Source organism: Streptomyces sp. NPDC057253 (assembly GCF_042669125.1).
In the GTDB taxonomy this organism is placed as follows: domain Bacteria; phylum Actinomycetota; class Actinomycetes; order Streptomycetales; family Streptomycetaceae; genus Streptomyces.
In genome coordinates this window covers 1-95763 of the sequence record NZ_JBHUXV010000029.1, presented here as the reverse complement: position 1 = coordinate 95763, position 95763 = coordinate 1, and the positions used below count along the sequence as shown (strand labels likewise).

82 protein-coding genes and 1 pseudogene are annotated in these 95763 nt (G+C 72.2%); 33 read left to right on the top strand and 50 right to left on the bottom strand.

The annotated features are described in order from the left end of the window. Positions 1-70: 70 nt before the first annotated feature. From ACFULQ_RS18470 to ACFULQ_RS18450, 5 genes are all read right to left on the bottom strand, one after another. The gene (locus ACFULQ_RS18470; RefSeq protein ID WP_383544909.1) at positions 71-712 is read right to left on the bottom strand and encodes a hypothetical protein; all 642 of its coding nucleotides are present in this window, start codon (positions 710-712) and stop codon (positions 71-73) included. Between the two features lie 184 nt (positions 713-896). After that, on the bottom strand, positions 897-1406 hold the full coding sequence (locus ACFULQ_RS18465; protein ID WP_383544906.1) for an O-acetyl-ADP-ribose deacetylase: 510 nt from the start codon (positions 1404-1406) through the stop codon (positions 897-899). 74 nt (positions 1407-1480) lie between these two features. Further along, positions 1481-2893 (bottom strand): phytoene desaturase family protein, encoded by a 1413-nt coding sequence (locus ACFULQ_RS18460; protein WP_383544903.1) that lies wholly within the window; start codon positions 2891-2893, stop codon positions 1481-1483. 208 nt (positions 2894-3101) lie between these two features. Then, positions 3102-3947 (bottom strand): inositol monophosphatase family protein, encoded by an 846-nt coding sequence (locus ACFULQ_RS18455; protein WP_383544901.1) that lies wholly within the window; start codon positions 3945-3947, stop codon positions 3102-3104. A gap of 132 nt (positions 3948-4079) precedes the next feature. Then, positions 4080-5909, bottom strand: a complete 1830-nt coding sequence (locus tag ACFULQ_RS18450; protein WP_383544898.1) for a gamma-glutamyltransferase family protein — start codon at positions 5907-5909, stop codon at positions 4080-4082. Between the two features lie 274 nt (positions 5910-6183). Between ACFULQ_RS18450 and ACFULQ_RS18445 the strand changes: the two genes are divergently transcribed. Next, positions 6184-7179, top strand: a complete 996-nt coding sequence (locus ACFULQ_RS18445; protein WP_383544896.1) for a phospholipase D-like domain-containing protein — start codon at positions 6184-6186, stop codon at positions 7177-7179. 89 nt (positions 7180-7268) lie between these two features. Here ACFULQ_RS18445 and ACFULQ_RS18440 read toward each other — a convergent pair whose 3' ends face one another. From ACFULQ_RS18440 to ACFULQ_RS18430, 3 genes and pseudogenes are all read right to left on the bottom strand, one after another. Next, positions 7269-8087, bottom strand: coding sequence for a class I SAM-dependent methyltransferase (locus ACFULQ_RS18440; protein ID WP_383544893.1), 819 nt, complete (start codon positions 8085-8087; stop codon positions 7269-7271). A gap of 37 nt (positions 8088-8124) precedes the next feature. Beyond that, positions 8125-8787, bottom strand: a complete 663-nt coding sequence (locus ACFULQ_RS18435) for a response regulator (protein ID WP_383544891.1) — start codon at positions 8785-8787, stop codon at positions 8125-8127. 278 nt (positions 8788-9065) lie between these two features. Then, positions 9066-10166: pseudogene (locus tag ACFULQ_RS18430) on the bottom strand (sensor histidine kinase); the annotation flags it as partial. 168 nt (positions 10167-10334) lie between these two features. Between ACFULQ_RS18430 and ACFULQ_RS18425 the strand changes: the two are divergent. Both ACFULQ_RS18425 and ACFULQ_RS18420 read left to right on the top strand, forming a co-directional pair. Beyond that, on the top strand, positions 10335-11339 hold the full coding sequence (locus ACFULQ_RS18425; RefSeq protein WP_383544888.1) for a carboxymuconolactone decarboxylase family protein: 1005 nt from the start codon (positions 10335-10337) through the stop codon (positions 11337-11339). A 151-nt stretch (positions 11340-11490) separates the two neighbouring features. After that, positions 11491-12156 (top strand): hypothetical protein, encoded by a 666-nt coding sequence (locus ACFULQ_RS18420; protein WP_383544886.1) that lies wholly within the window; start codon positions 11491-11493, stop codon positions 12154-12156. 43 nt (positions 12157-12199) lie between these two features. On the opposite strand, the gene ACFULQ_RS18415 is transcribed toward ACFULQ_RS18420, so the two are convergent. The 9 genes from ACFULQ_RS18415 to ACFULQ_RS18375 all read right to left on the bottom strand — a co-directional run bounded on the left by ACFULQ_RS18415 (position 12200) and on the right by ACFULQ_RS18375 (position 24026). Next, positions 12200-13756 carry an NCS1 family nucleobase:cation symporter-1 gene (locus tag ACFULQ_RS18415; protein ID WP_383544883.1) on the bottom strand — a complete coding sequence of 519 codons (1557 nt, stop codon included), beginning with the start codon at positions 13754-13756 and terminating at the stop codon, positions 12200-12202. Between the two features lie 162 nt (positions 13757-13918). Then, positions 13919-14938: a TIGR03842 family LLM class F420-dependent oxidoreductase gene (locus tag ACFULQ_RS18410; protein ID WP_383544880.1), complete on the bottom strand. Its 1020-nt coding sequence runs from the start codon at positions 14936-14938 to the stop codon at positions 13919-13921. An 11-nt stretch (positions 14939-14949) separates the two neighbouring features. Continuing rightward, positions 14950-16344 carry a dihydropyrimidinase gene (hydA, locus tag ACFULQ_RS18405; RefSeq protein ID WP_383544877.1) on the bottom strand — a complete coding sequence of 465 codons (1395 nt, stop codon included), beginning with the start codon at positions 16342-16344 and terminating at the stop codon, positions 14950-14952. Positions 16345-16474: 130 nt separating this feature from the next. Next, positions 16475-17317: a nitrilase-related carbon-nitrogen hydrolase gene (locus tag ACFULQ_RS18400; protein ID WP_383544874.1), complete on the bottom strand. Its 843-nt coding sequence runs from the start codon at positions 17315-17317 to the stop codon at positions 16475-16477. Positions 17318-17649: 332 nt separating this feature from the next. Continuing rightward, on the bottom strand, positions 17650-19221 hold the full coding sequence (locus tag ACFULQ_RS18395) for a PucR family transcriptional regulator (RefSeq protein WP_383544872.1): 1572 nt from the start codon (positions 19219-19221) through the stop codon (positions 17650-17652). A 23-nt stretch (positions 19222-19244) separates the two neighbouring features. Next, positions 19245-20534 (bottom strand): aspartate aminotransferase family protein, encoded by a 1290-nt coding sequence (locus ACFULQ_RS18390; protein ID WP_383544869.1) that lies wholly within the window; start codon positions 20532-20534, stop codon positions 19245-19247. After that, positions 20531-21373, bottom strand: a complete 843-nt coding sequence (locus tag ACFULQ_RS18385; RefSeq protein ID WP_383544866.1) for a nitrilase-related carbon-nitrogen hydrolase — start codon at positions 21371-21373, stop codon at positions 20531-20533. The genes ACFULQ_RS18390 and ACFULQ_RS18385 overlap by 4 nt, the downstream gene beginning before the upstream one ends. A gap of 179 nt (positions 21374-21552) precedes the next feature. After that, positions 21553-23640 (bottom strand): hypothetical protein, encoded by a 2088-nt coding sequence (locus ACFULQ_RS18380; RefSeq protein ID WP_383544864.1) that lies wholly within the window; start codon positions 23638-23640, stop codon positions 21553-21555. A 134-nt stretch (positions 23641-23774) separates the two neighbouring features. Beyond that, on the bottom strand, positions 23775-24026 hold the full coding sequence (locus tag ACFULQ_RS18375; protein ID WP_383544862.1) for a multiprotein-bridging factor 1 family protein: 252 nt from the start codon (positions 24024-24026) through the stop codon (positions 23775-23777). A 32-nt stretch (positions 24027-24058) separates the two neighbouring features. On the opposite strand from ACFULQ_RS18375, the gene map reads away from it, so the two are divergent. After that, complete coding sequence (map, locus tag ACFULQ_RS18370) at positions 24059-24826, top strand: type I methionyl aminopeptidase (RefSeq protein ID WP_383544859.1); 768 nt, start codon at positions 24059-24061, stop codon at positions 24824-24826. Between the two features lie 240 nt (positions 24827-25066). Beyond that, positions 25067-27589, top strand: a complete 2523-nt coding sequence (locus tag ACFULQ_RS18365; RefSeq protein ID WP_383544856.1) for an ATP-dependent Clp protease ATP-binding subunit — start codon at positions 25067-25069, stop codon at positions 27587-27589. A 10-nt stretch (positions 27590-27599) separates the two neighbouring features. On the opposite strand, the gene ggt is transcribed toward ACFULQ_RS18365, so the two are convergent. Continuing rightward, a complete protein-coding gene (gene ggt, locus ACFULQ_RS18360; protein WP_383544853.1) occupies positions 27600-29396 on the bottom strand; it encodes a gamma-glutamyltransferase in 1797 nt (598 codons plus the stop codon). Positions 29397-29539: 143 nt separating this feature from the next. Here ggt and ACFULQ_RS18355 point away from each other — a divergent pair, with 143 nt between their 5' ends. Further along, a complete protein-coding gene (locus ACFULQ_RS18355) occupies positions 29540-30295 on the top strand; it encodes a hypothetical protein (RefSeq protein WP_383544850.1) in 756 nt (251 codons plus the stop codon). A 116-nt stretch (positions 30296-30411) separates the two neighbouring features. Further along, positions 30412-31977: a CocE/NonD family hydrolase gene (locus ACFULQ_RS18350; protein ID WP_383544848.1), complete on the top strand. Its 1566-nt coding sequence runs from the start codon at positions 30412-30414 to the stop codon at positions 31975-31977. A 170-nt stretch (positions 31978-32147) separates the two neighbouring features. Here ACFULQ_RS18350 and ACFULQ_RS18345 read toward each other — a convergent pair whose 3' ends face one another. Further along, positions 32148-32894 (bottom strand): amino acid ABC transporter ATP-binding protein, encoded by a 747-nt coding sequence (locus ACFULQ_RS18345; protein ID WP_383544845.1) that lies wholly within the window; start codon positions 32892-32894, stop codon positions 32148-32150. A gap of 126 nt (positions 32895-33020) precedes the next feature. Further along, positions 33021-33428 carry a DUF6278 family protein gene (locus ACFULQ_RS18340; protein ID WP_383544842.1) on the bottom strand — a complete coding sequence of 136 codons (408 nt, stop codon included), beginning with the start codon at positions 33426-33428 and terminating at the stop codon, positions 33021-33023. A 179-nt stretch (positions 33429-33607) separates the two neighbouring features. Here ACFULQ_RS18340 and ACFULQ_RS18335 point away from each other — a divergent pair, with 179 nt between their 5' ends. Beyond that, entirely contained in the window at positions 33608-35350 is a 1743-nt protein-coding gene (locus tag ACFULQ_RS18335) for a GDSL-type esterase/lipase family protein (RefSeq protein WP_383544840.1), read from the top strand. Positions 35351-35360: 10 nt separating this feature from the next. On the opposite strand, the gene ACFULQ_RS18330 is transcribed toward ACFULQ_RS18335, so the two are convergent. The 8 genes from ACFULQ_RS18330 to ACFULQ_RS18295 all read right to left on the bottom strand — a co-directional run bounded on the left by ACFULQ_RS18330 (position 35361) and on the right by ACFULQ_RS18295 (position 46086). Continuing rightward, positions 35361-36140: an exodeoxyribonuclease III gene (locus ACFULQ_RS18330; RefSeq protein ID WP_383544838.1), complete on the bottom strand. Its 780-nt coding sequence runs from the start codon at positions 36138-36140 to the stop codon at positions 35361-35363. Positions 36141-36170: 30 nt separating this feature from the next. Then, positions 36171-36806 carry an MBL fold metallo-hydrolase gene (locus ACFULQ_RS18325; RefSeq protein WP_383544836.1) on the bottom strand — a complete coding sequence of 212 codons (636 nt, stop codon included), beginning with the start codon at positions 36804-36806 and terminating at the stop codon, positions 36171-36173. A 26-nt stretch (positions 36807-36832) separates the two neighbouring features. Beyond that, a complete protein-coding gene (gene pcaC, locus ACFULQ_RS18320) occupies positions 36833-38131 on the bottom strand; it encodes a 4-carboxymuconolactone decarboxylase (protein ID WP_383544833.1) in 1299 nt (432 codons plus the stop codon). A gap of 146 nt (positions 38132-38277) precedes the next feature. Next, complete coding sequence (locus ACFULQ_RS18315; protein WP_383544830.1) at positions 38278-40473, bottom strand: SWIM zinc finger family protein; 2196 nt, start codon at positions 40471-40473, stop codon at positions 38278-38280. Next, the gene (locus ACFULQ_RS18310) at positions 40470-43373 is read right to left on the bottom strand and encodes a DEAD/DEAH box helicase (protein ID WP_383544919.1); all 2904 of its coding nucleotides are present in this window, start codon (positions 43371-43373) and stop codon (positions 40470-40472) included. Before ACFULQ_RS18310 ends, ACFULQ_RS18315 begins: the two co-directional genes overlap by 4 nt. A 124-nt stretch (positions 43374-43497) precedes the next feature. Then, positions 43498-44082, bottom strand: a complete 585-nt coding sequence (locus tag ACFULQ_RS18305; RefSeq protein ID WP_383544827.1) for a sugar kinase — start codon at positions 44080-44082, stop codon at positions 43498-43500. Beyond that, positions 44079-45227, bottom strand: a complete 1149-nt coding sequence (locus tag ACFULQ_RS18300) for an ROK family glucokinase (protein ID WP_123763956.1) — start codon at positions 45225-45227, stop codon at positions 44079-44081. The genes ACFULQ_RS18305 and ACFULQ_RS18300 overlap by 4 nt, the downstream gene beginning before the upstream one ends. 121 nt (positions 45228-45348) lie before the next feature. After that, complete coding sequence (locus ACFULQ_RS18295; RefSeq protein WP_383544916.1) at positions 45349-46086, bottom strand: GntR family transcriptional regulator; 738 nt, start codon at positions 46084-46086, stop codon at positions 45349-45351. Between the two features lie 130 nt (positions 46087-46216). Here ACFULQ_RS18295 and ACFULQ_RS18290 point away from each other — a divergent pair, with 130 nt between their 5' ends. After that, a complete protein-coding gene (locus tag ACFULQ_RS18290; protein WP_383544824.1) occupies positions 46217-47239 on the top strand; it encodes a Gfo/Idh/MocA family oxidoreductase in 1023 nt (340 codons plus the stop codon). A gap of 99 nt (positions 47240-47338) precedes the next feature. On the opposite strand, the gene ACFULQ_RS18285 is transcribed toward ACFULQ_RS18290, so the two are convergent. The 3 genes from ACFULQ_RS18285 to ACFULQ_RS18275 all read right to left on the bottom strand — a co-directional run bounded on the left by ACFULQ_RS18285 (position 47339) and on the right by ACFULQ_RS18275 (position 50610). Further along, on the bottom strand, positions 47339-48526 hold the full coding sequence (locus tag ACFULQ_RS18285; RefSeq protein ID WP_383544821.1) for a cytochrome P450: 1188 nt from the start codon (positions 48524-48526) through the stop codon (positions 47339-47341). Positions 48527-48566: 40 nt separating this feature from the next. Further along, complete coding sequence (locus tag ACFULQ_RS18280) at positions 48567-49256, bottom strand: response regulator (RefSeq protein WP_383544818.1); 690 nt, start codon at positions 49254-49256, stop codon at positions 48567-48569. Between the two features lie 94 nt (positions 49257-49350). After that, positions 49351-50610, bottom strand: a complete 1260-nt coding sequence (locus ACFULQ_RS18275; protein WP_383544814.1) for a sensor histidine kinase — start codon at positions 50608-50610, stop codon at positions 49351-49353. 169 nt (positions 50611-50779) lie between these two features. On the opposite strand from ACFULQ_RS18275, the gene ACFULQ_RS18270 reads away from it, so the two are divergent. Next, positions 50780-50983, top strand: a complete 204-nt coding sequence (locus tag ACFULQ_RS18270) for a hypothetical protein (protein WP_383544811.1) — start codon at positions 50780-50782, stop codon at positions 50981-50983. A gap of 31 nt (positions 50984-51014) precedes the next feature. On the opposite strand, the gene ACFULQ_RS18265 is transcribed toward ACFULQ_RS18270, so the two are convergent. Continuing rightward, positions 51015-51641, bottom strand: coding sequence for a dihydrofolate reductase family protein (locus ACFULQ_RS18265; protein ID WP_383544808.1), 627 nt, complete (start codon positions 51639-51641; stop codon positions 51015-51017). 201 nt (positions 51642-51842) lie between these two features. Between ACFULQ_RS18265 and ACFULQ_RS18260 the strand changes: the two genes are divergently transcribed. Next, positions 51843-52589 (top strand): 3-oxoacyl-ACP reductase family protein, encoded by a 747-nt coding sequence (locus tag ACFULQ_RS18260; protein ID WP_383544805.1) that lies wholly within the window; start codon positions 51843-51845, stop codon positions 52587-52589. Positions 52590-52751: 162 nt separating this feature from the next. On the opposite strand, the gene alc is transcribed toward ACFULQ_RS18260, so the two are convergent. Both alc and allB read right to left on the bottom strand, forming a co-directional pair. Continuing rightward, entirely contained in the window at positions 52752-53885 is a 1134-nt protein-coding gene (gene alc / locus ACFULQ_RS18255; protein WP_383544803.1) for an allantoicase, read from the bottom strand. A gap of 39 nt (positions 53886-53924) precedes the next feature. Beyond that, complete coding sequence (allB, locus tag ACFULQ_RS18250; RefSeq protein WP_383544800.1) at positions 53925-55262, bottom strand: allantoinase AllB; 1338 nt, start codon at positions 55260-55262, stop codon at positions 53925-53927. 264 nt (positions 55263-55526) lie between these two features. On the opposite strand from allB, the gene ACFULQ_RS18245 reads away from it, so the two are divergent. Continuing rightward, positions 55527-56318 (top strand): IclR family transcriptional regulator, encoded by a 792-nt coding sequence (locus ACFULQ_RS18245; protein WP_123763947.1) that lies wholly within the window; start codon positions 55527-55529, stop codon positions 56316-56318. Between the two features lie 28 nt (positions 56319-56346). On the opposite strand, the gene ACFULQ_RS18240 is transcribed toward ACFULQ_RS18245, so the two are convergent. Continuing rightward, positions 56347-56658 (bottom strand): DUF5955 family protein, encoded by a 312-nt coding sequence (locus ACFULQ_RS18240; RefSeq protein WP_383544797.1) that lies wholly within the window; start codon positions 56656-56658, stop codon positions 56347-56349. 166 nt (positions 56659-56824) lie between these two features. Between ACFULQ_RS18240 and ACFULQ_RS18235 the strand changes: the two genes are divergently transcribed. Together ACFULQ_RS18235 and aceB are read left to right on the top strand one after the other, a co-directional pair. Then, positions 56825-57424: an NTP transferase domain-containing protein gene (locus tag ACFULQ_RS18235; protein ID WP_383544794.1), complete on the top strand. Its 600-nt coding sequence runs from the start codon at positions 56825-56827 to the stop codon at positions 57422-57424. Between the two features lie 184 nt (positions 57425-57608). Next, positions 57609-59234: a malate synthase A gene (gene aceB / locus ACFULQ_RS18230; protein ID WP_383544791.1), complete on the top strand. Its 1626-nt coding sequence runs from the start codon at positions 57609-57611 to the stop codon at positions 59232-59234. 10 nt (positions 59235-59244) lie between these two features. Here the strand turns inward: aceB and ACFULQ_RS18225 are convergent, their stop codons facing one another. The 3 genes from ACFULQ_RS18225 to ACFULQ_RS18215 are packed head-to-tail and all read right to left on the bottom strand — an operon-like array spanning position 59245 to position 61975. Beyond that, positions 59245-59514 (bottom strand): SelT/SelW/SelH family protein, encoded by a 270-nt coding sequence (locus tag ACFULQ_RS18225; protein ID WP_383544788.1) that lies wholly within the window; start codon positions 59512-59514, stop codon positions 59245-59247. Beyond that, positions 59511-60416 carry a HipA family kinase gene (locus ACFULQ_RS18220; RefSeq protein WP_383544785.1) on the bottom strand — a complete coding sequence of 302 codons (906 nt, stop codon included), beginning with the start codon at positions 60414-60416 and terminating at the stop codon, positions 59511-59513. The genes ACFULQ_RS18225 and ACFULQ_RS18220 overlap by 4 nt, the downstream gene beginning before the upstream one ends. 20 nt (positions 60417-60436) lie before the next feature. Beyond that, the gene (locus ACFULQ_RS18215) at positions 60437-61975 is read right to left on the bottom strand and encodes an IucA/IucC family protein (RefSeq protein ID WP_383544782.1); all 1539 of its coding nucleotides are present in this window, start codon (positions 61973-61975) and stop codon (positions 60437-60439) included. 74 nt (positions 61976-62049) lie between these two features. On the opposite strand from ACFULQ_RS18215, the gene ACFULQ_RS18210 reads away from it, so the two are divergent. The 3 genes from ACFULQ_RS18210 to ACFULQ_RS18200 are packed head-to-tail and all read left to right on the top strand — an operon-like array spanning position 62050 to position 65672. Then, on the top strand, positions 62050-63534 hold the full coding sequence (locus ACFULQ_RS18210) for an IucA/IucC family protein (RefSeq protein WP_383544779.1): 1485 nt from the start codon (positions 62050-62052) through the stop codon (positions 63532-63534). A gap of 45 nt (positions 63535-63579) precedes the next feature. Beyond that, positions 63580-64845: a VWA domain-containing protein gene (locus ACFULQ_RS18205; RefSeq protein ID WP_383544777.1), complete on the top strand. Its 1266-nt coding sequence runs from the start codon at positions 63580-63582 to the stop codon at positions 64843-64845. Further along, a complete protein-coding gene (locus tag ACFULQ_RS18200) occupies positions 64845-65672 on the top strand; it encodes a hypothetical protein (protein ID WP_383544775.1) in 828 nt (275 codons plus the stop codon). The genes ACFULQ_RS18205 and ACFULQ_RS18200 overlap by 1 nt, the downstream gene beginning before the upstream one ends. A gap of 62 nt (positions 65673-65734) precedes the next feature. On the opposite strand, the gene ACFULQ_RS18195 is transcribed toward ACFULQ_RS18200, so the two are convergent. Next, positions 65735-66361: a winged helix-turn-helix transcriptional regulator gene (locus ACFULQ_RS18195; protein WP_383544772.1), complete on the bottom strand. Its 627-nt coding sequence runs from the start codon at positions 66359-66361 to the stop codon at positions 65735-65737. 87 nt (positions 66362-66448) lie between these two features. Here ACFULQ_RS18195 and ACFULQ_RS18190 point away from each other — a divergent pair, with 87 nt between their 5' ends. The 6 genes from ACFULQ_RS18190 to ACFULQ_RS18165 all read left to right on the top strand — a co-directional run bounded on the left by ACFULQ_RS18190 (position 66449) and on the right by ACFULQ_RS18165 (position 72658). Then, positions 66449-67657 carry a pyridoxal phosphate-dependent aminotransferase gene (locus tag ACFULQ_RS18190; protein WP_383544769.1) on the top strand — a complete coding sequence of 403 codons (1209 nt, stop codon included), beginning with the start codon at positions 66449-66451 and terminating at the stop codon, positions 67655-67657. A 153-nt stretch (positions 67658-67810) separates the two neighbouring features. Next, the gene (locus ACFULQ_RS18185; protein WP_383544766.1) at positions 67811-70066 is read left to right on the top strand and encodes a hypothetical protein; all 2256 of its coding nucleotides are present in this window, start codon (positions 67811-67813) and stop codon (positions 70064-70066) included. A gap of 10 nt (positions 70067-70076) precedes the next feature. After that, positions 70077-70466 carry a DUF5955 family protein gene (locus ACFULQ_RS18180; RefSeq protein ID WP_383544763.1) on the top strand — a complete coding sequence of 130 codons (390 nt, stop codon included), beginning with the start codon at positions 70077-70079 and terminating at the stop codon, positions 70464-70466. Between the two features lie 407 nt (positions 70467-70873). Further along, positions 70874-71473, top strand: coding sequence for a histidine phosphatase family protein (locus tag ACFULQ_RS18175; protein WP_383544760.1), 600 nt, complete (start codon positions 70874-70876; stop codon positions 71471-71473). Positions 71474-71529: 56 nt separating this feature from the next. Beyond that, positions 71530-72186, top strand: a complete 657-nt coding sequence (locus ACFULQ_RS18170) for a hypothetical protein (protein ID WP_383544758.1) — start codon at positions 71530-71532, stop codon at positions 72184-72186. A 55-nt stretch (positions 72187-72241) separates the two neighbouring features. Beyond that, positions 72242-72658 (top strand): acyl-CoA thioesterase, encoded by a 417-nt coding sequence (locus ACFULQ_RS18165; RefSeq protein WP_383544755.1) that lies wholly within the window; start codon positions 72242-72244, stop codon positions 72656-72658. A gap of 1 nt (position 72659) precedes the next feature. Here ACFULQ_RS18165 and ACFULQ_RS18160 read toward each other — a convergent pair whose 3' ends face one another. Further along, positions 72660-73055 carry a winged helix-turn-helix transcriptional regulator gene (locus tag ACFULQ_RS18160; protein ID WP_383544752.1) on the bottom strand — a complete coding sequence of 132 codons (396 nt, stop codon included), beginning with the start codon at positions 73053-73055 and terminating at the stop codon, positions 72660-72662. A 111-nt stretch (positions 73056-73166) separates the two neighbouring features. On the opposite strand from ACFULQ_RS18160, the gene ACFULQ_RS18155 reads away from it, so the two are divergent. Both ACFULQ_RS18155 and ACFULQ_RS18150 read left to right on the top strand, forming a co-directional pair. After that, entirely contained in the window at positions 73167-74597 is a 1431-nt protein-coding gene (locus tag ACFULQ_RS18155) for an MFS transporter (RefSeq protein ID WP_383544749.1), read from the top strand. A gap of 266 nt (positions 74598-74863) precedes the next feature. Beyond that, complete coding sequence (locus ACFULQ_RS18150; protein WP_383544746.1) at positions 74864-75676, top strand: chitosanase; 813 nt, start codon at positions 74864-74866, stop codon at positions 75674-75676. Here the strand turns inward: ACFULQ_RS18150 and ACFULQ_RS18145 are convergent. The 7 genes from ACFULQ_RS18145 to ACFULQ_RS18115 all read right to left on the bottom strand — a co-directional run bounded on the left by ACFULQ_RS18145 (position 75661) and on the right by ACFULQ_RS18115 (position 81154). Then, positions 75661-77025, bottom strand: a complete 1365-nt coding sequence (locus ACFULQ_RS18145; protein WP_383544744.1) for a nucleobase:cation symporter-2 family protein — start codon at positions 77023-77025, stop codon at positions 75661-75663. The two genes, ACFULQ_RS18150 and ACFULQ_RS18145, sit on opposite strands and share 16 nt — an antisense overlap. A 230-nt stretch (positions 77026-77255) precedes the next feature. Further along, the gene (locus ACFULQ_RS18140; protein WP_383544741.1) at positions 77256-78635 is read right to left on the bottom strand and encodes an 8-oxoguanine deaminase; all 1380 of its coding nucleotides are present in this window, start codon (positions 78633-78635) and stop codon (positions 77256-77258) included. A 10-nt stretch (positions 78636-78645) separates the two neighbouring features. Then, positions 78646-79539, bottom strand: coding sequence for a factor-independent urate hydroxylase (gene pucL / locus ACFULQ_RS18135; RefSeq protein ID WP_383544738.1), 894 nt, complete (start codon positions 79537-79539; stop codon positions 78646-78648). A gap of 2 nt (positions 79540-79541) precedes the next feature. Continuing rightward, positions 79542-79937 carry a hydroxyisourate hydrolase gene (uraH, locus tag ACFULQ_RS18130; RefSeq protein WP_383544735.1) on the bottom strand — a complete coding sequence of 132 codons (396 nt, stop codon included), beginning with the start codon at positions 79935-79937 and terminating at the stop codon, positions 79542-79544. Positions 79938-79952: 15 nt separating this feature from the next. Further along, positions 79953-80462, bottom strand: a complete 510-nt coding sequence (gene uraD / locus ACFULQ_RS18125; RefSeq protein WP_383544732.1) for a 2-oxo-4-hydroxy-4-carboxy-5-ureidoimidazoline decarboxylase — start codon at positions 80460-80462, stop codon at positions 79953-79955. 84 nt (positions 80463-80546) lie between these two features. Beyond that, positions 80547-80855 carry a helix-turn-helix domain-containing protein gene (locus ACFULQ_RS18120; RefSeq protein WP_383544914.1) on the bottom strand — a complete coding sequence of 103 codons (309 nt, stop codon included), beginning with the start codon at positions 80853-80855 and terminating at the stop codon, positions 80547-80549. A gap of 47 nt (positions 80856-80902) precedes the next feature. Next, positions 80903-81154: a hypothetical protein gene (locus ACFULQ_RS18115; RefSeq protein ID WP_383544729.1), complete on the bottom strand. Its 252-nt coding sequence runs from the start codon at positions 81152-81154 to the stop codon at positions 80903-80905. Positions 81155-81291: 137 nt separating this feature from the next. Between ACFULQ_RS18115 and ACFULQ_RS18110 the strand changes: the two genes are divergently transcribed. The 3 genes from ACFULQ_RS18110 (at position 81292) to ACFULQ_RS18100 (ending at position 83641) form a co-directional block, all read left to right on the top strand. Then, positions 81292-82113, top strand: a complete 822-nt coding sequence (locus ACFULQ_RS18110; RefSeq protein WP_383544726.1) for a TIM barrel protein — start codon at positions 81292-81294, stop codon at positions 82111-82113. Positions 82114-82144: 31 nt separating this feature from the next. Then, positions 82145-83035 carry a 2-hydroxy-3-oxopropionate reductase gene (locus ACFULQ_RS18105; protein WP_383544723.1) on the top strand — a complete coding sequence of 297 codons (891 nt, stop codon included), beginning with the start codon at positions 82145-82147 and terminating at the stop codon, positions 83033-83035. 378 nt (positions 83036-83413) lie between these two features. Continuing rightward, on the top strand, positions 83414-83641 hold the full coding sequence (locus tag ACFULQ_RS18100) for a hypothetical protein (RefSeq protein WP_383544720.1): 228 nt from the start codon (positions 83414-83416) through the stop codon (positions 83639-83641). A gap of 228 nt (positions 83642-83869) precedes the next feature. Here the strand turns inward: ACFULQ_RS18100 and gcl are convergent, their stop codons facing one another. Then, positions 83870-85654: a glyoxylate carboligase gene (gene gcl, locus ACFULQ_RS18095; protein WP_383544717.1), complete on the bottom strand. Its 1785-nt coding sequence runs from the start codon at positions 85652-85654 to the stop codon at positions 83870-83872. 780 nt (positions 85655-86434) lie between these two features. Here gcl and ACFULQ_RS18090 point away from each other — a divergent pair. Further along, positions 86435-87037: a hypothetical protein gene (locus ACFULQ_RS18090; protein ID WP_383544912.1), complete on the top strand. Its 603-nt coding sequence runs from the start codon at positions 86435-86437 to the stop codon at positions 87035-87037. 138 nt (positions 87038-87175) lie between these two features. Beyond that, a complete protein-coding gene (locus tag ACFULQ_RS18085) occupies positions 87176-87409 on the top strand; it encodes a hypothetical protein (RefSeq protein WP_383544714.1) in 234 nt (77 codons plus the stop codon). A gap of 141 nt (positions 87410-87550) precedes the next feature. Here ACFULQ_RS18085 and ACFULQ_RS18080 read toward each other — a convergent pair whose 3' ends face one another. Beyond that, positions 87551-89137, bottom strand: a complete 1587-nt coding sequence (locus ACFULQ_RS18080) for an AMP-binding protein (RefSeq protein ID WP_383544711.1) — start codon at positions 89135-89137, stop codon at positions 87551-87553. Next, complete coding sequence (locus ACFULQ_RS18075; RefSeq protein ID WP_383544709.1) at positions 89134-90801, bottom strand: AMP-binding protein; 1668 nt, start codon at positions 90799-90801, stop codon at positions 89134-89136. The genes ACFULQ_RS18080 and ACFULQ_RS18075 overlap by 4 nt, the downstream gene beginning before the upstream one ends. A gap of 117 nt (positions 90802-90918) precedes the next feature. Between ACFULQ_RS18075 and ACFULQ_RS18070 the strand changes: the two genes are divergently transcribed. The 3 genes from ACFULQ_RS18070 (at position 90919) to ACFULQ_RS18060 (ending at position 95716) form a co-directional block, all read left to right on the top strand. Then, complete coding sequence (locus tag ACFULQ_RS18070) at positions 90919-91749, top strand: LuxR C-terminal-related transcriptional regulator (protein ID WP_383544707.1); 831 nt, start codon at positions 90919-90921, stop codon at positions 91747-91749. A gap of 142 nt (positions 91750-91891) precedes the next feature. Next, positions 91892-94708: an AAA family ATPase gene (locus ACFULQ_RS18065; protein WP_383544705.1), complete on the top strand. Its 2817-nt coding sequence runs from the start codon at positions 91892-91894 to the stop codon at positions 94706-94708. A 216-nt stretch (positions 94709-94924) separates the two neighbouring features. Then, the gene (locus ACFULQ_RS18060; protein ID WP_383544702.1) at positions 94925-95716 is read left to right on the top strand and encodes a S1 family peptidase; all 792 of its coding nucleotides are present in this window, start codon (positions 94925-94927) and stop codon (positions 95714-95716) included. Positions 95717-95763 lie beyond the last annotated feature (47 nt).

Genomic DNA, 95763 nt, shown 5'->3' with positions numbered 1-95763 from the left:
CCCCCGCGTGGGTCACGCGGGGGTGCCGTCGCCGTCGCCGTCGGCGAAGTGGGCTCGGTGGGCCGCCGGGTCAGCCGGTGGCCGGCAGGGCCGGCAGTGTGGTCGCGGACGGGAGCGTGTCCGTGGAGGGCAGCGTGGTCGCGGCCGGCAGCTCGGTCGTGGTGGGCAGTTCGGCCGTGGGCAGGCCGCCGCCCAGGAGGCCGGTGACGGCGCCGAGCACATCGCCGAGGAGTCCGGTGACCGCGCCCAGTACACCGCCCAGGTCCAGCGAGGTGAGCGACGACAGCAGGTCGTCGATCGTGGACTGGAGGGAGTCCAGGAGGTCGGAGACCGGGTCGGCCGCGGCGACCGCGGACCGGTCGGTGCCGCTCACCCGCCGCAGCTCCTGCTGGACCCGGGTGTTCGCGGCCTCGACGGCCTTGGCGTGGGCCGCCGCCCGGTCCGCGTCGAGGGTGGTGGCGTCCAGCGCGGTGAGGTCGGTGACCGCGTCCAGGAGGGGCTTGAGGACGGTGCCGTGCTCGGCACGCTCCAGTGCCTCGACGCGGTCCACCAGGGTGGCGGTGTCGTACGGGGTGGCCGGCTGCGACACCCCGGGGTTCGACGCTGCGCGGCCCGCGTCGGTGACGGCGGCCGCGGTGCCGACCGGGCCGAGGATCAGCGCGGCACAGACCAGGGGCGGCAGGAGAAGGCCGCGGGAGACGAGGGGGCGCATGCACGTTCCTTTCGAAATGACTTCTTTGGCCCCACCGTCGGAAGCGCCCCCGCACCGCGCAACCGGTCCCGCGACCCGCCCCCGGCCCCCAGCTCACACCAAAACGCCTCTGACCAGGCACTTTCCTCGCCCGGGAGCCCACTCCCGGGGCCGGGGGACATTCGGCCGTCAGAGGGCTCGGGCGTCAGCCGACCTGCTGGGCGAACGCGTCGTACGCCTTCTCGTCGAAGAGCACGAAGCGGACCTCCTCGACCGCGGTCCGCGTCCCCCGTACGGTCTCCACCGCGATCCGGGCGGCGTCGTCGATCGGCCAGCCGTAGATGCCGGCGGAGACGGCCGGGAAGGCGACCGTGCGGGCGCCGAGTTCGTCGGCGACGCGCAGGGACTCGCGGTAGCAGGAGGCCAGCAGCGCCGAGCGGTCCTCCTCGTGGCTGTACCGGGGACCGACGGTGTGGATCACCCAGCGCGCGGCGAGGGCGCCCGCGGTGGTGGCGACGGCCTTGCCGGTGGCCAGGCCTTTGCCGTAGTGCCCGGCGCGCAGCCGACGGCACTCGGCCAGGATCGCGGGGCCGCCGCGCCGGTGGATGGCACCGTCGACTCCGCCCCCGCCGAGGAGGGAGGAGTTCGCGGCGTTGACGATCGCGTCGGCGCTCTCCCGCGTGATGTCGCCCTGGACGAGTCGGATGCTGGTCATGACCACCACTCTTCCAGCACGGTGCGCGGGATTCAGTTCGGTTCCGAGCCTGCCGGGGTCGGGCCCGGTGGGCTTCAGGTCTCCTGCCGGAGCCGTCGCCACACCGCCTTCGCGGCGTTGTGGCCCGACATGCCGTGCACGCCGGGGCCCGGTGGGGTCGCCGAGGAGCAGATGAAGACGGCCGGGTGGGGGGTGTCGTAGGGGAAGAGGGAGAGCTTGGGGCGGAGCATGACCTGGAGGCCGGTGACCGCGCCGGAGCCGATGTCGCCGCCGATGTAGTTGGCGTTGCGGGTGGCCAGTTCGGGCGGTCCCGCGGTGGCGCGGGCGAGGACGCGGTCACGGAACCCCGGGGCGAAACGCTCCAGTTGGCGCTCCAGGGCGTCGGTGAGGTCGCCGGTCCAGCCGCTGGGGACATGGCCGTAGGCCCAGAAGACGTGCTTCCCCGCGGGGGCCCGGCCGGGGTCCACGACACTGGGCTGCACGGTGATCATGAACGGCCTGTCGGGGGCCCGGCCCTCCCGGGACGCGGCTCGCAGGGCCCTGCCGATCTCCGCGCTGTCGGCGCCGATCTGCACGGTACCCGCGCTGCGCGCCTCCTTCGCGGTCCAGGGCACCGGGCCGTCGAGGGCGTAGTCGACCTTGAAGACACCCGGGCCGTAGCGGTAGCCCTGGTAGTAGTCGCCGAAGCCGGCGATGCGGGCGAGCGCGGTGGGCGAGGTGTCGAAGACGTAGGCGCGCGCGGGCGGCAGGTCGTCCAGCCGCTTGACCTCGTAGTCGGTGTGGATGGTGCCGCCGAGGTCCTTGAGGTACGCGGCGAGCGCGTCGGAGATGGACTGGGAGCCGCCGCGGGCCACGGGCCAGCCGCGGGCGTGGGCCGCGAGGGCGAAGACCAGGCCGATGGCGCCGGTGGCGAAGCCGCTGAGCGGGGCCATCACATGCGCGACCAGGCCGGCGAACAGGGTCTTCGCCCGCTCGTCGCGGAAGCGGCGCATCAGCAGGGTCGACGGGGGCAGTCCGGCGAGGCCGAAGCGGGCCAGGGTGACCGGGTCGCGGGGCAGCGCGGTCAGGGGCAGGGACATGAAGTCGCGGACCAGGGTGTCCCACTTGGGCAGGAACGGCTCGACGAGCCGTCGGTACGCCCCCGCGTCCCGGGGCCCGAAGGAGGCGGCCGTCTCGGCGACCGACCTCGACAGCACGGCGGCGGTGCCGTCGGTGAAGGGGTGCGCCATGGGCAGCTCCGCGTGCAGCCACTCCAGGCCGTAGCGCTCCAGGGGCAGGGCGCGGAAGGCCGGGGAGTTGATGCCGAGGGGGTGGGCCGCTGAGCAGGGGTCGTGCCGGAAGCCGGGGAGGGTCAGCTCCTCGGTGCGGGCGCCGCCGCCCACGGTGTCGCGGGCCTCGAAGACGGCCACGGAGAAGCCGCGCCGGGCCAGCTCCACGGCAGCCGTCAGTCCGTTCGGCCCCGCACCCACCACGACCGCATCGAACATCGACGGCACCTTCGGACCCCTTCGTCAGCCGATGGCCAGAGGATCAGGATATGCCGGGGGACCGACAGTCCTGGGGTTCGGGGGGAAGTCGGGAGGGGCGGGGGTCTCCGGGTCCGAGGATGCGAGTCGGCGTGGACGTCCGGACCCGTCGACGTGCGTCCCCGGGGACGTCCGACCCCGGGACGTCCGGCCCGAGGGGCGTCCCCCGTCACGCCTCCCCGGCCAGCAGCCCCCGCACCCTCCCGGCCGTCGCCGCGTCGCGGGCCGCTGTGAAGGGCAGGGTGTTGCCTCCCGTGATGCGGAAGGGCTCGCCGGTGAGGGTCTGATGGGCGCCGCCCGCCTCCTCGACCAGCAGCAGGCCCGCCGCATGATCCCAGGCCGCCTCCCAGGTGAACGCCACCGCGTCCAACTCCCCGCGGGCGACGGCGAGATACTCCAGGCCCGCCGAGCCGCACGCGCGCGGTGCGACGCCGTCCGTCCACAGTCCCAGCAGAGCGCGCTTCTGGTCCTCTGTCGTGTAGTCCGGGTGGGAGGTGGCCACTTGGAGGTCCCGGCCCGGTGCGGGAGCGCCCGAGTGCAGCCGCTCGCCGTCGAGGAACGCGCCCCGGCCCCGTATCGCCGTGGCCAGTTGGTCGCGCGCCGGCGCGTAGGTCCAGGAGGCCAGCAGGACATCGCTCTTCGCCAGGGCGACCAGCATGCAGAAGCCGGGGTCTCCGTGCACGAACTGCCGGGTGCCGTCGACGGGGTCGACGATCCAGACCGGGGTGTCGCCCTGTATCGCCTCGTACGAGGCCGGGTTGGCGTGCACCGCCTCCTCGCCGACCACGACCGAACCCGGCAGCAGGGCGCCGAGCGCCTCGGTGAGGTACTGCTCGGCGAGCCGGTCGGCGTCCGTCACCAGGTCGTGCGGGCCTGCCTTCTGGTCGACCTCGTGCGCGCCGAGCCGCCGGAATCGCGGCATGACCTCGGCCGCGGCCGCCTTGCGCACCGCCTCTTCCACGTCACCCGCGTGCAGGTCGAGAAACTCGTCGATGGTTTCCGTGTCTCCGATCATGACTCCATGAGAGCACGCGGGACTGACAAACCCCACCCGCCTGCTGGACGCCGGATGGAATCACCGTGAACACCGGGTTCCGCGCATACCGGTCACTCCCACCGCCACCGTCACTGAAGCTGACCTCCGCGGTCACCGCCCCACCGCGTACCCCTGCATCCCCCGAGGGTTCGCCCCCGCCGACAGCACCCCCGTCTCCGGGTCCCGCGCCACCGCGCACAGCCTGCCCTCCGACCACGGCTCCCCCACCGTCACGTCGTGCCCCCGTCGCCGTAGCTCCGCCACCACCTCGGCGGACATCCGGGCCTCCACCGTGACGCTCCCCGGGCGCATGCCGCGCGGGTAGAAGGAGCCGGGGAAGCTGTCGTTGTGCCAGTTCGGGGCGTCGATCGCGCCCTGGAGGTCGAGGCCGCCGCGGACCGGGGCGCTCAGGGCGAGGGCCAGGAAGAAGTGGAGCTGCCACTGGTCCTGCTGGTCCCCGCCGGGCGTCCCGAAGGCCAGGACGGGCACGCCGTCGCGCAGCGCCATGGAGGGGGTGAGGGTGGTGCGGGGACGGCGGCCGGGGGTGAGGGAGTTGGGCAGGCCCTCCTCCAGCCAGGTCATCTGGAGCCGGGTGCCGAGCGGGAAGCCCAGTTCCGGTACGACGGGGTTGGACTGGAGCCAGCCTCCGCTGGGCGTGGCGGCGACCATGTTGCCCCAGCGGTCGACGACGTCGAGGTGGCAGGTGTCGCCCCGGGTCGTGCCGTCCGGACCGACCTCGGGCTCGCCCGGCACCGGCGAGGTGGGCCGCTTGGCGACCGTCGGCTCCCCCACTCCCATCGGACTGAACCCGGGCTCGTCGGTGACGACCACGCGCGCGTGGGCACTCAGCCGCGGCTCCAGTCCTCCGGGGCTGCCCGGCCGCAGCTCGTGGGAGGCCTTGTCACCGACGAGCCGGCGCCGCTCGGCGTTGTACTCCCCCGACAGCAGCTCCCCGAGCGGCACTTCGGCGGCGTCCCCGTACCAGGCCTCCCGGTCGGCCATGGCCAGCTTGCAGCCCTCGACCAGCAGATGGACGTACTCGGCGGATCCGTACCGGGGCAGCTCGGGCGGCAGCAGGGCGAGTTGCTGGAGGAGCACCGGGCCCTGACTCCAGGGGCCGGCCTTGCACAGGGTCCAGCCGTTCCAGTCGTACGTCGCCGGCGCCTCGTAGCTCGCGGACCACCCGGCGAGGTCGGCGGCCGTGAGCGTGCCGGTGTGGTGTCTGCCGCTGGTGTCCAGGGTGGGCCGCCGGGACTGCCGTACGAGCGCCTCGGCGATGAATCCGGTACGCCACACCTCGCGGGCGGCGTCGATCTGCGCGACCCGGTCGCCCGCGCCCGCCACCTCGTCGATCAGCCGCCTCCAGGTGGCGGCGAGGGCGGGGTTGCGGAACAGCTCACCGGGCCGCGGGGCCTTTCCGCCCGGCAGGTAGACATCCGCCGACGAGGTCCACTCCGTCTCGAACAGCTCCCGCACGCTCTCCACCGTCGCGGCGACGTTCTCCACGGGCGCGTGCCCGTCCTCGGCGTACCCGATGGCGTGGGCGAGGACGTCGGCGAGGGACTTGGTGCCGTGGTCGCGCAGGAGCAGCATCCAGGCGTCGAAGGCGCCGGGGACGGCGGCGGCGAGGGGGCCGGTGCCGGGCACGAGCTCCAGGCCGAGCCCCCGGTAGTGGGCCACGGTCGCCCCGGCCGGTGCGACGCCCTGTCCGCACAGCACCCGCACCTCCCCGCCGGCCGGCGCGAGCAGGATCGGCACCTCGCCGGCGGGGCCGTTCAGATGCGGCTCGACGACATGCAGCACGAAGGCACCGGCCACCGCGGCGTCGTAGGCGTTGCCGCCGTCCTCCAGCACCGCCATCGCCGACTGCGAGGCCAGCCAGTGGGTGGAGGACACCATGCCGAAGGTGCCCTGGAGGGTCGGCCGGGTGGTGAACGACATCTCTCACCTCGCGGGTCGGGCCCGCCTCGGCCGGTCCGAAGCGGTCGCCTCTGTGGATCCTTTCATTCCACACCGACCGGCCTACGAAGTCTTTGCGATCACACGAGAACTCCATGAACTGCCCCTCACCTGCACGGAGTCCCCTTTGCCCGGTTGTCCGGACCGTCGGTAACCGCGAGTTCACCGTCGCTCTCTTCCTCCGCGTTCTACGCGCGTGGTGCCATGCGAACGCCCGCGCCCCCCACGTGGGCCCCAACTCGACCAGGAGTCCCCCATGTTGTCGAAGGTCCTCGCCCGCGCGTCCGTCACGCTCGCCGCCGGCGCCGCCGTGCTCGCCGCCTCCGTCCCCGCCGACGCCGCGACCTACACCGCCTTCGCCTTCTCGCGGAGCGGCACCACCCAGCCCACGATCTACGACTTCATCAACTCGGCCACCGCGTCCCTCGACATGACCATGTACGAGCTGGAGGACACCACGGCCGTCAACGACCTGATCGCCCTGAAGAACAAGGGCGTCACCGTCCGGGTCGTCCTGGACCGCGCGCACCAGAGCGCCAACGGCTCGGCCTACACGGCACTGAGCAACGCCGGCGTGGGCGTGGTGTGGTCGCCGTCGAGCTTCGTCTACACACACCAGAAGACGATCACCGTGGACGGGGCCAAGTCCCTTGTCCTCACCGGCAATCTGACCTCCCAGTACTACGCGACCGGCCGTGACTACGGGGTGTTCACCGACGACAGCCGCGATGTCGCCGCGATCGAGAAGGTGTTCGCCGCGGACTACGCCGGCACTTCGCTCACCCCCACCGATGGCGACCATCTGCTCTGGTCGCCCACGGACTCCCGCAACCGGCTGCTGTCCGTGGTCAACGCGGCCACGAAGACACTGGACGTGGAGGAACTGGAGTTCAGCGACAGCGCGGTGGTCGACGCCATCGCGGCGCGCGCGAAGGCTGGCGTGAAGGTGCGGGTGGTGCTGGAGACCCCAGGCGACTACGCGAGCGAGGTCTCCGAGATCAAGGCGGCCGGCGCCACGGTCGTCGGGTACTCCGACCCCAACGGCTTCTACATCCACGCCAAGGCCATGGTCGCCGACTACGGTCTCGCCACCCAGGAGGTGGAGGCGGGCTCCATGAACCTCAGCAGCAACTCGCTCTCCTCCAACCGTGAGTTGGGCATCATCCTCACCGGCACCGGGGTGGCCCAGTCCGTGGCCACCACGGTCGAGACCACCTTCAGCGGCGACTACTCGGGGGGTACGGCCGCGTAGGCGCGGACGGCACGGGCGGTCACCGCGGCCGCACAGGCACCCGTGGGCGGGCCGTCCACCGCGGCCCGCAGGCACCCGCGGGCAGGCGGTCACCGAGGCCGTCTGCCCGCCGTCAGCAGATGCCCGCTCACTCCCAGCAGCGTCGGCTCGGACTCGACGTGCCGGCAGGCCGCGAGGACCGTCTCGCGCCGCTCGGGGTCGTCCAGCCAGTCCTCGACACCGCCCATCAGCCAGGCGACGCCCTCGACGCCGTACTGCCCCTCGACGGACAGCCTCCCGTCGGTGAACTCCGCCGTCACCTCGTCCGGTTGGGCGAAGTGCGCGACGGTGAAGAAGCCGCCCTCCTGGTAAGGGTGCCTGCCGTCCGCGAGGACCGCGTCGGTGTGGGCGCGGACCGACGGGGTGAAGTAGCGCTCCTCGCGCAGCAGGTCGTGCAGTTGGGCGTACCGGTTGATGGTGGCGGCGACCACCAGCCCGCCGGGCCGGACCACCCGGGCCGCCTCGGCCAACGCCCTTACCCGGTCGGCCCGTTCGGTCAGGTGGTACAGCGGGCCCAGCAGGAGCACCACGTCGTACGAGGCGTCGGCGTCGGCCAGCTCGCGGGCGTCCCCGGGGCGGGCGGTCACGCCGGACAGCCGTGCGGCCTGCTCCACGTGGAGCGGTACGGGATCGACGAGTGCGACCTGGTACCCGTCCCGGGCGAGCCACTCCGCGTGCACCCCGCTGCCGCCGCCGACGTCCAGCACCCGTGCGGGCCCGGGGGGCAGCAGCCGCCTCAGCACGTCCTGGGTGCGCCAGAACTCCAGCCGCCCGGCGGGCGCACCGCCGTCCCTGAGACGGGCGTCCTCCTTGCCCTGGGCGTAGTAGGCGAGGATCTCTTCACGCACCCGCGGTGCCGTCTCCGTCATCGCCTCAGGGTGCTGATCGCCGCCGCCGGTCCGCAACTCAGTTACCCCGGGCCGTCACCAGACCCGACTCATAGGCGAACACCACCAGTTGGGCCCGGTCCCGTGCCCCGAGCTTCGTCATCGCACGGCTGATGTGCGTCTTCGCCGTCAACGGGCTGATCACCATGTGCTCGGCGATCTCCTCGTTGGTCAGACCCCGGGCGGCCAGGGCCGTGACCTCGCGTTCGCGGCGGGTGAGGCACTCCAGGCCGGGGGCGGTGGACCGGTCGGGCGGGCGGGACACGAACTCGCCGATCAGGGTGCGGGTGACCGCGGGGGACAGCAGAGCCTCGCCCCGGGCCACCACCTCGATGGCCTGGAGCAGATCGGCCGGTTCGGTGTCCTTGAGCAGGAAGCCGCTCGCGCCGGCCCGCAGTGCCTCGAAGACGTACTCGTCGAGGCCGTAGTTGGTGAGGATCACCACGCGGACCCCGGCCAGCCCCGGGTCCTCGGCGATCTGCCGGGTGGCCTCGATGCCCGTCATCACCGGCATCTGTACGTCGATCAGCGCGATGTCGGGCACCTGCGCGCGCACCAGCTCCACGCCCCGCTTCCCGTCGGCCGCCTCCCCGACCACCTCGATACCGTCCTCGGCGTCGAGCAGGGCCCGGAAACCGGCCCGCATCAGCGCCTGGTCGTCGACCAGAGCCACTCTGATCACGCCGACTCCTCCGGCTCGGAGGGCAGGTGCGGCCCCGACGCGGAGGGCAGGCGCGGCCCCAGCCCGGAAGGCAGGTGCGACCCCGTCTCGGAGGGCAGGCGCGGTCCCGACCCGGAGGGCAGGCGCGACCCCAGCCCGGAAGGCAGGCGCGACCCCGTCTCGGAGGGCAGGCGCGGTCCCGACCCGGAGGGCAGGCGCGCCCCCGACCCGGAAGGCAGGTGCGACCCCGGCCCGGAAGGCAGGAGCGGCCCCGGCCCGGAAGGCAGGAGCGGCCCCGGCCCCAGCGGCAGATGCGCGCACACCGAGAACCCTCCCCCGTCCCGTGGCCCGGTGCTCAGCGTGCCGCCCAGGGCGGTGACCCGCTCGCGCATGCCGGTGAGGCCGTGGCCGGGCTGCGGCGGACGGTCCGGACAGGCCGCTCCGTCGTCCTCGACCCGGACCGTCAAGTCCTCCTCGCCGTAGGCCAGTTCGACCTGCACCTTGGCCGGTCCCGCGTGCCGGGCCGCGTTCGTCAGGGACTCCTGGACGATCCGGTACACGGCCCGGTCGAGCGGCGCCGACAGGGCGCGCTCCTCGCCCGTGACGCTCAGGTCCACGGCGAGCCCTGCCGCCCGCGCCCGCTCCACGAGCAGCGCCGGGGTGCCGGTGGGCTCGTCCGTGCGCAGGACCTCCAGGGTGGCGCGCAGCTCGCGCATGGCCTCGCCGCCCGCCTCCTGGATGGCGAGCAGGGCGGGCGGTACCTCCTCGCCGCGCTTGCGGGCCAGATGGACGGCCACGCCCGCCTGGAGCTTGACGATGGAGATGCTGTGGGTGAGGGAGTCGTGCAACTCCCGGGCTATGCGCAGGCGTTCCTCCCCGGCCCGGCGCAACGCGGCCTCCTCCCGGGTGCGTTCGGCCTCCAGGGCACGCTGTTCGGTCTGGCGCAGATAGGCCTGCCAGTTGCGCCCGGCGAGGCCGGTCACGACCGCGCACACGAACCAGCCCGCGAGCAGCCCGGTCCTCTCGACTGCCTCCTGGACCGTCGGCCCCGTCGCCGCGTACGCCCCGAGGAAGACCGCGCTCGCCCCGGCCGCCCACCCCCGGTGCCCCAGCTGGGAGGCCAGGTGCACGGCGGCGAACACGGGCAGCGCGCCGAGGGGCCCCGGGTGGGCGTGCAGGACGTAGGCCGCCCCGCTGACAGTGGACACCGCGAGCACCACCGACGGGACCGCCCGGTGGAAGACGAGGGCGGCCGAACTCACCACGAGCAGGCCGTAGTCGAGGGCGGTGGTGTCCGGGTCGAGGGCCGCCACGACCACGACGAGGGCGCCGACCACGACCCCGAGGGCCAGGTCGGCGAGCCGCTGGGAGACGGTCGAGTCGACCGGGTGCCCGCTCATCCCCCACACGCTAGACCGCCGCACCGACACCGGCGTCAGCCCTGTGGACAACTCCTCCACTACTCCCGGGGCAGTAGTCCCCCGCCCTCTCCGCCCTCCCGGACGCAGCACCGACTCCCTTCGGCAGTACGACGACCACCGCCGGGGCCGGGGCGCACGCTGCTGTCCATGCCCACACCCTTCCGGTACACCCAGCCCCTGCCGCCCAAGGCCGCCACCGGCCGTGCCGCCGAGGTCTACGAGCAGCTGTCCCGCGACTTCGGCATCGACGAACCGGTCACCTTCGTGGTCCTCTCCTCCGCGCCGGAGCTCCTCGCCCCCGCCTGGGCGCTGATGCGCGAGTCGCTGATCGCCGGGCCCGGCAGCCGCACCGGCAAGGAGCTGGCGGCGCTCGGGGTCTCGCTGGCCAACCGCTGCCCGTTCTGCGTGGACGCGCACACCCTGCTGCTGCACGCCACCGGCGACCACGCGCTCGCCGAACGCGTCGTCAAAGGGGAACGGCCGCTCGACGAGGACCACGCGCGCGTACTGGAGTGGGGCAGGCACACGCGCGTGCCGGGCGGCCTGGGGGCCGGACCGTACCCGTTCCCGCGCGAGCACGCCCCTGGCTATCTCGGCACCGCGTTCGCGTTCCACTTCGTCAACCGGATCGTGTCCGCCCTGCTCACCGAGAACCTCCTGCCGGGCAACGCTCAGCGTTTCAGGGCGGTGCGCAGTCTCGCGGGCCGCACGCTCGCCCGGACCGTACGCCGGCCGGTCCGGCCGGGAGCGTCCCTCGCGCTGCTCGACCTGCCCGACCCCGGCGAGGCCCCCGCGTGGGCGGACGGCACGCCGGTGGGACTCGCCTACGCGGCGCTGCTGCGGGCCGCCATGACGGGCGCCGGCCTCCTCGACACCGACGACCAGGACCTCGTGGAGGAAGCCCTGCTGGACTGGGAGGGCTCGCATCCGCCGCTCGACCTGAGCGCCTTCCCGGACCGCCGGGAGCGTCCCGGGGCACGTCTGGTGCTGCTGGCCGCGCTCGCGCCGTACCGGATCACGGACGAGGACGTGGCGGCCTGGCGGCGCCCGGAGCACACCGACCGCTGCCTGGTGCACCTCGTGGCCTACGGGGCGTTCCTGGCGGTGGACCGCATCGAATCAGCCCTGCACCGGCCCGTCGGGCGGACATAAACGGACACATGACGCATCAGCGTTGGGGGCCGGTGACGGCGCCGCCACGGAGCGAGTTCACACTTCCACCCCACAGGCAGACGTGTGAAACTGTCGTCCCGTCCGCAGTGCGGACCCGTCCGCACCGTCCGTCCCCCACGAAAAGTGCGCCGTGCGAACTCTTTCCCTGCCGCTCGCCCTCACCGCGCGCATCTCGCCCGTCGTCGTGCTCGCCGCGGCGGGCTGGGCCCTGACGTCGGGCCCGGCCGCGACCCCGGCCACCCAGAAGGAGTCGGCACCGCGGTCCGCCGACGAGTCGCCCTCGGGCGCCCCCACGGCGGCGGTCTCGAAGGCGTACGCCACCTCCCCCGCCCCCTGCGGCAGCATCAGCGCGGCGACGATCAAGTCGCTGGTGCCGGGTGCCAAGACGGCCGGCAAGGAGATCCCCTCCACGGACACGTCCGTGCGCCGCACCTGCTCCTGGAACGCGCTCAAGGGCTACGACTACCGCTGGCTCGACGTCTCCTTCGAGATCACGGAGTCCGACCAGGCGGCCGCGAAGTCGTACAAGGAGAACACCGCCGAGAAGAGCGGCGGCGGCACTGTGCCCGGGGTCGGTGACGCCGGGTACTCGGTGGTGAACCTGACCACCGAGGACAAGCAGCAGACCCGCGAGGGCGTGGTCATCGTCCGGGCGTCCAACGCGCTGGTGACCGTAACGTACAACGGCAGCGACTTCGAGTCGAAGAAGGCGCCCAGCACGGACGAGATCAACAAGGGTGCCATCAAGGCCGCCAAGGAAGCGGTGAAGGCACTGGAGAGCGGTCAGAAGGCCTGATCACAGGCTCTCCGACCGCCCTCCCGGGGCGCGAGGCGTCCCCTTAGGCCGCGATGCCCTCCTGCTCCTTGCCCTTCGGCAGCATCAGCGCCACGTACAGCAGCAGCGAGGTGCCGAGACCCACCGCCCAGCCGTAGTCGGCCAGTGGCTTGAGGAACGGGATGAGACCGTCGGTCGGGAACGGCCCGGTCTTCTTGCCGTCCGCGCCCACGCCCGAGTACGAGCCGCCGACCGCGAGCAGTCCGCCGACCACGAAGGCGGCTATGGCCCGCCAGTTCCAGCCGTTGGCGTACCAGTAGCGCCCGCCGGGCGTGTAGAGGTCCGCGAGATGCAGGACCGTGCGCCGCACGACCCAGTAGTCGGCGATGAGGATGCCCGCGACCGTGCCGAGCAGACCGCCGACCACGCCGAGCCAGGTGAAGATGTAGAACTCCGGCGTGGAGATCAGCTTCCACGGGAAGATCAGGATGCCGACGACACCCGTGATCAGCGCGCCCGTACGGAAGTTGACGAACTTCGGGGCCAGGTTGGACAGGTCGTACGCCGGTGAGACCACGTTCGCCGCGATGTTCACGGAGATCGTGGCGACCAGCACGACGACCAGCGCGAAGAGCAGCCCGAAGGCGTTGTCCGTCTTGGCCGCGAGCGCCACGGGGTCCCAGATGGCCTCGCCGTAGACGACCTCGGAGCCGGAGGTGACCAGCACGGCGAGGACCGCGAACAGGGTCATGGTCGTGGGAAGCCCCAGGGCCTGCCCCCACGTCTGCGCCTTCTGACTGGCGCCGAAGCGTGTGAAGTCCGGGATGTTCAGCGACAGGGTCGCCCAGAAACCGATCATGCCCATGAGGGACGGGAAGAACACCGGCCAGAAGTCGGCGCCCCAGCCGAGCTTGGAGGGCTGGTCGAGCAGCGCGCCGAAGCCGTCGGCCTTGACCGCGATCCAGATCAGCAGGACGAGCGCGCCGGCGATCACGAAGGGCGCGGCCCAGTTCTCGAAGTGCCGCAGGAAGTCCATGCCGCGGTAGATGATCGCGATCTGGAGCGCCCAGAACAGGATGAAGCACAGCCACAGGGGCCACGGGTTGCCCGCGATCTTGCCCGCGTCCTCCCAGTGCCCGCCCGTCAGCTTGGAGCCCAGCGCGAAGATGCCGCTGCCGCCGATCCAGGTCTGGATGCCGAACCAGCCGCAGGCCACGGCCGCCCGGATCAGCGCCGGGATGTTGGCCCCGCGCAACCCGAAGGAGGCACGGGCGAGCACCGGGAAGGGGATGCCGTACTTGGGTCCGGCGTGCCCGGTGGCCAGCATCGGCAGCAGCACGATGACGTTGGCCAGGGCGATGGTGAAGACGGCCTGCTTCCAGTCCATGCCGAGCGCGACCAGGCCGGAGGCCAGGGTCCAGCTGGGGATGCAGTGCGCCATGGAGATCCACAGGGCCGCGAAGTTGTACGTCGTCCACTTGCGCTCGGCGACGGGTACGGGACGCAGGTCCTCGTTGGCGAAGGGGCTGTCGGCGGGGAAGGCCTCGGGGGCGAGCTCGACGCGGCCGCCGGTGCCGGCGGACTGCGGTATCGACGACCCCGTGGGGACTGTTTCGGTCATGGGCAGGCCAATCGAATCAGGACGGAAACGGGATAGGCCGTGCGGGGGCCTCGGGCGGGACCGGGACGGGCGGGGAGGCCTTTCCCGGTCCCGCCACCCCTTCCCGGAACGGCGGGAAGGGGGGACAAGGAGTGGGGGGTCGGTCGAGCGGTTCCGGGGGGCTCAGGCGTTGACGGCGGGGATGATCGTGGCGCCGTAGGCGTCGATGGTCGCTTCCTGGGCGTCGTGCATGTCGTAGACGGCGAACTGGTCGACGCCCAGCTCGCGCAGCGCGTGCAGCTTCTCGATGTGCTTCTCGACCGGGCCGATGACACAGAACCGGTCGACGATCTCGTCGGGCACGAAGGCGGTGTCGGGGTTGTCGGCCCGGCCGTGGTGCGAGTAGTCGTACCCCTCGCGGGCCTTGATGTAGTCGGTCAGCTCCTGCGGGACCAGGCCACCGCCGGTGCCGTACTTCGCCACCAGGTCGGCGACGTGGTTGCCGACCATCCCGCCGAACCACCGGCACTGCTCGCGCGCGTGGGCGAGCGCCTCGGGCGAGTCGTCCTCGGTGACGTAGGCGGGGGCGGCCACGCAGATCTTGACGTCGGCCGGATCCCGGCCGGCGGCCACCGCCGCGTCCTTGACCGCCTTGACCATGTACTCGGTGAGGTACAGGTCGGCGAGCTGGAGGATGAACCCGTCGGCCTCCTCGCCGGTCATCTTCAGCGCCTTGGGCCCGTACGCCGCCATCCATACGGGGAGTTCGGCGCCCTCCTTGATCCACGGGAACTTGATCACCGTGCCGCCGAGGTCGGCCTCCTGACCGGAGCCGAGCGCCCGGATCACCTTCATGGCCTCGCTGATCCGGGCGAGCGTGTTGGGCGTACGGCCCGCCACGCGCATCGCGGAGTCGCCGCGGCCGATGCCGCAGACCGTGCGGTTGCCGAACATGTCGTTGAGGGTGGCGAAGGTGGAGGCGGTGACCTCCCAGGTGCGGGTGCCCGGGTTGGTGACCATCGGGCCGACCGTCAACTTCGAGGTGTTGGAGAGGATCTGACTGTAGATCACGAACGGCTCCTGCCAGAGCACGGCGGAGTCGAAGGTCCACCCGTACGTGAAGCCGTTGCGTTCGGCCCGCTTCATCAGGCTGATGACCTTCGAGGCGGGCGGATCCGTCTGCAGGACGAGTCCGAAGTCCATGGGCGCCACTCCTAGTTGAGGTACTGACAGGTGGAGCGGGGGGTGTAGGCGCCGTGCCCGGCGTGCCCGGTGTACTCCCGCTCGGTGATGACGAGTTCGCCGCGCGAGAGGACCGTCTCGACCCGGCCCGTGAGGCGTTTTCCTTCGTACGCCGAGTAGTCGACGTTCATGTGATGGGTCTCGGCGGAGACGATCTGCTCGGCGTTCGGGTCGTAGATCACGACGTCCGCGTCGGCGCCCGGCGCGATGGTGCCCTTCTTCGGGTACATGCCGAACATCCGGGCCGGGGTGGCGCAGGCGATCTCGATCCAGCGGCGCCGCGAGATGTGCCCGTCGACGACGGCCTGGTGGAGCAGGTCCATGCGGTTCTCGACGCCGGGCAGGCCGTTGGGGATCTTCGAGAAGTCGCCCCGGCCGAGCTCCTTCTGGCCCACGAAACAGAAGGGGCAGTGGTCGGTGGAGACGACCTGGAGGTCGTTGGTCCTCAGGCCCTGCCACAGCTTGGCCTGGTGCTCCTTGGGGCGCAGAGGCGTCGAGCACACGTACTTCGAGCCCTCGAAGTCCGGCTCGGCGAGGTTGTCCGTGGACAGGAACAGGTACTGCGGACAGGTCTCACCGAAGACGTTGAGCCCCTCGTCACGCGCGCGTGCCAGCTCGGCCACTGCCTCCATGGCCGAGACGTGCACGACGTAGAGCGGGGCGCCCGCGACCTGGGCGAGCTTGATGGCGCGGTGGGTGGCCTCGGCCTCCAGCAGCGCCTTGCGCACCTCGCCGTGGTAGCGGGGGTCGGTCTCGCCGCGCGCCAGCGCCTGCTCGACCAGGACGTCGATCGCGATGCCGTTCTCCGCGTGCATCATGATCAGGCCGCCGTTCTCGGCGGAGCGCTGCATGGCGCGCAGGATCTGGCCGTCATCGGAGTAGAAGACGCCGGGGTAGGCCATGAACTGCTTGAAGGAGGTGACTCCCTCCTCCACCAGCAGGTCCATCTCCTTGAGCGTCTCCTGGTTCACATCGGAGACGATCATGTGGAAGCCGTAGTCGATGGCGCAGTTGCCCTCGGCCTTGGCGTGCCAGGCGTCCAGGCCCTCGCGCAGGGTGTGGCCGACGCTCTGCACCGCGAAGTCCACGATGGTCGTCGTGCCGCCCCAGGCGGCGGCCCGGGTGCCGGTCTCGAAGGTGTCGGAGGCGAAGGTGCCGCCGAAGGGCAGCTCCATGTGGGTGTGGGCGTCGACGCCGCCGGGGATGACGTACTTTCCGGTGGCGTCGATCGTGCGGTCCGCGGTCCAGCTCTGGGTACCGGGCACGGCGAGGGCGGCGATGCGGCCGTCCTCGATCAGCACGTCTGCGTGGATCTCGTCGGACGCGGTGATGACGAGTCCACCGCTGATGACGGTACGGCCGGCCATGGGTTCACGCTCCGTTCGGTTGTCGAAGAAAGTGGCGGTCGTCTGTGGCTGGTCGCGCCCACGCGGCGGAGCCGCATATGGACGCTGCCCCGCGCCCCTAAAAACAGGGCGCGGGTGCCGACGTCGGCTGTTACGGTGCCGTCAGCGGCTCGTACGCGTCCGGGCGGCGGTCGCGGTAGAACTGCCAGCGGTCGCGGACCTCGCGGAGCTTGGCCAGGTCCAGGTCGCGGACGACGAGTTCGGTCTCCTTGTCGCTCGCCACCTCGCCCACGAACTGCGCCTCCGGGTCGACGAAGTACGTCGTGCCGTAGAAGTCGTTGTCGCCCAGCTCCTCGACGCCCACCCGGTTGATCGCGCCGACGAAGTACTCGTTGGCGACCGCCGCGGCCGGCTGCTCCAGCTGCCACAGGTAGGCGGACAGTCCGCGCGAGGTGGCCGACGGGTTGAAGACGATCTCGGCGCCCGCGAGCCCCAACGCCCGCCAGCCCTCCGGGAAGTGGCGGTCGTAGCAGATGTACACGCCGATCTTCCCGACCTTGGTGTCGAAGATCGGCCATCCCAGATTGCCGGGGCGGAAGTAGAACTTCTCCCAGAATCCCGGCACTTGGGGGATGTGGTGCTTGCGGTACTTGCCGAGGTACGAGCCGTCCGCGTCGATCACCGCGGCGGTGTTGTAGAGGACGCCGGGCTGCTCCTCCTCGTACATCGGCAGGATCAGGACGATGCCCAGCTCCTTGGCCAGCGCCTGGAATCGCTTGACGATCGGCCCGTCGGGGATCTGCTCGGCGTACTCGTAGAACGCCTTGTCCTGGACCTGGCAGAAGTACGGCCCGTAGAACAGCTCCTGGAAGCACAGGACCTGAGCACCCTGCGCGGCCGCGTCCCGGGCCGCCTGCTCGTGTACTTGGATCATCGACTCCTTGTCGCCCGTCCACGCGGTCTGGAAGAGGGCGGCACGAATCACTCTGCTCATCGGGACCTCCGGTCGCTCGGTGTGCTGGGGCGGGCGCCGGAAGTTCCGTCGTCTGCCCGAAGGGCAGGCCCTGCGGCGTCCGGTGCGTGCTCTCGGCGTGCCGCGGACAAGCCCTCGTACTGGTTGTACGTGGGCTTGTGCGCGGTGCGGCGAGAGGGCGTGCCGGGCGTCGTGGGGCAGACGGAACTTCCGGTGCCCGCCCCAGAAGAGTAGGAAGTCCGAAAACCGGCTTTGAGTTGCACGGTGTCACGTCTGCGGGCGCGTGGCGTGCCACCGTGTCACCCTGTCGCGAGCCCATGTTTCACCGCCGTTTTCCCAGGTCATGGCATGTTTCAGCTCTGTTGCGCGTCGTGCGCGAGGAGCGCGATGTGCACCGACGCGGCCTGCTCGAAGTCGTCGAGGTCGACACCGAGCCGACCCTGTATCGCCTCCAGCCGCCGGTAGAGCGCGGGACGCGAGACGTGGTGGAGCTGGGCGGTGCGGGACTTGTTGCGGCCGGTGGCGAGATAGGTGCGCAGCACGGCGAGCAGATCGTCCGCGGCACCGGAGCCCGCGTCGCACAGCAGCCCGTCCAGCTCCCGCTCCGCGAAGGACTGCACATGCGGGTCGTCCCGCAACAGCCTGATCAGGCCCCGCAGATGGACGTCCTTGAGGCGTACGACGGCCGGGAGGTCCAGCGCCCCGGACGCCACGGCATCGGCCACGTGCCGGGCCTCGCGCATACCGGCGGGCACGTCGTCCCACGCGGTACGGGGATCGGCCGCCGCCACGACCGATCCGGTGAGCCGGGCCGCGAAGTTCGCCGTGAGGACGGTGGCGTCCTGGTCCCGGGCCAGGCTGAGCAGCACGGCGGTGGCGCCGTCGGCGAGCTCGGCGACGATCCCGGGCAGCCCCAACAGCCGTAGCACGCGGTCGAGTTCGGCCGGATCGCCGTCCCGTACGACGAGCGGTACGAAGGTGCGGCGGTTGACCGGCAGTCCGGCCGCCCGCGCGCGGGGCAGCAGCTGCCGCGCCGGTACGACCCCGCTGACCAGGTCGGTGAGCAGGCTCTGCGCGGACTGTTCCTCCCAGGTGTGCGCGGAGGTGCCGCCGAGCATGCGGTGCAGGACGAGGGACTCGGCGGCGCGGTCGGCGAGCAGCCGCCCGGTGGCGGTGTCGCCGCGGTAGCCGCACAGCATGATCTGGCCCCAGCGTTCCCCGCGCCCGCCGAGTTCGGCGCGGATCCAGCCGTCGCCCGCGCTGCCCCCGGCCTGGCGGGCGATGCGCTCCCAGTCGCGCAGCACGTCGTCGACCGCCGAGCGCTCCCCCGCGGTGGCGAGGACGCGGTGGGCGAGGTTGGTGACGACGACGGGGCAGCCGCTGTGGTGGGCGATCTCGTCCAGCAGGTGCTGGAGCGGGGCGCCCGCGGTGATGAGTCCGGTCAGGGCGGTGCGGACGGCCTCGGACATGCTGACGGCGGCGAACTTCCGCCGCACCAGCCGGGCCTGGACCTCCTCCGTCAACTCCGCGAAGGGGAAGGGCCGGTGGAGGACCACCATGGGCAGTCCGCAGCGCTCGGCGGCCCGCCGCATCACGTCCGGCGGGGCCGGGAAGGCGCGGCCGAGTCCGAGGACCACGGCCGCGGCCTCCGCGCGGTGCAGGGACTGGATGTACTCGGCCTGCTTGTCCTCGTCGCCGGCGAGCAGCACTCCGGTGGTGAGGACCATCTCGCCGCCGCTGAGCATCACTCCGACGTCGGCGGCCTCGGCCACGTGCACCCAGCGCACGGCCCGGTCGAGCTGCCCGGCACCGGCCACCACCTCGGGCTCCCCGGCGAGGACCCGCTCCAGCATGAGGACCTGGCGGACCGAGAGGGTCGGCTCCGAGGACTCCAGAGGCTCCAGGGGCTCCAAGGTGGCGCTCATGACGGTGTTCCCTTGCTGTGGACCTACTGGATGGTGCTCCTCAGAGCGTGTTCGAGGATCGCGGCGCCCTCTTCGGCCTCCGCGACGGTCAGGGAGAGCGGCGGGGCGATCCTGAGGGCGCTGGTGTTGTGCCCGCCGCCCTTGCCGAGCAGAAGCCCCTCGGCGCGGGCGGCCTCCAGCACGGCGGCCGCGGCCTGCGGATCGGCCTCGTCGGTGCCGGGCTTCACCAGCTCGACGCCGAGCATCAGCCCGCGCCCCCGCACCTCCCGTACGCCCGGGACCTGCGCGGCGACGGCCCGCAGCCGCTCGATGAGCAGTCCGCCGACCCGCCGGGCGTTGCCCTGGAGGTCGTGTTCCAGGAGGTACGACAGGTTCGCGAGGCCGGCCGCCATGGTGATCTGGGTGCCGCCGAAGGTGGAGATGCTGTTGGAGTCCAGGCAGTTCATGATCTCGGCGCGGGCCACCACCCCGCCGATGGACATGCCGTTGCCGATGCCCTTGGCGAAGGTGAGGATGTCCGGCGGACCGGACTGCGCGTGCGCCTGCCAGCCCCAGAAGTGGTCGCCGGTGCGGCCCCAGCCGGTCTGCACCTCGTCGGCGATCCACAGGATGCCCCGCTCGTGCAGCACCTCGCGGAAAGCGGCGTAGAGGCCGTCGGGCGGGGAGGTGAAGCCGCCGACGCCCTGGATCGGCTCGGCGATGAGGGCGGCGGGCGGGCGGGTGTGGCCGAGGAGGTCCTTGAGGTCCTCGACGCAGGCCGCGATGAAGTCGTCGTCGCTCAGGGCGGCGTACGGGCCGCGGGTGCGCACGCCGCCGTGGACGTACAGCGTCTGGAGCGGGGACAGCGAGGTGGGTGACCAGCCGCGGTTGCCGGTGATACCGACCGCGCTGAAGGAGCGGCCGTGGTAGCTGTTGCGCATCGCCAGGATCGTGTTGCTGCGACGGTAGGTCGTGGCGAGCAGCAGGGCGGTGTCGTTGGCCTCGGTGCCGGAGGTGGTGAAGAAGACCCGGGCGTCCGGGATGCCGGACAACTGGCTGATCCTCTCGGCCAGTTCCACCATCGGCCGGTTGAGGTACAGAGTGGACGAGTGGATGATCCTCCCAGCCTGTTCGCTCACCGCCTTGGTGATCTCGGGCAGCGCGTGCGCGGTCATCGTGGTGAGGATGCCGCCGAAGAAGTCGAGGTACTTGTTGCCCTCGGAGTCCCAGACGTGCCGGCCCTCGCCGTGCGTGATCTCCAGCGGCTCCTCGTAGTACAGGGCGAGCCAGTCGGGCAGGACGGCGCGGTGGCGTCCCAGCAGGTCCTTGGTCACGGCTGCACCAGCCCTTCGTAGGCGTCGGGGCGGCGGTCGCGGTAGAAGGCCCACTGCTGGCGCACTTCCTCGATGAGGCCGAAGTCCAGGTCGCGGACGACCAGTTCCTCCTCCTTGTCGCTCGCCGTCTCCCCCACGAACTGGCCGCGCGGGTCGACGAAGTACGACGTGCCGTAGAAGTCGTTGTCGCCGTACTCCTCGACGCCGACCCGGTTGATGGCGGCGATGAAGTACTCGTTGGCAACAGCGGCCGCGGGCTGCTCGAGGCGCCACAGGTAGGAGGACAGGCCCCGGTGCGTGGCGGACGGGTTGTAGACGAGCTGGGCGCCGTTGAGCCCGAGCTGCCGCCAGCCCTCCGGGAAGTGGCGGTCGTAGCAGATGTAGACGCCGACCTTGCCGACGGCGGTGTCGAAGACGGGCCAGCCGAGGTTGCCGGGCTTGAAGTAGTACTTCTCCCAGAAGCCCTTGACCTGTGGGATGTGGTGCTTGCGGTACTTGCCGAGGACGCTGCCGTCGGCGTCGATGACGACCGCGGTGTTGTAGTAGAAGCCGGACTGCTCGACCTCGAACACCGGCACCACGATCACCATGCCGGTCTCGCGCGCGAGTTCCTGCATGCGCGTGGTGGTGGGGCCGTCGGGCACCGGCTCGGCCCAGCGGTAGTGCTCGGGTTCCTGGACCTGGCAGAAGTAGGGCGCGTTGAACACTTCCTGGAACCCGATGATCTTCGCGCCCTGTCGGGCCGCCTCGCGGGCGTGCTCCTCGTGTTTCGCCACCATGGAATCGGTGTCGCCGGTCCAGGTGGCCTGGACCAGAGCGGCACGTACGACGTTGGCCATGAGCTGCTCCTTCGGCGGGTCGTCAGAGCCTCTACGCCCGTAGATCAGACCGTAGAGGGACGAACGTAAGCCTCCTGGGAAGGCTTGCCAAGACCATCGTCGTTAACCCGCGAAGTCGATCACGTTTCACACTCCAGTGGAGGAGTGTCGTGCCCGGTCACGGGCTTGTGGGGGACCTGTCAGGCGGAGAATCCGGCGACCCGCAGGGCGTGCACCAGGTCCCAGTGCCGCTCCTGGGAGACGGTCTTCGCGGCCGCGAGGAGAAGCGGGACGAGGGTCCGCGGGTCCGGTTCGGCGCTGCGGGCGGCCTCCTCGGGGGTGCGGACGCGGACGTACGCGTCGAGGAGCGCGGAGACCTCGCGGCGGCGCCCCTCGGCGACCAGCGCGAGGACGGCCGCGCCGATCTCCGCGGCCGGCCGTGCGACCCCCTGGCGGAGCACCTGCTCCCCGTCGGCGCTCCGCCCGGCCGCGACCAGCGCGTCCGCGGCGGCCACCAGCCGCTCGGCGGGCAGCGAGGCCGCCTCCCAGAGCAGCGTCGCCCAGTCGGCGCCGAGCCCGGCGCGCTGGAGCTCCGCGGCGAGCAGCGGGAAACGGTCGGCGGGCCAGTGGGCGACCTCGACGAGCAGGGCGTGCGCCTCGCCGGTACGGCCCTCCGAGCGCAGCCGCACCAGCGTCGCGACGGTGTCGGCGGTCTCCCGCAGCGCCGCGTCCTCGGCACCCTTCTTCTCACCCTGCGCCCGAGTCGGCCCGGACTGCGGCCCGTCCGCTGCGTCGGCCGCCCCGGCGAACCGCGCGCCGCGCGGAGTACGGCCCTGTGCGGCTGGCGCGGTGGGCAGATCCGGTACGGCGGTCGGGGGTACGACGACGGGCCCTGCCTCCGCCTCCTCCATCCCGGCGAACCGGGCACTGCCACGGCGACGCTTGCGCTGCTTGGCGGGGGCCTGCGGCTGCTCGGCAGGGGGTGCCTGCCGGGGGGTGTCGGCCCGGGGGGTCTCGCCGTCGGGGGCGGTCCCGGTCGGCGCCTGCCGGCTGTCGTACGGCGCCTCGAAGGCGTCGACCCCGCTGGGCTGGTGGGTGCCGTACCCGGGGCGGACGGCTTCGTCGGGTGCCGTCGGCCGTGGGCCGTATCCGGGACGGAGGGCTTCATCGGGCGCCGCCGATTGCGGGCCGTACCCGGGGCGAACGGCTTCGTCGGGTGCCGTCGGCCGTGGGCCGTACCCGGGGTGGCTCCCCTCGGCGGGGCCCGGTCCGGTGGCCGGGGTGGGGGCGGGGCGGTGTGGGGCGTGGCCGGTGCCGGCGGCCTCCGTGGGCGCCGCGAACGTGGAGCCGCGCTGCTGGGGGATGTCCGGGAAGCCGGCTCCGGGAGCGTCGCCGGGACGGCCGTCCCCCGCACCGTGGGCGCGTGCCGGGTGACCGGCGTCCGTCTGGTCGCCGCCTGCTCGGCCGCCGCCGCGCCCCAGGCGCCCGAAGACGCCCTCCCTGCGCGCGCCACCCCCGTGACCGCCGTCCACGAAGCCGCCGCCCGCGTGCCCCGCGTCCTCACGCTCGCCCGTCCCGGCGCCCCCGCTCACCTGCCCGTCGCCGTCGGCCCAGGCTCGCTCCCCCGACCCGCCGTGCACCTGCCCGTCGGCCCAACCCCCGGGCCCTCCGTCCTCGCACGCCCCCCGGAACGCCCCGGCGTCCCCGGCCTGGCCCTGGCGGAAGGCTCCTTCGCCCTCCGCCCGCCCCCGTCGGATCCCACCGGCCCGGTCGCCCAGCGTGCGGTGGTCCAGCGTGGTCATACGGGACTGGAGTTCGGCGCAGCGGCGTACCGCGCGTTCGTGGTCGTCGCGGGCCCAGGCGAGGTCGAGGCGGAGGGCGTCGGCCTGCTCCTGGGTGGTGGCCGCCGCGAGCAGGCGGCCCAGTTGGGCCTGCCGTTCCGCGGCATAGCGCTGTTCGCGGAGCATGACGTCGAAGCGGTCACGGAGGGCGTCCCGGCCGCCCGGACGGGCGTCGTGGGCGGTCTGCGCGGCGGCGTGCAGCGGACGGGCCCGCTCCGCCTCGGCCCGCGCCGCCTCGGGGCCGTACGCCATGGCGAGGTCCTGGAGGAGCGCCTCCACCACGTCCCAGGGCGGGATCTCCCGGCCGTCCAGGCACGCTTGCATACCGTCGGGATCGCGCTGCCAGAACACCGCGCACCAGCCGGCGCCCTGGTCAAGACGCGCCAGCACAGCGTCCAGGTAGGCCACGAACTCCCGCACCTGACCCGGGAGTTGATCCACTGCCATCGCTCAACTCCCGTTAGACCGGAGCACTCCGGTCCGTAAGGCAACACCAGCAGTGTTACGAACGGGCTACGGCAAGTTTTCAAAGGCGCAGCAGCAGTCTCCTGACGCACCCTCGGCCACTGGCCGAACTCCCCTCACACGCCCGCCGGCTCGCACAGTCCGGCCAACTCGTCCATCGACAGCGCGAGCGCCCGGGCGAGCGCGGCGACCGTGAAGAACGCCGGGGTCGGCGCCCGTCCGGTCTCGATCTTCCGGAGGGTCTCCGCGGAGATTCCGGCGCTCGCGGCGACCTCGGTCATGCTGCGGCTGCCACGCGCCTCGCGCAGCAGCCGGCCGAGCCGCTCGCCGCGTTCGCGTTCTTCGGGAGTGAGAGGGGTGCGCACCATGCCCCCATTCTAATACCGGTATAGTAATTGGCATGGTGGAACTGAAGACGGACACATCGATGGATGCCATGTACGAGGCGGGACAGGTCGTCGGGCGTGCCCTGACAGCCGTGGAGCAGGCCGCTGACGTGGGCGTATCCCTGCTGGAGCTGGACGAGGTGGCGCGCGGGGTGCTGCGCGGGGCCGGGGCGTCCTCGCCCTTCCTCGGCTACCGGCCCACCTTCGCCACCACCCCCTTCCCCGCCGTCATCTGCGCCTCCGTGAACGACGCGATCGTGCACGGCATCCCGACCGGCTACCGACTGCGCGACGGCGACCTCGTCTCGATCGACTGCGGTGCCCAACTCGGCGGCTGGGCGGGCGACTCGGCGATCAGCTTCACGGTCGGCCGGCCGCGCCCCGAGGACGTACGGCTGATCGAGACCGCCGAGCGGGCCCTCGAAGCCGGGATCGAGGCCGCGGTCGTGGGCAACCGCATCGGGGACATCGCGCACGCGATCGGCACGGTGTGCCGCGCCGGGGGCTACGGCATCATGGACGACTTCGGCGGCCACGGCATCGGCCGCCGTATGCACGAGGACCCGCCGGTCCCCAACGAGGGGCGCCCGGGGCGGGGTCTGGCCCTGCGGCACGGCATGGTGCTCGCGCTGGAGCCGATGCTCATCGCCGGCGGCACCGACGCGTACCACGCGGCGCCGGACGGCTGGACGCTGAAGACGAACGACGGCTCGCGGGCCGCGCACGTCGAGCACACGGTCGCCGTCACGGACACCGGGCCACGCGTCCTGACCGCCCGCTGAGTCGGCGTGCGTCCCCGGACGAGGCGCGCACCCGGATCCTCGGACCGGGCCTGTGAACTGCCGTTCTGGTACGACCACTGGACGTGCCCCACTCTCCCATCCGTGCGAAGGTGTAACCGGCTGGCACCCGGGTTACCCGACCCCGGCACGTCGATCAGCGAGGGCGTCCCCGGCCCTCCCCCCATCCTCGGACGGGCTCGGCTCGGGGGGACCCCCATGGGGATGCCGGATGGGAACGCCATGACCAGCGGATTCAGCGGACCGGAAGGCTATGACGCCTTCGGAGAGTTCCTCGCCCGTTTCTTCGGCGGACCACGTCCCGGTCCGCGGCAGATCAACATCGGCCAGCTGCTGAGCCAGCCGGCCCGGGAGCTGGTGCGGGGGGCGGCCCAGTACGCCGCCGAGCACGGCAGCCGGGACCTGGACACCCAGCATCTGCTGCGGGCCGCGCTCGCCGCCGAGCCGACCCGGTCCCTGCTGACCCGGGCGGGTGCCGATCCCGACTCGCTCGCCTCGGAGATCGACGAACGCTCCGGCCCGGTCCAGCACCAGCCGGAGGAGGCCCCGCCGCCGACCTCGCTGTCGCTGACCCCGGCCGCCAAGCGGGCCCTGCTGGACGCGCACGAGCTGGCCCGGGCCCGGGGCGCCGGTTACATCGGCCCGGAGCACGTGCTGAGCGCCCTGGCCGCGAACCCGGACTCGGCGGCCGGGCACATCCTCAACTCGGCCCGTTTCGCCTCCACCGGTCTGCCTCCCGAGGCGTCCCCGGACGCTGGCCAGCCCCGCACCGAGGCACAGCGCGCCACGACCACCCCGACCCTCGACAAGTACGGCCGCGACCTCACCGACCTGGCCCGCCAGGGCCGTATCGACCCGGTGATCGGCCGGGACGACGAGATCGAGCAGACCATCGAGGTCCTGTCCCGGCGCGGCAAGAACAACCCGGTGCTCATCGGGGACGCGGGCGTCGGCAAGACCGCCATCGTGGAGGGTCTGGCCCAGCGGATCGTGGACGGGGACGTGCCCGACGTACTGACCGGGCGCCGGGTCTTCGCCCTCGACCTGACCGGCGTGGTCGCGGGCACCCGCTACCGGGGCGACTTCGAGGAGCGCCTGACGAACATCGTGGGCGAGATCCGCGAGAACTCCGACCGGCTGATCGTCTTCATCGACGAACTGCACACCGTCGTCGGGGCCGGCGGGGGCGGCGAGGGCGGCTCCATGGACGCCGGGAACATCCTCAAGCCCGCCCTGGCCCGCGGCGAGCTGCACATCGTGGGCGCGACCACGCTGGAGGAGTTCCGCAGGATCGAGAGGGACGCGGCCCTGGCCCGCCGCTTCCAGCCCATCCTGGTCCCGGAGCCCACGGTGGCGGACGCCATCGAGATCCTGCGCGGCCTCAGCGACCGCTACGAGGCCCACCACCAGGTCCGCTACACCGACGAGGCGCTGGTGGCGGCCGTCGAGCTCTCCGACCGCTACCTCACCGACCGCCGGCTGCCGGACAAGGCGATCGACCTCATCGACCAGGCGGGCGCACGGGTACGCCTTCGCGCGCGCACCAAGGGCACGGACGTACGGGCCCTGGAGCGCGAGGTCGAGCAGCTCGCCCGGGACAAGGACCAGGCGGTCACCGACGAGCAGTACGAGCAGGCCACTCGACTGCGGGACCGGATCACGGAGTTGAAGCAGCGGATCGCCGAGGCCACCGGGGGCGCCGAGGCCGACGAGGGCCAGCACCTGGAGGTCACCGTGGAGGCCATCGCCGAGGTGGTGTCCCGGCTCACCGGCATCCCGGTCAGCAGCCTCACCGAGGAGGAGAAGGACCGCCTGCTCGGCCTGGAGCAGCACCTGCACGAGCGGGTGGTCGGCCAGGACGAGGCCGTACGGGTCGTCTCGGACGCGGTCCTGCGCTCCCGCGCGGGCCTCGCGAGCCCGGACCGCCCGATCGGCAGCTTCCTCTTCCTCGGCCCGACCGGCGTCGGCAAGACCGAACTGGCCCGCGCCCTGGCCGAGTCACTGTTCGGCAGCGAGGAGCGCATGGTCCGCCTCGACATGAGCGAGTACCAGGAGCGCCACACCGTGAGCCGTCTGATCGGCGCCCCGCCCGGCTACGTGGGCCACGAGGAGGCGGGCCAGCTGACGGAGGTCGTCCGCAGGCACCCGTACTCGCTGCTCCTCCTGGACGAGGTGGAGAAGGCCCACCCGGACGTCTTCAACATCCTCCTCCAGGTCCTCGACGACGGCCGCCTCACCGACTCCCAGGGCCGCACGGTCGACTTCACCAACACGGTCATCGTCATGACCAGCAACCTGGGCTCGGAGGCGATCACCCGCAGGGGCGCGGGCATCGGCTTCGGGTCGGGCGGATCCGACGCGGACGAGGAGGCCCGCCGGGAACAGATCCTGCGCCCCCTGCGGGACCACTTCCGCCCCGAGTTCCTGAACCGCATCGACGAGATCGTCGTCTTCCGCCAGCTCACCGGCGAGCAACTGCGCCAGATCACCGAGCTGTTGCTCCAGAGCACCCGCCGCCTGCTCCGGGCCCAGGGCGTCGAGGTCACCTTCACGGACAGCGCGGTGGACTGGCTCGCGGAACGCGGCTACCAACCGGAGTACGGCGCCCGCCCGTTGCGCCGCACGATCCAGCGGGAGGTGGACAACCAACTGTCCCGCCTGCTCCTGAACGGCACGATCAAGGACGGCGACCAGGTGACGGTGGACACGGGACCAGATGGACTGACATTCACCGCGACTCCCTAGGGGCAGACAACTACGGCGCGGGATACACCACTTGCGCAGACCCCCCACCCCGCCGAACAGTCTCAGCAGCCGCCAGCCACTTCCCACCAGGCAACCGCTGCACACCCGTAGCGGCCCCGATCTCCGGATTCAGCTTGAACGAATGCCCGATGGCCTCCAGTTGGGACCGCGTCCCACTGCTGTACAACGCCGGCTCCAACTCCGTCTGCGCGGCGTTCCGCTGGCTCGCCCGGGGCGCGGCGATCGCGTCCACCAACGGCAGCCCCCGGTCCACGAACTCCGTCAGCACCTGAAGCACGGTGGTGATGATGGTCGCCCCACCGGGCGAACCCAGCGCCACCACCGGCTTGTTCTGCCGGTCGAGCACGATCGTCGGCGAGATGGAGGACCGCGGCCGCTTGCCGGGACCGGGCAGGTTCGGGTCGTGCACCGCGGGGTTCGCCGGCGCGAAGGAGAAGTCCGTCAGCTCGTTGTTGAGGATGAAGCCGCGTCCGGGCACGGTGATCGCGCTGCCGCCGGTCTGCTCGATGGTCAGCGTGTAGGAGACGACGTTCCCCCACTTGTCGGCCACCGTCAGATGCGTGGTGTTCTCGCCCTCGTACGTCGTCGGAGCCGCCGTCCCACTGTTCGCGCAGGCCCCGGGATTCCGCGGGTCCCCGGGCGCCAGCGGACTCGTCAGCACCGCGTCGTCCTTGATCAGGCAGGCCCGCGAATCGGCGAACTTCTTCGACAGCAGCCCCTTCGTCGGTACGTCCTCGAAGGCGGGGTCGCCGACCCAGCGCCCCCGGTCCGCGAAGGAGATCCGGCTCGCCTCGATGAAGTGGTGCAGGTACTGCACCTCACTGGCCTTCGAAAGGTCGGTGTGCTCAAGGATGTTGAGAGCCTCACCGACCGTCGTGCCGCCGGAGGAGGAGGGCGCGATGGAGTAGACGCCGAGCCCGCGGTAGGAGGTCTTGGTCGGCTTCTGGAGCTTGGCCCGGTAGGCGGCGAGGTCCTTCTCGGTCAGGTCCCCGGGACGGGCGTTCCAGCCCGAGGCCGGGTCCACCGGAGGGTGGTTCACGGTGTCGACGATGTCGTCGCCGAGGTCGCCCCGGTAGAGCGTGTCGACGCCCTTGCGCCCCAGCTCCGCGTAGGTGCGGGCGAGGTCGGGGTTCTTGAAGGTCGAGCCCACGACCGGCAGTTGACCGCCCGGCAGGAAGAGCTTCGCTGTGTCGGGGAAGTACCGGAACCGCGTCTCGTTGGAGGCGGTCTGCGTGCGGAAGGTGTCGTCCACCACGAACCCGTCCCGCGCGATCCGCTCTGCGGGCTTGAGGACGGTGCCGAGGGATCTGCTGCCCCACCGGCCGAGCGCCGTGGCCCAGGTGGCCGGGGTGCCCGGGGTCCCGACGCTCAGTCCGCTGCTGACGGCGTCGGCGAAGGCGAGCGGCTTGCCGTTCTCCACGAACAGGTTGGAGTCGGCGCTCAGCGGTGCCGTCTCTCGGCCGTCGATGGTGTGGACCGTACGGGACTTGGCGTCGTAGTAGACGAAGTAGCCGCCCCCGCCGATGCCGGAGGAGTAGGGCTCGGTGACGCCGAGCGCGGCGGCGGTGGCGACGGCCGCGTCGACCGCGTTGCCGCCCTTCCTGAGGACTTCGATGCCGGCGGCGGAGGCGTCCGCGTCGACGCTGGAGACGGCACCCCCGTAGCCGACGGCGACGGGCACTTTCTGCGGTGCCGAGGTGCTCTGCGGCGGCGCTGCCGCCCCCACCGACACCACAGCGGCCGAGACCGCCAGGACCGACAGTTTCCGCGCGACAGGGCGACGCATCCGTACCTCCAGTCAGGGCCGTCCGCGCAGCGTAACCACATCACCGTGGCCCCGACAGTCCTCTTCGGGACAGGTGTCATGCGAATGCCACACTTCGAACACCGGTACGTAGGAGTCGTGTCGGCCCGCTAGCATGCGCGCCCATGACAGACGACGTGCGCAACATCGTCCTGGGCGTGGTGGCGGCGGGCATCAGCGCGTCGCTCGGCTGGCTCGCCCGGACGTACCTGTGGAGGCGGAAACTCCGCCGCAAGCAGGCCTTCTTCGGGCTGCCGGACAACTCCGAGTCGCTGCTGGTCGTGAACCGGGACGCGGGCAGCACCGATCTCTCGGTGCACCGCTACGACGTGTTCGCGCTGCTCGAACTCTCCGCCCTCATCAAGGACTGCGGCGCGAACGCCGAGGTGATCACCCAGGACGCGGCCCGGCAGGGCTTCGGGGAGCGCACGGAGTTCTGCGTCGGCGGTCCCACGTCGAACCGGCGCATGATGGCGCACATCGCCGCCATGCTTCCCGGGGTGCTGGTGAAGGTCGAACCGGCGGAATCCGGCCCGGTCCGCATGACGTACCAGATCGGCAGCGAGCGCTACCTCCTGGAGAAGGGGGTGTCCGAGTACGTCCTGCTCGCCCGCCTCACCGCCGGCCAGCCCGGCCGGAGCAGGCCCGTCTTCCTGTTCTGCGGCCAGACCGCGATCACCAACCAGGCCGCGACCCGCTACCTGGCCCGCAACCACGAGCGGCTGTCCCGCAAGTACGGCACCAGCTCCTTCGTCCTGCTGCTGAAGGTGGTCAACTCGCAGGCGTACGGCCCCGATGTCGCCGAACTGGTCGCGGACGTGACGCGCGCGGCCCAGACACCGTTGCCGGTGGCCGCACGGAACTCCCACCGCGCGTCCTGAATTCATTCACACGACAACAATCGTTACTCCCACGTAACTTACCGACGGGTTACTTGCGGTAAGCGGTCGAGGTTACCGTCTGGTCACTTTGCACTGACACGAGTAGGGAGTGACCCGTGGGACACCCTCGCAAGGCCCTGCGTACGACCACCGTGGGCGCCGTCTGCGCGACGCTGATCGCCGGTGGCGCCCTCGGACTCGCCCCCAGCGCCCAGGCGGCCGGCACCGTCCGCTTCGTCGACATCGCCGGCGACGGCGGCACCGTCCTCAAGGCGAACGTCCTCACGCCCGCCGGAGCCGACGGCACCCGGCGCTACCCACTGCTCGTCCTGCCCACCAGTTGGGGCCTGCCCCAGGTCGAGTACCTCGCCCAGGCCAAGAAGCTGGCCGACTCCGGTTACGTGGTGGTCAGTTACAACGTGCGCGGGTTCTGGCAGTCAGGCGGAGAGATAGAAGTGGCGGGCCCGCCCGACACGGCGGACGCGTCCAAGGTCATCGACTGGGCGCTCGCCAACACCCCTTCCGACGCCCGGCGCATCGGCATGGCGGGCGTCTCGTACGGCGCCGGCATCAGCCTGATCGCCGCCGCGCACGACAAGCGCGTCAAGGCGGTCGCCTCGCTCAGCGGCTGGGCCGACCTGATCGACTCGATCTACTCGGGGCGCACCCAGCACGTCGAGGCCGGTGCCGTGCTGGACGGCGCGAGCCTGGTGACCGGCCGCCAGAGCGCCGAGGTCCGGCAGATCTTCGACAACTTCTACGCGTCGAACCTGTCGAAGGAGCAGGAGATGATCGATTGGGGGAAGAAACGTTCTGCCGTCACCTACGTGGACCAGCTCAACCAGAACGGCACGGCGGTCCTGCTGGCCAACGCGTGGGGCGACACGGTCTTCGCGCCCAACCAGGTCGCGGACTTCTACCAGAGGCTGACCGGCCCGAAGAGACTGGAGCTCAGGCCCGGCGACCACGCGACCGCCGAGATCCCCGGGCTGTTCGGACTGCCCAACGACGTCTGGACCGACACCGGGCGGTGGTTCGACCACTACCTCAAGGGCGAGGACAACGGGATCGACCGCGAGGAGCCGGTCCAGCTCAAGTCCCGTTCCACGGACGGCTACGAGGGCTACCCGGACTGGAAGTCCGTCGGCGCCGCACGGGAGAAGATCGCCCTGTCGGGCACCACCACGATCCACACCAACGTCGACTCGGGCGCGGACGGCGGGATCGTCTTCCTGTCCAGCATCCTCGACCAGATCGCCCGGATTCCCCCGGTCGCCTCGATCCCCCTGCTCCCCCGCCGCTGGGCCGCCGTATGGCAGTCGGGCAAGTACGCCACCGCCCAACGGGTGCGCGGCACCGCCGAGTTGCACACCACCCTCACCCCGACCAAGGAGAGCGGCACCCTCGTCGCCTACCTGTACGACGTGGGGCCGCTCGGCCTCGGCAAGCTGGTCTCCAACGCGCCGTACACCTTCCACGGGCGGACGCCCGGGAAGCCGTTCGACGTCGACCTGGAGCTGTTCTCCACGGCCTACGACGTCCCGGCAGGGCATCGTCTGGCCCTGGTGGTCGACACGGTCGACCCGCTCTACATCGAGCACAACCCGTCCGGCGCTCAGCTGACCTTCTCCTCGCCGGCGAACGACCCGTCGTACGTGTCGATTCCGCTGCGCGAGCAGTGATCTCCGGCCGGCGCCGGGCGGGTATGGCTCTGTGACTGCTGCCCCCTACGGTTCAAGGGCCGTGGGGGGACCCCCACCCGGCAGCAGCGTCCCTGGGGGTCCGGACGCCATCACCGCGGGGGTGAACGGACCATCGTAGTCGAGGCTCGCGAGCATGGCCGTCGCCCCTCTCAGTGCTTGAGGATCTTGGAGAGGAAGTCCCTGGCACGCTCGCTGTCCGGGTGGGTGAAGAAGTCCTCGGGCGCCCGGTCCTCGACGATGCGGCCGTCCGCCATGAACACCACGCGGTTGGCGGCCGAACGGGCGAAGCCCATCTCGTGGGTGACGACGACCATGGTCATGCCCTCCTGGGCCAGTTGCCGCATGACCTCCAGGACCTCGTTGATCATCTCCGGGTCGAGGGCCGAGGTCGGCTCGTCGAACAGCAGGGCCTTGGGCTCCATGGCGAGGGCGCGGGCGATGGCCACACGCTGCTGCTGGCCGCCGGAGAGCTGGGCGGGGTACTTGTCGGCCTGGTCGGCGAGGCCCACCCGGTCGAGGAGTTCACGGGAGCGCCGGTCGGCCTGCTCCCTCTTGCGCCCCCGGACCTTGACCTGACCCAGCGAGATGTTCTGCAGGACCGTCTTGTGGGCGAACAGATTGAAGGACTGGAAGACCATGCCGACCTCGGCACGGAGCCTGGCGAGGGCCTTGCCCTCCGCGGGCAGCGGCTGCCCGTCGAGCGTGATGGAACCGGACTTGATGGTCTCCAGGCGGTTGATCGTCCTGCAGAGCGTGGACTTGCCCGACCCCGAAGGGCCGATGACCACGACCACCTCCCCCTTGCCGACGGTGAGGTTGATGTCCTGCAGGACATGCAGCTCCCCGTAGTACTTGTTGACGTCACGCAGTTCGATCAACGGATCGACGACGGCCATGCCCAGCCCTACTCACTCTCAGCTGTGTCGTGGTTGCCGCAACCTATCGAGGCAAGATCGCACATAAAGAACGACACGCACTTTTCGGTCATTAGCCGTATTTACGCCGTACTTACGGCCATGGATTCACTCCTCGGCGACCTCCGCGTAGAGCTGCGAGAGCTCGGGCACCCCGCTGCCGGCCCACTCGTGACCGGCGGCCACGACATCGAACTCACGGCCGGATTCCAGCCGGATCACGGGCTGTCCGTCCGAGCGCAGATCCCAGGCCGCCCCCGGGACGGTCCGCACGATGACCGTGCCGAGATAGAGCCCGGCGTCGTTGCCCAGCCAGAGCAGGACCTCCTCGTCGTCGCGCCAGCCGGGCACCAACTGGTCGAGCGCCTCCAACGAGGCCTCCGTGTCGTCGAGTTCGACGCCCGACCGGGAGGCGTGGGAGCGCAGCAGCTCGCACTCGGCGAGGAGTTCGGCGATGCCCTCGGCGTCGCGGGTCCCGGGCTTGTCACTCCGGCCGCCCAGAAAAGGGATCTTCATACGCCCAGCGTGTCACTCACCCGGCCGCGTGCACCACAGGCGCGCGGTCCGCCGTTTCGGGTCGAGTTCGCGCATGGCGCGTTGACCTGCCACGGATGTCTCCCTAGTTTCGCGATGCGTTTTTTGTGCCGTGCGAGCAGAAGGAGCCGGCTGTGCACCGAGGTGTTCGTGGTGGTGCTGTGGTTCTCGCTCTGCTCGCGGCCCTCGCGCCGGCGGGCCGGGCCGTGGGGGCGGAACCGGTCCTGCGGGAGAGGTCGGTGCCGCTGCCTCTGGAGCGGCTCTTCGACAGCACCGCCGTCAGCGACGACGCCCGGCCCGGCGAGGCGGACCTCGACGGGTCGGGCGCCTCCCTCTCCGCGCAGGACCTCGCCGCCGCCGGCTGGACCCCCGGCCGCACCCTCACCGTGCAGGCGGCCAGGCTGACTTGGCCCGACCGGCGGGCCGGTGCTCCCGACCATGTCCGGGCCGCCGGGCAGGACGTCCGCGTGCGCGGCCGCGGGAACGCCCTCGCCTTTCTGGCCACGGGCACCCTGGGTCGACCCGTCGAGGGCTCGGGCTCGGTGACCTACGCCGACGGCAGCGGCTCGGCCTACCGGCTGTCGGTCCCCGACTGGCGGCGCGGCCCCCTCGCCACGAAGGCGGTCGCACTGCCGCACGTGAACACCCCCGAGGGTCAACTCACCGAGAAGGCACGGCTGTACGTCGTGACAGTGCCGCTGGCGCCGAACCGCGAGGTGGCTTCGGTACGGCTGCCGCACGCGCCCGGCATGCATGTGTTCGCGCTCGCCGTGCGGGCCAAGGCCCTGGGCTGGAGCGGGAGTTGGGCGGCGGCGACCTCCGGCTTCCTGGCCGTGGGTCCGTGGACCGACCGGACGCTCAGGCTCGTGGTGCACACCTCGGTGGGCGGGCCCCGGGTGCGGCTGCGGTTCGACAACACCTTCGCGGCGGCGCCGGTGCGGATCGGCGGCGCGAGTGTGGCGGTGCGGGAGGCGGGTGCGGCGGCGCGCGGGACACCGGTTGCGGTGGGCTTCGCCGGGGCACGCGGGGTCGAGATCCCGGCCGGGGCACAGGCGTTCAGCGATCCCCTCGGCTTCGAGGTGCCCGCGGGCGCCGATCTGCTGGTGAGCTTCCATCTGCCGGGGACGGTGGCGGCGGCTCCGCTGCACAGGCTCGGGGCGCAGCGGTCGTACGTGAGCGGGACCGGTGACCACACGGCCGACGGCTCGGCGGCGGCGTACACCTCGATCCTCACCACCCGGCCGCTGCTGACCGGTGTGGACGTGGGCGGTGGGCCGGGGTCCGTGGTGGTGCTCGGGGACTCGATCACGGACGGGACCAGGTCCACCACGGACGCCAACCGGCGCTGGCCGGATGTGCTGGCCGCACGGCTGCGCGCCCAAGGTGTGGTGCCGCACTATGGGATGCTCAACCAGGGGATCTCCGGGAGCCGTGTGGTCTTCGACGGGTATCCCGGTGACGGGGTCTCCACGGTCACCCAAGGGGTGAGCGCCCTCAGCCGGTTCGACCGGGATGTGCTCGCCCAGGCGTCGGTGCGTACCGCCGTGGTGTTCGAGGGGGTCAACGACCTGCGGTCGGGGGCGTCGGCGCGGGAGGTCGTGGCCGGGCTGCGGGAGCTCGCGGAGCGGGGGCACGCGCGCGGGCTGCGGATGCTCGGGGCGACGATCCTGCCCTGCGGGGGCGAGGCGCGGTGCACGGCCGCCGTCGACGCCGAGCGGGTCGCGGTCAACGCCTGGATCCGGGACGCCGGGGTGTTCGACGGCGTCCTGGACTTCGACAGCGTGGTGCGTGACCCGGCCCGCCCCGAGCGCATGCGGGCCGACTACGACAGCGGGGACCGTCTGCATCCGGGAGACGCCGGGCTGGCGGCGCTCGCGGAGTCGGTGGACCTGACGCTGTTGTGAGGGCCGGGACCTAGACGTCCAGGTCCACGACCACCGGCGCGTGGTCCGAGGCGCCCTTGCCCTTGCGCTCCTCCCGGTCGACGTAGGCGTCGGTGACGGCCTTCGCGAACGCCTCGTTGCCGTACACCAGGTCGATCCGCATGCCGCGGTTCTTCGGGAAGCAGAGCTGGCGGTAGTCCCAGTACGTGAACGGGTGGTCGTACTTCAGGGGGCGCGGGACCACGTCGGACAGGCCCGCCTCGCGCAGGGAGGCCAGGGCGGCACGCTCGGCCGGGGTGACATGGGTGAGGCCCTCGAAGGCGGCCACGTCGTAGACGTCGTCGTCCGTCGGCGCCACGTTGTAGTCGCCCAGGACCGCGAAGGGGCGGCTGCCGGCCGCGTCGCCGGCGACCGCGGCCCTCAGGGCCTCGAACCACTGGAGCTTGTAGGCGTAGTGCGGGTGGTCCACCTCGCGGCCGTTCGGCACGTACACCGACCACACGCGGACCGGGCCGCAGGTCGCGGAGATGGCGCGGGGCTCGGGGGCGCCGTCGTAACCGGGGTCGCCGGGCAGGCCCTTGACGACGTCCTCCAGGCCCACCCGGGAGATCACCGCCACGCCGTTCCACCGGCCGGTCGCGTGCACCGCCGCCTCGTAGCCCGCCTCGCGCAGCTGGTCGAACGGGAACTGCTCCTCGGCGAGCTTGGCCTCCTGGAGGCACAGCACATCGGTGCCGGTGCTCTCCAGCCAGGCCAGCAGCCTCGGGAGCCGGGCGGTGATCGAGTTGACGTTCCAGGTCGCGATGCGCATGCCTGACAACCTACCGGGCGGCACTGACACTCACAGAGACGTGCTCTCCCCCGGCGCGAGACGCAGGTGCTCGGCGCCGCCGAGGGCGCCGATCTGGTTGTCGTAGATCGGACGGGCGAGGTCGGTGAGGAGGGCGTCGTGGATGTCGTAGGCGCGCTGCGGCTTGACCTCGCGGACGTAGTCGATGACCTCGGAGATCTTGCTCCAGGGGGCCATGACGGGCAGCATCAGCGTCTCGACGGCCTGGTCGGGGACGGTGAGGGCGTCGCCGGGGTGGAAGACGCGGCCGCCGTCGATCAGGTAGCCGACGTTGGTGATGCGCGGGATGTCCGGGTGGATCACCGCGTGCAGTTCGCCGTGGACCTGGACGTCGAAGCCGGCGGCGGTGAAGGTGTCGCCGTGGCCGACGGTGTGCACGCGGCCCGGGAAGGCGGCCGAGATCTTCTCGGCGACCGACCGCAGCGTCCAGATCTCGGCGGCCGGGTTGGCCTCCAGGGCGGTGCGCAGCCGTTCCTCGTCGAAGTGGTCGAGGTGCTCGTGGGTGACGAGGATCGCGTCGGCGCCGAGGGCGGCGTCCTCCTCGCTGAACCCCCCGGGGTCGAGGACGAGGGTCCGTCCGTCCTTCTCCAGGCGGACGCAGGCGTGCGACTTCTTCGTGAGCTTCATGGCATCCATACTGCCTCCGCCCGCGCTCAGTCGGTCGGCGTGGTCTCCTCGCGGATGACCTGCTGGGCCACCTTGAAGGCGCTGTTGGCCGCCGGGACCCCGCAGTAGACGGCCGCCTGGAGGAGCACCTCCTTGATCTCGGCGGGGGTGAGGCCGTTGCGCAGGGCGGCCCGGGTGTGGAAGACGAGCTCGTCCAGGTGCCCGCCGGCCACCAGCGCGGTGAGGGTGGCGACGCTGCGGGAGCGGCGGTCGAGGCCGGGCCGGTCCCAGATCTCGCCCCAGGCGTAGCGGGTGACGAACTCCTGGAAGTCGCCGGAGAACTCGTCGGCCTGCGCCAGCGCCCGGTCCACGTGGGCGTCGCCGAGCACCTCCCGGCGGACCTTGATGCCCGCGTCGTACGGGTCGGCCCGGACGGCGCTCTGGGGGGCCGGGGCGACCGGGGCGATCTCGGCGATCGGCACGGGCTGCGGCGGGGCGGCCGCCAGGACCGGCTTGACGGGGGCCGCGGGGATCGCGGTCTGGCCGGTGGCGGAGTCGAAGGCGGGCTGCCAGGCCGTGGAGAAGTGTCTGACCAGGAGGTCGGTGACGGCCGCGGGCTGCTCGACCGGCACCAGATGGGAGGCGCCGGGCACGACCGCGAGCCGGGCGTCCGGGATGCCCGCGACCAGGGTGCGGGCCTCGGCCGGTCCGGTGACCTGGTCGTCGGAGCCGACGAGGACCAGCGTCGGCACCCCGACGCTCGCGAGCTCGGCCCGCACGTCGAAGGCGGCGAGCGCCTCGCAGGCCGCGATGTAGCAGCCGGGGTCGGTGGTGCGCACCATCTGCACGGCCCAGTCGGTGATCGCGGGCTGGGCGGCGGCGAACCCGGAGGTGAACCAGCGCTCCGGGGACGTCCGGGCGATGGGGTCGAGCCCGTTCGTCCGGACGATCACCCCGCGCTGGCGGAACTCGTCGGCGCTGCCGAAGCGGGGCGAGGCGGCGATCAGCGCGAGCGAGGCGAGCCGGTCCGGGTGGCGCAGCGCCAACTCCATGCCGACGGCACCGCCGAGCGCGCAGCCCGCGTAGCCGAAGCGCTGCACCCCGAACCGGTCGAGGGTGGCGAGCAGCCGGTCGGTGAGGTCGCCGACGGAGCCCGCCGGGTAGGCGTGGGCGCCGCCGTGTCCCGGCAGATCGAACCGGAAGACCCGCCACTGCTTGATCAGGTCGGGGACCTGGCGGTCCCACATGTGCCACGTGGTCCCGAGCGACGGGCCCAGAATCAGGACCGGGGCGTCTTCCGGGCCGTCGAATCGGTACTGGAGGGCAGGGGTCGTCGTCTCACTCACGGCCCCCACGCTAACCGCCTTTTCCTACGGTCCGGACCCGGAGCCCCCGCACCCCACAGCGGGCTCCCGAACATCACCGGCCAACCCTCACACCGTCTTCACGGGATGTCCGAGCGCTGTGCTGTGCGGCCGTACGGAGGGTCCGCTCACAGGTCGCTCGGGGTGCCCAGGCCGGTGAGAGCGCCGACCGGGTCGAGGTCGGGAGTGCCGCGGGGCCACCAGTCGTCGTGGCCCGGTTCGGACTCGTAGGCGTACCACAGGCCGTCGCGGCCCAGGCGGAGCTGGACATGGCCGCGGGGGTGGGTGAGGTGGTTGCGCCAGGGCCGGAAGGCGGGCAGGTCGGCGGCGAGCAGGAGGGGCCGGGCGCGGTCGAAGCGGCCGGCCGGCGGGTCCCAGGGCTCTTCGAGGACGGCGAGGCCTTCGAGGCCGCCCTGGCGCCAGGCGGCGACCGCGCGGGCCAGATCGGCCGGGGAGCGGTCGGTGGCGGCGGCCAGGGAGGCGTAGAGGGCGCGGGTGCCCGCGGTGAGTCCGGAACCGGGGCGGGCCGCGGCGAGCCGGACCGCGTCCTGCCACAGGGTCAGTTCGCCGACCGGGTCATGGCCGGTGCCGAGCAGGGCGTGGGCGCGGGCGGCGGCGTCGGTGGCCAGCTGGTCCAGGGCGAACGGGTCGGGGCCGCCCGGGGAGGCGGGGTACGCCGGTGGCTGCTCGGGGTGTGCGGGGACGGGCAGCGGGGCCGGGAGCGGCGGGAGCCGGCGGGGCGCGAGGGCTTCGCTCGCCCGTACGCCGGGCAGGGGGGCCGGCTCCTTCTCCTGTGCCGCGCGGGCGGCGCGGGCGGCGCTGAGGCGGGACAGCGCGTCGAGGAGTTCGCGTTCGCCCCGGCCGCGCAGCAGGAGCAGGACGAAGGGGTCGGCGTCGAGGAGGCGGGCGGTCTGGTAGCAGAGGGCGGCGGCATGCTTGCAGGGATGACCGCGGTCGGGGCAGCTGCACTGCGGTTCGAGGTCGCCGGGGCCGGGGAGCAGCGGCACTCCGCACTCCGCCAGCGACTGGGGCATCTCCCTGTCCAGCAGTGCGGCGATGTGTCCGGTGCGGTCGGCGGCGAGGTCCAGGAACCGGTCCCAGTCGGCGTCGCCGAGCGTCCGCAGGCGCACCTGTACCCGGTACGGGCGGGGGCGGCTCCCCTGCACGTACGCCAGCACGAGCCCCGGCGTCACGGTGATGGCGTCCACGTGCCCCTGCTCGGCGTAACCCCGGCCCCGCGCAAGCCGCTTGGCGTCCAGCGCGCCCTCCTCCAGGGCGGTGACCCAGGCATTGCCCCACCATGTGGCGGCGAACCGGGCGGCGTCCGAGGCGTGGGGAGGAAAGGCGGGGAAGGTGCGACGCAGGTCGCTGTCCCGGTTGGGGGCGGCCATGGAGTGGGCGTGGCGGGGGGTGGGCGGGAAGGTTTCATCGAGAGTGGGAGTGGGAGCGGCCTGGGAGGAAGTCCCTTCCTGGGAAGGGCCGTTGTCCTCGTGCCGCTCCTCCGGCCCGGTCACGTCGTCAGGCATCCGGAAGGCGTCCGCCAGCAACTCCCGTACGTCACGGGCTCGTACACCGGCAGCCGGACGGGGTGCAGGCATCCGGTCCCGCGACGGGGTCCGCGTGCCGCGCCGCGACCGACGTGCGAGAGCGGCCTCCGCCTCCGCGGCCTCGGCGTCCGCCCGCCGCTTGCGTGCCGCCCGCAGCGCCTCGCGAGCGGCGTCCCCGGGGCGCACGTCCGAAGGGCGGGGGGTGTCGTCGAGGGCGGGTGGAGCGGGTGCAGCGGCTTCTTCGGTCCGGTCCGGTTCCTCACTCGCGGAACCGGGGGCGGGGGCGGAGGCGGGACCGGGGGCGGGGGCGGGGGCGGGACCGGGGGCGTCGACCGCACCTGCGTCGGCCCGACCTGTGCCGTCATCCGCACCCGCCGGGATCGAGTGACGCCGGGCAGCGACGGCCTCCCGCAGTGCGGCACGGGCCGCGTCACCTGGTCGATGCTCGGGCGGGGCGGGGTCTTCCAGGGCATCCTCGGACACCGCACCGGCTGTGCCCTGCCCACCGGACACCCCGGACCCGTCACCCTCTACGGACACCCGAGCAGCCGCACCCTCATCCGCCGAGCGAGCCCTCTCCTCCGCGGTGAAGCCGGCCGGCTCCTCCACGGCGGCACTGTGCGCCCCCTCCGCCGCTGAACTCTCCACCCCCTGGACCACAAAGTCGTCCGGCCTCTCCGGCTCAGGACCGTGAGCCTCCTCACCCGCGGACCCCGTGGCCCGCTCCCGTGCCGCCCGCAGGGCCCGGCGGGCCTCGTCCGCGGGGCCCGGGGTCATGACGGCCTCCTCAGGGAGACCAGGTCGGTCAGTTCACGGTCCGTGAGTTCGGTGAGGGCGGACTCGCCGGAACCGAGGATCGCGTCGGCGAGGGCCCGCTTGGACTCCAGCATCTCCGCGATGCGGTCCTCCACCGTGCCCTCGGTGATGAGGCGGTGGACCTGGACGGGCTGGGTCTGGCCGATGCGGTAGGCGCGGTCGGTGGCCTGCTCCTCCACGGCCGGGTTCCACCAGCGGTCGAAGTGGACCACATGGCCCGCGCGGGTGAGGTTGAGGCCGGTCCCCGCCGCCTTCAAGGACAGCACCAGGACCGGGATCGCACCGCTCTGGAAACGGTCCACCATCCGCTCCCGCTCCGGCACCGGCGTGCCCCCGTGCAGCAGGTCCACCGGGATCGCGCGGGCGGCGAGGTGCGCGGTGATGAGGCGGGCCATACCGACGTACTGCGTGAAGACGAGCGCCGAGCCGTCCTCCGCCAGCAGGGTGTCCAACAGCTCGTCCAGCAGGGCCAGTTTGCCCGAGCGGGCGGCGAGGCGGTCACCCGCCGCCGGCGGCACCTCCTCCTTCAGGTACAGCGCGGGATGGTCGCAGATCTGCTTCAGCGCCCCCAGCAGCTTCAGCACCAGCCCCCGGCGCGCGATGCCCTCCGCCGTCTCGATGGCCAGCATCGACTCGCGCACCACCGCCTCGTACAGCGAGGCCTGTTCGCGGGTGAGCGGGACCGGGTGGTCGGTCTCCGTCTTGGGCGGCAGTTCGGGGACGATGCCCGGGTCGGACTTCTTGCGGCGCAGGAGGAAGGGCCGGACCAGTCGGGCCAGCCTGGTCACCGCCTCCTCGTCCTCGCCGTTCTCCACCGCGCGCGCGTGCCGGGCGCGGAAGGACTTCAGCGGGCCGAGGAGCCCGGGGGTCGTCCAGTCGAGCAGCGCCCACAGCTCGGAGAGGTTGTTCTCGACCGGGGTGCCGGTGAGGGCCACGCGCGCGGGCGACGGGATGGTGCGCAGGGCCTTCGCGGTCGCCGAGTAGGGGTTCTTCACATGCTGGGCCTCGTCCGCGACGACCATGCCCCAGTGCTGCTCCGACAGCCGGGCCGCGGCCGCCCGCATGGTGCCGTACGTGGTGAGGACGAAACCGCCCTCCAGGTCGTCCAGGCTGCGCTCCGTGCCGTGGAAGCGGCGGACGGGGACGCCGGGTGCGAAGCGGGTGATCTCCCGCTGCCAGTTGCCCAGCAGGGAGGCGGGACAGACGACGAGGGTCGGCTCGCGGCGCGCCCGGCGCAGGTGCAGGGCGATGACGGTGATCGTCTTGCCGAGTCCCATGTCGTCGGCGAGGCAGCCGCCGAGGCCGAGGGAGGTCATGAGGTCCAGCCAGGCGAGGCCGCGGAGCTGGTAGTCCCGGAGGGTGGCGTGCAGGCCGGGCGGGGGTTCGGCGGGGTGCACGCCGGTCGTCAGGCGGTCGCGCAGGGCGGCGAGCGCGCCGACCGGCACCGCCTCCACGGTCTCGCCGTCGACCTCCGCGCTGCCGGTGAGGGCCACCGAGAGCGCGTCGACCGGGTCGAGCAGGCCCAGTTCGCGTTTGCGGGCCTTGCGGACGAGGGCGGGATCGACCAGCACCCACTGGTCCCTGAGGCGTACGACGGGTCGGTGGGCCTCGGCCAGCGCGTCCATCTCGGCCTCGCTGAGCGGGTCGCCGCCGAGCGCCAACTGCCAGCGGAACTGGAGGAGTTCCTCGCTCTCGAAGAAACCGGTGCCGTCGGTCGCCGAGCCCGGCGCGGGGCGTACGACCGCGGCCGCGGTGAGGTCCTGCGCCAGGTCCCGCGGCCAGTGCACCGCCACCCCGGCCGCGGCGAGCCGGGTCGCCGCCACGCCGAGCAGATCGCCCAACTCCTCGTCGGACAGGGCCAGTACGTCGGGGACATCCTGCTCGGAGAGCCGGTCCAGCGGTGGCCAGACCCGGGCCGCACGCCGCACGGCGAGGGCGGCGTCCACGCGTGCGCGTGGTCCGAAGACGGCGTCGGCGGCGCCCGCCCACAGCGCCGCCGCGTCGGTCACCAGGGTCGGGTCGGCGAGGCTGTGCACCTGGACGATCGCGGCGCCCGCGCTGCGCGCCCCGGCGTCGTCCGGGTGGAAGAGGTTGTACGCCGACAGGTCCAGGCGGAGCGAGATCCGCACGCCCGCGTCCATGCCCGCGGCGACCTCGGCGGCCCAGTCGTGGGCGTGCGGCAGCCGCTGGGGTGCGCGGGCGGCGAAGGGTTTGCCGGAGGCGAAGGGGGCGGCCGGGGTGCGGGGCAGGGTGTCCGCGACCGCGTCCAGGAAGGAGCGCATCAGCGCTTCCGGCTCCGGCAGCCGCAGCGGGCCGGGCCCCGGCAGCGGGACCGCGTGGCCCTCGTACGGCAGGGCGGCGGCGACCGCGCGCAGGTGGGCGATGTCGTCGGGGTCCAGGGGGCCGGCCCGCCAGGCGTCATGGCCGGTGGCGGTCAGGCCGGGCAGCAGGCGCCCTCGGGCGGTGAGCCGCAGCGCGTGCAGGGCGGCCGCGCCCCAGCAGGCGGTGGCGGGATGGGCGCCGGGGTCGCGCCGGGCCCGGACGAGCAGCGGGAGGGCCTCGCCGACCGGCAGCGAGAGGGCGGGAGCGGTCCGGCGGCGGACTCCGGCGCCATGCGGTCGTACGACGGTGAGCTCGGTGAGCTCGGTGAGCTCGGCCGACGCGGGGCCGGTCTCGGTGAGCTCGGTGGGCAGGGGGGTGTCCTCGGGGTCCCAGAACGCGACGCGGCCCTCACGGGGAAGGGGCGCGGGGAGGAAGACCGCGGCGAGTCGCACAGGGACGGCCGCTCCCTGCCGCTCGGCTGCTTCCTGCCGCTCGGCTGCTCCCTGCCCCTCGGCCGGTCCCTGCCGCTCGACCACCATGGCCCGGTCGCTCATACGTCCTGTCACCTCCCGCCCGCGTGTCGGATCAGTCGTCTTCGACTCTACGGGCGGGGTCTGACAATCGGCTCCGGCGACCGGCGGGCCGCTCGCCGGAGGGGCCGGATCAGGGGACCGTACGCGAGACGACGTACACCTTCGGGGCGTTCGGGACGGTCAGGTTGACCATGACGTCCTGGGTGGGCGCCGGGTCCTTCTGCGCGTGGGACAGGCCCCACCAGGAGCGGGGTCCGTCGAACTTCCAGCCGCTGACCTTCTGGTCGCGCTCGCTGATGGAGATGTCGTTCTTCTTCAGGTCGGCGCGGCTGACGCCCATGCCGGTGAGGAAGGCGGCGAGGCCCGCGTCGGTCGTGCGGAACTGGACGTAGAGGCGGCTGGTCTTCCAGTTGTTGGTCTCGTAGGAGGCGACCAGGTCGGCGGGGTGCGGGACCGGCACCTGGTAGAGGCGCCGCTGGACCTTGGACGGCCAGCCGGGGGTGAGGCCCGTCGCCGAGTACTTCGCCTCCTTGTCCTTGCCGCTGTCGCGGCTCTGGCTCGCGGAGATCGCCAGATAGCCGGCCGGGACGCCGATCAGCAGTCCGATGATGAGCAGGGTGATCGCCCGGCGGCGGATCATGTGCCGGCGGTCCTCGGTGGGCCGCTCCGGTCCGTCGGGGGGCGCCGAGGCCTGGCGCGGCAGGGATGCGTTCACGCGGTGTCCCGGGACGTGCGCCGGGCCTCCACGTACCGCTCGTAGCGTTCGTGCCGCTCGACCCGGCGCCGGTTGGCGCGGCGGAAGCGGCGGGCGACCAGGCGGGCGAGGTCGGCGGCGCCGACCATGCCCGCCTCCGGGCCCAGCTGGGCCCGAGCGATACGGGCCTCGGGGCGGTAGCCGCGGCCCGTGAGCTGACGCTTGAACGCGTCCCGCGCGGGGCCGATCAGGAGGTCGTCGGCCGCGCTGACCCCGCCGCCGATGACGAAGCAGGACGGGTCGAGGGCGGCCGCGAGGTTGGCGATGCCGACGCCGAGCCACTGACCGATGTCCTGGAGCAGCTCGATGCACATCGCGTCGCCCTCACGGGCCAGCTCGGTGATCATCGGACCGGTGATGTCGCCGATGTTGCCCTTGACGTGCTCGATGATCCCGTACGCCACCGGGGAGTCGGCGGCGGCCAGCTCCCTGGCCTCCCTGACCAGCGCGTTGCCGGAGCTGTACTGCTCCCAGCAGCCGCGGTTGCCGCACGGGCAGCGGTGGCCGCCGGGCACGACCTGCATATGGCCGAACTCTCCGGCGACGCCGTACTTGCCCCGCTTGACCTGGCCGTCCTCCAGGATCGCGCCGCCGATGCCGGTGCCGAGCGTGATCATGACGAGGTGGTCCTCGCCGCGGCCCGCGCCGAAGCGCCACTCGGCCCAGGCGGCGGTGTTGGCGTCGTTGTCCACCAGGACCGGGACCGCGAGGCGGCCGGCGATGCGGTCGCGCAGGGGCTCGTTGCGCCAGGACAGGTGGGGGGCGAACAGCACGCGGTTGCGGTCGGCGTCGACCCAGCCGGCCGCGCCGATGCCGACGGCGTGGACGTCGTGGCGGTCGGAGAGGTCCAGGACCAGTTCGACGATGGTGTCCTCGACGACCTTGGGGCTCTTGGACTTGTCCGGGGTCTCGGTGCGGACCTTCTCCAGGATGTTGCCGTCGGCGTCGACGACACCCGCCATGACCTTGGTGCCGCCGATGTCGATGCCCACCGTCGGCACGCGGGGTGCGGTCAGGTGTGAGCGGCGTTCCCGCGTGCCGACGGTCCGCAGGGCGGGGGCGCGGCGGGAGCCTATGGGGGCGCTGAAGTTGCCGTAGGTGCTCATCAAGGCCCGATTCTGCCGCACGGGCCCTGCGGGTGCCGAACACGGGGGAGCAAAGGGGGGTGCGCGATTCGTTGCCGGGTGCGGGTGAGTGGGGGCTGAGCGCGCAGTTCCCCGCGCCCCTTTAGGGTCGGACCAGGAGCTGGAATTCGAATGAGTAGCGCGTCGGGCGATATGTGTGTGTGCCGTATTCCACCGCTCTGCCCGTGTCGTCGAAGGTCACACGTTGCATTGTCAGCAAAGGTGCCCCCACCTCCTCCGCCAGGCGGTCCGCCTCCTCTGCCGTGGCCGCTCGGGCGCCGATCGTCTGGCGGGCGCTGTGGAGGGTGATGCCGGCCGCTCGCATCATGCGGTAGAGGCCCGTGGTCTCCAGTTGGGCGGTGTCCAGGTCGAGGAGGGCCGGGGGAATGAAGTTGCACAGGTGGGCCATCGGCTCGCCATGGGCCAGGCGCAGGCGTTCCACCCGGTGCACGTCGCTGTCCTCGGCGACACCGAGTGCCGCGGCGATCTCGGCGGTGGCCGGCACGACGGTGTTGACCAGGACCTTCGTCGCGGGGCGCTGGCCGGCCGCCTCCAGGTCGTCGTAGAGGCTGCTGAGCTCCAGGGGGCGCTTCACCTGGCTGTGCACGACCTGGGTGCCGACTCCGCGGCGGCGCACGAGCAGGCCCTTGTCGACGAGCGACTGGATGGCCTGGCGGACGGTGGGCCGGGACAGGCCGAGGCGGGCGGCGAGCTCGATCTCGTTGCCCAGGAGGCTGCCGGGGGTGAGCGTTCCGTGCTCGATGGCGGCCTCCAGCTGCTGGGACAGCTGGAAGTACAGCGGCACCGGGCTGCTGCGGTCCACGCTGAGCTCGAGCGTCACGGTCGGGTCCACTTCTGGTTTCGGCACGGGGCCGAGCGTAGCTGTGTGCGTTGTTGACGGGAAGTTGTGTAGTTCGGTTGTCCGGACATACGGATTGACAGCGGGCGGCCATCGACCACATTTTGTTCACATGCGCATAGGGGTCATTGGGACGGGCCGCATCGGCACCATTCATGCGAACACGCTCAGCCGCCATCGGGAGGTCGGTTCCTTAATCCTCACGGACGCGGACGGCGCACGGGCCCAGGAACTCGCGCACCGCCTGGGGGAGACCGCGGCCCCCGGCGTCGACGAGATCTTCAAATGGGGCGTGGACGCCGTGGTGATCACTACGGCGACCTCGGCCCACGCCGAGCTGATCGGCCGGGCGGCGCGCTCGGGACTGCCGGTGTTCTGCGAGAAGCCCATCGCGCTGGACCTGCCCGGCACGCTGCACGCCATCGCCGAGGTCGAGACCGCAGGGACGATTCTCCAGATGGGCTTCCAGCGCCGCTTCGACGCGGGCTACACGGGCGCGCGGGAGGCCGTGCGCTCGGGGCGGCTCGGCCGGCTGCACACCGTGCGGGCGCTGACCTCCGACCAGGCGCCGCCGCCCGCGGAGTGGCTGCCGCTGTCCGGCGGGCTGTACCGGGACACGCTGATCCACGACTTCGACATGCTGCGCTGGGTGACCGGGCACGAGGTCGTCGACGTGTACGCGGCCGGGTCGGACGCCGGTCCGCCGATGTTCCGGGCCGCGGGGGACGTGGACACCGCGGCGGCCCTGCTCACCCTCGACGACGGGACCCTCGCGACGGCCACGGCCACGCGGTTGAACGGGGCCGGGTACGACGTGCGCATGGAGCTCGCCGGGGAGCTGGACCAGGTCGTGGTGGGCCTGGACGACCGGACGCCCATCGCGTCCACCGAGCCGACCGGGCCGCCCGCGGCGGACAAGCCCTGGACGGGGTTCCTGGAGCGGTTCGGACCGGCCTACGAGGCCGAGCTGGCCGCGTTCATCGAGGTGGTCCGGGGCGAGCGGGCCAACCCCTGCGACGGCCGGGAGGCCCTCCAGGCGCTGCGGATCGCCGAGGCGTGCGAGGTGTCCCGACGGGAGCACCGGGCCGTACGGCTGGCGGAGATCCCGGGCGGCACGAGCGCGGCCGCCTTCTGAACCCACAGGGGCCCACTGGGGCCACCGGACCCACCTGGAGCCCACCGGGGCGGACCGGGACCCTCCGGGGGCCCCGACACCTGACACCCCCGAGAGGGCTCACCACCGCACGCGAAGACTCCGCACCCCCCGGATCAGCATCCCCGGCAGCCACTCCCCCGGCGGCCCGTCCAGCGCGAGTGCCGGGGCCCGCTCCAGCAGGGTCCGGAGTGCCGTCCGGGCCTCCAGGCGGGCCAGTGGGGCGCCCAGGCAGTAGTGGAGGCCGTGGCCGAACGCGAGGTGGCCGCGGGTGTCGCGGTGGAGGTCGAAGTCGTCCGGGGCGGGGTAGCGGGAGTCGTCGCGGTCGGCCGCGCTGAGGCAGATCATCACCGGGTCGCCCTGGCCTATGACCCGTCCCGCGATCTCCAGGGGCTCGGCGGCGAAGCGGAAGGTCGCGTTCTCCACCGGGCCCTCGTAGCGCAGGGTCTCCTCGACGGCGGCGTCGACGAGGGTCATGTCGGCGCGCAGGGCGGCCAGCTGGCCGGGGTGGGTGAGCAGGGCGTGCACGCTGTTGGTGAGGAGGTTGACCGTGGTCTCGTGGCCCGCGATCAGCAGCAGGAAGGCCATGCCGCGCAGCTCCGAGGGGGAGAGCCGGTCGCCGTCCTCGGCGGTCGTGCGGATGAGGTCGCCGAGCAGGTCGTCGCTGGGCCCTGCGCAACGCTTGTCCTCGATGAGCTCCGTCAGGTACTCACGGAGGCGCAGGACGGCGTCGTACGAGCTCTCCACGCTCGTGGGTGCCACGACCTCCGTGGAGAGCTTGCGGAACTCGCCGCGGTCCATCTCGGGCACGCCGAGGAGTTCGCAGATCACGGTGATCGGCAGCGGGTAGGCGAGGGACGCCACGAGGTCGGCGCGGCCGTGCGGCAGCATCGCGTCGAGGAGGTCGTCGGTGATCTCCTGGATCCTGGGGCGCAGGCGCTCCACCCGGCGCATGGTGAAGGCCCGGGAGACCAGGCCGCGCAGCCGGGTGTGCTCGGGCGGGTCGCTGCCCAGCAGATGGCGGCCTATCAGTTCGTCCTCGTGGAACAGCACGCCGATGCGGCGGCCGTCCTTGGCGAGCCGGGAATCGGCGAGCGCGGCGCGTGCCTCCTCGTGGCCGACGACGAGCCAGGTGGAGTAGCCGGCGTCGGAGCCGGGCGGTCGCACCCGGTGGACGGGCCCGAGGGCACGCAACTCGGCGTACACGGGGTGCGGATCGACGCGGAACGCGTCGCCGTACTCCCCGAGGTCGATCACTGCATCGGTCATGAGGCTCCCCCTTCACACCGTCAACGCACGGCGGTCGCGCCTAGTGCCCGTCCGGCTCGGGTTCCGCGGATTGCTCCAGCAACCCCGCGTCGTACGCCAACAGCGCGATCTGCACCCGGTTGTTGAGGTCGAGCTTGGCCAGGACGCGGGAGACGTGGGTCTTGACGGTGGCGACGCTCATGTAGAGGGCGGCGGCGATCTCGGCGTTGGACAGACCCTGGCCCACCGCGACGGCCACCTCGCGTTCGCGGTCGTTGAGGGCGTCGACGCGCTCACGCGCGCGTGCCTTGCGCCGGTCGGCGGCGGTGCCGGCCGCGTGCGCCATCAACTGGCGGGTGACGGTGGGCGACAGGACCGGGTCGCCGGCCGCGACCCGGCGGACGGCGGCGAGGATCTCGGCGGGCGGGGTGTCCTTGAGGACGAACCCGGCGGCGCCCGCGCGCAGGGCTCGCAGGACCTGTTCGTCGGCGTGAAAAGTCGTCAGGACGACGACCTGGGGGGCGTCGGGGCGGCCGCGCAGCCGCTCGGTGGCCGTGAGGCCGTCCACCGACGGCATCCTGATGTCCATGAGGACGACGTCCGGGCGGGTGCGGTCGACGGCGCCCTCGACCTCGGTGCCGTCCGCCGCCTCGCCGACGATCTCGATGTCCTCCGCCCCGCCCAACATCAGGGACAGACCGGCCCGCACCAGGGGGTCGTCGTCGACCAGGAGCAGTCTGATCACAGTCATGGGCCCTACGTAATCACGCGGAGGCAGGGCGCAATCACCGTTGGGGACGGGCAAGTTGCGCGTCCGGCGACCACGCGGCGGACGGGCGGGCGGCTCACGGCCACGGCAGCCACGCCGTCACCAGGAAGCCGCCGTCGTCCTGCGCCCCGTGCTCCAGGCGTCCGCCGGCCAGCGTCGCGCGCTCGGTGAGGCCGATCAGGCCCTGGCCCGAGCCGGGGACGTGGAGCACCTCCCCCTCGGGCGCGGGGTTGTGCACGCTGACCACGAGTCCGTCGCCCGGGCCGCCGGAGACGGTGACCGTGACCTCCGCGCCGGGGGCGTGCTTGCGGGCGTTGGTGAGGCCCTCCTGGGCGATGCGGTAGGCGGTGCGGCCGACGGAGGCGGGCACGGCGGCGGGGTCGGTGACCCGGCTGTCGAGGACGACCTTCATGCCGGCCTCGCGCGACTCGGCGACCAGGGTGTCCAGGGCGACGAGGGTCGGCTGGGGGCGCCCGCCCTCGTCCTGGTCCGCGGCCCGCAGTACGCCGATGATCTCCCGCAGGTCCTGGAGCGCCTCGTGCGCGCTCTCCCGGATCACACCGGCGGCGCGCGCGACCTCCTCCCGGGGCGCGTCCGGCCGGAACTCCAGAGCGCCCGCGTGCACGCTGAGCAGCGTCAGCCGGTGCGCGAGGACGTCGTGCATCTCGCGCGCGATGGCCTCCCGGGCCAGCCGCTGGGCCTGTTCGGCCCGCAGCCGCGCCTCGGTCTCGGCGCGCCGGGCGCGGTCGCGCAGGCTGAGCATGAGCTGCCGTTTGGACCGCACGAGCAGGCCCCAGCCGACGATCGCGGAGATCAGCAGGGTCGCGAAGACGACCGAGAGGAGGTAGGACACGTCGGCGTCGGGGCGCAGCCGGAAGGTGACCGGGACCAGGGCGATGTTGATGCCGCCCACCCAGGCCACGTATCTGAAGGGGCGGTGCACGGCGAGGGTGAACAGGGCGATCGCGCAGGCGCCGCCCGCGGTGTCGGAGAGCAGCCCGAGCGGGATGGTGGCCACGGCGAGGCCCACCGGCCAGCGCCTGCGCAGCCATACGGCGGCGCAGGCGAGGGCGCCGAGCAGTGGGTCGAGGCCGGCCGCGGAGTGCGAGACATGGGGGTTGTTGCCCACCGCGTCCGCGCCGATCATGCCGATGACGACGGCCAGCAGGAAGCAGGAGAAGTCGACGATCCAGTCGCGCGCGGTACGCCGGGGCCGCCGCCCGGGCCGTACGGCGGAGGGGTCGAACTCATGGATCACCGCGGACGGCAGCAGCCAGCGCCGGCCGGGCAGGGCCTCTGGGTCGGACACCGTCTCGTCACCGCTCACGGTCGACAAATCTACGCAGCCAAGGCCCGTCGCACCCGCCCGCGGACCGCATCCGCGACCAAAGTCGCGGCGGCGCAGACTTTCGGCGTACGAGGTCGGGCGGACGTCATGCTTTCGTGCGACGGCGCTCGCCCCGCGGCCGATGTGCGCACGGGGCCCTCGGGGTGAGGGTCGGCGCATGAAGCAACTGCTGGAAGTGATCGGTTTCGTCGCCCTGGTGCAGGGCGGGATGGGCCTGCTGCACGAGTTCACCGACTGGCACGTCGGACTCGTGCAGCGGATCGCGCCCCTCGACGGCTACGAGGTCTACGCGAGCGTCGCCCTGATCGTGCTGGCGTTCGCCCTGTTCGCCGCCGCGGAGTCGGTCGGGAGGCGCGGTTGACCGGCTGGTTCAGCAGGGGCCGAGGGGGCGTTCAGGGGGTCTCGGGGAGCTCGAAGGTGCCGTAGCGCGGGGCGCCCGCGAGGTCGTACGACTGGATCGAGACGCCGGTGGAGGTGATCCGTCCGCCGGTGTGCCGGAAGGCGGTCGGGGTGGCGCCCTCCCGGAAGAGGCGGCGGCCCGCGCCGAGCACGACCGGGAACGTGATCAGGTGGAGGGTGTCGACGAGGCCGAGGTCCAGCAGAGATCGCAGCAGCACACCGCTGCCGTGCACCTGGAGCTCGCCGTCGGTGCGCTCCTTGAGGGCGGTGACCTCCTTGGCGAGGTCCCCCTGGAGCACGGTGGTGCCGGACCACTCGGGGTCGGTGAGGCCGGCGGAGACGACGTACTTCGGCAGGGCGTTGAGCTTCGTGGCGACGGGGTTGGCCGGATCGGTCACCTTCGGCCAGTACCCGGCGAAGATGTCGTACGTACGGCGGCCCAGGAGGAACGCTCCGACGCCGTCGAAGACCTCGTCGACGAACCGGCCGAAGTCCTCGTCGTCGTACGCGACGACCCAGCCGCCCTGCTCGAAGCCCTCCCTGCGGTCCTCCTCCTGGCCGCCGGGGGCCTGGTAGACGCCGTCGAGGGTGACGAAGATCTGGGAGACGAGCTTGCCCATGACGGGTGCCTTCTCTCTGCGAGGGGGTCTGTTTCATCACCTCAGACCCCCTCGGCGGCCGCAACTCATCGACGGGGCGGCGTCGGTCCGGGACCGGGGGTGAGGTCGGTGTCCGTACGCCGCCAGCGGTTCGGGGGTCCGGGCGGTGGGATGGGTGCCATGACAACGACGCACGGAACCACCACGACGACGCACGGAACCATGACGACAGCGCACGGCACTCTGACCGGGAAGGTCGCGCTCGTCACCGGGGGCGGCCGCGGGATCGGCGCGGCGACGGCCCTGCGGCTGGCGCGGGAGGGGGCGGACGTGGCCGTGACGTACGTGGCCGGCAAGGAGGCGGCCCACGACGTCGTACGGCGCATCGAGGCGCTGGGGCGGCGGGCCGTGGCCCTGCGGGCGGACTCCGCGGACCCGGCGGAGGCGGCGGGGGCGGTCCGCCGTACGGCGGAGGCGCTCGGCGGGCCGGATGTGCTGGTGAACAACGCGGGCGTGGGGGTGCTGGGCCCGCTGGACGAGCTGTCCCTCGCGGACGTCGACCGGGTGCTGGCCGTCAATGTGCGGGGCGTGTTCCTGGCTTCCCAGGCGGCGGCCGGGCGGATGCGGGAGGGCGGGCGGATCATCACGATCGGCAGCTGCATGGCCCGGCGGGTGCCGGGGCCCGGCGGGACGCTGTACGCGACGAGCAAGGCGGCGCTGATCGGGCTGACGAAGGCCCTCGCGCGGGAGCTGGGGCCGCGCGGGATCACGGCGAACCTGGTGCATCCCGGGCCCGTCGACACCGACATGAATCCGGCGGACGGGCCCTTCGCGGCGGGACAGGCCGCGATGACCGCGGTGGGGCGGTTCGGGACGGCGGAGGAGGTCGCGTCGATGGTGGCTTACCTGGCGGACGCCGAGTACGTCACCGGTGCGGAGTTCTCCGTGGACGGGGGGCACGCGGCGTGAGACAGCGGCCCCCTCCGCTCCTTGAGCCGGGCACGCGCGCGAGGCAGCGGCCCCCCTCGGCTCCTTGAGCGGGGCACGCGGCGTGAGGCAGCGGCCCCCTCCACTCCTTGAGCCGGGCACGCGCGCGAGGCAGCGGCCCTCCTCGACTCCTCCAGCCCCGGCTCAGCCGCCCAGTTCCTGGTGACGGGCCGACAGTGCCGCCGCTCCCGCCTCCGTCAGGGAGCCGAAGAGTCGCAGTCGCGAGATTCCACCGTCCGGGAAGATGTCCACGCGCGCGTGCGTGCCCACCGTCGGCTCCGGCAGGACGAAGCGGTGGTTGGTGTCGGGCTGAAGCCGGGTGCGCGGGAGGATCTCGCGCCAGTCGCCGCCGTTCCCGCCGTCGCCGTCCTCGCCGTCGCGGACCGACACCGACGCCCAGCCCGCGCTGTTGCCCTTCAGATACGCCGTGTCGATCTCGATCGCGCGGATCTGGGACTGGGCCACCAGGCGGTAGCGGATCCAGTCATGGCCCTGGTCGCGGCGGCGGCGGGTCTCCCAGCCGTCGTCCATCTTGCGGGAGCGGCCGGGCTGGATGGTGTTGGAGGCCGGGGAGTAGAACAGGTTGGAGGCGTCCTCCGCCCGGCCGCCGTTCTCCAGCGCGACCACGTCGAAGGCGCCGAGGACCTCCAGCCACGCCGGGTCCGGCACGACCTCGCCGTACACGCGCAGGCGGGCGATGCCGCCGTCGGGGTGCTGGTTGACCCTGAGGTGGGTGAAACGCTGCTCCACGGACACCTCGAAGCCGTTCGCGGCGTGGCCGCCGACCGGCGTCCGCGGGACCAGCGTCGTCCACTTCACGTCGTCGCCCAGCAGCTCCTCGGGGGAGGGGGAACCGGCGACGGACGTGCCCTCCACCGACACCGCCTGCGGGTAGTTCCCGCGGAAGTGCGCCGTGTCGACCACGATCCCCCGGATCACGCCGGGCGCGCCGAGCCGCACCAGCGCCCAGTCGTGGTCCTCCGCCGTCGGCCAGGGGTGTCCGGCGGAGGCGCCCCGGCGGCGCCGTGTCTCCCAGCCGTCCATGATCTTGCCCTTGTGCCCGAAGTGCTCGGGGTCGAACTCCGCCCGCCCGGGCATCAGCAGGTTCTCGCGCTGGGCGAAGAACTCGTCGTTGGCGGCGATGACGGAGGCCCCGAGGGTCCGTGCGGCGAGGTCGGCGTACTGGGTGAAGGGGAAGTCGGCGGTGCGGTAGTCCGCGTAGGGGTCACCGCCGCCGTACGGGTTCGCGTCGCCGGTGAAGCTGGGAATCGCCGTCACGTACATGTGCCTTTCGGGAGTGGGCCGGTGCGGGTGGGATCAGGGCGTACGGGTGAGCAGTCGACCCGTCGGGGGCGTGAACTCGCCGTCCGACACGATGCGTTGGCCGCGCAGCCAGGTCGACCTCACCACTCCGTACAGGGTCTTGCCCGCGTACGCGGTGACGCGGTTGCGGTGCTGGAGGGCCGCCGGGTCCACGGTGAAGGTGTCGTCGGGGGCGAGGACCGCGAAGTCGGCGTCGCGGCCGGCCTCGATGGCGCCCTTGCGGTCCAGGCCGACCAGTTGGGAGGTCCGCGCGGACATCCAGCGCACGACGTCCTCCAGGGAGTGGCCGCGCCTGCGGGCCTCGGTCCAGACCGCCGCGAGGCTCAGCTGGAGGCCGGAGATGCCACCCCAGGCCGTGGCGAAGTCGTCCGTCTTCAGGTCGGCCGTGGACGGCGAGTGGTCGGTGACCACACAGTCGATGGTGCCGTCCCCCAGCGCCTGCCACAGCAGGTCCTGGTTGGCGGACTCCCGGATGGGCGGGCAGCACTTGAACTCGCTGGCCCCGTCCGGGACTTCCTCGGCGGTCAGCGTCAGGTAGTGCGGGCAGGTCTCGACCGTGATGCGCACCCCGTCCGCCTTGGCCTCGGCGATCAGCGGGAGCGCGTCGCTGGACGACAGGTGCAGCACGTGCACGCGCGCGTCCAACCGCTTGGCCTGCGCGATGAGTTGGGCGATCGCGGTGTCCTCGGCGTCCCGCGGGCGGGAGGCCAGGAAGTCGGCGTACTTCGGACCGCCCTGCTGCGGGGCGGCCTCCAGGTGGTGCGGGTCCTCCGCATGCACGATCAGCAGGCCGCCGAAGGAGGCGATCTCGGCCAGCGACCGGGCCAGCCCGTCCTGGTCCAGGTGCGGGAACTCGTCCACGCCCGAGGGCGACAGGAACGCCTTGAAGCCGAAGACACCGGACTCGTGCAGCGGGCGCAGGTCCTTGACGTTGTCGGGCAGCGCGCCGCCCCAGAAGCCGACGTCGATGTGGGCCTTGTCGGCGGCGACCTCCCGCTTCGTGCGGAGGTGGTCGACGGTCGTCGTGGGCGGCAGGGAGTTGAGCGGCATGTCGACGAGGGTGGTGATGCCGCCGGCCGCCGCCGCGCGGGTCGCGGTCCAGAAGCCCTCCCACTCGGTGCGGCCGGGGTCGTTGACGTGCACGTGGGTGTCGACCAGGCCGGGCAGCAGGACGTCGTCGCCGAGGTCCTCCAGGCGGGCGCCCTCCGCCACGGGAGCGTCGTACGGCAGTACGGCCGTGATCCTTCCGCCGGCGACGGCGACCGACGCGGCCCGCGTCCCCTCGGGTGTGATGACGCGCGTCGAGCGCAGCACCAGTTCAGTGTCGGACACCCGGACCCCTCTCTGCCGTCGTTAACTTCCGCGTAACGGAATTCAACTTTCTGTTGAAGGAGTCTTCACTCCCGTTCGAGTGCCGTCAAGGGCACACTTCCTCAGAGTGCACCCGAGGCCGACTCTCTGGACGTTTCCATAAAGCGGAATTAAACTTCCAGCAGGCAGAACGTAGCTATGCACCAGCGGGGAGTCAACCGACTGCCGGGTAGGCTTCTGCTCCTTCCTGCCCCGCCCCGAAGGCAGCCCCGAAAGGAACGCGCCGTGCCGACGTCCAGCGCCAGCACCACCGACTCCGCCAAGTCCGCCGGCGGGGTGCAGTCCCTCGAGCGCGCCTTCGATCTGCTGGAGCGGATGGCGGACGCGGGCGGAGAGGTCGGACTGAGCGAGCTGTCCGCGAGCAGCGGACTGCCGCTGCCCACCATCCACCGCCTGATGCGCACGCTCGTGTCCTGCGGGTACGTCCGCCAGCAGCCCAACCGCCGCTACGCCCTCGGCCCGCGCCTGATCCGGCTCGGCGAGTCGGCCTCCCGGCTGCTCGGCACCTGGGCCCGCCCGTACCTGGCCCGGCTGGTCGAGGAGACCGGCGAGACGGCCAACATGGCGCTGCTGGACGGGGACGAGATCGTCTACGTCGCCCAGGTGCCCTCCAAGCACTCGATGCGGATGTTCACCGAGGTCGGCCGGCGTGTCCTGCCGCACTCCACGGGGGTCGGCAAGGCCCTGCTCGCCAACACCCCCGACCACGAGGTGCGCGCACTCCTCGCCCGGACCGGCATGCCGGCCGCGACCGAGAAGACGATCACCACGCCGGACGGCTTCCTCGCGGCCCTGGTGGACGTGCGCGCCCAGGGGTACGCCGTCGACGACAACGAGCAGGAGATCGGCGTCCGCTGCCTCGCGGTCTCGGTGCCCAACTCCCCTACCGCAGCCGCCATTTCGATCTCCGGTCCGGCGGGGCGGGTCACCGAGGCGGCCACCGAGAAGATCGTGCCGGTGCTCCAGCAGGTGGCCGGCGAGCTGTCCGAGGCACTGGCCACCCAGAACCCGGCGTGAGCGCCTCGCGGCGGGGGTCGTTCACCGGCTAGGGGCGCGGCTCCCCGAACAGTTCCACCGCGTTGCGCACCTCGGCCAGTCTCACCGACAACGCGCTCACCGACCCGATCGCCCCCGCGATCAGCAGCAACGACCTTCGCAGGCGCGGGACTTCGGGGGTACCGTCGATCGTCATGGCGGCCAGCGCGGCGAGTTCGTCCTCGGCGATGTCCCGGTCGGGGAACTCGGCCGGGTGCGCGGCGAGTTCGCGGCGCAGCCGGGACACCGCGGTCCGCAGTTCCGCCACTCTCGGATCGTTGTCGCTGCCGCTCACCGGTCTCTGCCCCAAGCTCCGCAACACAGCTCTCCCCCGCACACGCCTGCACCCTGATTTCCCCACGGCGTTGGTCAGGCGCCCAGGGACGCGGGTCAGTAAACGCCACGCGGGGCGCCGGACGCCACCATGCGGACCGAAATTCAACTCGTGGAAACCCGGCGGACCCCGGCCCGTCAGGTATGCAGGACGCATGACGGAGAACGAACAGCAGGTCGCCGGGCTGCTCCTGGCCGCGGGTGGCGGGCGGCGGCTCGGCGGCCGGCCCAAGGCACTGCTCGCACACCGGGGCCGCCCGCTCGTCGAACACGCGGTGGGCGTCCTGCGCGCGGCGGGCTGCACCCGGGTGCACGTGGTCCTGGGGGCGGCCGCGGCGGCCGTACGGGAGCGGGCGGAGCTCGGTGACAGCGTGCTCGTGGAGAACCCGGAGTGGGCCGAGGGCATGGGGTCGTCGCTGCGGGCCGGACTCGACTCGCTCGCCGGGACGACGGCACGGGCGGCGCTGGTCTCGCTCGTCGACCAGCCCGGCATCGGGGCGCGGGCGATGCGCCGGGTGCTCGCCGCGTACGAGGACGAGACCTCGCTGGTCTCGGCGGCCTACGACGGGGTGCGCGGCCATCCCGTCCTGCTGGGCGCCGCGCACTGGGCCCCGGTCGCCGCGACTGCGACCGGCGACCAAGGGGCACGCGCCTATCTGAAGGAGCACCGGAAGGCGCTCGTGCTCGTCGAGTGCGGGGACGTGGCGCAGCCGTACGACATCGACACGGTCGCGGATCTCGCGCACCTGGAGTGAGGGGGGTGACACTGAGCGCCACATTGCCTCGACCCGGAGAATCTCGACATCAACAAACCATTGAAATTCCACGATGAGGAAACTAGTATCCACTGGTCAGAAGCGCCCTACCGCTCCCGGAGCGCTCCTCGCCGTACCCGGTTCGACTGGCACCCGGTGCCACCGCTGAAGGAAGTGACAGCTCATGTCCGCACCAGCGCCGTCCCCGCTGGCCATCGTCGACGCCGAGCCCCTGCCGCGGCAGGAGGAGGTCCTCACCGAGGCGGCCCTCGCCTTCGTGGCCGAACTGCACCGGCGGTTCACGCCCCGGCGGGACGAGCTGCTCGCGCGCCGCGGTGAGCGCCGCGCCGAGATCGCCCGCACCTCCACGCTCGACTTCCTCCCGGAGACCGCCGCGATCCGCGCGGACGACTCCTGGAAGGTGGCGCCCTCCCCCGCGGCCCTGGACGACCGCCGGGTCGAGATCACCGGTCCCACCGACCGCAAGATGACCATCAACGCCCTCAACTCCGGTGCCAGGGTGTGGCTCGCGGACTTCGAGGACGCCTCCGCGCCGACGTGGGAGAACGTCGTGCTCGGGCAGGTGAACCTGGCCGACGCGTACACCCGGAACATCGACTTCACGGACGAGAAGTCGGGCAAGTCGTACGCGCTCAAGGCCGACGAGGAGCTCGCCACCGTCGTCATGCGTCCGCGCGGCTGGCATCTCAACGAGCGGCACCTGGTCGACGCGAACGGTGTCCAGGTGCCCGGCGCCCTGGTCGACTTCGGCCTGTACTTCTTCCACAACGCGCAGCGCCTGCTCGACCTCGGCAAGGGCCCGTACTTCTACCTCCCGAAGACCGAGTCGCACCTCGAAGCGCGGCTGTGGAACGACGTGTTCGTCTTCGCGCAGGAGTACTGCGGCATCCCGCAGGGCACCATCCGCGCCACCGTGCTGATCGAGACGATCACGGCCGCGTACGAGATGGAGGAGATCCTCTACGAACTCCGCGACCACGCCTCGGGGTTGAACGCGGGCCGCTGGGACTACCTGTTCTCCATCGTGAAGAACTTCCGTGACGGCGGCGCCAAGTTCGTCCTGCCCGACCGCAACGCGGTCACGATGACGGCCCCGTTCATGCGGGCCTACACCGAACTCCTCGTCCGCACCTGCCACAAGCGCGGCGCGCACGCGATCGGCGGCATGGCGGCCTTCATCCCGTCGCGCCGGGACGCCGAGGTCAACAAGGTCGCCTTCGAGAAGGTCCGCGCCGACAAGGACCGCGAGGCCGCCGACGGCTTCGACGGCTCCTGGGTCGCCCACCCCGACCTGGTCCCGATCGCCATGGAGTCCTTCGACAAGGTCCTCGGCGACAGGCCGAACCAGAAGGACCGCCTGCGCGAGGACGTCCACGTCGAGGCGGCCGACCTCATCGCGATCGACTCCCTGAAGGCGAAGCCGACGTACCCCGGACTGGTCAACGCCGTGCAGGTCGGCATCCGTTACATCGAGGCCTGGCTGCGCGGGCTCGGCGCGGTCGCCATCTTCAACCTGATGGAGGACGCGGCCACCGCCGAGATCTCGCGCTCGCAGATCTGGCAGTGGATCAACGCGGGCGTCGAGTTCGAGAACGGCGAGAAGGCCACGCCGGAGCTGGCCCGCAAGGTCGCCGCCGAGGAGCTCGCGACCATCCGTGCCGAACTCGGCGAGGAGGCGTTCGCCGCCGGACACTGGCAGCAGGCCCACGACCTGCTGCTGGAGGTCTCCCTGGACGAGGACTACGCGGACTTCCTCACGCTGCCGGCCTACGAGCAGCTGCGCGGCTGACCCGCGACGCTCACTTGTCCGAGTGGCCCAGGGACTTGTCCGGGGCCACTCGGTCGCGTACGGCCTGCTTGACCGCCGTGGGCTCCGGGAACCCCTGCTCCTTGCGGTCCCAGACCACCTCGTCGTCGACCCGGACCACGAAGACGCCGCCCGTGCCGGGCTTGAGCGACAGCTCGGTCAGTTCGGTCTCGAAGGTCGTGAGCAGCTCCTGCGCCAGCCAGGCCGCGCGGGGCAGCCAGCGGCACTGGGTGCAGTACTCGATCTGTACGACGGGGCTCATCCGAGGTGCACCGACCAATCCTGTTCCGCGGCCGGTTTGCCGTGCAGGTCGGGGACCCGCTTCAGCCACTGGGGCCGGCCTTCCTGTGTCCGCGCCGCGCGAAGGGCCTCCTCGGCGGCGAGTTCCTCCCGGGTGGGGAAGCCGGTGGGCAGCCAGGCCTCGGAGGCCCGCACGCGCGCGTGGAGATGGGTCACATAGGCCTCGCGGGCCTCGGCCGGGGTCGCGAAGTCGGTGAGCCAGGCGTCGGGGACGGCCGCGGTGACCTCGCGCAGGAGGTCGAGGGTGACCTTGGGCGCGAGTTCCGCGTCGGCGGCCCGCACGTCCGGGCCGTAGTGGCCGAGGGCGTGGTGGCGCAGGTCGTAGGACTTCGCCGGGTCGGTGCCCTCCCAGCGGTGGTGGAAGACGAGGGCGGCGCCGTGGTCGATCAGCCACAGGCGCGGGGGTGCGACGCCGAGGGTCGGCCAGATCATCAGGTTGGAGCTGTGGACCGTACGGTCGACGTTGACGGTGAGCGCGTCGAGCCAGACGATCCGGCCGGCCTCCACCGGGTCCACCGGGAACGTCTTCGCGACCTCGGGGGTGAAGTCGCGGGCGCCCGGCAGGTAGTCCATGCCGAGGTTCACGCCCGCGCTCGCCGTGTGGAGGTCCCGCACCTCCTGGTGCGGCTCACTGTCGGCGATCGCCGGGTCGAAGTGCACGAGGACCAGCTCCGGGAAGCGCAGCCCCAGCGCCCTGGCCAGCTCACCGACGATCACCTCGGCGACCAGCGCCTTGCGGCCCTGGGCGGAGCCGGTGAACTTCACGACGTACGTCCCCAGGTCGTCGGCCTCGACGACTGCGGGCACGGAGCCGCCGGACCTCAGCGGGGTCACGTATCGAACAGCAGTCACAGCGCGCAGCACACCGGCCAGGGTAGTTCAGGTCATGCGTCGGCCAACGGGTTCGGCAGCGGAAGATACCGGGCGGCCGCACCGTCCGCGCCCGTCCACCTCAGCAGCAGGTTCGTCTTGCCGGGGAGGGTGGGCGCGGTGAGGAGGGCGGCGGCTTCCGGGAGGGCGTGGCGCGCCAGCTCGCGGCGGGCGGCGGGCCACGGGTCGAAGCCGGGCCGGCGTTCGGCGAGGGCCGCGGCGATCTCCCACAGGTGGTTCACGACCAGGCAGTACACCAGCCGCTCCCACCCCTGCGCGCGCGGCACGTCCGGCAGCAGCTTCACGCCCTCGGCGTCCCGGAACAGTGCCTGCACGGGCGTACCGTCGTCGGCCACGGCGACCAGGGTGTTCTGAAGGTGCGCTTCGAGGACGACGCCGTGGTCGGCGAAGGCCGTGAGGACGGGCGGTACGACCGCGCGCAGATACGCCTCCCACCAGGCGCCCGGGTCCTCGGCGGTGTCGAGCGGGTTGCCCTCGAAGCCCTCCACCAGGGCCGCGGCGAGCAGCGGGGTCGCCCCGGGCCGCACATGGTCGTGCAGGCCGTCGCGGACCAGGACGGCGAGCTCCTCGAAGGCGAAGTCGGCGGTGCGGTAGCCGCGGTCGCTCAGCCAGGCGGCGGGGCGCGCGCTCCCCGCGGAGGCGGGGCCGGGGCCCTGGGCGAAGGCTCGCACCACCGCTTCATCCGTACGGCGGAGTTCGAGCAGGTCGTGACGCCAGAGCCGGCGGATGTCGTTCGTGATGCGCACGTCCAGGCTGAACTTCAGGAAGAGGTCGCGCGCGGGGGCGTACACCGTGCGGATCGCCGCCGTCGGCCAGACCTCGAAGCCGGTCGTGCCGAGCCGGACCAGGCGGCCGTCCGCGAAGGCCTCCGCGCAGCTCACGAGATCCAGCTGCCAGGGGTGGGCCGGGAGCAGCCGGTAGCCGGGCGGGGCCTCGCCGAGCGCGTCGAGGGCCGCGGTGTCGCCCTCCTCGACGACGGCGTCCTCACGCACACCGAGCAGGACCGGGGGGAACCGGACGTGGGCCTCGGGGGCGTACGGCAGCCAGGCGGCGACGGGACCGCCGCCGCGGGCCTTGGGCGCGGGGTGGTACGGATGGCCGGTGACGAGGCACTGCTCGGAGCGCAGATACGGGTCGCCGGGTGCCGTCGACCGGTCCCTGGCCGCGAGCAGGGCGGCCACCGCGTCCCGGCTGTCGAGCATCTCGGCGGGCAGGTCGTGGTTGGACAGTCCGGTGTGCCGGGTCAGTTCCTCGGCGACGAGTTTGACGAGTTCGGTGTGGCTCACGCGCCGCCAGGCACCCGCCGTGCGCACCTCGGGTTCGGCGGGCCGCCGCTCGCCGCGCACCCGGAGCAGCCGTCCGTCGGGGAGCCGGTACACCGGGCGGTCGCCGGGTTCCGGGAGCCGTTCGGCCACCTCGCGCAGCAGACAGTTGAGCAGGGGCGCCGCCGCGTACGCGTCGGCACGGTGTGCGACGGCGTCGGCCGGCGGGGGCAGGTGGTCCACGCGATCCACTCGTTCTCTACGGTTCATCTGGGGCGATGACGATCAGTATGTCTGCCGTCACCCACCCACCGTGCCACCGGTCGTACCCGAGGAGTCCCCCCGTGCACCGTCCCCGTCCCGCCGAGGCCGAGTTCGCCGAAGAGCTGGCCGTCGTACGCCCCGACCTCGCGGAGCGGTACGCGGCCGAGCTGCCCGGCGCCCGGGCGGCCGTGCTGTCCCGGTTGTGGCGTGGGCTCACGCACGAGCCGCTGCCCTGGGTCGTGGCGCGGGAGCCGGGCCGGGAGGGTCTCGCCCTGCGCCTCTCGGACGGCCGCCGGCTGCACGGCCCGCACCCGGACCCGTACGCCACCGCCGCCTACGTGAGGGCCGTGCGGCTCGACGGAACCGCGTACGACCGCCCCGAGCACCTGATGACCGACCTCGGCGTCCCGCACGCCACGGACCTCGCGGCCGAACTCGCCGACAGCGTCGCCTCGTTGGCGCTGTCGAGGACGACCCAGGAGCCCCGCTCCCCGCAGTGGCCTGCGCACGACTGGGAGTGGGAGCAGCGGGTCGTCGACGGACACCCCTACCACCCCAACTGCCGTTCCCGGCCCGGCTTCTCGGTGGCCGAGCAGCTGGCCTACGGCCCCGAGCACCGGCCCCTGGTACGGCTCGGGTTCGTGCCGGTCCCGGCGGCCGAGTGCCTGGTGACCGGGGAGTGGCCCGACGAGTTCCGCGACGGGGAGCGCTTGTTGCTGCCGGTGCATCCCTGGCAGGCGGAGCACGTCCTGAAGCGGCGCACCTCACAGGGCCTCGACGCCCACCCGCTGATGTCCCTGCGCACCCTGGCCGTGGCCGGCGACCGGCACGTCAAGACCGCCCTGAGCGCCCGTCTCACGTCCTCGGTGCGGGACATCTCGGTGTACTCGATCGGCATGTCCGCCACGCTCTCCGAGTTCGCGGAGGCGCTGACCCACCGCATGGACGGACTGCTGCACTTCACCCGCACTCTGGGAGCGGCCACGGCCAACTCCCCGGACCTGGCGGCCGTGTTGCGGGAGTCTCCGCGGGTGCACGGCGAGCGGGTCCTGCCGGTGGCGGCCCTCGCCACCACCGAGCTGCCCGAATCCCCCGGCTGGCTGGCGGAGTTCGCCCGGCTGGCCCTCACAGCGGGGCTGCGGTTGCTGGAGCTCGGGGTGGCCCTGGAGGCCCACGGCCAGAACCTCCTCGTCGTCCTGTCGCCGTCCGGAGCGCCGGTCCGGCTGGTCTACCGGGACCTCGCCGACGTCCGGATCAGCCCGGCCCGGCTGGCCCGGCACGGCATCCCGGTGCCGGAGCTGTCCGGACGGGTCGTCACGGACGACGTGACCACCCTGCGGCGCAAGCTGTTCGGCTCCCTGGTGGCGGGCGCCCTCGCGGGGACGGCGGGTTCGGCGACCGCGTTGCGAGGGGCACTGGAGAGTGCCGTACGGGATCTGCCGCGCACACCCGATCTGGCCGCGCTGCTCGAACAGCCCCTGCCCACCAAGGCGTTGACGCTGATGCGGCTGTCGCCGGGGACTCCGGGGGACCAGTGGACGCAGCTGCCCAACCCCCTGCGGTGAGCGGCCGTTTTGGAGGGCGGCGCTCCTGATCAATAGGATCCGGCGATGATCACAAGAAAACGGTGGGCGGCAGGAGTGTGCGCCCTGCTCGCCGCCCTGACGGCCGGGATCGCCTTCCCGGTCGCGGCGGTCGCCGGTGAACCCACGGGCGGCAGCGCGCCGCAGGTCGACCTCGTCCTCGACGTGAGCGGCTCGATGCGGACAGCGGACATCGACGGCGGCACCCGGATGGCGGCGGCGAAGCGGGCGTTCAACGAGGTCCTGGACGCCACGCCCGAGGAGGTGCAGCTCGGCATCCGGACCCTCGGCGCCAACTACCCGGGCGACGACCGCAAGACGGGCTGCAAGGACACCGCGCAGCTCTACCCGGTCAGCACCCTGGACCGCACCGAGGCCAAGACGGCGGTGGCCACCCTCTCCCCCACCGGCTGGACCCCGATCGGGCCCGCGCTGCTGAAGGCGGCCGACGACTTCGCCACGGGCGACGGCTCCAGGCGGATCGTGCTGATCACCGACGGCGAGGACACCTGCGCGCCGCTCGACCCGTGCGAGGTGGCCCGGGAGATCTCCGCGAAGGGGGTCGGGCTGACCATCGACACCCTCGGCCTGGTCCCGAACACCAAGCTGAGCAGGCAGCTCAGCTGTATCGCCGAGGCGACCGGCGGCACCTACACCTCGGTCGAGCACACCGACGAACTCACCGACAAGGTGAACCAGTTGGTGGACCGCGCGGCCGACCCGGTGGTGACGCCGGTGGCCACCGAGGGCACCGACACCTGCGCGACGGCGCCCACGCTGAAGTCCGGGCTGTACACCGACCGCGAGGAGTTCGCCCGGCAGCGCTGGTACCGGGTGGACGTCGAGCCGGGCCAGGAGCTGCGGACCTCGGTGAGCGTGGCGGCCGACCGGGCCGTGAACCCCTCGTACGGCGTGCTGCTGCGGGCGGTGACCGTGCACGGCCGGGAGATCGTGCGCGGGGAGGCGGCGGGCAACGGCCGCACCGACGTGATCTCGACGGGGCTGCGCTATCCGAAGAGCGACTCCGACGACGAGGACGCTCCGGCGGAGACCGTGTGTCTCCAGGTCACCCACTCCTTCTCGGCCGGCTCCGGGGTGAAGACCACTCCGGGTCTGCCGCTGGAGCTGACCGTGGACGTCGTGGACGGGGCGTCGAAGGCGAGCGACGTGGCCTCCTTCGGCCTCGGGCGCGGCTGGTGGCTGCTCGGCGCGCTGATCCTCGCCGGGTTCGTCGCCGGTCTGCTGTGGGGCTGGCTGTCACGCTGGCGGGTCGCGGTCTGGAGGACCAACTGATGCGGATCACACGCGTGTTGAGCGCTTCCCTGCTGATGCTGGGACTGGCCGTCGCACCGGCCGCGGCCGACTCCTCGCCGACCCCCACGGATTCGGCCTCGGCGGACGCCGGCGCGCCCACCCGGGCGGGCACGTCCTTCCGTACGGCCACCGAGATCGAGCAGGGCCGGACCGCCACGGCGAGCGGCTCCACGGGCGACTACCTGTACTGGTCGTTCCCCGCGGACGCCGCTCAACGGCCCACCGTGCGGGCGACGGTGAAGCTGCCGGAGACCCACGCCACCGAGACCTGGCAGCTCGACGTGTACGACGGACTGCGGCGCCGCCAGTCCTGCCAGTACGGCGCCCAGACGCGCACCGCCGCGGCGGGTGTGGGCAGCGTGGCGCTGTCCTGCACCCTGCGTACGGTCCGCGCCTGGTCGGAGACCTGGTCGAACGACCCGCTGCCGGGCACGTACTACGTCCGGCTGACGGCCGTCGGTGTCACCACGGCCGACCTGGGTCTTCCGGTGGGCTCCGAGGTGCGGGTCGACTCCAAGGACATCGGCGGTGCGGCCGCGGTGGACGGCTCGCTGGCCGAGCCGCTGGTGCCGGGGATCGCGGTGAAGTCCGAGGCGGACAAGGACGGTTCAGCGGACACGGACGGTTCGAAGGACTCCGCCGTGCTGTCCGCGATCGAGCCCGAGGACGGCTGGTCCTCCGGCTGGTGGTCGGACCGATGGGTGTGGACGGCGATCGGGGGTGCGCTGGCCGCGCTCGCGGGTGTCGGCGGATACACGCTGACCCGCGGGTCGGGACGGCCGTCCCGGGTGCCGCCGGGAGCCTGACGTTCCGTCAAGAAGGCCCGCTTCGGCGGGCCTTCTGCATGTTCACCCCTGCCCCAGCCTGTTCACGCCTCCCTCAGCGCCTTGGCGATGGCCCCGTCCCCGGTCACCTCGACCCGCCCGTCCCGCACCGCGTCCGCCAGGCTCAACTCCCCGCGGCCGAGCGCCCCGCAGGTGTCGGCGTCCAGGGCGAGCCGGGCGTCGGGCTCGGCGGGGGCCGGTCCGTCGCCGTACGCGGGACCGGTCGGCGCACCGACGTACAGGTGGAAGTCCCCCTCCTCCAGGCGCACTTCGACGAGCCCCTCGCCTTCCAGGGAGCGCAGCAGGGGCAGCGCGGACCAGTGCGCGCGTACGGCGTCGGTGGGCCGTCGCTCGCCCAGTTCGGGTTCTCCCCAGGTGCCGAGGGCCTGGAGCACGGGCAGCAACGCGCGTCCGCGCTCGGTGAGTTCGTAGACGTAGGCCGCTCCGGGCGGGGCCAGCCGGCGTCGTGTGGTGAGGCCGTCGCGCTCCATGTCCTTCAGCCGGGAGGCGAGTACGTCCGTGCTCACGCCCGGCAGGTCGGCGTGCAGGTCCGTGTAGCGGCGCGGGCCGGCCAGCAGTTCCCGGACGATCAGCAGGGTCCAGCGGTCGCCCACGACGTCGAGGGCACGGGCCGCGGAGCAGTACTGGTCGTAGCTTCGGCGAGGTGACATGCGACGCAGTCTAGACAAGTCGTTGGACTTTCCAAGCTGACACTTGGTAAAACCAAGCAACACACGAAACCGGAGAGGCAGCAGCGCATGGAGTTCCGGCAGTCGAACAAGCTCAGCGAGGTCTGTTACGAGATCCGCGGCCCGGTGATCGAGCACGCCGACGCGCTGGAGAAGGCGGGCCACAGCGTGCTGCGCCTGAACACCGGCAACCCCGCGCTGTTCGGCTTCGAGGCGCCGGAGGAGATCCTCCAGGACATGATCCGGATGCTCCCGCAGGCCCACGGCTACACCGACTCGCGCGGCATCCTCTCCGCCCGCCGGGCCGTGGCCGGGCGCTACCAGACGCTGGGCCTGGAGGTCGGCGTCGACGACGTGTTCCTGGGCAACGGCATCTCCGAGCTGATCTCCATGGCCGTACAGGCGTTGGTCGAGGACGGCGACGAAATCCTCATCCCCGCCCCGGACTTCCCCCTGTGGACCGCGGTCACCACGCTCGCCGGCGGCAAGGCGGTCCACTACCTCTGCGACGAACAGGCCGACTGGTACCCGGACCTGGACGACATGGCGTCGAAGATCACCGACCGCACCAAGGCCGTCGTCATCATCAACCCGAACAACCCCACCGGCGCGGTCTACCCGAAGGAGATCATCGAGGGCATCCTCGACCTCGCGCGCCGGCACGGCCTGATGGTCTTCGCCGACGAGATCTACGACCAGATCCTGTACGACGACGCCGTGCACCACTCCGTCGCCGCGCTCGCCCCCGACCTGGTCGTGCTCACCTTCTGCGGTCTGTCGAAGACGTACCGGGTGGCGGGCTTCCGCTCGGGCTGGCTGGTGGTCACCGGCCCCAAGCAGCACGCGAAGAGCTACCTGGAGGGCCTGACCATGCTGGCCTCCATGCGGCTGTGCGCCAACGCCCCCGCCCAGTACGCCATCCAGGCCGCCCTCGGCGGCCGGCAGTCCATCCACGACCTGACCGCGCCGGGCGGCCGGCTGCACGAACAGCGCACCGTGGCCTGGGAGAAGCTCAACGAGATCCCCGGGGTGTCGTGCGTGAAGCCGAAGGGCTCGCTGTACGCCTTCCCGCGCCTCGACCCCAAGGTCCACAGGATCCACGACGACGAGAAGTTCGTCCTGGACCTGCTGCTGCGGGAGAAGATCCAGGTCGTCCAGGGCACCGGCTTCAACTGGCCGACGCCGGACCACTTCCGCATCCTCACGCTGCCGCACGCCGAGGACCTGGAGGCGGCGATCGGCCGGATCGGCCGGTTCCTGAGCGGATACCGGCAGTAGTCCGCGCGGTTGTTCGGATTCGGGGCCGTGTGGAACGGGGATGCCCTAGAGTGCGGCCACTGATCCAGGGGGGATCGGGGGATGGGGGTGCCCCGGGTGTCACTGATACGTCAACGTGCTTTCACAGCAAGGCAGTTGCCGAGCGGGCGGATCATGGTCCTGCTCCTTGCCCTCGTCGTCGCGGGCAGCCCGTGGGTGCAGCGGCCGCTGCGGGACTTCTACGAGCGGGAGTTCTACTGGTACTACCGGACCGACGAGGAGACCCTGCGCTGGATCGTCCAGGCGGCGTTCGCCCCGGGCTGGGACACGGACTCCGAGTGGTACGGGAGCACGGCGGGCCTGATGGCCAACGACCTCGCGGTCATCGTCCTGTTCGCCGGACTGGCCTTCGTCGCGTCCCGCCCGGCGATGGGCAGGCTCCGCCGTCTCGGCGCCAGTGTGCTGGTGACGGCTCTCTCCCAGTTCGTCTGGTGGGGCCTGTACGAGGCGTTCGCCCCCGACACCGGACTCGCCCCGGCCGGCACCCTGCTCAAGGACCTGCTGCGCACCTCGCTCATCTTCGGACTCGCGGTCGGCGTGCTGATCGTGCTCCTCGCCGACGGACGGTCCGGGACCCCCGCCGCGCGATCCACCGGTGCCCTGGCGGCGCCGTTCCGTCGCTCGCGTCAAGGAGGGCTCGGCATGACGACCGCGCCGGACCACATGCCGGTCGGGACCACACCGGGTGACGTCACCCGGTATCTGTGCGCCGCGGCCTACGTGGACGAGCAGTTCGCCGACCGCGTGGTGGAGGACGTCATGGCCGACGAGGTCGGCGCCGTGGCCGCCTCGCCCGGCGTGGACCTGGCGACCGTGGCCCGGCACTGTCTGACCGCCCAGGAGCTGCGGCTGCGCCGCGACCAGCGGCTGACCGCGGCCTACGCCGTGGTGGCGGTGTTCGCGCCGCTGTGGCTGCTGTTCGTCACGCTGCTCCTGTCGGCCACCCGGCAGGCGAACGGCCGGCCGAGCCTGGCCACCCGTGGCCGGCACCAGCCCGAGGGCCGGGTGCTGGTGGGCACCGGGATCACGGCCGGCGTCATGGTGCTCTTCGCCTTCCTCCTCGGCACCGTCCTGTCCGCCCTGCCCACCCCCGGCTTCGTGAGCTGGCTGCTGGGCTCCTATCTGGGCGGGATACCGGCCGTGCTGCTGTCTCTCGGCGCGGTGGCCGCCGCGTACGCCACGGTCGTACGCCATGATCTCGACGTCGACCGGCTGCTGCGCACGACGATGACCCGCGAGGCGTTCGCGAAGCAGCCCCGTCCCACCGTGCCGCGGCGGCGGTGGATGGCCGAGCGGCTGGCGGCGCTCAGGGAGGCGCAGGACGGCAACGTCACCGTGTACAGCGGCTACACCCCCTTCCTGGGCTATGCGCCGGCCGCCTCGCAGTGGTCGGTCGCCGTGCCGCTGCTGCCCGCCGACGGGCCCGCGGGCGGGTCGGTGCGTCCTGGCGCCCCGGAGGTGTTCGGCGTCGCCGAGCTGGTCGACCATGTCCGGGCGCGGCTGCGGGCCGTGGCCACGCACGGTACGGCCGACGGCGCCGCGGCGGACGGGGCGCGCTCCCTGGAGTCGCTGTTCATCGAGGACCGGGTCTTCGCGAGCGGCACCAGCATCGGTGACGACGAGCGGTTCATCCGCACCACGAGCCTGACGCCCGCCGCGCGGCTGTCGCCCGACGAGGTCGAGCGGATCATGGAGCATCCGACCGGGGCGGTCCGCCACTGTCTGGCGTTCCATGTGCCGCTGTGGGGCGGGGACGTGGTGCCGAGCGTGTTCCTGCACTTCTCGACCGCGGGCACCACGCTCCACCTGCATTGCAGCAACCACGTGCTCGGGCCGGTGCGGGCCGAGTACCACGTCGTGGACCGGCTGCGCGGCCCCCTCTCGCCCGGGGCGCGGCGCACCCTGCTGCTCGACGCCGTCCCGCGCACCGGGGGCGCCTTCCACTCGGCGCCCTTCCGGGCGCTGCGCCAGGCCCGGTTCGAGGAGCGGCACAGCAGACGCATGTCCGACGAGCTGAAGGCCCTGGAGCAGGACCCGGTCTACGACTTCGGTGCCCGGCTGAGCGTGCGGGAGCTGGCGGTGAGCCCGAACTACCACAACTACTTCCAGGTCGTGGACGCCGGGCGGATCACGTCCCTGGTGGAGCGCCACACCTTCGCCGCGATCCGCGAGTTTCTCGACGCGCGCGGTTACGACACCACCGACTTCCGCGCCCAGCAGCAGACCATCCTCAACCAGGGCCTCATCCAGCAGGGCGGCATGAGCATCATCGGCAACCAGGCGATCGGCACGGGGGCGACCGCCACCCAGAACGTCCCTCAGCAGCCCGGCGCGACCACTCCCAGCGCCGTCGGCGGCGCCGCCAAGTAGGAGCCTTTTCATGAGCGACGACAGCAGACAGGACCCTCCGGTCAACAACGGCGTCATGATCAGCGGCGGCACGCACTACGTCGGCAACCAGGCGGTGGGACAGAATGCCCAGGCGTTCTCCGGTTCGGTCTCCTTCCAGCCGCAGGACGCCGAGCGTACGGCCGAACTCCTCGCGCACATCGAGCGGTTGCTGGAGGAACACCGAGCGGCACTGACCGACCCGGAGGCCACGACCAGGGAACTCCGCCGCCTCCGCGAGGAACTGGACGAACCAGAACCCCAACCCACGGTCCTGCGCCGAGCCCTGACCCGCCTGAACGAGTTCGTCCAACCGGTGACGCCGTTGGTGGTGGCGGTGGGGCAACTGGCGCAGTCTGTGCAGGGGTTGCCGGGGGTGTGAGGGCGGGGAGGCCGGGGCGCGGGGGAGGGCTTTGGGCGAGCCTCGGCGGGAGCGGTCGAGCGGCGCCCAGGTGGTGAACCTGGTAGGTCCGTGCCGAGCGGGACCAGTCGAGCCGGGGGCCGACGGGACCAGTCGGCCGCGGCCGAGCGGGGAAGACCGATCGAGACGGGGCCGTCCGAGCCTGCCGGCTTTCCGGAGCCCGTGACGGCCGCACCGCAACACGGCCGCACCGCCTCACCGCCCACGGCGCGAGCCGCCGAGCGGTCCTGCTCGGCAACAGGTGCCCCGGGGTGGGAAGGGCAGCGGGCCGTGTGGAGCAGACTGGAGCGCGATCGTCGGTCAGGCTGTTCTGCGGGGCGCCCGGCGCTGTGGCACGGTGCTGGGAGGGGCCTGGGAAAGGTGCGGACGTGGGTGATCTCTTTCTGGTGCGGCACGGGGAGACCGAGTGGTCGCGGTCCGGGCGGCACACCGGCTGGACGGACGTACCGCTGACCGAGCGCGGCCGGGAGGAGGCGCGCCGCCTGGTGCCGCTGATCCGCTCCCACCGCATCGGCGCCGCCTTCGTCAGCCCCCTCCAGCGGGCGCGCGAGACCGCGGAGCTGATCGGCCTGCACGACCTCCATGTCGACCCCGACCTGCGCGAATGGGACTACGGCGGCTACGAGGGCATCACGACCGTCGAGATCCAGCGGGAACGCCCGGACTGGTTCCTGTTCACGGACGGCGTGGCGCCCGGCCCGCCCGACCACCCCGGGGAGAGCCCGGAACAGGTCGGCGAGCGCGCGGACCGCGTCCTGGCCAAGGTGGACGCGGCGCACGCCAACACCGAGGGCTGTGTGGTGCTGGTCGCGCACGGACACTTCCTGCGCGTGCTCACCGCCCGCCGGCTCGGACTGCCCCCGTCGGCCGGGGCCCTGTTCCAGCTGGCCACGGGAACCCTGTGCCGACTGGGGACGGAGCACGGGCGGCCGGTGATCGCCGGCTGGAATGTCAGACCCTCGTCGTAGCCTTCGAAGCGAGGGGCCGGTGATCCGCACGGCCCGTCGCCCGGAAGGAGCACGCCGTGACACGACCGCCCACCGCCGCCCAGCGGCGTGTCATCGACGCCGCCGATCCCGTCACCGGCCGGATCAAGGGCACGGAGTCCCAGCTGGACGCGCTGGTCAAGCGCGGTCTCGCCTTCCGCCACCCCCGCCCGCCGCACGACCACTTCCTGACCCCGGCCGGACACCGCATACGCGAGACGATCACCGAGGCTCCCGCCCAGGCCCTCGATCCGGCGACCGCCATCGACCCCACCCCCGGCGCCTCCGCCTCCGGCGTGTTCACCGCCCGCATCGGCGGCACCGAAGAACCCGCCGAAGCCGGTCCGGCCCGGGTGCGCGAGGTGCACAGCGCCTGGCAGGGGCTGCTGGAGCTGCGCCGGATGACCAACCCGGACGGGTCCACGGACCGGCCCTGCGGCTGGGAGCGCACCCACCTCGTGCAGGCGGCCGCCCTCGCCCTGGAGGCGGCCGGCCACCCCCCGGAGGCGGGTGGCACACCCGGCTACCGGGTGCGGGCCACTCCCCAGCCGGAGGCCGTCGCCGTGCACGCCCCCGACGGCGAGGCACTGCGGACCTGCGCGGGCACGCTGGAGCAGGCCGGCTGGCAGGTCGGCGAGTACACCCAGCCGCGGATCGGGACCCGCTATCTGCTGGCCTCCCCATGCCGGGTGTAGAGGGCACGTGTCAGGATCGGTTCCGGTAACTGCCGTGGCGTGAGAGGGGATTGACGTGAGCGAGCCGTTTTCCGTACCGGTGACCGTCCGCGGGTACGAGACGGACGTGCAGGGCCACCTCAACCAGAGCGTGTACCTCCAGTACGCCGAGCACGCCCGCTGGTCGCTGCTCAGGGCAGCCGGGATCACCCAGGCCGGGCTCATCGGCAGCGGGGTGGGTCCGGTGGCGTTGGAGACCACCATCCGCTATCTGCGGGAGCTGCTGGCGGGTGACGAGGTGGAGGTGAGCTGCGGCTTCGAGTGGGGCGAGGGCAAGACGTTCCGCATTCGGCAGACGATCCGGAAGAAGGACGGCACCGTGGCGGCCGAGATCACCGCGGTCGGCGGGCTGATGGACCTGAAGGAGCGGCGCCTGGTGCCGGACCCGGGCGAGGTCCTCAAGGGGCTGGCCACCGACCCGAGCCTGCTGTAGCTCAGGCCGGCTCCGGTTCCCGCTCGGCGTCGTAACTGGCCCGCGCCTCGGCGATGTAGACCCTGTTGCGCTCCGCCCAGTCGGTCAGGCGTTGCAGGGTCTCGTTCAACTCGTGTGCCACCGGGGTGAGTTCGTACTCCACCTTGGGCGGGACCGTCGGGTGGACGGTGCGGGTGACCAGGCCGTCGCGCTCCAGGTTGCGCAGGGTCAGGGTCAGCATCCGGCGGCTGATGCCCTCGATGCCGCGCTCCAGCTCGGTGAAGCGGATGGGGCCGTGCGCGGCCGCGACGAGGATCTGCACGCTCCATTTGCCGGAGACCCTGTCAAGAACTTCCCGCACCGGGCACGCGTGCGCGTTCACGACCTGGGTGGTAACACCGGTGTTCCTCTGGGACATCGAACTGCCTCCTTACGCCGCTCTCCATGGTCACTGACGATGTTCCCCGTTACAAGTCGTGCACCAAGGCCACTTGTCGGAACCCATGGAGAACACGGAGGTACCGTCGCCATGACGGCCATCGTCGACACCCCGCAGCGCACACCGCGACGAACGTACTCCCGCTGGACGGCCCTCGTCGTCCTGTGCGCGGGAACCCTCATGACGGTCCTGGACGGCAACATCGTCACGGTCGCGATGCCGGCCGTCCAGAGCGACCTCGGCTTCACGGGAGCCGGGCTGGCGTGGGTGGTCAACGCCTATCTGATCCCGTTCGGCGGGCTGCTGTTGCTGGTGGGGCGGCTCGGCGACCTGGTCGGCCGCAAGCGGATGTTCGTGGCGGGGCTGGCCGTGTTCACGGCGGCGTCGGTGCTGTGCGGGACGGCGACCGGCCAGAGCACGCTGATCGCGGCACGGGCTCTCCAGGGCGTGGGCGGGGCGATGACCTCCGCGGTGGTGCTCGGCATGCTGGTCGCGCTGTTCCCCGAGCCGCGTGCACAGGCCCGGGCCATCGCGGTGTTCAGCGCGGTCGGGGCGGCGGGCGGAGCACTGGGCACCTTCCTCGGCGGCGCGCTGACGCAGGCCCTGAACTGGCACTGGATCTTCCTGATCAACCTGCCGATCGGGCTCGTCGCCCTGCTGGCGGCCGTCCGCGTGCTCGCCCCGGAGGACGGCGAGGGCCTCGGCCGGGGCGCGGATTATCCCGGGGCCGCGCTGGTCACCGGGGCGCTGATGCTCACGGTGTACGTGATCGTCGGCTCCGGCGACCGGGAGCCGACCACGACGATCCTCCTGGCCGCCCTCGCCCTCGCCCTGTTCACGGCGTTCACCGTGCGCCAGGCCCGGGCCGCGCGTCCCCTGCTGCGGCTTCGGCTGTTCGGCTCCCGGCTGCTGTCGGGCGCGAACGCCGTCCAGATCCTGATGATCGGCACGATGTACGGCTTCCAGTTCCTCGGGGCGCTGTACGTCCAACGCGTCCTCGGATTCGGCGAGTTGCTCACCGGCACGGCGTTCCTGCCGGCGCCGGTGGTGATCGGGGTGCTGATGCTGAGTCTGTCGGCGCGGACCATCGGCCGGTTCGGCGCGTACCGGGTGCTGCTGGCCGGGCTCCTCCTCATCTGCGCCGGGATGGCCCTGCTGAGTCGCGCCCCGGCCGACGGGTCGTACCTCGCGGACGTCCTTCCGGCGCTGCTCCTGCTGGCCACCGGGTTCGCGGCGGCGATGCCGGCGTTGACGGGGCTGGCCATGTCGGGGGTCCGGGAGGAGGACGCGGGTCTGGCGTCGGGGCTGTTCAACACCACGCAGGTGGTGGGTGGTTCGCTGGGCCTTGCGGTGCTGTCGGTGCTGGCGGCGAGCCGGACGGAGGGGTTGCTGGGACGGGGGGCGGAACTGGTGCCGGCGACGGCGGAGGGGTACCAGTTGGCGTTCGGGGTGGGGGCGGGGGTCGCGGGAGCGGCCTTGGCGCTGGCCGCGGTGACCTTGCGGTCGGCTTCGCGGGGCTGAGGTGCCTGTTTCGGCTGCGGGTGGGTGGGGGCTTGTCGCGCAGTTCCCCGCGCCCCTGAGTGGGTCCAGTCGCAGTCCGCCGAGCTGCACCCACCCTTTTGGGGGCGCGGGGAACTGCGCGATCGGCCCCCACCGGCCCGCACCCGAAAAACGACACACGCCCCCCACCGCCAGGAAATTCCGGCACGTTTCGCGCCCCCGAACCCCCCGACCCCCCGCTTACCGTGGACACGTCCTGCCTGCACACCGCCCCTCTTGGAGACGACGTGGCCTTCCTGTCCACAGCGGCGGCCGCCCGCCGCACCCTGCTCGCCCTCCTCGGAGCCGGTGTGCTGAGCAGCCGGTGGCCGGCCGCCGAAGCCGCGGGTCCCGACGGGCTCGACGACCCGGTGAAGAAGGACCTCGCGATGCGGCTGGTGTCCAGTGCGGAGAACTCCTCGCTGGACTGGAAGGCGCAGTACGGCTACATCGAGGACATCGGGGACGGCCGCGGCTACACCGCCGGGATCATCGGGTTCTGCTCGGGCACGAGCGACCTGCTCGCCCTGGTCGAGCTGTACACGGACCGGGTCCCCGGCAACCCCCTCGCCCCCTATCTGCCCGCCCTGCGCGCGGTGGACGGCACCGACTCGCACGAGGGGCTCGACCCGGGCTTCCCGGCGGCCTGGCGGACCGCGGCGAAGACGTCCGCGTTCCGCAGGGCGCAGCGGGACGAGCGGGACCGCGGCTACTTCGACCCGGCGGTCGCCCGCGCCAGGAAGGACGGCCTCGGCACGCTCGGGCAGTTCATCTACTACGACGCGATGGTCATGCACGGCCCCGGCGGCGACGCCCTGAGCTTCGGCGGCATCCGCGACCGGGCCCGTGCGAAGGCGGACACCCCCGCGGACGGCGGCGACCAGACCGCGTATCTGCACGCCTTCCTGGACGCGCGCGTGCGGGCGATGCGGCGGGAGGCGGCGCACCATGACGTGAGCCGGGTCGAGACCGCCCAGCGGGTGTTCCTCGCCGCGGGCAATCTCGACCTGGACACCCCGCTCAAGTGGCGGGTGTACGGAGACAGTTACGAGATCGGCTGAGCGGGGACGGGCTCCATGGGGTGGGTGACGTCCTCGGCGTCCCGGCCCCTGCCGAGGTGGTTGAAGACCAGGTTCAGCGTCACCGCGGCCACGCAGCCCGTCGAGATCCCCGAGTCCAGGACGATCTTCGCGGTCTCGGGGAAGGCGTGGTAGAAGTCCGGCGCGGTGATCGGGATGATCCCGACCGCGAGGGACACGGCGACGATCAGGACGTTGTTGTCCTTCTCCAGACCCGCCCCGACCAGGGTCCGGATGCCGCTCGCGGCGACCGAGCCGAACAGGACGACTCCGGCGCCGCCGAGCACCGGGCGGGGTACGACGGCGATGAGCGAGGCGGCCATCGGGCACAGGCCCATCAGCACCAGGAAGGCGCCGCCGGTGGCGACGACGTACCGGCTGCGGATCCTCGTCATCGCGACCAGGCCGATGTTCTGGGCGAAGGCGCTGCACATGAAGCCGTTGAAGAGCGGGCTGAGGGCCGAGCCGAGGGTGTCGGCGCGCAGGCCGGCCACGATGGTCCGCTCGTCGGCGGGGCGCTCGACGATCTCGCCCAGCGCCAGCATGTCCGCGGTGGATTCGGTCATGGAGACCACCATGACCACGCACAGCGAGAGGATCGCGGCGAGCTGGAACTGCGGGGCGCCGAAGTGGAAGGGGGTCGGGAAGCCGACGACGGCCGCGTCGGCGACCGGGCCGAAGTCGGTTGCTCCGAAGGGGATCGCGACCAGGGTGCCGGCCACCAGGCCGAGCAGTACGGCCACTTGCTTGACGAAGCCGCGGGTGAAGCGTCGCAGCAGCAGCACGATCGCCAGGGTCGCCGCCGCCAGGCCCAGGTTGGTCGTCGAACCGTAGTCCCGGGCACCGGGGTCGGTGCCCTGCGCCCAGCCGAAGGCGACCGGCAGGAGCGAGACGCCGATCAGGGTGATGACGGTCCCGGTGACGACCGGCGGGAAGAACCGGATCGCCTTGCCGAAGAAGGGGGCGGCGAGGAAGCCGAGGAGACCCGCGACGATCACCGCGCCGAAGATGACGGGCAGGGCGTCGGCCTTGTCGTCCGTGGCGGCGACGATGGCGGTCATGGGGGCGACACCGGCGAAGGTGACGCCGTTGACGAAGGGCAGCCGGGCGCCGATCCGCCAGACGCCGAGGGTCTGGAGGAAGGTGGCGAGGCCCGCGGTGAACAGACAGGCACCGGTCAGGAAGGTGAGGTCGGTGGCGGTCAGGCCGATGGCCGCGCCGACGATCAGGGGTGGGGCGACGACTCCGGCGTACATCGCGGCCACGTGCTGGAGGCCGGTGGTCGCCATCTTCAGGGCGGGGAGTTTCTCGTCGACGGGGTGGACTGACACTGCGGCTCGCCTCCGGGCGGTTACACGTCGGCACTGACGTGGGTTTCATGGAGGTGGTGCGAGTGGTCGTGCGGGACCGTGACGGGTCGTTCCCCGGGAGGGAACGGGGACCGTTCCGGGGCGCGCGCGTCCGACACGCGCCCCGGGCACGGCCGCCGTGGAACCCTGAACCGGGGTCCACGGCTGCCGGCCGAGAGCCGTCCCTCTCGGCCGGGGTTCGGGTGAACTGCTCAGCCCTGCGCGGCAATCCGCGCGAGCCGCTGGGCCTGTTCCCGCGTGGAGCGGGCGACGGCGTCCTCGTCGACGTGCAACAGGCGGCCGTTCTCGACGATCTGACGGCCGTTCACGAAGGAGGCCGTGACCGGGGCCGCCGCGCCGAAGACCAGCGCGGTCACCGGATCGGCGATCGAGGCGTGGGCGAGGGTGTCGAGCTTCCACAGCACCAGGTCGGCGAGCTTGCCCGCCTCCAGGGAGCCGGTCTCGGCCGCGCGGCCGAGGACCTGGGCGCCGCCGTAGGTGCCGAGGCGCAGGGCCTGGCGGGCGTTGAGCGCCGCTTCGCGGTGCGCGCCGAGCCGGTTGATGAGCAGCGCGTTGCGCAGCTCGGTGTGCAGTTCCCCGGACTCGTTGGAGGCCGTGCCGTCGACGCCGAGGCCGACCGGGACGCCGGCCGCGAGCATGTCGGGGACGCGGGCGATTCCCGCCGCCAGTCGGGCATTTGACGAGGGGCAGTGGGCCACACCGGTCCTCGTCCGGGCGAAGGCCGCGATGTCGGAGTCGTTCATGTGGACGCAGTGCGCCATCCACACGTCCTCGCCGAGCCAGCCGGTGGACTCGAAGTAGTCGGTCGGGCCCATGCCGAACAGTTCCTTGCAGAACTGCTCCTCCTCGACGGTCTCCGAGCCGTGGGTGTGCAGCCGCACCCCGAGGCGGCGGGCCAACTCGGCGCCCTCCCGCAGGAGTTCGGTGGAGACGGAGAACGGCGAGCAGGGCGCGACGGCGACCTGGGTCATGGCGTCGAAGGAGGAGTCGTGGTGTTCCTTGACGGTGGCCTCGGTCGCGGCGAGGGCGCCTTCGAGGGTCTCCACGGCGAAGTCCGGGGGCAGACCGCCGTCCTTCTCGCTGCGGTCCATGGAGCCGCGGGCGAGGGTGAAGCGGACGCCCGTCTCGCGGGCCGCGCGGATGATCGCGCCGGACAGGTCGCCGGAGCCGGCCGGGAAGACGTAGTGATGGTCCATCGCGGTCGTGACACCGCCGCGGGCCATCATCGCGAGCGACCCCTGGGCCGCCGCGTAGACCATCTGCTCGTCGATGCGCGCCCAGGTCGGGTACAGCGCGACGAGCCAGTTGAAGAGGTTGTGGTCGGTGGCCAGGCCCCGGGTGATCCACTGGTAGTAGTGGTGGTGGGTGTTGACCAGGCCGGGGGTCACGAGGTGGCCGGTGGCGTCGATACGCCGTACGACGTCCTGGAGGCCCTCGGGGGCCGGGCCCGCGCCGAGCGACTCGATGCGGTTGCCGGCGATGACGACATGGCCGGAGGCGTACTCGGTGTCCCGGGCGTCGACGGTGGCGATGGAACAGTTCTCGATGACGATGCGCTCAGCGGCTGCCATGGTGGGTCCTTCAGAGGTTGGTGAGGTCAGCCGGGATCTTCGCCTCGCGCCCGTCCCTGAGGACAGTCGCCTCGATCAGGCCGTAGGGCCGGTCGGCGGCGAAGTACACCTCGTTGTCGTTCTTGAGGCCGAAGGGCGCCAAGTCCACAAGGAAATGGTGCTTGTTGGGCAGCGAGAAGCGGACCTCGTCGATCTCGTCGCGGTTCTCGATGATCCGCGAGCCCATCTGGTAGAGGGTCTGCTGGAGCGAGAGCGAGTAGGTCTCGGCGAAGGCCCGGAGCATGTGCTGCTTGGTCTGCTCGTAGGACGTGTCCCAGTCGGGCATGTCCTCGGTGTCGTCGGTCCAGTTGAAGCGCCAGCGGCCGGAGACCTCGGTGGCCAGGATGCGGTCGTACGCCTCGGGCAGGGTCGTGTACTTGTCCTTGACGTAGCCCCAGAACTCGGAGTCGGTCGAGTTCAGCACGGTCAGGTCCTTGAGGCCGGAGACGACCTCCCACGACGAGCCGTCGTAGGTGATCTGCGCGAGCCGGGTCTCCTGGCCCTTGCGCACGAAGGAGTGCCTGGCCTCCCCCGGCACCTCGATCCGCTCCCAGGTGTACTCCTCGATGCGGATGCGGGCCCGGTGGATGGGCTCCTGGGAGGTGACGAAGTGCCGGGCGAGGTGGATGCCGAACTGCTCGGCGGACTCGATGCCGTGTTCCTTGGCGAAGGCGTACACCGTGTTCTTGGTGGTGTCGGTCGGCAGGACGTTGGCGTTGGAGCCGGAGTAGTGGACGTCGTCCATGTCGCCGCTCAGCGACACCGAGACGTTGAGGTCCTTGATGTGGTGGGTGGCGCCGTCCCGCGTGATCCTGACGACTCGGTTCTCGGCCTTGCCGTACTGGTTCGGTCCAAGAATGGGCATAGCTAGCTCCCTCGGTATACGGAGTAGCCGAACGGGTTGAGCAGCAGCGGTACGTGGTAGTGCTCGCCGGGCACGACGGCGAACGTGATCGCCACCTCCGGGAAGAACACTCCGGTGCCGCTGTCCCGATTCGCGGGGGCGTCCTGCTGCGCATCGGCTTGCTTCTTCAAGAAGTACGGTTCGACCTCGAAGTCGAGCCGCACGTGACGGGTCCCCTCCGGCAGCGCCGGCAGGTCCTTGCACCGCCCGTCCGCGTCGGTCGCGGAGCCGCCGAGTGCCTGCCAGTCCGCGTCGCGCCCCGATCGGGCGGAGAGCCGGACGGCGACACCCTCGGCGGGGCGGCCGACGCTGGTGTCCAGGATGTGCGTGGACACGGAGGCGGTGGTGCTGGTGCTCATGGTCAGGCGTCCTCTTCAGTCTTCCGCGACAACGCGGGCGAGCCGGATGCGGTTGATCTTGCCCAGCTCGGTGCGGACGATCTCGCGTTCCCGCTCCGGCGCGTTGCCGATCCGCTCCCTGACCGCGTCCCGCATCTGCTCGGCGCTGCGGCCGGTCGCGCAGATCAGGAAGACATGGCCGAACCGCTCCTGGTAGGCCAGGTTCAGTTCGAGCATCTCGGCCTTGAGCTCGTCGTCGGCCGAGGCCATGCCGGACTGCTCCCGGGCGGAGGTCGGGTCGCCGGGCTTGGGGCGGCCGATCGGCGGGTGCCCGGCCATCGCCTCGCCGAGGTCGTCGGCGGTCAGCTCGGCCATGGCGGCGTCGCTGGTGGCGTACAGGTCGTCCGCGGTCGCGTAGGGGCGGGCGGCGAGCAGACGCCGAGCCCACGCCGTGGAGGCGCACGCCTCCAGGAGGACGGCGTGGGCCGTGCGCTCCTCCAGGGCGTTGAACCGGGCCAGGCCGGGGGGCGTGGAAGTCGAAGTCACGGGAGTCAGCTAACGCCCCGACGCGACATCACGTCAACACTTTGTTGAAAATTCGGGGTGACGAAACCCGCACGGCCGTGTTGCCTACGACTTGTCCCGGTTCAGGTAGTTGTAGACGGTGAAGCGGCTGACCCCGAGCGCGCTCGCCACGGTCTCCACGCCGTGCCGCACGGAGAAGGCGCCGCGCGCCTCCAGTGTCCGTACGACCTCCTGCTTGGCCTTGCGGTCGAGGTCGGCGAGCGGCATGCCCCGCTTGCGCTCCATGGCGGCCAGGATGTGATCGAGGGAGTCCGCGAGCTGCGGCAGCCGTACGGCGACGACGTCGGCGCCCTCCCAGGAGAGCACGACGTCGTCGGGGCCGGCCTCGTCCGGCGGGAGCAGCTCGCCGCCCATGGCGTCGACCAGCGGCTTGACCGCAGTGATGAACGGCTCGTCGGCGCTCACGCCTCCCCTTCCCCGACCACGTTGACCTGGAGCGAGATCCGGGTGGCGCCGGCGGCCAGGGTCCTGCGCAGCAGGGCGTCCACGGCACCGAGCACCTCGTCGGCGCCGCCCTCGGCGGTGTTGCCGAACGGGCCGACGTCCACCGCGTCCAGCTCGGCCGCCTCGATGACCTCGCGGGCCACCAGCGCGTGCGCCGGCGCCTCGTCGAGGTCGAAGGGCTCGGTCGTGAACTCCACTCTCAATCGCACGCGCACAACCTAACCCGCGGTGCGGTTTTCCGCCGGGCCCTCTTGACAACCCCTTCGACGCGACGGCAATCTTCCAATAAGCAGAAACTAACTTCCGCATTACGGAAATACTCGACACGGAAGGGAGCGCCGGGTCCATGGGATTCGCAGAGCAGCGCTTCAACGTCAACCTGTCGATCCTCTTCACGGAACTCCCGCTCCTGGAGCGCCCCGCGGCAGCCGCCGCGGCCGGCTTCACCGCGGTCGAGCTGTGGTGGCCCTGGATCGACACCCCCACCCCCGAGCGGTCCGAGCTCGATGCCCTGAAGCAGGCGATCGAGGACGCGGGCGTCCAGCTGACGGGCCTGAACTTCTACGCCGGCGAGCTGCCGGGCCCCGACCGCGGCGCCCTGTCGATCCCGGGCGAGGAGTCGGAACGGTTCCGGGCCAACATCGACGTGGCCGCCGACTTCGCCGGATCGCTGGGCGCGACGGCGCTCAACGCCCTGTACGGCAACCGCGTCGACGGCGTGGACCCGGCCGAGCAGGACGCGCTGGCCCTGGAGAACCTGGTCCTCGCGGCCCGCGCGGCCGACCGGATCGGCGCGATCCTCCTGATCGAGGCCCTCAACAAGCCCGAGTCGCCGCGGTACCCGCTGGTGAGCGCGCCGGCCGCGGTCGGGATCGTCGACAAGGTCAACGCGGCCAGTGGCCTCGGCAACGCCCGCTTCCTCATGGACCTCTACCACCTGTCCATGAACGGCGAGGATCTCCCGGCGGTGATCGAGGAGTTCACCCCGAAGACCGGGCATGTCCAGATCGCCGACAACCCGGGCCGGGGCGCTCCGGGCACCGGGACGCTGCCGCTGGAGGAGCTGCTGGGCCTGCTGACCAAGGCCGGTTACGACGGCTGGGTCGGCCTGGAGTACAAGCCCGGCGACCGCCCGAGTGCCGAGGCCTTCGACTGGCTCGCCCGCTGACCCCACTTACACACCGAGAGGCACCCCCGACATGAGCAGTCTCCCCAAGATCGCCTGGATCGGCCTCGGCATCATGGGCTCCCCCATGTCCGAGAACCTGGTCAAGGCGGGTTACGACGTCACCGGCTACACCCTGGAGCAGGACAAGCTGGACCGGCTGGCCGCCGCCGGTGGCACCGCGGCCGCCTCGATCGCCGAGGCCGTGCGCGACGCCGACGTGATCATCACGATGGTGCCCGCGTCCCCGCAGGTCGAGGCCATCGCGTACGGCCCCGAGGGCATCCTGGCCCACGCCCGCTCCGGCGCCCTGCTGATCGACATGTCCTCGATCACCCCGCAGACCTCGGTGGACCTCGCGAAGGCCGCCGCCGACAAGGGCATCCGGGTCCTGGACGCGCCGGTGTCCGGCGGTGAGGCCGGAGCGATCGAGGCCGTGCTGTCCATCATGGTCGGCGGTGAGCAGGCCGACTTCGACGAGGCCGAGCCGGTCTTCGAGGCGCTGGGCAAGACCATCGTGCTGTGCGGTCCGCACGGCTCGGGGCAGACCGTGAAGGCCGCGAACCAGCTGATCGTCGCCGTGAACATCCAGGCGTGCGCCGAGGCCGTGGTCTTCCTGGAGAAGTCGGGCGTGAACCTCAAGGCCGCGCTGGACGTCCTGAACGGCGGCCTGGCCGGCTCGACCGTGCTGACGCGCAAGAAGGACAACTTCCTCCAGCGCGACTTCAAGCCGGGCTTCCGGATCGACCTGCACCACAAGGACATGGGCATCGTCACCGACGCCGCCCGCAACGTCGGCGCGGCCCTGCCGGTCGGCGCCGTGGTCGCCCAGCTGGTCGCGAGCCTGCGTGCGCAGGGCGACGGGGGCCTGGACCACTCGGCGCTGCTGCGGGCCGTGGAGCGGCTGTCCGGGGCCCAGGTCTGACACCCCGAAGACCCCGGGCGGCGCCCCCGCCGACATCTGTCCTGTCGCGCCCAGGCGGTGGCGCCGCCCGGTACCAACTCCTGTGAGACTCCCTGCCCCGACGCACCGGCGACCCGGATGAGGGGTGGTCGCCCGGTGGCGGGCGGGGCAGGGAACGGACCGCGGCGGTGTGCGAGCCAGTGCGGTGGTGAAGGCGCCGGGCCCCCCTTCTTCGACCTGAGGGAAGGGGTGCGCACCGGCTCCGTCGCCACCGCCGCGGTCCCGGCAGGGCAGGATGGAGCGCAGGACACGGATTTTTCCGGGTCCTGCGCTTCTCCGCGTTCCGGGGTGCCGCGTCCTCCGGGTGCGGACACGAGCCGATCGCAGGAGGCTGAGGGCATGGCAGAACATCCGCATGTCGTGGTGCACGCCCCGGCACTGGACGGGTCGCGGCGGGTCACCGTGGACGATGACAACCTCGGCGTGGCCTCCCATCTGGACGACGTCGTCGAACTGCTCCGGCTCGCCGACCTCGACCGGATCGAGGTCGAGGACGAGGAGATCGTGGAGTGGCAGGGCGGCGGTCCGGAGGACTGGCCGGGGCTGTCCGAGCACCATGAGGAGTGAGGCGGCGTACGGCACCGGTCGTAGCCCGGCTACGGAATCCTCAAATCAACCTCTGAACCTCGGTCCAGGGGCTTCAACACGACCCTGCCGCGGGCACATTCTCTTCACGTGAGGCCCGCCGGCACGGGGGCGGCGGGCCACACGACGGGGGACGGCCTCGGGGGAGCCGGGCACGGGAAAGGGCGGTCCGACCATCACGGTGGGACCGCCCTTCAGCTGTGCCCGGTGTCAGACCTTGAGCGTCCTGATCGACGTCGGCGCGTGCGCCGGCTCCGTCGCGATCTCCTCGAACTCCACCACGTTCCCTATGTCGTTGGTCGTGGACATCGAGATGTTGGTGACCCGCTCCAGGATCGCCTCGACGACCACCGGCACCTGGAACTGCGCGGCGAGCTTCTTCGCCTGTTCCAGCGCGGCCCCCAGCTCCGCCGGGTCCGTCACCCGGATCGCCTTGCAGCCGAGGCCCTCGGCGACCTTGACGTGGTCGACGCCGTAGACGCCGAGCTCAGGGGAGTTGACGTTCTCGAACTCCAGGTTGACCTGGAAGTCGATGTCGAAGGCGCGCTGGGCCTGGCGGATCAGGCCCAGGTAGGAGTTGTTGACCAGGACGTGGATGTACGGGATCCGGTGCTGCGCCCCGACGGCCAGCTCCTCGATCATGAACTGGAAGTCGTAGTCGCCGGAGAGCGCCACGACCTGTGCCTCCGGGTCGGCCTTGGCGACGCCCAGCGCGGCCGGGATCGTCCAGCCGAGGGGGCCCGCCTGGCCGCAGTTGATCCAGTGCCGCGGCCGGAAGACGTGCAGCATCTGGGCGCCGGCGATCTGGGAGAGGCCGATGGTGGAGACGTACCGGGTCTCCGGGCCGAAGGCCTTGTTCATCTCCTCGTAGACGCGCTGGGGCTTGATGGGGATGTCGTCGAAGTGGGTACGGCGCTGGAGGGTGGCCTTCTTCTCCTGCGCGGCGGCGGCCCAGGCGCCGCGGTCAGGGAGCCGGCCCGCGGCCTTCAACTCCCGTGCCACCTCGACGAAGAGGGCCAGGGCCGCCTTCGCGTCGGAGGCGATGCCGTAGTCCGGGGCGAAGATCCGGCCGATCTGGGTGGGCTCGACGTCGACGTGGACGAACGTCCGGCCCGCCGTGTAGACGTCCAGTTTGCCGGTATGGCGGTTGGCCCAGCGGTTGCCGATGCCGAGGACGAAGTCGGACTCCAGGAAGGTGGCGTTGCCGTAGCGGTGGGAGGTCTGAAGGCCGACCATGCCGGCGTTCAGCTCGTGGTCGTCGGGCAGGACGCCCCAGCCCATCAGGGTCGGGACGACCGGGGTGCCGGTCAACTCGGCGAACTCGACCAGGAGTTCGGCCGCGTCGGCGTTGATGACACCGCCGCCGGCGACGATCAGCGGGCGTTCGGAGGCGTTCAGCATCCCGATCGCCTTCTCGATCTGCGCGCGGCTCGCGGCCGGCTTGTAGACCGGGAGGGGCTCGTACGTCTCCGGGTCGAACTCGATCTCGGTCAGCTGGACGTCGATCGGCAGGTCGATCAGGACCGGGCCCGGGCGGCCGGAGCGCATGAGGTGGAAGGCCTGCTGGAAGACGCCGGGGACCTGGGCGGCCTCCAGGACGGTGACGGCCATCTTCGTCACCGGGCCCGCGATGGACGCGATGTCGACGGCCTGGAAGTCCTCCTTGTGGATCACGGCGGTCGGGGCCTGGCCCGTGATGCACAGGATCGGAACGGAGTCGCCGGTGGCGGAGTACAGCCCGGTGATCATGTCGGTGCCGGCGGGGCCGGACGTGCCGATGCAGACACCGATGTTGCCCGGGTGGGTCCTCGTGTACCCCTCCGCCATGTGCGAGGCGCCCTCGACATGGCGGGCGAGGGTGTGGTGGATGCCCCCGGAGGCCTTGAGCGCGGCGTAGAAGGGGTTGATCGCCGCGCCGGGCACGCCGAACGCGTCCGTGACACCTTCGCGTTTGAGGATCTCAACTGCCGCGCGGGCAGCGGTCATTCGAGCCATCGAGTACTCCTGCTTCGACTGCTTCAACTGTGTCGGCTGTCGGATGCGTACTCCCGTCGCGCCCCGCGGTGAGCACTTCCGCAATACGGAAACTGTTTTCTACTATCTGGAAGCAATGTAGGTCGGTGGGGGAAGACCGTCAAGGGGCGGACAACGGGACACGTCCTGGAGGACGATGTGGCCATGTCCGAAAGCGTGCCGGTGCGCTGTCCGGTCTGCCGGCGCGAGCACCTCTACGCGGCGCCGACGTACCCGTGCGCGTGCGGCGCCCCGGTGTCACCGCCGCTGGAGCCGGGTGCCGGGGCGCGGGCGGTCAGGCATCAGGTGTGGGAGGAGGCCTGGGTCACCGTCGCGTGCGCGCTCTGCGGCCGCCGGACGGAGTGGCCCCATCCGGAACTGGGCTGCGCCTGCGGGACGGTCCTGCGCATTCCGGTGACGGAGAGCCCGGAAGACCGCCCGTCACGATCCACGCCGGGGCGGACCAGCACCGACGGTTCGGCCACGTCCGCGGGCAGGGCGGGCAGCCCCATTGTCGAGACAGGCGGCTCGGCCGGCGAAGCGGGCGGCTCCGCAGGCAGGACAGGCAGCTCCGCGGTGGAGGCGGGCGGCTCCGCGGTGCAGACGGGCGGCTCCGCCGGCGGGACGACGACCTCCGCAGGCGAGGTGGACGGCCCCATGGACGAAACGGGCGGCTCGGCCGGCGAAGCGGGCGGCTCCGCGGCGGCGGCGGGCGGCTCCGCCGGCGGGACGACGACCTCCGCAGGCGAGGTGGGCGGCCCCATGGACGAGACGGGCGGCTCGGCCGGCGAAGCGGGCAGCCCCGCAGGCAGGACAGGCAGCTCCGCGGTGGAGACGGGCGGCTCCGCCGACATCACCGCCTCCGCCGACGCGCCCGCGCCCCCCGGCACCAGCGCCACCGCCGAACCGCCCGCCTCCGCCGACAACACCGCCGGCACCGCCTCCGCCGCCCCACCCACGCCCGCCGAGCCTCCCTCCCCCACTCCCCCACGCCGCGCCTTCCAGCCCATCACGATCCGCACCGCGCGCGACGCGGTGACCGTGGCCGCGCTGTATCTGCGGTGGCTCGGTTACCAGGACATCCGGCGGGCCGACCAGCGGCCGCCGTCCGGGATCGGGCTCGCCGCGCGGGGTCTGCTGGCCCAGGTGGACCCGACCGTGCGGCCCGCCTCACTGCGGGACGTGGAGTGTCTGTGGCTGACGGCCATGACGGAGTCCGCGCACTGCGTCTACTTCTCCCTGGCCGGCTACACCACCGAGGCCCGCACCCGCGCCGACGCCCTGGGCGTCCCCCTGTTCGTGCTGGACCTGACGGGCACCCCACAGCCGGTGAACAGCCTCGCCGACGAACTGGGCGACACCTGACCCGGGAATCCCGGCCGCGCGGAAGGCGACCGGTGCCCGAGCCTCGCCCCCCTGCGCATCCGTCCCGCCACCGCCGCCGACCTCCCGGGGCTCCAGCACCTCGAGCGCGCGACGGGAGCCGGTTTCCGCGCCCTGCGCATGACGGCGATCGCCGACAAGCCGTCCGCCCCGGAAGCGCCGGAACGCCACCGCCCGTCCGGCCGCCCCTGGGTCGCCGCCGACGAGCGGGACAGGCCGGTCGCCCGCCTGATTGCCGAGCCCGTCGACGGCGACCTGCACACCGAACAGGCCTCGATGCACCCCCGCCTCCCGCACCGCCGGCTGAGCCGGGCCCTCCTCACCAGGAAGAAGGCCCTACCGGCCCCACCCTGACCACCTCCGCCGAGGTCCCCTGAGAGCCCCGTACTACAAGCACCTCGGCTTCCGGGGTTCCTCGGCGGCACTTGTCGCCCCCGCGTCCGCATGCGCCGCGACCAGCCCCCTCCCCCACCGGCCGACGAACCCGCCACCCCCCTACCCCTCCGCATACGCCTCCCGCAGCTCCACCTTCCGCACCTTCCCCGACACCGTCATAGGAAAGGCGTCCAGGATCCGCAGTCGGCTCGGGATCTTGTAGTGGGCCAGCCGCCCGTCGCAGAAGGCGCGCAGTTCCTCCAGGCTCGGTGGCGTGGCCGGGTCGCGGGGGATCACGCAGGCCAGCACCTCCTCGCCGTAGCGCTCATGGGGGACCCCGACGACCTGGACGTCCGCGATCTTCGGGTGGCCGTAGAGGAACTCCTCGATCTCGCGCGGGTAGATGTTCTCGCCACCCCGGATGATCATGTCCTTGATGCGTCCGACGATCTCGACGTAGCCGTCCTCGCGCATCATCGCCAGGTCACCGGTGTGCATCCAGCGCCCGGCGTCGACGGCCTCCGCGGTCTTCTCGGGCTCGTCCCAGTAGCCGAGCATCACGCTGTAGCCGCGGGTGCACAACTCCCCCGCGGTGCCCCGGGGTTGGGTCACCCCGGTCGCCGGGTCGACGACCTTGACCTCGATGTGCGGCAGGACGCGGCCGACCGTGCCGGTGCGGTGCTCCAGGTCGTCGTCCCTGCGGGTCTGGAGCGAGACCGGGGAGGTCTCCGTCATGCCGTAGCAGATGGACACCTCGGCCATGTGCATCTCGGCGACCACCCGCTTCATCACCTCCACCGGGCACGGCGAGCCCGCCATGATCCCGGTGCGCAGGGAGGACAGGTCGTAGCTCGCGAAGTCGGGGAGGTTCAGCTCGGCGATGAACATGGTCGGGACGCCGTAGAGCGAGGTGCAGCGCTCCTGCTGGACCGCGCGCAGGGTCGCCGCCGGGTCGAAGGACGGGGCCGGGATGACCATGCACGCGCCGTGCGAGGTCGCCGCCAGGTTGCCCATCACCATGCCGAAGCAGTGGTAGAACGGCACCGGGACGCAGATCCGGTCCTGCTCGGTGTAGGCGATCAACTCCCCCACGAAGTAACCGTTGTTGAGGATGTTGTGGTGGGAGAGCGTGGCCCCCTTGGGGAAGCCCGTCGTGCCCGAGGTGTACTGGATGTTGATCGGGTCGTCGCAGGACAGCTCCGGGTACTGAGGGTCCGGCACCGCCCGTCCCAGCAACTCCCCCCAGCTCGGGTCGCCGATGTACACCACCTCCCTCAACTGGCGGCACCGGCCCCGCACTTCGTCGACCATCGCCCGGTAGTCACTGCTCTTGTGGCTCAGCGAGGCGAACAGCAGCGAGATGCCCGCCTGGTCGAGGACGTACTCCACCTCGTGGGTGCGGTACGCCGGGTTGATGTTGACCATGATCGCGCCGATGCGGGCGGTGGCGTACTGGACGAGCGTCCACTCGGGACAGTTGATGGCCCAGATGCCCACCCGGTCGCCCTTCACGACCCCGGCGCCGAGCAGCGCTCGCGCCAACTCGTCGACGTCGGCGCCGAATTGGGCGTAGGTCCAGCGCCGTCCGGACGGCACGTCGACCAGCGCCTCGCGATCCGGCCAGGTGGCCACGGCCCGGTCGAGGTTGGCGCCGATGGTGTCGCCGAGCAGCGCCGTCGTGCTCACGCCGTGCGTGTAGGAGTTCACCGGAAGTCCTCCTCGCGGTACTCAGCGTCCGAGCCTGCCGCCGTGGCCTCCCGCAGCTCGATCCGGCGGATCTTGCCGGACACCGTCTTGGGCAGCTCCCCGAACTCCAGCCGCCGGATGCGCTTGTAGGGCGCCAGCGTCTGCCGGGAGTGCTCGAAGAGCACCTTGGCCGTGTCGGGGCCTGGCTCCCAGCCCTCCGCCAGCACCACGTACGCCTTCGGGACCGCGAGCCGCAGCTCGTCCGGCGCGGGCACGACGGCCGCCTCGGCCACCGCCTCGTGCTCCAGCAGGGCGCTCTCCAGCTCGAAGGGGCTGATCTTGTAGTCGGAGGCCTTGAAGACGTCGTCGCTGCGGCCGATGTAGGTCAGGTAGCCGTCCTCGTCCCGGGACGCGACGTCGCCGGTCCGGTAGTAACCGCCGGCCATCGCCTCCGCCGTACGGTCGGGGTCGCCGTGGTAGCCGGTCATCAGGCCGACCGGACGGGCCGACAGGTCCAGCGCGATCTCGCCCTCGGCCGCGCCGGGCGCGCCGGAGACCGGGTCGAGCAGCTCCACCTGGTAGCCGGGGCTGGGGCGGCCCATGGAGCCGGTCTTCAGCACCTGCCCGGGACTGTTGGAGACCTGCACGGCGGTCTCGGTCTGCCCGAAGCCGTCCCGGATGGTGATCCCCCAGGCCCGCCGGACCTGCTCGATGACCTCGGGGTTCAGGGGCTCGCCTGCCGCGACCACCTCGCGCGGCGGGGTGCGCAGCTGGGTCAGGTCGGCCTGGATGAGCATGCGCCACACGGTCGGCGGGGCGCAGAAGGTGGTGACGCCCGCCCGGTCCATCTCGGCCATCAGACGGGCCGCGTCGAAGCGCGTGTAGTTGTGGATGAAGACGGTCGCCTCCGCGTTCCACGGCGCGAACAGATTGGACCAGGCGTGCTTGGCCCAGCCGGGCGAGGAGATGTTGAGGTGCACGTCACCGGGCCTGAGCCCGATCCAGTACATGGTCGCCAGGTGCCCGATCGGGTACGAGGTGTGGGTGTGCTCGACGAGCTTGGGCCGGGCGGTGGTCCCGGAGGTGAAGTAGAGCATCAGCGGGTCGTCGGCGAGGGTCGGGCCGTCGGGCAGGAACTCCGCGGAGGCGGCGTAGGCGTCCTCGTACGGCTGCCAGCCCTCCGGTACGCCGCCCACCGCGATGCGGGTGTAGTCGCCGGGCACGTCGTCGAACTTGCCGGTGTCCTCGGCCCGTACCAGCACATGCCGCACCCGGCCGCGCTCGACACGGTCGCGCAGGTCGGCGGGGCCGAGCAGCGGGGTCGCGGGGATGACGACGGCCCGCAGCTTCATGGCGGCCAGCGCGGTCTCCCACAGCTCGGTCTGGTTGCCCAGCATGACCAGGATCCGGTCCTCGGCCTCCACCCCGCGCTCGCGCAGCAGGTTGGCGACCCGGTCGGAGCGCTCGGCCATCTCGGCGAAGGAGAGCCGGACCTCGCCGCCGTCCTCCTCGACGATGTGCAGGGCGGTGCGGTCGTTGTCCCGGGCGATGACGTCGAACCAGTCGAGCGCCCAGTTGAAGTGCCGCGGGCGGGGCCAGGCGAAGCCCTCGTACGCGGCGGCGTAGTCCTCGCGGTGCCGGAGCAGGAAGTCCCGCGCCCCGCGGAAGTCCTCTGTGGCCGTCATCTTGGTGTCCTCCTCGTACCGGACCATTGCCGGGCGGCTCTCTTCCATCGTGTAATCCGTGATGCGGGTCTCACTACCCCCGAACGGGGGTGTGTGCCGCGGTGGAGGGACGAACAGGTGACAGCGGACGCGGCCGGTGCGGTGGAGATCCGGCGTGCACTCGTACGGCTGCGGCGCACGACGGGCCTGCCGGTCGCCTTCGGCGGCCTGGTGGAACCCGGGCGGCCGCGGATCCGGATCAGCGAGCTGAGCGGTACCGCCACCACCTCGCTCCTCTCCCTCGCGGTGACCTCCGGCAACGGCCTCGGCGGCAAGACGGTCGCGCTGGCCCGCCCCTGCGCCGTCGCGGACTACTCCGTCTCCCGCCAGATCAGCCACGAGTACGACGCCGCCGTCGCCGCCGAGGGCCTGCGCGCGGTGCTGGCCGTGCCGGTGGTGGTACGGCGCCGGGTGCGCGGGGTGCTCTACGGCGCCCTGCGGGACGCCCGGCCGCTGGGTGACCGCACGCTGACGGCGGCGGTGGACGCGGCGCGGGACGTCGAGCAGGCGCTGGTCGCGGGCGACGGGGCGCGGGACGTGCTGGCGGCGGCGCGGGCCGAGCCGCCGCCGGGCGACAGCTCGGGCTGGGAGCAGGTCCGGGAGGCGCACGCGGCCCTGCGGGCGCTGGCCCCGCGGATCACCGACCCCGCGCTCCGGACCGAGCTGCTGGACGCGTGCGCCCTGCTGAGCCCGGCGCCCGCCCGGCCGGCGGCGGTCGCTCTGGCACCGCGTGAGCTGGACGTCCTGGCCTGCGTGGCGGTCGGTGCGACGAACGCCGCGGCGGCCGGGCGGCTGGGAGTGACCGCCGAGACGGTCAAGGCGTACCTGCGGTCGGCGATGCGGAAGCTGGGCGCCGGGACCCGGGGCGAGGCGGTCGCGGCCGCGCGCCGGGCGGGGCTGCTGCCGTAGCGATCGTAGACATTTCATTCAGCCGCGGGCGCTTTGAATTTCTTGATACGTAACCGGTTGTTATCTCCCTCACCGCATCTTCCCGCCGAATTTCGCAGCACCTTGCCTAATATTGGCCAGGACACGCACAGGGAGGGGAGCGGTGACCGTGCCACGCGACTTCCAGGAGCCTGCGAGATGCCGCCCCGACCTGGTGATCGGACGGGACGATCTGTTCGTCCAGGCCCGTGAGCAGCTGACCCGGGGCGGCAGCGTGCTGCTGCACGGCCCGGCCGGCATCGGGAAGTCGACCGTCCTGCGGGCGCTGGCCGCGGAGTGCGGCGACGCGGCCCGCACCGTGCTGCGCTGCTCGGCCACCGAGTCCGAGTCCCACCTGCCCTTCCTCGCCCTCGCCGACCTCTTCGGCCTGGTCCTGGACGACATCTCCGACAAGCTGCCCGCCGCCCAGCGCACCGCCCTGGAGTCGGCCCTGACCGGCCGCGGCGAGTCCACCCTCCAGCGCGACGGCCTCGCCCTGCGCCTGGCCGTGCTGTCCGCGCTGCGCGCCCTCGCCGCCGAGGGACCCGTCCTGATCGTCGCCGACGACATGCAGTGGCTGGATCCCGCCAGCCTGGAGCTGCTCGGTTTCGCCGCGCGCAGGCTCGGCGACATCCCTGTGCGGATGCTGTGCGCGGTCCGGACCGACGGTCCCGAGTACGACCGTCATCTACGCGCGTTGCCCCCGGACACCCTCGCCGTCCGCTTCAACCCGCTCACCCGCGCCCAGGTGGCCGCACTGCTGGACCACCGCGGCTACACCGGCCTTCAGCGCTCCACCGTCCGCGACATCCACCGCACCAGCGGCGGCAACCCGTTCTACGCCCTGGAGCTCGGCCGCGCGCTCACCGAGAGCCCGGTCCCGCCCCGCCCCGGCGACCCGCTGCCGGTGCCCACCTCGCTCCGGGCCCTGGTGCTGAGCCGCCTGGAGATGCTCTCCGCCCAGGCCCGCCGCACCCTGCTGGTGGCGAGCGCGGGCGCCCGTCCCACCCCGGCCCTGCTGCACGCGGCGGGGCGCGGGGACGCCGAGGCCGAGATGGCCCAGGCGGCGGCGCTGGGGCTGCTCGCGACGGAGGCCGAGGGTCCCGCCGTACGCTTCGCGCATCCGCTGATCTCCGCCGCGCTGTACGCGGAGGCGCCCGCGCAGGACCGGCGGGAGGCGCACCGGGCGCTGTCCACGGCGGCCTCCGACCCGATCGAGCGGGCCCGTCACCTGGCGCTCGCCACCAACGGCACCGACCCGGAGGTGGCCGCCCGGCTCGCCGAGGCCGCGGCCCTGGCCCGGGACCGGGGCGCCCCCTCGATGGCCGCCTCGCTCGGGCTGCTGTCGGCCCGGCACACCCCGGCGGACAGCGTGCCCGCCCCTGACGTACGGCGGCTCACCGCGGCCGAGGACGCGATCACCGCCGGCGAGCTGGACCTCGCCCGGGACATCGCCCGGGACGTGCTGACCCGGGCCACGGTGCCCGCGGACCGGGTGCGGGCCTGGATCATCGTGATCGACACCGCGGGCCATGCCATGACGGAGGTCGACGCGGTCTTCCCGCAGGCGCTGGCCGACGCGGGCGACGACCCCGGGCTGCTGGCCCTGATCCGCTACCAGCTGGCCTGGCGCGCCCTGCTGGTCGAGGGCGACTTCGACGAGGCCCGCGGGGAGGCCGCGCGCTCGGCGGCGCTGGCCGCGCAGGGCGGCGACCGGTACAACGAACTGATGGCGCTGTCCTTCCAGGCCCAGATCGAGACCCTGATGGGCCACCCGGACGCCCCCGCGACCATCAAGCGCGCCCTCAAGGAGCCCCAGGACCCGCGCGTCTCCTGCCATCACAACGGCGCCGGGTACTCCCGCTTCCGCTGGCTGATCATGAGCGACCAGCTGCCCGAGGCCCGGGCCACGGTCACCGCGCTGCTGCGGGAGGTCCGGCGGCGCGGCTCGGTCGAGAGCGAGGTGCACTTCCTGCGCGGGGTGGCCGAGACCGAACTGCGCTCCGGGCACTGCGGGCGGGCGCTCGACCTGGCCCGGGAGAGCCTGATGATGGCCCGCGACACCGGGATCGGCGAGGTGGCCTCGGCCGTGCTGGCCTCCCTCGCGGAGGCCTCGGGGGGCAATGTCGAGCGGGCACTGGAACTGGCCCGGGAGGCGGTCGACCACTCCGAGGAGAACGGCGACCAGATGTACGAGTCCCGGGGCCTGGCCGCCCTCGGGTACGCCCAGCTCGTCGCCGGGGACGCGGAGGGCGCGGTCCGCTCGCTGCGCCGGGTGCGCGAGCTGGAGCACGGGCTCGGCATCACCGACCCGGCGCGCGGCCGGTGGCAGGGCGACCTCGCCGAGGCCCTCGTACTGATCGGGGAGGTCGGGGAGGCGCAGGACGTCATCGACGTGACGCGGGTGAACGCGCTGCGGCTCGGCCGGGAGAGCGTGCTCGCCGTACTGGACCGGGCCGAGGCGCTGGTGCGGGCGGCACAGGGTGAACACGAGGCCGCGCTGGACCGGTTGACCTCGGTGCAGGATCGTCTCGCGAAACTGGGCTACGGCCTGGAGGAGGCCCGCGCCGCCTTCGCGCTGGCCCAGCTGCGGACCCGGCGGCCCGGTCCGACGTCGTACGACGAGTCGGCCCGGCTGTTCCGGCGGTGCCGGGCGCTGCCGTGGCTGCGGCAGGTGGAGGCGGCCGCGCTGACCCGGCCGGTGGAACCGGCGGCCCCCTTGGCCACCGCCCCGGACGGTCTGGACACCCTGGAGGGGCTCGCCTCGATGGAGCGTCAGGTGGCGGCCCTCGTCATGGAGGGCGCCACCAACCGCGAGATAGCCGCGCGCCTGTTCATCAGCGTGAAGACGGTCGAGGCAACCCTGACCCGCGTCTACCGCAAGCTCGGAATCCGTTCCCGGGTGGACATCGTCCGCCTGGCGGCGGGGCGCAGGCCGTAGCCGAGGGTCCGTCAGAACAGCGGCCCGCAGGGCCGACCGAGGGTTTTCCCTGCCCAACTCCCTTAGGGGCTTCCCTCATTGGGAAGGGGAACTTCCGCGTTCTAGCTTATGAACGTGCCGCTCGCCCGGGCATACGGGGGTCGGTCCCGCGACCCCCGTGTACTACCCCCACACACCCGCGCGACCCCCCACCGGCAACCCTGAGGAGACTCACTGATGTTCGGGCTCACTCGTGCGAAGAAGGCCGGCGCCGTCGGCCTGGCGACCGCCGCTGCCGCCGCCACCGCGTTGCTCGGCGCCCCCACCGCCGTCGCCGCCCCCCAGCCCATCGTCGGCGGTACGACCACCACGACGACCTCGTACCCGTTCATGATGCAGATCACGGACGCCTCGCAGAACCAGTTCTGCGGCGGCACCCTGGTCTCCGCGACCAAGGTGGTCACCGCGGCCCACTGTATGGTCGGCGAGACCACCAGCAGCGTCAGAGTCGTCGGCGGCCGCACCTACCTGAACGGCACCAACGGCACGGTCAGCCGGGTCAGCAAGATCTGGATCAACCCGAGCTACACCGACGCCACCAACGGCGACGACGTGGCCGTACTGACCCTGTCGACCTCGATGCCGTACACCACGGCGTCGTACGTCTCCTCCTCCCAGACGAGCGTGTACGCGGCCGGCACCACGGCCCGCATCCTCGGCTGGGGCACCACCTCGTCGAACGGCAGCTCCTCCAACCAGCTGCGGACCGCGACCGTCCCGATCGTGTCCGACTCCAGCTGCCGGAGCTCCTACGGTTCGGACTTCGTCCAGACCGACATGGTTTGCGCCGGATACACCTCCGGCGGCACAGACACCTGCCAGGGCGACAGCGGCGGTCCCCTGCTCATCGGGGGCGTCCTGGCAGGGATCACTTCCTGGGGAGAGGGGTGCGCGCAGGCCGGTTACCCGGGTGTCTACACCCGGCTGACGACCTTCTCCAGCCTCGTGACCGCACAGGTCAACTCGTAGGTCCCCAGAGGTTCTCCTGAGCACTGCTCAGGTGAGAAGCCGGGGGC

Bases quoted from the DNA above. Each gene is read 5' to 3' on its own strand.
- ACFULQ_RS18340 (WP_383544842.1), bottom strand. From the start codon at position 33,428: ATGAAGATCCCTTTTCTGGGCGGCCGGAGTGACAAGCCCGGGACCCGC.
- uraH (WP_383544735.1), bottom strand. From the start codon at position 79,937: ATGAGCACCAGCACCACCGCCTCCGTGTCCACGCACATCCTGGACACC.
- ACFULQ_RS18155 (WP_383544749.1), top strand. From the start codon at position 73,167: ATGACGGCCATCGTCGACACCCCGCAGCGCACACCGCGACGAACGTAC.
- ACFULQ_RS18325 (WP_383544836.1), bottom strand. From the start codon at position 36,806: ATGAAGCTCACGAAGAAGTCGCACGCCTGCGTCCGCCTGGAGAAGGAC.
- ACFULQ_RS18160 (WP_383544752.1), bottom strand. From the start codon at position 73,055: ATGTCCCAGAGGAACACCGGTGTTACCACCCAGGTCGTGAACGCGCAC.
- ACFULQ_RS18470 (WP_383544909.1), bottom strand. From the start codon at position 712: ATGCGCCCCCTCGTCTCCCGCGGCCTTCTCCTGCCGCCCCTGGTCTGT.
- ACFULQ_RS18310 (WP_383544919.1), bottom strand. From the start codon at position 43,373: ATGGTGGTCGAGCGGCAGGGACCGGCCGAGGGGCAGGGAGCAGCCGAG.
- gcl (WP_383544717.1), bottom strand. From the start codon at position 85,654: ATGGCTCGAATGACCGCTGCCCGCGCGGCAGTTGAGATCCTCAAACGC.
- ACFULQ_RS18450 (WP_383544898.1), bottom strand. From the start codon at position 5,909: ATGTCGTTCACCACCCGGCCGACCCTCCAGGGCACCTTCGGCATGGTG.
- ACFULQ_RS18300 (WP_123763956.1), bottom strand. From the start codon at position 45,227: ATGAGCACCTACGGCAACTTCAGCGCCCCCATAGGCTCCCGCCGCGCC.
- ACFULQ_RS18285 (WP_383544821.1), bottom strand. From the start codon at position 48,526: ATGACCGATGCAGTGATCGACCTCGGGGAGTACGGCGACGCGTTCCGC.
- ACFULQ_RS18140 (WP_383544741.1), bottom strand. From the start codon at position 78,635: ATGGCAGCCGCTGAGCGCATCGTCATCGAGAACTGTTCCATCGCCACC.
- ACFULQ_RS18425 (WP_383544888.1), top strand. From the start codon at position 10,335: ATGCCCACACCCTTCCGGTACACCCAGCCCCTGCCGCCCAAGGCCGCC.
- ACFULQ_RS18270 (WP_383544811.1), top strand. From the start codon at position 50,780: ATGAAGCAACTGCTGGAAGTGATCGGTTTCGTCGCCCTGGTGCAGGGC.
- ACFULQ_RS18365 (WP_383544856.1), top strand. From the start codon at position 25,067: ATGACCAGCGGATTCAGCGGACCGGAAGGCTATGACGCCTTCGGAGAG.
- ACFULQ_RS18195 (WP_383544772.1), bottom strand. From the start codon at position 66,361: ATGTCACCTCGCCGAAGCTACGACCAGTACTGCTCCGCGGCCCGTGCC.
- ACFULQ_RS18185 (WP_383544766.1), top strand. From the start codon at position 67,811: ATGGTCCTGCTCCTTGCCCTCGTCGTCGCGGGCAGCCCGTGGGTGCAG.
- ACFULQ_RS18060 (WP_383544702.1), top strand. From the start codon at position 94,925: ATGTTCGGGCTCACTCGTGCGAAGAAGGCCGGCGCCGTCGGCCTGGCG.
- ACFULQ_RS18345 (WP_383544845.1), bottom strand. From the start codon at position 32,894: ATGGCCGTCGTCGATCCGTTGATCGAACTGCGTGACGTCAACAAGTAC.
- ACFULQ_RS18100 (WP_383544720.1), top strand. From the start codon at position 83,414: ATGGCAGAACATCCGCATGTCGTGGTGCACGCCCCGGCACTGGACGGG.
- hydA (WP_383544877.1), bottom strand. From the start codon at position 16,344: ATGGCCGGCCGTACCGTCATCAGCGGTGGACTCGTCATCACCGCGTCC.
- ACFULQ_RS18395 (WP_383544872.1), bottom strand. From the start codon at position 19,221: ATGAGCGCCACCTTGGAGCCCCTGGAGCCTCTGGAGTCCTCGGAGCCG.
- ACFULQ_RS18385 (WP_383544866.1), bottom strand. From the start codon at position 21,373: ATGGCCAACGTCGTACGTGCCGCTCTGGTCCAGGCCACCTGGACCGGC.
- ACFULQ_RS18190 (WP_383544769.1), top strand. From the start codon at position 66,449: ATGGAGTTCCGGCAGTCGAACAAGCTCAGCGAGGTCTGTTACGAGATC.
- ACFULQ_RS18375 (WP_383544862.1), bottom strand. From the start codon at position 24,026: ATGGTGCGCACCCCTCTCACTCCCGAAGAACGCGAACGCGGCGAGCGG.
- ACFULQ_RS18380 (WP_383544864.1), bottom strand. From the start codon at position 23,640: ATGGCAGTGGATCAACTCCCGGGTCAGGTGCGGGAGTTCGTGGCCTAC.
- ACFULQ_RS18410 (WP_383544880.1), bottom strand. From the start codon at position 14,938: ATGGACTTCGGACTCGTCCTGCAGACGGATCCGCCCGCCTCGAAGGTC.
- ACFULQ_RS18400 (WP_383544874.1), bottom strand. From the start codon at position 17,317: ATGAGCAGAGTGATTCGTGCCGCCCTCTTCCAGACCGCGTGGACGGGC.
- map (WP_383544859.1), top strand. From the start codon at position 24,059: ATGGTGGAACTGAAGACGGACACATCGATGGATGCCATGTACGAGGCG.
- ACFULQ_RS18460 (WP_383544903.1), bottom strand. From the start codon at position 2,893: ATGTTCGATGCGGTCGTGGTGGGTGCGGGGCCGAACGGACTGACGGCT.
- aceB (WP_383544791.1), top strand. From the start codon at position 57,609: ATGTCCGCACCAGCGCCGTCCCCGCTGGCCATCGTCGACGCCGAGCCC.
- ggt (WP_383544853.1), bottom strand. From the start codon at position 29,396: ATGCGTCGCCCTGTCGCGCGGAAACTGTCGGTCCTGGCGGTCTCGGCC.
- ACFULQ_RS18235 (WP_383544794.1), top strand. From the start codon at position 56,825: ATGACGGAGAACGAACAGCAGGTCGCCGGGCTGCTCCTGGCCGCGGGT.
- ACFULQ_RS18205 (WP_383544777.1), top strand. From the start codon at position 63,580: ATGATCACAAGAAAACGGTGGGCGGCAGGAGTGTGCGCCCTGCTCGCC.
- ACFULQ_RS18445 (WP_383544896.1), top strand. From the start codon at position 6,184: ATGTTGTCGAAGGTCCTCGCCCGCGCGTCCGTCACGCTCGCCGCCGGC.
- ACFULQ_RS18200 (WP_383544775.1), top strand. From the start codon at position 64,845: ATGCGGATCACACGCGTGTTGAGCGCTTCCCTGCTGATGCTGGGACTG.
- ACFULQ_RS18440 (WP_383544893.1), bottom strand. From the start codon at position 8,087: ATGACGGAGACGGCACCGCGGGTGCGTGAAGAGATCCTCGCCTACTAC.
- ACFULQ_RS18290 (WP_383544824.1), top strand. From the start codon at position 46,217: ATGCGCATAGGGGTCATTGGGACGGGCCGCATCGGCACCATTCATGCG.
- ACFULQ_RS18110 (WP_383544726.1), top strand. From the start codon at position 81,292: ATGGGATTCGCAGAGCAGCGCTTCAACGTCAACCTGTCGATCCTCTTC.
- ACFULQ_RS18260 (WP_383544805.1), top strand. From the start codon at position 51,843: ATGACGACAGCGCACGGCACTCTGACCGGGAAGGTCGCGCTCGTCACC.
- ACFULQ_RS18315 (WP_383544830.1), bottom strand. From the start codon at position 40,473: ATGACCCCGGGCCCCGCGGACGAGGCCCGCCGGGCCCTGCGGGCGGCA.
- ACFULQ_RS18075 (WP_383544709.1), bottom strand. From the start codon at position 90,801: ATGACGGCCACAGAGGACTTCCGCGGGGCGCGGGACTTCCTGCTCCGG.
- ACFULQ_RS18280 (WP_383544818.1), bottom strand. From the start codon at position 49,256: ATGACTGTGATCAGACTGCTCCTGGTCGACGACGACCCCCTGGTGCGG.
- ACFULQ_RS18180 (WP_383544763.1), top strand. From the start codon at position 70,077: ATGAGCGACGACAGCAGACAGGACCCTCCGGTCAACAACGGCGTCATG.
- ACFULQ_RS18105 (WP_383544723.1), top strand. From the start codon at position 82,145: ATGAGCAGTCTCCCCAAGATCGCCTGGATCGGCCTCGGCATCATGGGC.
- ACFULQ_RS18455 (WP_383544901.1), bottom strand. From the start codon at position 3,947: ATGATCGGAGACACGGAAACCATCGACGAGTTTCTCGACCTGCACGCG.
- ACFULQ_RS18415 (WP_383544883.1), bottom strand. From the start codon at position 13,756: ATGACCGAAACAGTCCCCACGGGGTCGTCGATACCGCAGTCCGCCGGC.
- ACFULQ_RS18465 (WP_383544906.1), bottom strand. From the start codon at position 1,406: ATGACCAGCATCCGACTCGTCCAGGGCGACATCACGCGGGAGAGCGCC.
- ACFULQ_RS18120 (WP_383544914.1), bottom strand. From the start codon at position 80,855: ATGGGCGGCGAGCTGCTCCCGCCGGACGAGGCCGGCCCCGACGACGTC.
- ACFULQ_RS18355 (WP_383544850.1), top strand. From the start codon at position 29,540: ATGACAGACGACGTGCGCAACATCGTCCTGGGCGTGGTGGCGGCGGGC.
- ACFULQ_RS18225 (WP_383544788.1), bottom strand. From the start codon at position 59,514: ATGAGCCCCGTCGTACAGATCGAGTACTGCACCCAGTGCCGCTGGCTG.
- ACFULQ_RS18085 (WP_383544714.1), top strand. From the start codon at position 87,176: ATGACGGCGATCGCCGACAAGCCGTCCGCCCCGGAAGCGCCGGAACGC.
- ACFULQ_RS18265 (WP_383544808.1), bottom strand. From the start codon at position 51,641: ATGGGCAAGCTCGTCTCCCAGATCTTCGTCACCCTCGACGGCGTCTAC.
- pucL (WP_383544738.1), bottom strand. From the start codon at position 79,539: ATGCCCATTCTTGGACCGAACCAGTACGGCAAGGCCGAGAACCGAGTC.
- ACFULQ_RS18090 (WP_383544912.1), top strand. From the start codon at position 86,435: ATGGACGAGACGGGCGGCTCGGCCGGCGAAGCGGGCAGCCCCGCAGGC.
- ACFULQ_RS18215 (WP_383544782.1), bottom strand. From the start codon at position 61,975: ATGAACCGTAGAGAACGAGTGGATCGCGTGGACCACCTGCCCCCGCCG.
- ACFULQ_RS18330 (WP_383544838.1), bottom strand. From the start codon at position 36,140: ATGCGCATCGCGACCTGGAACGTCAACTCGATCACCGCCCGGCTCCCG.